General features: G+C 49.8%; 97 protein-coding genes (1 of these 97 running past the window's edge). 50 read left to right on the top strand and 47 right to left on the bottom strand.

Annotated features, from left to right (window positions below; genetic code table 11):
- Positions 1-53: 53 nt before the first annotated feature.
- The 4 genes from R3B84_21890 (at position 54) to R3B84_21875 (ending at position 4047) form a co-directional block, all read left to right on the top strand.
- On the top strand, positions 54-1511 hold the full coding sequence (locus R3B84_21890) for a hypothetical protein (GenBank protein ID MEZ6143226.1): 1458 nt from the start codon (positions 54-56) through the stop codon (positions 1509-1511).
- 127 nt (positions 1512-1638) lie between these two features.
- On the top strand, positions 1639-2022 hold the full coding sequence (locus R3B84_21885) for a hypothetical protein (GenBank protein MEZ6143225.1): 384 nt from the start codon (positions 1639-1641) through the stop codon (positions 2020-2022).
- Between the two features lie 9 nt (positions 2023-2031).
- Positions 2032-3219 (top strand): glycosyltransferase family 2 protein, encoded by a 1188-nt coding sequence (locus R3B84_21880; GenBank protein ID MEZ6143224.1) that lies wholly within the window; start codon positions 2032-2034, stop codon positions 3217-3219.
- 153 nt (positions 3220-3372) lie between these two features.
- Positions 3373-4047 carry a sugar transferase gene (locus tag R3B84_21875; protein MEZ6143223.1) on the top strand — a complete coding sequence of 225 codons (675 nt, stop codon included), beginning with the start codon at positions 3373-3375 and terminating at the stop codon, positions 4045-4047.
- A 522-nt stretch (positions 4048-4569) separates the two neighbouring features.
- Here the strand turns inward: R3B84_21875 and R3B84_21870 are convergent.
- The 4 genes from R3B84_21870 to R3B84_21855 all read right to left on the bottom strand — a co-directional run bounded on the left by R3B84_21870 (position 4570) and on the right by R3B84_21855 (position 7371).
- Positions 4570-5904: a hypothetical protein gene (locus tag R3B84_21870; protein ID MEZ6143222.1), complete on the bottom strand. Its 1335-nt coding sequence runs from the start codon at positions 5902-5904 to the stop codon at positions 4570-4572.
- Between the two features lie 172 nt (positions 5905-6076).
- Positions 6077-6385, bottom strand: coding sequence for a hypothetical protein (locus R3B84_21865; protein MEZ6143221.1), 309 nt, complete (start codon positions 6383-6385; stop codon positions 6077-6079).
- Between the two features lie 146 nt (positions 6386-6531).
- Positions 6532-6936, bottom strand: a complete 405-nt coding sequence (locus R3B84_21860) for a hypothetical protein (GenBank protein MEZ6143220.1) — start codon at positions 6934-6936, stop codon at positions 6532-6534.
- A gap of 33 nt (positions 6937-6969) precedes the next feature.
- Positions 6970-7371 (bottom strand): hypothetical protein, encoded by a 402-nt coding sequence (locus R3B84_21855; protein MEZ6143219.1) that lies wholly within the window; start codon positions 7369-7371, stop codon positions 6970-6972.
- A gap of 480 nt (positions 7372-7851) precedes the next feature.
- Between R3B84_21855 and R3B84_21850 the strand changes: the two genes are divergently transcribed.
- From R3B84_21850 to R3B84_21840, 3 genes are all read left to right on the top strand, one after another.
- On the top strand, positions 7852-8295 hold the full coding sequence (locus R3B84_21850) for a hypothetical protein (protein MEZ6143218.1): 444 nt from the start codon (positions 7852-7854) through the stop codon (positions 8293-8295).
- 260 nt (positions 8296-8555) lie between these two features.
- Positions 8556-9062, top strand: coding sequence for a hypothetical protein (locus R3B84_21845; GenBank protein MEZ6143217.1), 507 nt, complete (start codon positions 8556-8558; stop codon positions 9060-9062).
- A gap of 162 nt (positions 9063-9224) precedes the next feature.
- Positions 9225-10136 carry an ADP-ribosylglycohydrolase family protein gene (locus tag R3B84_21840; protein MEZ6143216.1) on the top strand — a complete coding sequence of 304 codons (912 nt, stop codon included), beginning with the start codon at positions 9225-9227 and terminating at the stop codon, positions 10134-10136.
- A gap of 146 nt (positions 10137-10282) precedes the next feature.
- Here the strand turns inward: R3B84_21840 and R3B84_21835 are convergent, their stop codons facing one another.
- Positions 10283-11842 carry a right-handed parallel beta-helix repeat-containing protein gene (locus tag R3B84_21835; GenBank protein ID MEZ6143215.1) on the bottom strand — a complete coding sequence of 520 codons (1560 nt, stop codon included), beginning with the start codon at positions 11840-11842 and terminating at the stop codon, positions 10283-10285.
- Positions 11843-12514: 672 nt separating this feature from the next.
- Between R3B84_21835 and R3B84_21830 the strand changes: the two genes are divergently transcribed.
- The 4 genes from R3B84_21830 (at position 12515) to R3B84_21815 (ending at position 20171) form a co-directional block, all read left to right on the top strand.
- Complete coding sequence (locus R3B84_21830; GenBank protein MEZ6143214.1) at positions 12515-13537, top strand: hypothetical protein; 1023 nt, start codon at positions 12515-12517, stop codon at positions 13535-13537.
- A 149-nt stretch (positions 13538-13686) separates the two neighbouring features.
- The gene (locus R3B84_21825) at positions 13687-14823 is read left to right on the top strand and encodes a glycosyltransferase family 4 protein (GenBank protein ID MEZ6143213.1); all 1137 of its coding nucleotides are present in this window, start codon (positions 13687-13689) and stop codon (positions 14821-14823) included.
- Entirely contained in the window at positions 14817-15971 is a 1155-nt protein-coding gene (locus tag R3B84_21820) for a glycosyltransferase (GenBank protein ID MEZ6143212.1), read from the top strand. The genes R3B84_21825 and R3B84_21820 overlap by 7 nt, the downstream gene beginning before the upstream one ends.
- 60 nt (positions 15972-16031) lie before the next feature.
- On the top strand, positions 16032-20171 hold the full coding sequence (locus R3B84_21815; protein MEZ6143211.1) for an SIR2 family protein: 4140 nt from the start codon (positions 16032-16034) through the stop codon (positions 20169-20171).
- Here the strand turns inward: R3B84_21815 and R3B84_21810 are convergent.
- The 3 genes from R3B84_21810 to R3B84_21800 are packed head-to-tail and all read right to left on the bottom strand — an operon-like array spanning position 20149 to position 22664.
- Positions 20149-21408, bottom strand: coding sequence for a hypothetical protein (locus R3B84_21810; GenBank protein MEZ6143210.1), 1260 nt, complete (start codon positions 21406-21408; stop codon positions 20149-20151). The two genes, R3B84_21815 and R3B84_21810, sit on opposite strands and share 23 nt — an antisense overlap.
- Positions 21409-21439: 31 nt before the next feature.
- Entirely contained in the window at positions 21440-21934 is a 495-nt protein-coding gene (locus R3B84_21805) for an Rrf2 family transcriptional regulator (GenBank protein MEZ6143209.1), read from the bottom strand.
- Position 21935: 1 nt separating this feature from the next.
- Positions 21936-22664 (bottom strand): phosphoadenylyl-sulfate reductase, encoded by a 729-nt coding sequence (locus R3B84_21800; GenBank protein MEZ6143208.1) that lies wholly within the window; start codon positions 22662-22664, stop codon positions 21936-21938.
- Positions 22665-22930: 266 nt separating this feature from the next.
- Between R3B84_21800 and R3B84_21795 the strand changes: the two genes are divergently transcribed.
- The 4 genes from R3B84_21795 (at position 22931) to R3B84_21780 (ending at position 26059) form a co-directional block, all read left to right on the top strand.
- A complete protein-coding gene (locus tag R3B84_21795; protein ID MEZ6143207.1) occupies positions 22931-23791 on the top strand; it encodes a DUF1559 domain-containing protein in 861 nt (286 codons plus the stop codon).
- Positions 23792-23806: 15 nt separating this feature from the next.
- Positions 23807-23971 (top strand): hypothetical protein, encoded by a 165-nt coding sequence (locus R3B84_21790; protein MEZ6143206.1) that lies wholly within the window; start codon positions 23807-23809, stop codon positions 23969-23971.
- A gap of 149 nt (positions 23972-24120) precedes the next feature.
- On the top strand, positions 24121-25332 hold the full coding sequence (locus R3B84_21785; protein MEZ6143205.1) for a hypothetical protein: 1212 nt from the start codon (positions 24121-24123) through the stop codon (positions 25330-25332).
- A 160-nt stretch (positions 25333-25492) separates the two neighbouring features.
- Positions 25493-26059, top strand: coding sequence for a hypothetical protein (locus tag R3B84_21780; protein ID MEZ6143204.1), 567 nt, complete (start codon positions 25493-25495; stop codon positions 26057-26059).
- A gap of 16 nt (positions 26060-26075) precedes the next feature.
- Here R3B84_21780 and R3B84_21775 read toward each other — a convergent pair whose 3' ends face one another.
- The gene (locus R3B84_21775) at positions 26076-26759 is read right to left on the bottom strand and encodes an aquaporin (protein ID MEZ6143203.1); all 684 of its coding nucleotides are present in this window, start codon (positions 26757-26759) and stop codon (positions 26076-26078) included.
- Positions 26760-26808: 49 nt separating this feature from the next.
- Positions 26809-27171 (bottom strand): metalloregulator ArsR/SmtB family transcription factor, encoded by a 363-nt coding sequence (locus R3B84_21770; protein ID MEZ6143202.1) that lies wholly within the window; start codon positions 27169-27171, stop codon positions 26809-26811.
- 866 nt (positions 27172-28037) lie between these two features.
- Between R3B84_21770 and R3B84_21765 the strand changes: the two genes are divergently transcribed.
- Entirely contained in the window at positions 28038-28382 is a 345-nt protein-coding gene (locus tag R3B84_21765) for a histidine triad nucleotide-binding protein (GenBank protein MEZ6143201.1), read from the top strand.
- A gap of 94 nt (positions 28383-28476) precedes the next feature.
- Here R3B84_21765 and R3B84_21760 read toward each other — a convergent pair whose 3' ends face one another.
- The 6 genes from R3B84_21760 to R3B84_21735 form a co-directional block, all read right to left on the bottom strand.
- Entirely contained in the window at positions 28477-29595 is a 1119-nt protein-coding gene (locus tag R3B84_21760; GenBank protein MEZ6143200.1) for an acyltransferase, read from the bottom strand.
- 259 nt (positions 29596-29854) lie between these two features.
- Positions 29855-30067, bottom strand: coding sequence for a hypothetical protein (locus tag R3B84_21755; protein ID MEZ6143199.1), 213 nt, complete (start codon positions 30065-30067; stop codon positions 29855-29857).
- Position 30068: 1 nt separating this feature from the next.
- Positions 30069-30674, bottom strand: a complete 606-nt coding sequence (locus tag R3B84_21750; protein MEZ6143198.1) for a zeta toxin family protein — start codon at positions 30672-30674, stop codon at positions 30069-30071.
- Between the two features lie 227 nt (positions 30675-30901).
- A complete protein-coding gene (locus R3B84_21745) occupies positions 30902-32326 on the bottom strand; it encodes a hypothetical protein (GenBank protein ID MEZ6143197.1) in 1425 nt (474 codons plus the stop codon).
- A gap of 171 nt (positions 32327-32497) precedes the next feature.
- A complete protein-coding gene (locus R3B84_21740) occupies positions 32498-33538 on the bottom strand; it encodes a hypothetical protein (GenBank protein ID MEZ6143196.1) in 1041 nt (346 codons plus the stop codon).
- A 282-nt stretch (positions 33539-33820) separates the two neighbouring features.
- Positions 33821-35200 carry a protein kinase gene (locus R3B84_21735; protein ID MEZ6143195.1) on the bottom strand — a complete coding sequence of 460 codons (1380 nt, stop codon included), beginning with the start codon at positions 35198-35200 and terminating at the stop codon, positions 33821-33823.
- Between the two features lie 440 nt (positions 35201-35640).
- Here R3B84_21735 and R3B84_21730 point away from each other — a divergent pair, with 440 nt between their 5' ends.
- The 4 genes from R3B84_21730 (at position 35641) to R3B84_21715 (ending at position 39357) form a co-directional block, all read left to right on the top strand.
- Positions 35641-37260: a hypothetical protein gene (locus R3B84_21730; protein ID MEZ6143194.1), complete on the top strand. Its 1620-nt coding sequence runs from the start codon at positions 35641-35643 to the stop codon at positions 37258-37260.
- Positions 37261-37285: 25 nt separating this feature from the next.
- On the top strand, positions 37286-38038 hold the full coding sequence (locus tag R3B84_21725; GenBank protein MEZ6143193.1) for a hypothetical protein: 753 nt from the start codon (positions 37286-37288) through the stop codon (positions 38036-38038).
- 139 nt (positions 38039-38177) lie between these two features.
- Positions 38178-39062, top strand: coding sequence for a hypothetical protein (locus tag R3B84_21720; protein ID MEZ6143192.1), 885 nt, complete (start codon positions 38178-38180; stop codon positions 39060-39062).
- Positions 39063-39105: 43 nt separating this feature from the next.
- Positions 39106-39357 carry a hypothetical protein gene (locus R3B84_21715; GenBank protein MEZ6143191.1) on the top strand — a complete coding sequence of 84 codons (252 nt, stop codon included), beginning with the start codon at positions 39106-39108 and terminating at the stop codon, positions 39355-39357.
- 139 nt (positions 39358-39496) lie between these two features.
- Here R3B84_21715 and R3B84_21710 read toward each other — a convergent pair whose 3' ends face one another.
- The 3 genes from R3B84_21710 to R3B84_21700 form a co-directional block, all read right to left on the bottom strand.
- Entirely contained in the window at positions 39497-40018 is a 522-nt protein-coding gene (locus tag R3B84_21710; GenBank protein MEZ6143190.1) for a hypothetical protein, read from the bottom strand.
- A 60-nt stretch (positions 40019-40078) separates the two neighbouring features.
- Positions 40079-40915 carry a hypothetical protein gene (locus R3B84_21705; GenBank protein ID MEZ6143189.1) on the bottom strand — a complete coding sequence of 279 codons (837 nt, stop codon included), beginning with the start codon at positions 40913-40915 and terminating at the stop codon, positions 40079-40081.
- Between the two features lie 180 nt (positions 40916-41095).
- On the bottom strand, positions 41096-41539 hold the full coding sequence (locus tag R3B84_21700) for a DUF6756 family protein (GenBank protein ID MEZ6143188.1): 444 nt from the start codon (positions 41537-41539) through the stop codon (positions 41096-41098).
- Positions 41540-41692: 153 nt separating this feature from the next.
- Between R3B84_21700 and R3B84_21695 the strand changes: the two genes are divergently transcribed.
- From R3B84_21695 to R3B84_21670, 6 genes are all read left to right on the top strand, one after another.
- Positions 41693-42961, top strand: a complete 1269-nt coding sequence (locus R3B84_21695; protein ID MEZ6143187.1) for a glycosyltransferase family 4 protein — start codon at positions 41693-41695, stop codon at positions 42959-42961.
- Between the two features lie 81 nt (positions 42962-43042).
- The gene (locus R3B84_21690; protein MEZ6143186.1) at positions 43043-43762 is read left to right on the top strand and encodes a glycosyltransferase family 2 protein; all 720 of its coding nucleotides are present in this window, start codon (positions 43043-43045) and stop codon (positions 43760-43762) included.
- 427 nt (positions 43763-44189) lie between these two features.
- Positions 44190-47312, top strand: a complete 3123-nt coding sequence (locus R3B84_21685; GenBank protein ID MEZ6143185.1) for an autotransporter domain-containing protein — start codon at positions 44190-44192, stop codon at positions 47310-47312.
- 88 nt (positions 47313-47400) lie between these two features.
- The gene (locus R3B84_21680; protein MEZ6143184.1) at positions 47401-47793 is read left to right on the top strand and encodes a hypothetical protein; all 393 of its coding nucleotides are present in this window, start codon (positions 47401-47403) and stop codon (positions 47791-47793) included.
- A gap of 194 nt (positions 47794-47987) precedes the next feature.
- The gene (gene cysC / locus R3B84_21675; GenBank protein MEZ6143183.1) at positions 47988-48683 is read left to right on the top strand and encodes an adenylyl-sulfate kinase; all 696 of its coding nucleotides are present in this window, start codon (positions 47988-47990) and stop codon (positions 48681-48683) included.
- A 367-nt stretch (positions 48684-49050) separates the two neighbouring features.
- A complete protein-coding gene (locus R3B84_21670; protein MEZ6143182.1) occupies positions 49051-49797 on the top strand; it encodes a hypothetical protein in 747 nt (248 codons plus the stop codon).
- Between the two features lie 353 nt (positions 49798-50150).
- Here the strand turns inward: R3B84_21670 and R3B84_21665 are convergent, their stop codons facing one another.
- Positions 50151-51017 carry a hypothetical protein gene (locus R3B84_21665; protein ID MEZ6143181.1) on the bottom strand — a complete coding sequence of 289 codons (867 nt, stop codon included), beginning with the start codon at positions 51015-51017 and terminating at the stop codon, positions 50151-50153.
- Between the two features lie 97 nt (positions 51018-51114).
- Here R3B84_21665 and R3B84_21660 point away from each other — a divergent pair, with 97 nt between their 5' ends.
- Complete coding sequence (locus R3B84_21660) at positions 51115-51354, top strand: hypothetical protein (GenBank protein ID MEZ6143180.1); 240 nt, start codon at positions 51115-51117, stop codon at positions 51352-51354.
- 22 nt (positions 51355-51376) lie between these two features.
- On the opposite strand, the gene R3B84_21655 is transcribed toward R3B84_21660, so the two are convergent.
- Complete coding sequence (locus R3B84_21655) at positions 51377-52087, bottom strand: metallophosphoesterase family protein (protein ID MEZ6143179.1); 711 nt, start codon at positions 52085-52087, stop codon at positions 51377-51379.
- Between the two features lie 211 nt (positions 52088-52298).
- Here R3B84_21655 and R3B84_21650 point away from each other — a divergent pair, with 211 nt between their 5' ends.
- The 3 genes from R3B84_21650 (at position 52299) to R3B84_21640 (ending at position 55757) form a co-directional block, all read left to right on the top strand.
- Entirely contained in the window at positions 52299-53726 is a 1428-nt protein-coding gene (locus R3B84_21650) for a circularly permuted type 2 ATP-grasp protein (GenBank protein MEZ6143178.1), read from the top strand.
- Positions 53727-53810: 84 nt separating this feature from the next.
- Positions 53811-54770 carry an alpha-E domain-containing protein gene (locus R3B84_21645; GenBank protein ID MEZ6143177.1) on the top strand — a complete coding sequence of 320 codons (960 nt, stop codon included), beginning with the start codon at positions 53811-53813 and terminating at the stop codon, positions 54768-54770.
- A 6-nt stretch (positions 54771-54776) separates the two neighbouring features.
- Positions 54777-55757 (top strand): transglutaminase family protein, encoded by a 981-nt coding sequence (locus R3B84_21640; GenBank protein ID MEZ6143176.1) that lies wholly within the window; start codon positions 54777-54779, stop codon positions 55755-55757.
- Positions 55758-55799: 42 nt separating this feature from the next.
- Here R3B84_21640 and ilvE read toward each other — a convergent pair whose 3' ends face one another.
- From ilvE to R3B84_21625, 3 genes are read right to left on the bottom strand one after another with little or no spacing between them, the layout of a single operon-like run.
- Positions 55800-56651, bottom strand: coding sequence for a branched-chain-amino-acid transaminase (gene ilvE / locus R3B84_21635; GenBank protein ID MEZ6143175.1), 852 nt, complete (start codon positions 56649-56651; stop codon positions 55800-55802).
- A 23-nt stretch (positions 56652-56674) separates the two neighbouring features.
- Positions 56675-57391 (bottom strand): ABC transporter ATP-binding protein, encoded by a 717-nt coding sequence (locus R3B84_21630; protein MEZ6143174.1) that lies wholly within the window; start codon positions 57389-57391, stop codon positions 56675-56677.
- 45 nt (positions 57392-57436) lie between these two features.
- Positions 57437-58843: an FtsX-like permease family protein gene (locus R3B84_21625; protein MEZ6143173.1), complete on the bottom strand. Its 1407-nt coding sequence runs from the start codon at positions 58841-58843 to the stop codon at positions 57437-57439.
- Between the two features lie 283 nt (positions 58844-59126).
- On the opposite strand from R3B84_21625, the gene R3B84_21620 reads away from it, so the two are divergent.
- The 6 genes from R3B84_21620 (at position 59127) to R3B84_21595 (ending at position 66830) form a co-directional block, all read left to right on the top strand.
- Complete coding sequence (locus tag R3B84_21620) at positions 59127-60425, top strand: DUF58 domain-containing protein (GenBank protein ID MEZ6143172.1); 1299 nt, start codon at positions 59127-59129, stop codon at positions 60423-60425.
- Entirely contained in the window at positions 60415-62745 is a 2331-nt protein-coding gene (locus R3B84_21615; protein MEZ6143171.1) for a transglutaminase-like domain-containing protein, read from the top strand. Before R3B84_21620 ends, R3B84_21615 begins: the two co-directional genes overlap by 11 nt.
- A gap of 7 nt (positions 62746-62752) precedes the next feature.
- Positions 62753-63724, top strand: a complete 972-nt coding sequence (locus R3B84_21610) for a MoxR family ATPase (protein MEZ6143170.1) — start codon at positions 62753-62755, stop codon at positions 63722-63724.
- A 26-nt stretch (positions 63725-63750) separates the two neighbouring features.
- Complete coding sequence (locus R3B84_21605; GenBank protein ID MEZ6143169.1) at positions 63751-65283, top strand: permease; 1533 nt, start codon at positions 63751-63753, stop codon at positions 65281-65283.
- A gap of 301 nt (positions 65284-65584) precedes the next feature.
- On the top strand, positions 65585-65950 hold the full coding sequence (locus R3B84_21600) for a hypothetical protein (protein ID MEZ6143168.1): 366 nt from the start codon (positions 65585-65587) through the stop codon (positions 65948-65950).
- On the top strand, positions 65868-66830 hold the full coding sequence (locus R3B84_21595; protein MEZ6143167.1) for a transposase: 963 nt from the start codon (positions 65868-65870) through the stop codon (positions 66828-66830). Before R3B84_21600 ends, R3B84_21595 begins: the two co-directional genes overlap by 83 nt.
- A gap of 328 nt (positions 66831-67158) precedes the next feature.
- Here R3B84_21595 and R3B84_21590 read toward each other — a convergent pair whose 3' ends face one another.
- The 6 genes from R3B84_21590 to R3B84_21565 all read right to left on the bottom strand — a co-directional run bounded on the left by R3B84_21590 (position 67159) and on the right by R3B84_21565 (position 76272).
- The gene (locus tag R3B84_21590; GenBank protein ID MEZ6143166.1) at positions 67159-69180 is read right to left on the bottom strand and encodes a PQQ-dependent sugar dehydrogenase; all 2022 of its coding nucleotides are present in this window, start codon (positions 69178-69180) and stop codon (positions 67159-67161) included.
- Positions 69181-69271: 91 nt separating this feature from the next.
- Positions 69272-70954 carry a hypothetical protein gene (locus tag R3B84_21585; GenBank protein ID MEZ6143165.1) on the bottom strand — a complete coding sequence of 561 codons (1683 nt, stop codon included), beginning with the start codon at positions 70952-70954 and terminating at the stop codon, positions 69272-69274.
- Positions 70912-71679, bottom strand: a complete 768-nt coding sequence (locus tag R3B84_21580; protein MEZ6143164.1) for a DEAD/DEAH box helicase — start codon at positions 71677-71679, stop codon at positions 70912-70914. The genes R3B84_21585 and R3B84_21580 overlap by 43 nt, the downstream gene beginning before the upstream one ends.
- 195 nt (positions 71680-71874) lie before the next feature.
- Positions 71875-72903, bottom strand: coding sequence for a hypothetical protein (locus R3B84_21575; GenBank protein MEZ6143163.1), 1029 nt, complete (start codon positions 72901-72903; stop codon positions 71875-71877).
- Positions 72904-72959: 56 nt separating this feature from the next.
- On the bottom strand, positions 72960-75767 hold the full coding sequence (locus R3B84_21570) for a transglutaminase family protein (GenBank protein MEZ6143162.1): 2808 nt from the start codon (positions 75765-75767) through the stop codon (positions 72960-72962).
- Positions 75727-76272 (bottom strand): transglutaminase N-terminal domain-containing protein, encoded by a 546-nt coding sequence (locus tag R3B84_21565; GenBank protein ID MEZ6143161.1) that lies wholly within the window; start codon positions 76270-76272, stop codon positions 75727-75729. Before R3B84_21565 ends, R3B84_21570 begins: the two co-directional genes overlap by 41 nt.
- 92 nt (positions 76273-76364) lie before the next feature.
- Here R3B84_21565 and R3B84_21560 point away from each other — a divergent pair, with 92 nt between their 5' ends.
- Together R3B84_21560 and R3B84_21555 are read left to right on the top strand one after the other, a co-directional pair.
- Complete coding sequence (locus R3B84_21560) at positions 76365-78233, top strand: class II glutamine amidotransferase (GenBank protein ID MEZ6143160.1); 1869 nt, start codon at positions 76365-76367, stop codon at positions 78231-78233.
- A gap of 85 nt (positions 78234-78318) precedes the next feature.
- Complete coding sequence (locus R3B84_21555; protein MEZ6143159.1) at positions 78319-79566, top strand: alpha-hydroxy acid oxidase; 1248 nt, start codon at positions 78319-78321, stop codon at positions 79564-79566.
- On the opposite strand, the gene R3B84_21550 is transcribed toward R3B84_21555, so the two are convergent.
- The 3 genes from R3B84_21550 to R3B84_21540 all read right to left on the bottom strand — a co-directional run bounded on the left by R3B84_21550 (position 79563) and on the right by R3B84_21540 (position 81642).
- Positions 79563-79973 (bottom strand): hypothetical protein, encoded by a 411-nt coding sequence (locus R3B84_21550; GenBank protein ID MEZ6143158.1) that lies wholly within the window; start codon positions 79971-79973, stop codon positions 79563-79565. The two genes, R3B84_21555 and R3B84_21550, sit on opposite strands and share 4 nt — an antisense overlap.
- Positions 79974-79984: 11 nt before the next feature.
- Positions 79985-80887 carry a DUF1559 domain-containing protein gene (locus R3B84_21545; protein ID MEZ6143157.1) on the bottom strand — a complete coding sequence of 301 codons (903 nt, stop codon included), beginning with the start codon at positions 80885-80887 and terminating at the stop codon, positions 79985-79987.
- Positions 80888-81147: 260 nt separating this feature from the next.
- Positions 81148-81642: a glutathione peroxidase gene (locus tag R3B84_21540; GenBank protein ID MEZ6143156.1), complete on the bottom strand. Its 495-nt coding sequence runs from the start codon at positions 81640-81642 to the stop codon at positions 81148-81150.
- A gap of 325 nt (positions 81643-81967) precedes the next feature.
- On the opposite strand from R3B84_21540, the gene R3B84_21535 reads away from it, so the two are divergent.
- From R3B84_21535 to R3B84_21500, 8 genes are all read left to right on the top strand, one after another.
- Positions 81968-82387, top strand: coding sequence for a 2Fe-2S iron-sulfur cluster-binding protein (locus R3B84_21535; GenBank protein ID MEZ6143155.1), 420 nt, complete (start codon positions 81968-81970; stop codon positions 82385-82387).
- An 88-nt stretch (positions 82388-82475) separates the two neighbouring features.
- A complete protein-coding gene (locus R3B84_21530; protein ID MEZ6143154.1) occupies positions 82476-83279 on the top strand; it encodes a uroporphyrinogen-III synthase in 804 nt (267 codons plus the stop codon).
- Between the two features lie 158 nt (positions 83280-83437).
- Positions 83438-84385, top strand: coding sequence for a hypothetical protein (locus R3B84_21525; GenBank protein ID MEZ6143153.1), 948 nt, complete (start codon positions 83438-83440; stop codon positions 84383-84385).
- Between the two features lie 155 nt (positions 84386-84540).
- The gene (locus R3B84_21520; protein MEZ6143152.1) at positions 84541-84753 is read left to right on the top strand and encodes a hypothetical protein; all 213 of its coding nucleotides are present in this window, start codon (positions 84541-84543) and stop codon (positions 84751-84753) included.
- The gene (locus R3B84_21515; protein MEZ6143151.1) at positions 84735-85670 is read left to right on the top strand and encodes an ABC transporter ATP-binding protein; all 936 of its coding nucleotides are present in this window, start codon (positions 84735-84737) and stop codon (positions 85668-85670) included. The genes R3B84_21520 and R3B84_21515 overlap by 19 nt, the downstream gene beginning before the upstream one ends.
- Positions 85671-86013: 343 nt before the next feature.
- Positions 86014-90462, top strand: coding sequence for a secretin N-terminal domain-containing protein (locus R3B84_21510; protein ID MEZ6143150.1), 4449 nt, complete (start codon positions 86014-86016; stop codon positions 90460-90462).
- Positions 90410-92296: a secretin N-terminal domain-containing protein gene (locus R3B84_21505; GenBank protein MEZ6143149.1), complete on the top strand. Its 1887-nt coding sequence runs from the start codon at positions 90410-90412 to the stop codon at positions 92294-92296. Before R3B84_21510 ends, R3B84_21505 begins: the two co-directional genes overlap by 53 nt.
- Before the next feature lie 34 nt (positions 92297-92330).
- The gene (locus R3B84_21500; protein ID MEZ6143148.1) at positions 92331-93074 is read left to right on the top strand and encodes a hypothetical protein; all 744 of its coding nucleotides are present in this window, start codon (positions 92331-92333) and stop codon (positions 93072-93074) included.
- Between the two features lie 21 nt (positions 93075-93095).
- On the opposite strand, the gene R3B84_21495 is transcribed toward R3B84_21500, so the two are convergent.
- Both R3B84_21495 and R3B84_21490 read right to left on the bottom strand, forming a co-directional pair.
- Positions 93096-94049: a TIM barrel protein gene (locus tag R3B84_21495; GenBank protein ID MEZ6143147.1), complete on the bottom strand. Its 954-nt coding sequence runs from the start codon at positions 94047-94049 to the stop codon at positions 93096-93098.
- 8 nt (positions 94050-94057) lie between these two features.
- Positions 94058-95320, bottom strand: a complete 1263-nt coding sequence (locus R3B84_21490) for a Gfo/Idh/MocA family oxidoreductase (GenBank protein MEZ6143146.1) — start codon at positions 95318-95320, stop codon at positions 94058-94060.
- 218 nt (positions 95321-95538) lie between these two features.
- On the opposite strand from R3B84_21490, the gene R3B84_21485 reads away from it, so the two are divergent.
- The 3 genes from R3B84_21485 to R3B84_21475 all read left to right on the top strand — a co-directional run bounded on the left by R3B84_21485 (position 95539) and on the right by R3B84_21475 (position 96790).
- Positions 95539-96012 (top strand): fasciclin domain-containing protein, encoded by a 474-nt coding sequence (locus tag R3B84_21485; protein MEZ6143145.1) that lies wholly within the window; start codon positions 95539-95541, stop codon positions 96010-96012.
- A 357-nt stretch (positions 96013-96369) separates the two neighbouring features.
- Complete coding sequence (locus R3B84_21480; GenBank protein ID MEZ6143144.1) at positions 96370-96582, top strand: FHA domain-containing protein; 213 nt, start codon at positions 96370-96372, stop codon at positions 96580-96582.
- A gap of 67 nt (positions 96583-96649) precedes the next feature.
- The gene (locus R3B84_21475) at positions 96650-96790 is read left to right on the top strand and encodes a hypothetical protein (GenBank protein ID MEZ6143143.1); all 141 of its coding nucleotides are present in this window, start codon (positions 96650-96652) and stop codon (positions 96788-96790) included.
- Between the two features lie 394 nt (positions 96791-97184).
- Here R3B84_21475 and R3B84_21470 read toward each other — a convergent pair whose 3' ends face one another.
- The 12 genes from R3B84_21470 to R3B84_21415 form a co-directional block, all read right to left on the bottom strand.
- On the bottom strand, positions 97185-97580 hold the full coding sequence (locus R3B84_21470; GenBank protein MEZ6143142.1) for a hypothetical protein: 396 nt from the start codon (positions 97578-97580) through the stop codon (positions 97185-97187).
- 432 nt (positions 97581-98012) lie between these two features.
- Complete coding sequence (locus R3B84_21465) at positions 98013-99638, bottom strand: serine/threonine-protein kinase (GenBank protein MEZ6143141.1); 1626 nt, start codon at positions 99636-99638, stop codon at positions 98013-98015.
- 325 nt (positions 99639-99963) lie between these two features.
- Positions 99964-101355, bottom strand: coding sequence for an asparagine--tRNA ligase (gene asnS / locus R3B84_21460; protein ID MEZ6143140.1), 1392 nt, complete (start codon positions 101353-101355; stop codon positions 99964-99966).
- A gap of 63 nt (positions 101356-101418) precedes the next feature.
- Positions 101419-105150: a serine/threonine-protein kinase gene (locus R3B84_21455; GenBank protein MEZ6143139.1), complete on the bottom strand. Its 3732-nt coding sequence runs from the start codon at positions 105148-105150 to the stop codon at positions 101419-101421.
- A gap of 382 nt (positions 105151-105532) precedes the next feature.
- Positions 105533-105709 carry a hypothetical protein gene (locus R3B84_21450; GenBank protein ID MEZ6143138.1) on the bottom strand — a complete coding sequence of 59 codons (177 nt, stop codon included), beginning with the start codon at positions 105707-105709 and terminating at the stop codon, positions 105533-105535.
- 1 nt (position 105710) lies between these two features.
- Positions 105711-107129, bottom strand: a complete 1419-nt coding sequence (locus R3B84_21445) for a putative sulfate exporter family transporter (GenBank protein MEZ6143137.1) — start codon at positions 107127-107129, stop codon at positions 105711-105713.
- Between the two features lie 245 nt (positions 107130-107374).
- Positions 107375-108784, bottom strand: a complete 1410-nt coding sequence (locus tag R3B84_21440) for a DUF1501 domain-containing protein (GenBank protein MEZ6143136.1) — start codon at positions 108782-108784, stop codon at positions 107375-107377.
- Positions 108785-108806: 22 nt separating this feature from the next.
- Positions 108807-111275, bottom strand: coding sequence for a PSD1 and planctomycete cytochrome C domain-containing protein (locus R3B84_21435; protein MEZ6143135.1), 2469 nt, complete (start codon positions 111273-111275; stop codon positions 108807-108809).
- A gap of 19 nt (positions 111276-111294) precedes the next feature.
- Positions 111295-111738 (bottom strand): hypothetical protein, encoded by a 444-nt coding sequence (locus R3B84_21430; protein MEZ6143134.1) that lies wholly within the window; start codon positions 111736-111738, stop codon positions 111295-111297.
- Positions 111739-111783: 45 nt separating this feature from the next.
- Positions 111784-112851 carry a hypothetical protein gene (locus R3B84_21425; protein MEZ6143133.1) on the bottom strand — a complete coding sequence of 356 codons (1068 nt, stop codon included), beginning with the start codon at positions 112849-112851 and terminating at the stop codon, positions 111784-111786.
- Complete coding sequence (locus tag R3B84_21420; protein MEZ6143132.1) at positions 112848-113366, bottom strand: sigma-70 family RNA polymerase sigma factor; 519 nt, start codon at positions 113364-113366, stop codon at positions 112848-112850. Before R3B84_21420 ends, R3B84_21425 begins: the two co-directional genes overlap by 4 nt.
- A 371-nt stretch (positions 113367-113737) precedes the next feature.
- On the bottom strand, positions 113738-114994 hold the full coding sequence (locus R3B84_21415; protein MEZ6143131.1) for a sulfatase-like hydrolase/transferase: 1257 nt from the start codon (positions 114992-114994) through the stop codon (positions 113738-113740).
- A 298-nt stretch (positions 114995-115292) separates the two neighbouring features.
- On the opposite strand from R3B84_21415, the gene R3B84_21410 reads away from it, so the two are divergent.
- On the top strand, positions 115293-115343 hold the 5' portion of the coding sequence (locus R3B84_21410; GenBank protein ID MEZ6143130.1) for a DUF1501 domain-containing protein. The gene runs 1371 nt beyond the window's last position; only the first 51 of its 1422 coding nucleotides appear in the window; its start codon is at positions 115293-115295; the stop codon falls past the right edge of the window.

The following is a 115343-nucleotide window of genomic DNA, read 5'->3' as shown; positions in this document are numbered from 1 at the left end:
CCACCAAAGAACGTATAATAACTGAGTTATTTCACCCTGAATGTGGTAGATCGATGAAGTCGTTTTTGAAGCCGTTTATCACCATTGCGACAGTGGTTGGGATTGTTTTCGTCATCACCTACATGAATCGCTCTGCTGGTCCGGATGAAGATGCCAATAACGACCAGAGCCAGGGGAAAGGGTTAGGGAAAAAAATCATCCCATTGCGGTTTTTTACCCGCGAAGCGATCAAAACCAACAGTGGTGATCCCGTCCACATCCGAATGTGGGATGAATCAATCGAAGTGGGGCAGGATGCATCGTTCCCATTCCTGTTCAAGAACGAGCACGACCAGCCAGTACAGGTGCAGGTGGCTGGTGTCAACTGTCAATGTGCAGGTGCTGACATGGCACTGATATCAACGCCCCTCTGGAACGAATATCAACAAAAGTGCGCATTAATCAACAGTCCCCTGGGCGGTTTGGCACAGCCAATTGAGGCATTGATGAATCATTTGGCCTTTTATGATCAACTGAAATGGCAGGAAGTATTCAAAAATGGTGCGGGTGTCGTCCAGGATGTACCGCCTGCGTCCAATGGGAACCCACAATTTGGTTTTCTGCGATTGAAGTGGCAGGGTAAAAAAGAAGGACAACAATTTATCTCTGCCAGTGTGGTTTCCAATCTACCAAATGGGAATGGTTTTCAGGATGATGTGAAGGCACAGGGGTTGGTGGTACCGGGTTTCGTAATTTATCGCAAAGAAGGCGATGAGTGGAAAAATACCAACACTTGGGATTTTAATGAATTAGGAAGTTTTCAGAAAACCAAAGACACCTTTTATTGCTGGTCGCTGACCCGCAGAAATCTGGTTCTGGATGTGAACTTCACCAATCCCGCCCATGTGGGTAATCCGTGTGTCACAATGACGCAGCCCGAACCTGCGAGTGAAGCGGAATACCGCTCGCTGGTAGAATTTCTGCGTGAGAAGAAACTGACTGCCACCGACCCACAGTCGTTGTACAAGTTTGATGTGCAAGTGGCGGAATCTGTTGTTGTGGGTGAAGGCGACGACAAACTGACTTTTCAACTGGATATTGGCCCACTGGTACGAAAAATGGAAGTCCGCTCGCTGGGCACTTCCACTGCGGGTTCCTCGCTGCAAGTAAGTGTACAAGGGCAGATCCGTGGGGATATCCGGATTACGAATGGCTCCAAAGATGGCCGAATCGATCTCGGATCCACCACTGGAAAAACCGACCGCACCCAGGTTGTCAGCCTGATCGCTGATCGGCCAGGGCTCGATATCTCCGTGGTTGACAAAGAGGTGGTACCATCTTACCTGAAAGTGAAGCTGGAACCCATGGCAGACGTGGGTAATCGCAAACAATGGCGACTGAGCGTCACACTACCTGCAGGTGCCCTGTCTGGCACATTGCGCGACAGCCACATCACGCTGAAAACGAACGATCCAACCCCACGAATGATCCGTTTTCCAGTCCTCGCTGCCACCATCGGTGGGGGATTGTAATAACGGCAACACGATGTATATAGCATTCGATATATAACTGATTATTTATAAAGGCTTTCCCCACTGCCATTCCGGCTATGTTTTTCTACCTTAATTGGTACAGTCACACATTTCGGAATTTTTTCTCATGAATCGTGTCATTACCGCTCTTTTGTGCTGCCCAGTAATGTTTTTGGTGGGTTGCAGCAAACTGAACTTCAACCAAACTGTTGAACTCACCACTGGTGAAGTGAAAACTTTTTTCATTGATCCACCGAAATCAGACCAGAAAGTGGTGGTTACCATCAACTCTACCGATGCAGAACTTAGCTACGGGGTTGTGCTCTCCAAAAATTTCAAGGAAAGTGTCGAATTGTCTGATGTTTCCGACAAGGATAACTTCCTGCTGATCAAACATAAAGTAAAGCAGGACACACAATCGATTACGATCCCCGCAAAAGAAGAAGTGGTCGTCTTGGTCGGCAATTCTACCAAAAACACCACTGTTTCTGTTTCGCTGAAATCAGAATAGCAGATTTCCTTGAACATTTTCGACATTACTGCACTCGTTCTGGCCATTCTGGTCAGTATTCCGTTCTTAATTCTGGCCACCGAGTGCCTGTTGGCAGTGGTTTCACTGCAACGTAGTGCGACAATCAAACCACGTTCGAAGTGTGCCATACTGATCCCCGCACACAATGAAGAAGTGATGATAAAGCAGACGTTAGAGCGTCTGCAAACCCAGGTGCAGTCCACTGACCGAATTGTGGTAATCGCCGACAATTGTATGGATGAAACTGCCCAAATCGCCCGCACTGTGGGTGTCGAGGTGATTGAACGCACTCACGCCACAGATCGCGGGAAAGGATTTGCGTTGGCGCATGGCATGGCGTATCTGCAGCACAATCCGCCTGAAGTGGTGGTGATTGTAGATGCAGATTGCGAACTATCTGACAGTTGTCTGGATGTCTTAATCAATCAGGTTGATCGCACCAATCGCCCTGCCCAGGGGGTGTATCTGATAGGAACTGGTCAGGAAACGGAGCCAAAACAACGGATTTCTGCTTTTGCGGTGCTGTTGAAAAATCTGATTCGCCCACTGGGCCTCTACAAGTTAGGTGGCCCCTGTTTACTGACAGGCACCGGCATGGCGTTCCCATGGAAAGAACTGTCCAAGGTTGAATTGGGTACTTGCAATCTGGTTGAAGATATGAAGTTGGGCGTTGATCTGACGATCATTGGAATCCCACCGCAATTATGCCCTGCGGCTCGCTTGCAGGGTGCGGCAGCCCCCACCCAGCAGGCAGCAACACAACAACGCACCCGTTGGGAACACGGTCATCTGCAAACCATGCTGACCCAGGTGCCACGCTTGTGGCTGAATGCAATCACCCACCTGCGCTGGTCGTCATTATTACTGGCATCAGAGCTTCTGATTCCCCCACTGTCGTTGTTGGCGGTCTGCTGGGTGGGGGCAATGGTCGTTATTCTGACGACGAAATTATTAACTGGCGGCTCCTGGTTGCCCACGGTGCTATTATGTAGTGGTCTCCTGCTGACGTTGTTTGCGGGAATGCTGGCTTGGATTCGCTATGGCCGCACGATGCTGCCACTCTCCGTGATGATGCAAATACCTTTGTACATTCTGTGGAAATTGCCGATTTACGCCAAATTCCTGTTTCATCGCCAAAAAAGTTGGACGAGGACTGAACGAATTGTTGAAAAATGACGAAATTTCTGTTTATACCAAATATTTCTAGTTGTGCGGATGCAAAACTGCTGGTATGGATCTATTAGACAATCAAGGCGTGCGTTTTGTAACGTACTGTTAACGATGCTCGCAAAAGAATATTCCCATTCTCGAACCTATGCAGAGCCAGCGATGAGTTCTGTGCGAATTGCCACAGACAACGTTGTTCCATTACGGATTCACACATGGGTGGGGGAATCTGCAGAATACCAGGTGCTGAAGCGCACTGTAGACATTGTTGTTTCTGCGGCAGCGATTGTGGTCTTATCACCGGTCTTTCTTGTTGTTGCCTTACTGATCAAATTTACCGACGGTGGGCCAATTTTCTTCCGCCAGAAGCGTGTTGGGCTGGGCGGTCGAGTGTTTGAGTTTGTGAAGTTTCGCTCCATGGTGGTTGATGCGGAAGCCCGCAAGCAAGCACTGATGAAAATGAACAAGCACAATAATTCGATCACTTTCAAGATGACACGCGACCCACGAGTTACATGGATTGGTCAGATCCTGCGAAAAACCAGTATCGACGAATTACCACAACTCTGGAATGTACTGGTAGGGGAAATGACTCTCGTTGGGCCACGTCCAGCGGTGATACCAGAAGTCGAGCGATACAGCCTGCGGCAACGCCGGCGACTGAATGTCACCCCAGGTCTCACCTGCATCTGGCAGGTCAGCGGCCGGGCGGACCTCGATTTCCACCAGCAGGTCGATTTGGACATTGAATACATCCGCGAACGATCGATTTGGTACGATTTCAAATTGATTCTGTTGACCTTCCCCGCAGTATTTTCTGGCCGCGGTGCTTATTAAACCTGTTTGCTTAGCAACAGTCTTCTCTTTTCCCCGCTGTATAAGCGAATTTTCAAAGTCGTATTTTTAATAAGTGAATCGTAGCACGGGCGTCCCGCCCGTGGTGTAAAAGTCATGGTGGTGTAAAACTCATGGGCGAGACGCCCATGTTACGTAGGGCATAAGAACTCATTGGTTAACCGTAGGGTGCCCGCCCGTGGTGTAAAAGTCATGAGCGAGACGCCCATGTTACGCAGGGAAGTAGTAACTTGTTGAACCGTAGATGGTACGTAAGGCTTTACTTACTTGGTAAAACGTAGCACGGGCGTCCCGCCCGTGGGAAAACTCATGGGCGAGACGCCCATGTTACGTTGAACTGTAAATACTCATTGGTGAATCGTAGCACGGGCGTCCCGCCCGTGGTGAAAAACTCATGGGCGAGACGCCCATGTTACGTTGAACTGTAAATACTCATTGGTGAACCGTTGCACGGGCGTCCCGCCCGTGGGAAAACTCATGAGATTTGATTTGATGAGTATGCTCTCATTTTCTTAGCCGTGCGGTGCGGAGGGATCCAGCAACTCCGATCGTAAACATCCAGAAACAGGAAAAATCTGGCTCGAATGCCACCCCGCGTAACGCAATGGCGACGGCAAGGAACGCACCAAACATTCCCCCTGCCCAATCGCGGACAGGATAGCCACCGTACAATGCTTCGGCAGCCAGGTAAAAACACCCCAGTGCGATCAGCACTGCCAGCGTGAAGACTCCCACGTAACCGTTGATGATCAAGATCTTTAAGTAGTGGTTATCAATGGACTTAAAGCGTTCATCCATGCGGGAATCGACCGGGATATCCTTCAACGTGGAACCATAGCCAAACCAGCCACATTCATCAATCGCCCGTGCGTACACCAGGTCAAGCAGATCGCGGTGCAAAGTACCGGAATAGGGGTGTTTTTTCCCTTCAATCACCACAAAATGTTCGGCGGTATCGGTTTCGCCCGCATACTTACTCAGTGCGTCCAGAATTTCTGCCCGAAATGCAACAAAGCCACCGAAAGCCACCAGTGCCATCAGGAACATAGGTGCCCGCCAGCGTGGGTGGCGAAAGAACAGGTCGGCTCCGAAAACAATCCCCATCGCCAGTTGTGCTGCACGGGAAACCGTGACAAAGGTCGCTAATGCTGCCAGTGGGATGGTGGCAATCCACCAATCCTGACCGTAACCACGCATTGTCTGACGACTTGCAAGCAACAGCCAGGGTAACACCAGCACCATCAGTAACCCAAAGTAAATCGGGTGGGTGGTATGTCCACGGGCCCGCAACAGACCCCAGCGATATAGTTCTGCATCACTGGCCCGCTCCCACTTCATTCCCAGCAGATCTGCCAGTACATTTTTTTTGCCGAAGGCTTCCACGAGGGCATAGCCACCAATTAGCAGCACAAAAATGCACAGGTAAGGTAGCACGGAGAGCAAATCCTCCGGTTTCTGGATAAATAGTCGCCCCATCACATACGGTAAAAGCCAGGTAAGAGCCACTTCCAGCGAGCGGGTGGGAATCAGAATTTTGTTGTTCAGGTCGGATATTACAGTGGTGGCAACCAGCAAGCCAACAATAAGATCGGCAAAGATCCAGCGAGTAGTCAGCCCCTGAAACGGGCGAAACAGGGCAATGGCCAACACAGTCAGGCCAACGGTGGTGGCGGCATTCATTTCAATCGACCGTACCTGCACCTGCAGCCACCAGGGAACCAGCAGAAAAGCAAACATCAGGCTGATCCGCAATCCACGGTGAAAACCCTTGTCGTGCAACCACACCAGGGTGATCAGGATAACGAGTGCGAGTGTCAGAAAGCCGGCTGCCGTCAACATGCGAAAAAATCCCACGTGGTGCCAAACAGATGATGACACACTATCGCCAAAGTTTACCCAGTTGGTCAATACAAAAAAATCGGGAACCGGTACAGCCCACAATTGGAGAAAGATGAGAATGATCTCACAATTCCTTCCCAAAATTCACATAATGACTTCAATAAATTCGGTACTATCCAAGTTTAGAAAGACTCATCCGCACGTAGATTGTAACAATACAGCGATAAGCGAAAGCGAGAGAAATTCCCCAAAATAAGCTGTTTGCAATAATCAGCAAGAACAATACCCACTCAGGTGCAGGTTTGGCAAACAAGAGCATTGGGTGACAAAGAGCCTCAAAAATATCTGCTGCCGCAAGAACAAATGGAGTAGGTTCAACATTAACTGTAAGCAGGCTAAGTGCGAACGAAAATTCTGTGAGGACAGCCAAAAAATGGACTGCTGCAATTTTGAGAACGAGTTTGACCATCTGATTTTGCACACTTCACCCTGATTAAAGCATACCAAGTGAGATACTTATACAGGATGGGTGAATTGAAATTCCATGTAAACAAAAACAGCTCTGTGATTCCACAGAGCTGTGCGTTGTTCGAATGTATTGAATGCAAGCAGCAGAAAAGTGGGTGCTTAACGGTGGGCTAAATGACAGCCACCGCAGGTTTTCGGGTTGGTTAATTCTGCGTATGCTTCTTTTGCAATGGCCGAGTCTTTCTTGCCAGAGGCATCCTGCAATTTCTTCGCAGATTTCAGAAATGCTTCTGTTTTTTCCTTCCATTCATCATCTGTGCCCTTGGGTGGCTTGCTTTTCGTCAATGTTTCCGCAATTGAAACCCACTGCTCGGATTGTTTTTCCAGAGCAGACCAGTCTTTTTTGCTTAACGAAGACTTCACAGAGTTTTTCAAACTATCCCGCCCAGAAGCAAGTGTTTTCATGCAGGTTTTGATGTCTTTCAACTTCTCATCTGCCTGAATCATCATGCCAAGGAGAGCAAGGAAACTAAAGCCAACTGCAAATCGAGCGTATTTCATCATCAATCAACCTTCAACAGAACCAACAATTTCAGCTTACTTGTGGGAGCCGTGGCAGCCGCCACAGGTTTTGCCATTGGTCAACACTGCAAAAGCGGCGTTTGCTGCTTTCAGATCTTTCTTGCCTGCTGCGGCTTCCAGATCCTTGGCTGCTTTCACGTAAGCTTCGCATTTTTCTTTCCAGCTTTCTGCGGTGCCCTTGGGTGGGGTGTTTTTGCCCAGTGATTCGGAAGCGCTGACCCAGGTTTTGGCTTGAGTTGCCACTGCATCCCAGTCGGGAGATTTGGCTTTCAGTTCTTTGCCAACGGTGGTCTTCAAACCGCCTTTCCCGTAAGCAGCTTTCATCACGTCTTTGATTTTCAGAGCTTCATCTGCAGTGGTTACAGCAACCAATGCCACAGCGAGTACCCCGGCAACGCCGGCTTTCCACAATTTCATACATTTCTCCCTGGATATGACTTCAGCCCGGCAATCACCACAATCGCTCAGGCCAAGAATAGACTCCCACCGAAGAACAATTCTTCAAAATGAGAATCTTATCTCCAATTATGGTAGAATCTGAATCAATGCTGGACAGTATCGAACAGTGGGCAGTGAAAATTCGGCAAAGAGAAAAATCCCATAACGGCGATTAGATTATATGTCATTTTATTACATGTCATATACTTGTGCATAAGCAAATCAGTTTTTATGTAGTTACTGAAAATATTCTCATTTACCAACTTGTGATCCCCTGGGGATGTTGTTAAAGTGGACTACGAATGATAATGAGGCATCCCACATGGCCACCCACGACCCTGCCAACGATCCTGATCGCACCGTCACCCAGTCGCAAATGCCTGATTCGCAACCAGATACAGTGGATCGGTCGCAAGCAGACCCACTCAATAATAGTTTGTAGCCGTACGGGTTCGCGTAATGCAGAAGTTTAAACAGCACAACGAAGGCGCCCACCTATCCCTCACGAAAGACGATTACCTCATCATGCGCGAGACGCCACGATTTGCGAGTGGACGTCTCAGGCACATTCGACGTCGAATAGAGCCAACTGGGTATGCTGAAGAGTCGATCCACGAATCCGGCGATGGGGCAACTGGCTGGTTCTGGCATTGGTACGACAAGATTTCCGACGAACAACTTGCAGCCGTCGGAAGTGCTCTGGCCCAGGCACTAGCCACTGCCGATGCAAAACATGAGCCCGATGATCCAAATAGCAGCTATCGGCAAATCGAGTTTTGGGCCAACGGAATTCCGGCGAGAATATTCATGCAAGATATTGCCGGTGCTGCCGCGTTTGAATCCTTAGAGTTTGAGAATGCTTGGAATCTCGTCGCCAGCATATTCCCAGGGTTCAGCGATTGAGTAAACCAAGGCATGCTGAATCAGACGATGGAACGACACACAATATTGTCCTAAGCCATGGTGAGCGTGTTGACTGTGAGCGAGTTAATTTTACATTAAGCTGGTTGCTGAACTTACTAGAGTCCACTATAGAGCATATAGTAAAGGTGACGGCCAAAGGCGACTTGAGTGATCGATTGGAGCAGAGATCGTTTTATTTAAAACATGCACACCGCGAGACTGCTCAATCGCACCCAGGTTGGTCACAGGAGACACAATCAATGTCAGTCGGCTCGATCCTTATCGGGCTTCAAGCATCCCGAGGTGACGGGCGGGGTGTAACAGCCGCCGAGTTTATTGCGCCGCTCAACATTCGATCCGATGAGGTCTATGCGACACTCGCGGATGGCGGAGAGTGGGTGTCTGGCATGGTGTACTTCGCAGTCGTGCGATACAATGACTATGACCATGTTGACAAGACTGCCGACGCTGGTGCACAAACTGAGGCATTCTTCCGGGGCGTGATGGAAGCGTTCTTGGCCACCAGCGAATTTTTCGACCGGCGGTCACCGGAGGTCATTGCAGTGATGCGTGCGACGGGCTTGTCGCTACGTCTGTTCGTCGAAGTTCGTATGGACCAAGACCAGATGGAATTAGAATTCCCACCGGAGCTACTAGCGGCATGTGGTCGGCACAGCCTTCAACTGTACATCATGTCCAACGACATCTCCGCACATGAGGCATTGACTGCAAGGACCGAACACGACACTGCTTCGCTTGAACTTTAAGCCAGCCAGAGGCTAACTTAACCGGGTAGACTATAGAGCATATAGTAAAGGTGACGGCCACAGGTCGACTAAGTAATCGATTGAAGCACGAGTCTCTTATTATCCTCTCCGCTACTCTGCACAATTGAAAACCCGTTAGATGTGAGATATGGTTGCACGCTTATGAATCCAATTGAAAGGGCTATGATTTCATTAGAAGGCTTATCTGTGGGTGATGCATTCGGGCAACAATTTTTTGGCCATGTAGAAGATGTGATTTCTAATATCGAATGTAGAAATATCCCCGCCACTCCTTGGCATATAACAGATGATTCGATTATGGCTATTGCACTATTTGAAATATTACAAGAGTTTGGCCAGGTCAATCAAGAAAGATTGGCCGAACGGTTTGCAGCATATTATCAGATAAACCCTAGTCGTGGTTATGGTGGTACAGCCCACCGTATCCTACAAGCCTTGAATAATGGTGAAAACTGGAAGTCCATCTCAAGAGCAGTGTTTGACGGCAAGGGCTCCCATGGTAACGGAGCTGCAATGCGCATAGCGCCGCTTGGCGCATTTTTTTCCGATGACATTGATGCGCTAAGAATCAATGCAATATTGTCGGCAGAGATTACACATTCAAATGTAGAGGGACAAATGGGGGCCTTGGCAGTTGCTTTGGCATCAGCATGGATGTGGAATAATAGGTTGGTTGAATTAGATGATTACTCATTATTAAGTTATATCTACGCTAACATACCTGAATCTGACACACGGAACAAAATTGGTAGAGCAATTAATCTTCCTTTTTCTTATTCAATCGAAACGGCTGTTTCAGCACTGGGTAACGGTACAGCCATGTCATCTCAAGATACAGTTCCTTTTTGTTTGTGGGTTGCTTCAAGGCATTTCAATAATTATGAAGAGGCCATCTGGTCAACTGTAAGAGGTCTTGGCGATCGAGATACAACCTGCGCCATCGTAGGAGGTATTCTAGCTATGCGAACAGGCCTGGATGGTATCCCTTCCACTTGGCGCCAACGTAGAGAATCTCTGGATAATTGGCAAAATAATAGAGAAAGTTGGTGGTGAACTGTTTTGAAACCAAGGCATGGAGCGGACGACTACCGCTCAGAACATTTTTAAAAGTGAAGTCGGCTGCAAGTGGCTTAGGTAAGCGATAGGATCAGGAATCGCGACCCGTTATTCAGCGGTGGGGCCTTAAGCGGATCCACTACTCACTTTCGGAGTGGGGTGGTTTCCAGCTCATTATCGTGGGTAATCCCCGGCATGCCAGTGACCTCAACCAGCTTGACTTTGTTGTGATCGGTGCAGCCACGGTTCCCTGTGATAACAGCGGTGGGGCAATCTGCAATGGAGAAGGCAGTACCCTGAAATTGCTCTGCGTGATTTCCCACTATCAGAACGGCCGATTTGCCTGCCCGAACGGCTGTGCGATATCCAGAAATCCGGTTTTCTTGTATGGTGGCATCGGATTTTTCCCAGATCCAGATCGCCGTACCCTGTTTTTCACCAATTCCTGTAAATTCATTTTGCAGTACGGTCACTTTTCCCTGAATCAGCAGGCCCGCGACCCCACCGCCATGGAACTGGTTTTTCTGAATGTGGGCAGTTGATTGGTCTTTTACCGCCAGAAGTGGGGGCATCCCACCTTTGCGTGAAAGGACATTGCTGATGATGGTCGCCGTGGATTCTTCGGTCACCCCAATCGCCACCAGAAGATTATCGTGAACCTGGTTGTTCATGATAGTGGCATTGGCTTTCCCCTGCATGCCGATCCCCGCCATTTTGTTGTCTCGGCATTCATTCCCGATAATCAGGGGTTTTGCCCCATCTCGACAGCCGATTCCCGCCATCTTGTTGTGGTGACAGTGATTATCTCGAATGACCGGACTTGCCCCGTCACGACAGCCAATTCCCGCCATTTCATTTTCAAAGCACTCATTTCGCAGGACAATCGGCTTGGTGTTTTCCATTCGTATGCCAATTCCTGCCCGCAGATTCTGGGAGCATTTATTTTCTCGAATGATCGGCTGGGCACCTTCGCGACAGCCAATTCCCGCCCGAATATTTTTTTTGCAGATATTTTTCTGAATGGTGGGGTTGGCCTGGCGACAACCGATTCCTGCCCGCAGATTCTCTTCACAAAGGTTTTCCAGGATGATTGGTTCTGCATTCATCGCCACACCAATCCCACCACCCATATTGCGGTAACAGTGATTCAGCGTTACCAGTGCGTGTGCAGGTGCTGGTCCTTTACCAGAAACGGCGATACCCACATCGCCATTATGATGTACCACACACCGCATTACCTGGCAGGTGACATTGGGGATACTGATCGCAGGAATGGTGCCTTCCGCCTGCACCGATCCCTCCTCATCGCCCAGTTCTTCACCTTGCGTGGTGGCATGTTTTTGCCAGATTGCCTCATCGTACTTGCCCACATTCGTGATGGTAAACCCTTCCAGTACCGAATTTTCTGCCATCTGCACGCCGGGTGCGTTGCCATTCGTTCCCCCGCCATCAATAATGGTTACCTTGGCACGCTCCCACACGCGTTCTGATTTGTGAGGTTCTTCTCCGGAACTGCGTAAAGTGATTCCCGGCTTCAATTTCAGGCGTTCCAGATATTTTCCGGGTGCCACCAGCACGATATCACCTGGTTTAGCCGCATCGATGGCTGCCTGAATTGTCTGATGATCTTTGGGAACATGGATCGGTGCGGCACCGACAACCGATGCAAGGATAAGCACAGTCGAAAATGAGAGGATTTTCATAGCTATGTGGTGGGGCGGAATTTCATGGAATACCCGGCGAGAAAATGATGCTACCACAGGGTAAAATGAAAAGCACCCATAATGTTGCCAACTGATGAGTAAAAAAAGAAAGGCCATGATGCAGCAATAGATGTCCAATTCAGTGCTGCAAATGGGAAAATGAATTTTCTCTCATCATTTTTCCTCTGGTACGATTTGCGATAATATGCCACAATGGGTGGGCGTGGATTGCCCGACCCGACGCCATCACCATCAAAAGTTTCATCCGAGTTGCCGCAAACCAATGCAGCACAAAGAAATCGTTAAAGTTTTCCGTTGCTGGTGAAGGTTTGCATTGACTTACCAGAAGGCACATATATCTCGCCTGGACCAGTGAGACTATTTCCAATTCTATTCCCCACTTTCGTGGTGGAATGGATGAGGCAGTGCATTGTTCCGCATCGGAATCGATATAACAGGCGGTGTTGGAATATATGGCTGCGTACATTGGATAGTGGTAATTGATATATGCAAAAATAGTCACTTGATACGACACAATGTTGACTGGCACGTTAACTTTCTACGCAGAAGTTAATTATTAAAATAGTCGGCTTAGTTTGGTTCGTCACCCGTCAGTATTCCAACAGATTCTGCTGACGAACTCAGTTGTTTGATCCAAATTGGAGATAGACCTTGACCGATGCATTTTCAGATCTGAAGCCAAGAGTGTTGTTACGTAGTCTGTCGACCTGTTGGTTTCGTCCCGATCACGCGTGGCCACTTGCTGCATTGATTGTGTTGGCAACATCATGCGTCTGTCTATCAGGACTGGCAGGCGCAGAGCCGCCGCTGATCGGCTCCTTCGACAAAGCTACTGCGGAGGCTTGGCGGCAAGCGGGTGCCGAAGTAGGTTGGATTGGCAAGGACTACTACGGCAACTTGGTTGCCTTTCACTCGAAACCGGATAGCCTCGAAGCACCGACCCCGGCCTTCCAATTTAAACTTTGGCCGGATAACATCCTCACTAAACTGCCCGCACCCGAACTGCCTTTTTGCCTTGACCTTGGCTCCACCAAAGTGACCGAAGAAGGACTGAAAGATTTGGCAGGGCTCAAATACTTGCAATTGCTCGATTTATCAAACACTATGGTTTCAGGCCCGGGATTAAAAGAGCTGGCCGGGCTCAAAAACTTACGATCCTTACACCTCAGAGGCACGCCAATAACGGACGCGGGACTGAAAGAACTCTCCAACTTCCCGAATTTGCAAACACTCGAATTACGCCTTACTCCAGTGACGGACTCTGGATTAAAAGCGTTGTCCGGGCTAACAGGCTTGCATACGCTGGAATTGTACAGCACTAAAGTGACGGATGTTGGTCTGAAAGAACTGGCCGGGCTAAAAAACTTGCAGTCTCTTAATCTGGGCGGTACAAAGGTAACTGATGCAGGGCTGAAAGAGCTGGCTGGGCTAAAAAACTTGAAGTCTCTTAACCTGGGCGGTACAAACGTGACTGATGCAGGGCTGAAGGTGTTGGTGGGGCTCAAAAACTTGCAAAAACTGGACCTTTACGGCACGGGATTGACGGACGCAGGTCTTGTGGAGTTGGACAGTTTAAATAACTTGCAATCGCTCAACATATTTAACACTAAGGTGACGAATGCCGGCGTAGCTGCACTTCAGAAGGCTTTACCCAAGTGTAAAGTATTTCGGTGACAATGATATTGAAAACATCTAATACCTACCGACAAAAAATGAGTTTCCTCTCATCATTTTTCCTCTGGTACGATTTGCGATAATATGCCACAATGGGTGGGCGTGGATTGCCCGACCCGACGCCATCACCATCGACGCACGGATGCATCATGAAAATACTTCATTTGACCGCCAGCACCTTCTGGGGTGGGCCAGAACGCCAGATGCTTGGTCTGGCTCAGGCACTGCCGTTTGAATATCAGACCTTTTTTGCCAGTTTTGCCGAAAATGGCCGCTGCCAGCCATTTCTGGAAAAAACACGCGAGGCAGGCTTCGAATCGTACCGCATCAAGTCCGATACTCCCCACCTGCAACAGGCTGTGGGGGATATTTCGCAACTGATTCGCCAGATCGATGCCGATGTGCTGCTCTGTCACGGCTACAAATCCAATCTGCTGGGCCGACTTGCAGCACGCACCACGAATGTGCCGTGTGTGGCAGTTTCCCGTGGCTGGACCGGCGAAACCTGGAAAGTGCAGTTTTACGACTGGCTCGATCGCAAGCACCTGCGTTGCATGAATCGCGTGGTGTGCGTCTCCACCGAACAGGCACGTCGTGTGCGGAAAACGGGTGTGCCTGCCAGCAAAATTCGCGTCATCAAGAACGCAATGCGGGACGAATTATTAGAGCCTCTTCATCATTCGCAGCGTGAAAAACTGGCGAACGTGGTGCCCCACGATCGATATGTCATTCTGGGTGCGGGTCGCCTCAGTCCCGAAAAAGGCTACATGTATCTGGTGAAGTCGATGGTGGAACTGGTGAAACAGCACCCCAACGTCTTACTATTGCTGTGCGGCGAAGGACCTGAACGTGGGGCCATTGAAGAATTCATACGCCACCACATGCTGCACGATCATGTGAGGTTGCTGGGCTTCCGCACCGACGTGGATCAATTGCTGGCGATGGCGCAAGTAATGATACTGCCGTCACTTACGGAAGGATTGCCGAATATTGCTCTGGAAGCAGCCGCACGCCGGATTCCCACTATTGCAACGGCTGTCGGTGGTACGCCCGAAATTGTGAAGCACCTGGAAACCGGCCTGCTGGTGCCACCCGAACAGGAAAATGAGATTTCCCGCCAGATTATCTGGCTGATGAAAAACCCGCACCGTGCGGAACAGTTGGTAGAAAACGCCCAGGAGCATGTTGTCCACGAGTTTTCCTTCCGTGGGCAGGCGGCGAAATACGTTGAGTTATTCGAGGAACTGGTGGCAGTTCCCAGTGCAGGAGGCACGTGGGTATGTTGACGGGCAATTCACTGGGCAATTTGTTAAAAAAAACTCATCATCGCACTACTGGCGTCGTGGGCATTAACTTTGTCATCGACGAACTGAACCGTGCGGGGACCGAGTCACAGTTATTGGCGCTAATCAACGGGTTAGATCGACGTAAGTTCTTACCCACCCTGACGATACTGCGAGATACCGTTTCGCCGCTGGAGCAGGAACTGGCTGCGGATGTGCCCACGATTCACCTTGGGGTGCAGCACTTGATCGGTTTGCGATCGTTGCCTGCTGCAAGCAGATTGTTAAGTTTCTGGCGGCAGCACAAAGTTCAGATTCTTCAGACCTATTTTCTGGATAGTTGCTACTTTTCGGTGCCACTGGCGAAACTGGCAGGGATCCGTCACATTATTCGCGTGCGAAATAATACTGGCTACTGGTTGACCCCTCGGCAACAGTGGCTGGGCAAAGGACTGGAAAAACTGTGTCGCCTGACGCTGACCAACAGCCCACAAGCACGTGAACAGTTGATTGAACGTGAGAATGTGCCCGCCTGGAAGGTGCGTGTGATTGCCAATGGCGTGGATATGGAACGTTTTTCGGGATTACCTGTACCTAAATTTGGCCCCACCGTCCACGTGGGGATGGTGGCCAACCTGCGGGACGTAAAGAACGTAGAAAGTTTCATCCGAGTTGCCGCAAAGCTATGCAGCACAAGGAGATCGGTAAAATTTTCGGTTGCAGGTGAAGGTCCACTTCGACCGCACCTGGAGGCAGAGATTGCCCGCCTGAACCTTGGGGGATCGTTCCAACTGTTGGGCAAATGTGAAGATATCCCCCACTATCTGGGTGGGCTCGATGTGGCTGTGCTTTGTTCCACGTCAGAATCGATGTCGAATGCGGTGCTGGAATACATGGCAGCCGCACGTGGGATTGTGGTAACCGATGTCGGCAACAACAGCCAATTGATTCGCCACAATGTCGACGGTCATGTGATCCCCGCCAATGTAGATGGGGCACTGCAAAAAAGCCTTGAAACGCTGATCGATAATCCGGAAACCACCCGCAAGATGGGCCGCAACGCCCGCACACGGGTGGAAGAACAGTACGCACGTAAAGTGATGCTGCGAGAATTTGAAGAACTATACGCGGGCCTAGCAGAAAATTGGTAAAAGAATAGACAAATTATTGTCTGACAATAACCTAAACGTGTTATTTACAGAGATAATAATATGTCCACCCATTCTAAAATTCCTTTGTCGTTCGAAGATCATCGAAAAGTTGTAGACCAAATTCGAGAAGCATGGTATAGCAAACGACCAATAGTGCCGATTGTTGGCGCAGGCCTATCTGCAGCTTCAGGCTTTCCAGTTTTGAAAAGCATTGTTCATTATCTCGCATCAATCTACGCAATATCGGAAGAATACTGCCCCTTCCAAGGTAAGAAGATGCTTCCTAAAGAAATGAAAGAAAAGATCAAGGAACGGTATTTTAAGAAAACGTGGAATCTAATAGAGGATTATGGCTGGCCAGATCGGTTTTTCTTGTATCAAGAACTATCACGGATCCTGAAACAAGATTCAAAGAAAATATCAGATGTAATTCCTGAAAAACTAACAGAAATTGCTAAAATAATAAATCCAAATAGTTGGTACAACTATGAAGAATTAGTAAAGACTATTACAAAAAAATACAATGTAGGACGGGAAGAATTCGACAAAGTGTATAGTGATAGCAAGCACTTTGGTATATATGGTGACTGGCGAAAACTAATCCAGCACATTACTCGATTTAATGCAGACTATGCTGACTCACTCTTTGCAGCGATGGGCCTTGCAAAAGAGCCAAACCTGGGTCAAAGATATCTTGTATTTTTGTGCCGATTGTTGAGTATACGAACAGTATTTACATTCAATTTTGATGATTTAATCGAACGAAGTTTTGAAGCAGAAGGAATAAAAACCCGTGTTTTTTCAATGGAAGAAGGCAAAAGCTTGCCACACAGTGCGTTGACAGCAAACGCGATCATGTCAGTGATTAAAATGCACGGTAGCACTCACTCACTGTTAATTGATGAACGGCTAGACCGCCCAGTAAACGATGACTATGTAAAAAGGTTCTATGGTTTGGTTGGCGAAAATCCGCTTCTGGTAGTCATGGGATGCAGTGGAGGCGATGTCAGGCTGACAAGTTTAGTTGAAAAGATCATACAAGATAATGAAAGTAAAAATAAAAATGACATCAGCATCATATGGCTGAAGTTCGAAGACTACAAACTGCCGTTTATCGAGGAAGGCGTTGAAAACTCTGCGGTTGGACCGGACAGGGCATACACAAGTAGAAATGGCGTAATAGTAGCCGAAACAACAAATCCAGCACACTCACTTGTGCATATCTATTCCGCCCTGACTAACAGATTTCCTGCAAGCCAAATACCCTACGCCTCAAGCGGAATAAGTTCGTTCGGATACAGAAAAAAATATGATAATAATGACAAAAATGACGAGCCACCATACAATTTTGCAACCGAAGAATTATTGCGTGCAATATTCTATAATGATCAGAAAATTATTTGCGTATCGTCGCTTGAAGAATTAAAAGATATTGATGATATCCAAACCAAAAGCTTCCCGCGTATTACCGCATCAGAAGCAATGCTTGATGTTGCAAACAAAGGATTATATATAGGATATACACCGATAATTATTAATCTTGAATGCACTCACACCTTAGCTGGTCTTGTTGATGCAATTATGGCGCAGTGCAAGCAGTATGATACGCAGTTAGTACCTGGTGCATTGCCAGTCGAATCCAACAAGGATATCGATGATGATACAATCATTAACAAAGCAATGCACCTTCTTTCATACACATTGCAACGAAGCCGGTATCTTGTGATACTGGATGGCTTGGATAATTACTTATGGAACGTAACTTCACATCATGGCGAGAGCACTTTAGACAAAGATGGTTGTTTGAAACGGTTTGAGTTATTATGCAAATTCATCAATGAATTTTATAAAAGCATTAAGAAAAGTTTGCCATACGATATTGGCGAATCAAAAGTAATTATCGCGATTGATGCGAGAACAACAAGAAGTGACTCCAAAGCAACAACAATGAAGATAGAGAAAATGCTAGAAGTCGATTGTTTCAAGAATACTGTGATCCAATTAGGATCTGAATTGATTGAATATTCGACAGTATTAAACTTCGATAATGAATACAATCTCTGCACATTCGGCGACCGGAAAGCTAGCATGGATATGCTTGCCTTATATCTGCTTGCGGCATGCAGAAGGACGAGGCCGCTAGCGCAAATCCGCCATCTATTGCGCCCTATATTTAAAGATTCTAATGAGACAGATAAATTCATCTTATCGCTTGTAAAGCAAGATAGTGGCATGACACTGCTCGTAGGTGGAAGCCTCTCGATCAGCAGACCTATCAGAAATCGAATTTATAATATCAACAATCAATACACATCTAGAGCGCAAGTAAATGAAGCATTATCTTCCAAATTTGATAAATTGAAATTGAGTATATTCCATTTATTAATGTCATATTTCGTTCACTTTCGGCTTACTCGCACTTATTACGTGTACACATTCGGTCAGTCCAACGATGCTTTAGCATTTCTTGAGTATACTTATCATCGCATTTCAGCATTGCGGTCTTTGTGCAAACTTATTTATGTGCTTAAGTCTAACGAAAACAATTTTTCTGCGATCCAAACGGGATTTAGGCAAGTACACGATTTTTTCGGCGATGATAATTTTGATTCGCTACGACATCGCTTCCAGATTAATGATATAAATAGTCATTTGTATAGGGCAATTACAAGCGATATCTCAAATTTATCAGAACTTGTTGGTGAACTAATTAAGCGACATGCAAAAGAACTTCGCTCACTTTCTCAAGCATGGTACAGACACGAAGTGACTTTGCGAAAGCAGATCCCCGCACAGCAATTACTGCATTGGTGCGACCGTATGCTTGAAGATGATTTTAAATATCGCTTAGATTGTGTAGTGACCGATTATCAGGATTCTACTGCTGTATTGAACAATAGCTTTGTTTCTATGTTTGTTACCGGACCTCTTCCACAAGTTAAAAAGCAGTTTCGCGACTTGAAAATCAAACTGCTGGCAGAAAGGGGCGATTACTTAGCCGTGCTTCATGCACGCTGGTCTGACATTACGGAGACCCCTTTTGATGTTAATGCTAACTATTCACAAATTCAGCTTAAAAAGGACTGCGATTTGCACGATTTGCTTGATGCTGCAAATGCGGCAGTCAAGCTTGGCCATACATCTCCAACTAACAGAAAATATCATAGTATTGCAGATTGCTTGCTCAAACCCGAAATACCAGCTGAGCTCGATGTCGATTATTTGAACATGAACAATTCCGACAAATCGACACAAGAAGCTTATCTTCGATACTATCACTTAAAATCTGAATTTTTATTCGGATTCGATTCTTTTTTTGTTGCCTTATCTGATCTGCCCGACGGTTTTGCTGACAATATTAAACGAGTTTTAAAGTTATCAGATGATGCAATGGAACGTTCAAGGCGGCAATATCCCACATCACACGATTCTCCTCGTAGCGTCATTATTGACCGAACAGCCGATCGCACCCTGTATCCTCAGTATCGTACCGTTTTTGATATGATTCGTGGTCGAGCAAAATGTTACGAAGCTTACAATTCCGACATCAATGAAGCTAGTAGCAAATTTGAAGATTCATTTCGTTTTTTTGATTTGGCACGTGCTGGCTTAGAGGGTAGCAATAGTTTACTTCGAGCAATTGTTGAAATTTATGCTGCGGAAGCAGCTTTGATTCAAGGTAGTTTTGAATTGAAAATTGATCCTGTAGAAGGGCTTAAGAAAGCAGGCGCGAAGCACGAAACTGCTAGAACTGCATTAGACGCAGCTCGCGAATTGCTTTTAGTTTCACGTGTAAATGCCACCTGGTGGCAGTTTTTCTACCAAATGGTTGCTCAGTACGAAGCAGAGCGTTTATCTCTAATTGGTCTAGCAAGTACTAGTTCTAGTATATCTGATTTATCTTCGCCTTTAACAAGATTCCGAAGAGGCTTGAGAGCAATCCGCAATGCCATCAATTTTCAAGTTGATCCCAACACTAGCAACCTCTGGCTCAAGCAAATTTTTGAGAAGCTCAATCAATCATTCATTACTTATATGTATAAGTTCTTGCAAATCGACATTCCAAATTCTACAGATAGAAAAGATTTCATAATTCAATATTGCACAGAGATTTACCAGTCTGAGTGGTTGACTGACGATCTTTTTCCTGAGGTAAACCAGATTTCAAGCTACATAATTACTGCGACTGGTATTTCTTGATCAGTAGCGAGGCGGTTTCTGGTCGCAGGATCCGTGGGTCGGGCAGGATGCCGTTTTTCAACTGTTCCCGTAATTCCCGACCACTGATAGAAACTGGTTTCCAGCCTTTGCCTGCCTGATCGTCGACCAGAGCAACTCGGCCCAGTTCTTCATAGAAGGCGGCAAAGCCCACTTTGACCGGGTTGATCAGCAATTCGCCATTTAACGTGTCGAACTTTTTCTGTGCGTCCAGACCATCCCAGATGTCAGTGCCGTCATCGTACGGTGCGTCGGCATGTTTCCGGCCGATAATAATATCGGTAAAGCCGAAGTTCTGGCGGTAAATACCGTGCATAATGGCTTCTTTCGGGCCTGCGTAGAACATCTTAATGTCCAGTCCGATCAGATGCACGCGATCGATGAAGTTTTTGCCCACCTGCTGCCACAGTTCGGTATCGATATCCCCCTCACCCAGCACCTTTTCATCGATGATGGCTTTGTAGGTTCGCATGCGGGTGACTGCATCCACATCGTCGCTCTTCGTTTCGCCAATCAGTGGATTCAGCACGGCTGCGGCATTAAACCCTTCTCGGGTCAGACGTTCCAGGCCCACCACCAGTGCATATTCGTGGGCACGGTGCAGGGCGTTGCGGGTCTGAAATGCCACCACTCGCTGGTAGCCTTTTGACGCAAAAAGTGCTCTGGTTTCACGTGGGGTCAGTACAAAATCGCCATATTCCGGATGCTTGGCAGGTGGCAGAGCTTCGATGGTGCCACCAATCAGCCAGGTACGTTCATCCTGCAGGGCAATGCGTGCCCCAGGATGGTCGGTGCGGATGGTGGAGTAAACCGAAGCGTTATACTTGGCTTTATCCCACGGATAGACATCTGTGAGCATGATTTGGCCCACAGAAACACCCGCTTCGTTGGTTAATGTATAATTCTCACCAGTTTTTAATGTTTTGGCGAGACTTTCTGCCACCGGAAAGGCCAGTGGGATGGTCCAGGCATATTTTTTGCCACCACGGACGATCACCTCTTCTTCCAGCACCTGGTGGTATTCGTCTTTGGTCATCGCACCAATCAGTGGCGACAGCCCACCATCGGCAATGCGGTACAGAGTCGACAGATCCGCATCACTGACGGGAATCGTCACCGCAGACTGGGTCTGGCTGGCAAAGGTTGTTGCTGCTTCGCCAGCAAGGGTTCGGTTCACTACTTCCGGCACTCCACCATGGGGTGGAATTAAATCCGCCATCTTTTCTCCTGAAATTTTAATGAATTTATTCTCAGATTTGATACGACGCATCAAATTGTTCTTGGGATCGTTCTAAAAGGTCGGCCAGCGAGCACTGTTGCAGTAACTTCATCTGGGTGTGCATGGCATCGGTCCACAACTGGTGCACCGCACGCAGAAATGGATGTTCGGGCAGATTGCCGTTTTCCGTTTGAATCGTGGAATCGACAACTTTCACCACATCGTAAACTGCGATTGATTTTGGATCGCTGCCGAGAAAGTAGCCCCCACCAGCACCGCGGGCACTACGCACCAGCCCGGCTGCTTTTAATTGCAGAAAAATCTGCACCAGAAAACGGTGGGAAATATTGTGTTTTTCGGCAATCTGGCGAAGTCTCACTGGTGCGGAGGTGCCATAACTGGCTGCCAGCTCCAGCATTGCCAGACAGGCATATTCGGTGCGTGCCGTGTAGAACGGAAACCGAATGGTGCGGGAGTTTGCAGTAATATTTCTGCCTGATATCGTATCATCGACCGATTGATTCATGTCAAATTCCCGATCCTTGATCGTGTTCGATGACGTGTAAGCCGCATTCTTTTTTCTGGCTGCCTGCCCAACGCCCGGAGCGTTCATCCCCACCTTCCGCAACGGGTGCGGTGCATGGCCAGCACCCAATACTGGGGTAACCCTGGTCGTGCAGTGGGTTATAAGGGACATCGTGTTTCACAACGAAGTTCCAGACATCTTTTTTCGTCCAACCGAGCAGTGGGTTCACTTTCACCAGTTGAAACTTGGGATCCCACTGGACAATATTTGCCGCCTGACGGTGCTGTGTCTGGTCGCTGCGTATGGCACTAATCCAGGCATGATAGCCCACCACAGCTTTGCGAAGTGGCTTTACTTTGCGGTCGAGACAGCATTGGTCTGGGCGGTGCACATACAAAGGCCCACCGTGGGCAGCTTCGTACTCTTCCACGGTGGTATCGGGGCGAACCATTTCTACCGCAATACCGTATTTCTGAAGGATGCGTTCACGGAGTTCCAGGGTTTCAGCAAATTGATAGCCCGTATCCAGATTAATGACGTGGACGCTCTTTTCGATATCCGCCAGCATGTGCAGGATGCAGCACCCTTCGGCCCCAAAGGCGGTGGCCATCATTAATTTGGGGTGAAATTGCTCTACTGCCCAACGTAAGATCGCTTCAGGACTTTGCCCAGCCAGTTGGGTATTCGCAGTGGCGATTTCCTGTTCTGACATGGGTATCTGGGTATCCAACCAACAACTCCGATCTGAGGGGAACACTACTAACCTTATCGACATTATAGGGATTGAAGTCCACGGCACGGCGAAAATTGCAGAAAATCGCCACAAGCACTTCAATGGAAAGCAGTTATGAAAAATGCTCCTTTTGAAGTTGTGCCACCGGCGGGTGGTACAGCGCGAAATGGTGAAAAATTATTTCATTGACAAGCATTTACTCTGTCAGTTATATTAACATCGTTTCATTATTTCCTCATCGAAACTAAACAAGGTACCAGAACATGTCTTATGATCGACGTGGGGGATTCACCCTCATTGAACTGCTGGTGGTGATTGCCATCATTGCTATTTTAATTGGCCTCTTGTTGCCAGCCGTACAGAAAGTGCGGGAAGCAGCCAACCGTTCCCAATGTGCCAACAATTTGAAGCAACTGGGGCTGGCGTTCCACAATTTTCAAGATAGCCAGGGTCGTTTACCCTTTGGTGGGCAGAACGCACCCGATGGCGATCCCTGCTGCCAAGGGGAACACAACGTTCGCGACCAATGGTCATGGGCTTACCACATTCTGCCCTACCTTGAACAGGACAATATTCACCGGTTGACAGATCACAATCAAGTGTATGCCAGTATCGTGAAAACCTATTATTGTCCTTCCCGACGGGCCCCACGGCTGTTTGGTTCCCACTCGCGAATTGATTACGCTGCTAACGCAGGTGCGGGGAATGGTAACGGCTTAAATGGTGTGGTGCGTATTTCCAGTTCCCCACCAATTCGGATTGAGTTGATTCAGGATGGCACCTCCAACACCCTGATGGTGGGGGAAAAGAACGTCGATCTGAACGATCTGGGTCAAGTGGGTGGCACCTGCTGCGACGACAACGAAAACCCGTTTAACCCAGGCTGGGAAACAGATATCCACCGTTTTGGTAATGGTGTGCCACGTTCCGACAGAGAACGCGCCCGTGGTGTGACGGCTGGTTTTCAGGACCGCTTTGGCTCCTCTCACACGGGTGGGTTTAACTGTGTGCTGGCCGATGGCTCGGTCAAGTTTATCCGGTTCAGCGTAAACCAGACCGCTTTCTACAATCTGACCCACGTTTCGGATGGTCAAGTAGTAGATTTCAGCAGTTTCAGCAACTAATTGAGGTATCCCCACGTGAGATCATTGATTGTTGCAGCCGTCTTGACATTGGCCACACTCCCACAATTGGGGTGTGATAGTTCCAAACAGTCAGGCCCCGCGGAAATGACCGAAGAGCAGAAAAAGAAATCGGAAGAAGAGATGAAACGCGTTCAGGAACAGGAACGGCAAAACCGCTGACCTGTTTCCAGCCTGAATCAATTTACTAGCTATTCAGCGTAAAATTGCCCGCATTTTCTGCTTGCGTTCCCAGTGTGGCACGGTTTACTATCCAGTACACGCTCCGATCGATCCATTTTTTCTCTACTTTCCCACCGTGGGACGGAATCATGAACACACGACGCACATTTTTGCAACAAACGGGCTGCCTGACTGGTGCTGCCCTTCTGCCCACGACACTGACTGCCGAAGAAACTGCTTCCAGTACCGCCATCAGCACGCTGAAGCCGGGTGAGGGGAAACTGCTGGGCAAAGCCAAAGTAGTGGGGGAGTTTAATGAAACAGCGAAGAAGTTCCGGCTGGATGCCACCGGGCCGAAAGCCCGCGATTTTACTTTGAAAATGGTCTGGGCACCCGAACGCCAGCGAGCACTGTTCTGTGGGGCGAACCATAATGTGCCCCACCGCATCAACGATGCGTGGGAGTTCGACCTGACCACCATGACCTGGTCGATGCTATACGCACCGGACCTGCCCCGAGATTACACCGGAATTGGCAAGGATTTCAGCGATGTTGTCTATAAAGATGGCATTCTGATGACCAAGCGAGGTGGGCCGGCCATCATTGCTCATTCCTGGTGGGGGCTGGCTTACGATCCCGTTGACAAAGCGATGTTGCTGATGAATACCTGGGTCACCGATCGCAAAAAATCGGTAGAGCAGCTCGGCGGCGACCCGAAAACCTTGGATGAAAGTGCCCCACTGTGGGCGTTTTATCCCCAAACTGGCACATGGAAGGCACTGCCCACGCCACCTCCGTATCCTAAAGCACCATTCGGTGGCATGCTGGAATACGTGCCGGAATTGAAAGGCACCATCTGGCATACCAACAACTGGCAAATGCAGGCGACCTGGCTTTACGATCGTAAGTCCAATACCTGGAAGGACTTAAAGGAAAACGGCGATAAAAAAGTCTTCGAAAAACAGGCCCCACAGCCAGAACAGATTGGCTATTACGATCCCCACCGCAAATTGCTGGTGGTGCACCGCCATTACGATACATTCCACTACGATATTGCCAAAAATGCCTGGTCTCAGGTGCGTGCAGGCAACAAAGAAGATGGCAAAACACCATACGGCCACGATGCCCGCTCGATCTTTTACGAAGACACCACCAACAAAGGGGGACTGCTGTTCCACTTTGAATCGGATCGCTTCTGGTGGTACTCGCCGGATAAGGTAACCTGGACCCCACTGACACCCACGGGCGACCCGATTCCAAAAGGGAGCAAACGCCTGGGCTACTTTGACCCCCGCCACCAAGTGTTCGTGATCCTCGCCGACACCACCGTCTGGGCCTTCCGCCCACCGAAGATGGGGTAGGGAATGCTTTGTTGTGAATAATCAGAACCTACCAAATGTCATGATTCTGATGCTGTCACGTCTGATATATTCATTAAAAATATTTCATAATGCTGTTTTCGTTTTTGTAGCGCACAGATTTTCCGCTACTATGGCGGTTTTGCCTTAAAAACGAGAAAAGATGCCTATTCCATTTACCTGCGTTTGTGGGAAAACACGCAACTTAAAAGATGAGTTTGCCGGCAAACGGATCCGCTGTCCGGATTGTCATGCGGTCAGTGAGGTTCCCTATGTCATTGAACGGGAAGAATATTTGGTCGATATGGACGATGTGGTGGATGAACCTGTACCAACCCATGCGTCGAACTCGAGCAGTGAAGATGCCGATGATCTGGCGGCACGGGCGTTGATGGATGATGATGACGACAACAACACATCCAGGCAATCGTGGGCAGAACCACAACCTTACTCACAACCTACCTCGCGGCCAACGATTGATCCTTCTCGCTATTACCGCGAAGAAATCAAACAGGCGGAACAGGAGAGACGAGCTCGCCAACGCCCTGAAAGGCCACCCGTAGATCGGTGGAATGGCAATACCGTGACGGGTTTGCTCATGATGCTCGGTGCGGTGGTCTGGTTCGGGTTAGGGTTTGCTGCAGGGAGGATTTTCATTTACCCACCGATCCTGTTTATATTGGGCTTAGTGTCTTTCTTTAAAGGCTTCAGTGGCGATGCGGGCGATTAGTGGCTCGTTGGCTGAATCAGGCGGCGATTACCTTTTGGGTGGTGCAGCAATTCTCTTCCCGCACGCACCGACAGGTGGGCACGGCCAGCAGAGCACCTGCGACCGGTGCCGTCAGGTAGACCCAGAGGTGCTGCAGATTCCCAGAAATCAGGGCAGGGCCGATTGAGCGGGCGGGATTCATGGACGCACCACTGAACGGGCCAGCGAACAGGGCTTCCAGTGCGATGACGCTGCCGATTGCCAGACCGGCTGTAATCCCTTTTTCCTTCGCACCCGTGGATACGCTGAGAATCACAAACATCAGGCCGCCTGTCAGCAATAATTCCAGCACCCACGATTGCCACGGTGGGCCTGCAGGTAAGGTTGCCCCCAGCGTGGGGTGGTGGGGAAAAAGCAGATTCACCGTAAGGCTGGCCAGAATTGCCCCCACCAGTTGTGCGGCTATGTATGGTAGCACTTTTGTCGCAGGAAAACGACGTGCCACCCAGAATCCAATGGTTACTGCAGGGTTGAGGTGGGCCCCGGAAACATCGCCCAAGGTGGAAATTAATGAGAATACCACTAGCCCAAATACCAGCGAAATGCCCACGTGGGTGATAGTACCTGTACTGTTCAGCACTATGGCACTGGTTCCCGCGAACACCAATGCGAAGGTGCCCAGCAGTTCAGATGTTAACTGTTTGCGTAACGAGTAGATCATGGCACCCAGTGCAATTGTGTATTATATATTTAATTGTTTATATAGAGGGCTATTCACAGTTGGGTTGGTTCGCGGCACTGACTTTCTCCAGCGGCATCACAATCTGGCAGCACCCCAGGTTCAGGGCATCTGCGGGGACACCAGCAGCCACCACTTCTTTGAGCACGCCATCCATCAGCGAGTAGAGCACAAATCGCCCACGTTTTTTCCCCTGGATCAGGTGGGAAACCTTCAGCACGTGCAGGTGGTGCGACAAATTGACCGCAGGAATATCCAGTGATTCGGAGATTTCCGTAACCGTGTGGGGCCCATCGGCCAGATAACGCACAATTTTCAACCGTTCCGGGGCTGCCAGTGCGTAAAGCAGTTCGGCACAGCGTTCCGGTTGCAGTGGATCAGTCGTTGGTAACACTCCAGGCTCCTGGAAGATCAGCACATTCCTGTGTAAGTAGAAATTTTAGCGACAATTGCCCACAGTGCCAGCAGAATCCCGCAGGAGAGTGCTTGCCGCACCAGAATTGGTTCTTCAAGTGCAAAAAGCTGATGGAGTGAGCTACTAAAGCGGTCATCTGAATAATTTGCTCAATCGCAGCCCCACATCTATTTTCGCCCACGGAAGATTTCCCTGAGGAAACTGAATTGCGCGAAGAATGGGTCGAATTGATTGGATATCGGTCTCTCAAAAATATAATAGAGATGAAATAACTGGCTTTTCTGGAGACACTAAACCCAATTTCATGTGAAAATCGGTGTTTTAACGTCTATCATGCGAACCGCAGCTCACAAAAACATGATGTTGAGTTGCCAACTCAAGTGTTTAGTACTGGATTCCCGCCTACGCGGGAATGACGGTTGTAGACACAACCGTCTGAAACCCAGCCGTCGGTTGGGTTTGTGAGCCGACGGCGATAGCCGCGGTTGGATCAAAAAATACCAGAAACACCGAATTTCAAACTGATTTTGGTTTAGACATTCCAGGTGTTGAAGGGCCATGGTCGATCGAATTCGATCAGGAAACATATGAACGTTTGTGTCTTGCTGATGATGTTGGTTACCGTTATAAAAACTGCTTAAATATTTCTGTTACGGACGTGCAACATCGACCAACGACCCGATACCGACAAAAAATGTTTCGCCATTTGATCATGTTGGAAGGTACAGATGGTTGGTGGTTTTCAGATTCACCAGGAAGACTTATTGAAAGTTGTTTTCGAAAAAATCATCTTGGCTTGGGTTCATCACTAAGAATCTTTTGAAACTTGAACAGGAAGTCTTACCATGCTGTCAGACAATCTTTTTTTGAAGATTATCGATAAAACGATTCCCGCACGAATCATTTATGAAGACGAGCAGTGCCTGGCGTTTCACGATATTAATCCCCAGGCACCCGTGCATGTGCTGATCATACCGAAGAAAGTCATTCGCACCCACGATGATCTGACTGCGGATGATCAGCTGGTCATTGGGAATATGCACCTGATTGCCAATCAACTTGTGCAGCAGTTGGGTCTGCACGAAGGCTATCGCCTGGTGCTGAACTGCAACGAACATGGTGGGCAGACTGTGCCCCACCTGCACATGCACCTGCTGGGTGGCCGACCACTGGCCTGGCCCCCGGGGTAAACGAGCACTGACAAATCTTTACTGCCTGGCTAAAATTGCATTTCAAGTTGTTTCACCACTATTCAGGTCATTCCAGTCAAGAGCACATGCACTTTCACCCATTGCGGGGTGGGGTGAATCGGGTGCGGAGTTTCAAGAATGGCTGTTCGAGATAGCGGAAACTGATGCCCGCTGCGACTATTGAAAGCAGTAAAGTCAGTGCAGTTTGCAAACCAGCCGTTTCCCATTCGAGTTTCTGCAACAACCGCGAAGCTACCGCCATGGAAAAAAGGTGCAGCAGGTAGATTCCGTAGCTGATTTTACCCACATAGACCACAGGCCCCCACCGAAGCAGGTGGGACAGATGGTGCCTCTCATCTCGCACGGATGCCGCCACCAGAAGCATCATTACCAGTTGAATCGACAGTCTTGGCCAGCCAGAAAGATCTGATGGGCACAAGATCATTAGAGCATAAAGGGTTGCCAGCCAGACCATCGATCCAAACCGCCCCACGGTGAGGTATTGAAACACCCGATACCCACCTGGGTGGTGCAGTGCGAAGCCCAGAAAAACCCCCAGAATCAGTGGGGTGTAGGTGCACTGCAGAATATACAACGTTGGAGGTGCGTCCCATTCCGTGTATATCCAGTAATCCAGCACTCCAAAATTGACCAGTTGATTACCCACCAAAAAAAGTGTCAGCAGCACAACGGTCAGCCACCTGGGGAGATATTTCAGCATCAGTGGGCAGACCAGGTAGAACTGTTCTTCAGTGGCGAGCGACCAGAGAGTATTCAGCAGGCCCGGCTGGATGACCCAGTTTGCCAGAAATGTCAGGTTATATGGCAGATAGTGCCAGAAACTGGGCGCAAATGACGGGGATTTTCCGATCGCCGCCAACAGCAAAAGGAGAACGATGAGACCGAAGAGAATTGCATAATACAGTGGGAAAATCCGCAAGGTTCGCCGGATGTAAAACTGCCGGAGAGAAATTTTGCCTGCAGTCTGCTGCTCCCGTAGCAGGAGAGTGGTGATCAGAAAGCCGCTGATCACAAAAAAGAGATCAACGCCAAGAAAACCGCGTTTGAACAGCCCAAATAACAATTCCGGCTCGACATGAAAGCCCACCACCGCCACAATACTGATGAACCGCAGGCCATCGAGGGTGCCAAAATGCTTATTCGCAAGATAATTCGCCCATGTCATATCGGCTTCGGCACCTTGAACAGTCATTTCGCACCGGGGGAATCATTTACTTTTTTCGGTGCTGTTTTCAGAAATCTGTAACAAGTTTGTATTGATGAATCTAGAACAGTGTTCCGGAATCGATTCCACCCGATTAATTGATTGATGCATCAATATTTGACATGAAATTATGTTATTGCCAAGAAATAGCTGTAAATCATAATTTTACAATATGGCATTTTTGAAATATTAAACCGTAGCGAAAATCCACTTTCTGTGCAAGGATTGCTGAATTTTCATACCCACTTCAGGAATCTGTGGTGGGGCCCTGCTTCTCCACTGGTGGGGCAAATAAAGGTCCATTCAAATACGTGCTGGGGTCCACTTCTTTCAACGCACCATCTTCCCAGATGATCACAGGTGTTCCCGTATTAATCGCACGCTCCACCACCTTCCGCGATGCCTGCAGGAACGCGGCATCGATCTTTTCCTGATTGATAGGAATCTCAGGCGTTTGCATGTTATTCCCCGGCTTGTATTTCAATTGTGTCAAACAATTTGGAATTTACTTTTGTTAGTTTACCATTTACTTCACAACAAATCGGCTCTGGGTTCATCGATGATGCATCGTAAAGCCAGAAACAATCAACACGTTCTCGGTAGAGATGAAACAGATTTCGCAAACCCGCTTTGTAGCGGCGGCGAATATCATGCACTGGTATATTATGCCCACCTTGTCTCACGCGATTGGCCACCCGATTAACTGCCATTTCGGCACTGGGCAACCAGAGAAAGAACAATTCGATGCGGTAACCACTCGTCTGTAAATCTGAAAGAACTCTCATATATGTGCGGCCTGAAAGCGTTGTCTCGAATCCAAAATCCAGTTTCTGTTCCCGGATTTCGGCAATTCGTTCGAGCAATAATCTTCCGGCACGCACATTCTGTGATTCCGGATGGAACGGAGACAGGCCAGCCGCAATCAGATCGGCATTCAAAAATTCGCGGCAGTGGGCAAAATGAGGTAGAAATTCGGTGGCAAAGGTCGTCTTCCCCGCTCCATTCGGACCAGAAATCACATAAACGGTGGGTTTGTAGTCAATTTGTCCCAGTTGATCGGTTACCATACTTTCCAACAGCCTGTCATTTTCATTCTAATAATGCCTCTGGAACCAGACCGACTGCAAATGAAGCATCAGGTCCATCGAGAACATGTTCCATGCCGAGAAACATATCGGTGACTAGACAAACAAGTTCGTTTTCAGCATTTTATCCAGCAAATGTTGGAAAAGTGCCATCCCCACCCCAGGTATGGACCGTTGGTTTTCGCAACCGTGCTGATGAGAAAATTGGCCTAGCGAATGCGGGCCTGGAAGGTGATGGTGCCTGTTTCGCCAGGTCCCAGGCGGCCATCAATTGCCCAGCGTAACAGGACCGAATTGGCCTTGTTCGGGGTGGCAGTAAACGTCGCAGGGCGGGACGATTTCGCCGAGCCTTCAATAAACTCGAGTCGAGTGGTCAGGTTGTCCACAATGACCACATCGGTCATTTCGTCTGCCGATGGATTGGTAAACTTCAGGGTGAAAGTAACAATTTCGCCAATCTTTTGCGGATTCACCGGATTGACGCTTTTCTGCAACCAAAGGCCACAACCAGGAAGCGACGTAATTTCTTCAGGGCTACGCACTTGCGCCAGCGCTGCCACACCCTTCACCGTCGATACACCCGCGGGTGGGCCCCAGAGTTGCTGCAATTCGAGTGGGGCGTTTGTTTGCTGCACACCCGTGGCACGGATACTGTTACGGAATCCTGCCAGTGGATCGATCTTCACTGCCACCAGTGGGGCATCATCTTTTACCACAATCACCGGACTGCGTAATCCAGCCGACAGATAAGTCATCTGGGCCAGGTGCATCGCATCGATTCCCCGCAGTACCCGCACGTTGGCAAATCGTGGGACACAAATGCAGACACGGTTCGACGGTGCAATGCGAGTCATGCCACGGGAAGTAAACTTCATCGCGGTATCGGATGGATCCACCCCCAGCATCTCGCCGCGGTGGCCGATCCCCATGCTCTGCAGCACATCGCCACCATCGTGCAGACACTCTTCGCTGGCACCTTTCGCACCAATGATCGGGTCGTACAGTTGGAAATTCCCAAATGGCAGCATCGGTGGAATCGGTGGAAAGCCCGGTTCTTTTACCCCGGGAAACCAGACGGTTTCGGGAATATTAAACCGCATCAATTCTTCCGAATCGAAGGTGCGGTCACCCAGGCGAACAATCAGCATCATTCGACCCAACTGGCGGGCTTGCTTCAACGCTTCCGTTTCGGTCGGTGCGGTGAATTCCACTGGTTCGCCCGTAGCATTGGCAGCGGCAAACTCTGGATTTTCCAGATAAAAGTACCTGGTCACCAACCGGCCAGCGGTGGCATCTTCGATATCACGGTCGCTGAATATTACCGGAACGGCATGTTTGCTGACATCCATTCCCGGACGTGGTACCAGCGTCCCACGTACTTCGAAGGTGGGGAACAATTCCACGCCAGGGCGATCCGGCAAATCGGACAATTTCATCCGAAATGGATAGCCGGGCCGAAGGCCTACGGCACCGTTCACTTTGGTGGCAATGGGCGTACCCGGTTGCCAGGTGACCGTGCTTCCTTGAGGTCCTGTGGCATGGACATACAGATATTGTGCACCGGGTAAGGCAGGTGGTGGCGTAAATGGTGCCTGACCTACCGTTGCCAACAGTGCTAGCATGCCGATATTCATCGCAATTGTTCCCCAATACTGTTGGTTCTGTCGAGAACCAGGATTCCTTGAGTTACCCACAAAGGCAGTGGGTAACCAAAAAAAGAGCAGGTAGAGATGAGAATGCCCACCTCGTTACCTGCTCCCCATTGTTGTTGCAAGACACTTCATGAAACGCTGTTCCTGCCGACATTACTGAGGAGGAACCGGACCACCTGGAGGTGGGCCCATCGGACCTGCTGGTGGGAAGCCACCTTGGCCACCAGGACCACCAGGCATCGGGAAGCCAGCGGGTGGTGCGAAGGGGCTGGGTGCAGTCAATGGCGGAGTATTCGGCGCTTCCAGATCGATGTTACCCATGCGAACGATCAGCAGAATATCACCACGACGGCGGGCTTCGGCAATCGGATCGGTTCCGGGTTCCAGTCGCACCGAAATCACTTCGGGCGTACCCACATCGGCCAGATCCTGGAATTGAGGATGAGGCAGATACACCACTTTCACCAGGAAGTGACCAGCGGCCACTTGCTCGAAGTCATCATCGGTGAACGACAATGGAACCGAGTTATGGTCGAGGAATACTGCTGATTTCTCAGAAGCAGGATTCACTTCGAGCGTGGGGTACAGTTCCAGGCCGGGTCGACCTTGAATATTGCTCAATTTCAAGCGGTAGATGCCACCTTGCAGGAAATTGTACCGTGCGGGTGTCACCAGGGCTTCCTTGACGGTGCCGTCTGGATTCATCCAGCCCACTTTCATGTCCAGAGGATCGCCAAAGCGAATGCTGGTACGTGCGTTGATGGGAGCCATCATCCCACCTGGGGGCATGGCACCAATGGCTGCCACCGCACCGAACGGTGCAGCACCTGGTACGGGCAGAATGCCACGGCCAGGGTAAAAACCAGGACCTTCCGGACCCACAGGTGCATAGCCACCACGAGCCTTCAGGCCCGGGGAACCATAACCACCTGCACCGCCTGCCAACATGATGTTGTTGGCACCATCACCCTGGTAGGCAGCGTTGCGAAGATTTGCATCTTTGCCACGCACCACCAGATTGGCTTGTTTCACCGTGAAAGGTTCGCCGTAGGGTCCAGTAACACCTGCAACTTGTGCAGGACGTGTAACGCGACCGAATGAAAGCTGCTCCCCAACGGGTTGATCTTTCTGTTTGGTCGTCATGCACCCGCCAAGGCCGGCGAGCAACATGAATGCTGCCGCAGTTCGCTTCATAACATGCCCACTTCGGACTTCTAGTCCGGTAAAGCGCCGTAGGGCGGACAGCCCGCACGGCCTGAAATACAAGATTCTCCAGAATTACCTTCGGAATTAGCAATGGTCGGACTTTGAAGAAAACCGGCAATCTCACGATAATTGGCATAATTGCGTGGGAAGGAAATTGCCCAGATTCTCCATTCTGCCAGCTATGAATTGACTGGTTTGAGCAAATTTAGCTGACATGTAAGTTATTGCCGGGAAAAGTCAGGCAAGAAATGAGAATAAAATGAGAATCTATCAGCCTTTCAGCATCGGAAGCAGCACAACAGTGCCAACTGCAATCAGGATTCCCAGGCCCACGATCAGCACCCAAACCCACCAACTGGATTGGGTGGAGATTTCTTGTTCTGACGTTTGCTTTGGTGTTAGATTAAAAAACGGCTTTTGGGTGCTTTGGGGCTGATACGCAGTCGTGGGTTCATCGTACGCACTGACAGGGTGGGCCGTTGTAGGAGCATAATCGTACGTTGGAGAAGCTGTCTGCGCAGGTGGTGGTGCAGAGTGTGCGGACCCAATCGGTTTCATGCCAGGGATGTTCATCGGTGCTGGTTCGATGACCAGATCGCGAAATTCTGCGTAACTTTCGAGGCCAGCAAACGGGCCTGATTTCGAGCGTCCCGCACGGATCAGGCGAATGTCTCCCAGAATACCTTCCTGGATCGCTCTGCGAATCCCATCTGGAGACCCTTTCACGGTGTGTGCTTCGCCTGTTTCATCCTGGTAGGAAAGATAGAAAATGTCGTTCTGGCTTTCCTGGGTGCCCCCCTTCGACTGTGGGCGAATGCTGGTGCCAGTTAAATCTTCGATAAATTCTTTGCATGATGCGGGTCGTTTGTCTGGATCGGCACTCATCGCCCGACGAATGGCCCAGTCCACCCGTTCGGATAATGCGGGATTCAAATCACGCGGTGCTGTCAGTTCATTCCGGATTTTTTTCATCCAGCAATCCAGCGGACTGACTTTTCCAAACGGAATTTCACCTGTAACCATGGTGTACAGTGTGGCTGCCGCAGAATAGACGTCGCACCGCACATCAACGTTCTTGGCGTTGCGGAATTGTTCCGGTGCCATGTAATTTGGGGTGCCCAGCCCACGGCCTGTTTTTGTGAGATTTACTTCATTATCGATGTCTTTCACCAGGCCCATATCAGTCAGCTTGGCGAGTCCTTCCCGATTGACCAGCACGTTGTCCGGCTTCACATCGCGGTGAATCAGTTTCTGTTTGTGGGCACGGTGCAGTCCCTGGCAAACCTGGGCAATAATCCGCAGGGCGTCTTTTTCCTTCATGGGTCCATCGCGGTCGACCATCGCACCCAATGAAACACCATCAACGAATTCCATCACCAGATATGGGGTGGGAGGATTGCCGCAATATGCGATTGCACGGACCACATTTGGGTGGTTCAGAGCTTTGGCGGTGCGAAATTCCTGTTCAAAGCGTTTCACCAGCACGGGATTCTGGGCAGTAACGGAAGGAAGCACCTTGATTGCCACAATTTCCTGTGTGGTGCGGTGCTTCCCTTTGTATACCGCCCCCATGCCCCCTTCGGCGATTTTCGAAATAATATCGTATTCGCCCAACTCCTGCAGCATCGGAGCTTTCGGCTTGGTAGACATCGTGTAGGTGCTCCGAAACCCAGTTCGCAATCCTTGTTTCACAAGTTGTTGATTAGGAACCAACAAAAGATAAACAACTGGTTATCAAATTAATTATATTAAAGTACAATCAGGTGGATGTTTGAATGCGAGTCCCACCCCAGTACATTCTTCTTGTAGTAGTCTAGCACATGGATTGATCGGTCGTCTATAATCCACATGTTCGATTTAACCGGACTATTTTGAAATTACCTGACAAAACATTCGTAAGTTTTGCTTGTCGAATGCCCCCAATTCGGTCAAAATCACAAAATAGATAAACCAGAGGGTTTATTCGTGCAGTTTATCGGTTAAAATGAACTTACTATTCCCACGAATAGTATTGGTGGCACCGATTTGCTGGTGTATGGCGATTTTGCCATTTTAATGAGAATCCTCGACAGTGCACTGGGAGATGGGTCATGGGGCTCCTTGGGAAGTTGCTAATTCTGTTCAACCTCCTCGCTGCGGGAGCTTTTGGCTATTTTGCGCTCGAAAACTGGAAAGTTCGTCAGGAACTGTCCTATGTAGCATTCCGAAATGAAGTGGTGATGCAAGGCATCCCATTGGAAGCTGCTGCGGGTGCTACCGTGCCAGAAGGTTACAAGCCTTTTCAGATGCAATTAAATGAGGGAGTTTTCATTGAAACAGTCAAAGAAGACACCTTAAAGAAAATTATCCCACCTGGAGATGATGTTTTCGGTGGGGATTTTGTTGCCGATCAGACGGAAGAAATGACCCGCCTGAAGAAAAAAGTGAATGACGCGATTGCCGCACTGGCCGACGATGCTGCCAAAAGGAACCGCACTCGGGTGCTGTTGAATAATCTGGCACGCACCGGGTTGGAACGGGATGGTGTTGCAGCATTGTTTGATATGCTCGACCCACGCCGTCGGGATTATGCCCGGGTTGATCTGGCTGGGGTCGCTCAGTTACCCGCCCAAACGGAAGCGTTGAAATTATTAGCGAAAATTCAGCAATTGGGTGATCCGATGGCAATTGCCGACGTGGCAACCCGCAATACCCAGATTCTGCAGCTTCGCAAAGAAATTGAATTGTATGTCTACGGCCAGGCACCTTCCGCAGTAGCGATTGGCGACGCACAGGCTGCCAGCACCATTCAGCAGGAAGTAGCGAAAGTCCGAACGAAACTGAACCAAAACGCCGCCATCGGTGCGGGGGATAAAGCCGCGATTGTGGCACTTGCCACAGTCGATGCAGAGATATTTGCCAATATCGTTGATCTGCTGGTGAACCCACTCAGCAACTTACAGCAGATTGAAGGCGCTCGTGTGTCAGTTGAAAAGTATTTGACCGGATTGGCAGTAACTGATTCGGAACAGGCCGCACTGAAAACGGCAACGCAATTGGTAATGATTGCCAATGATGATACTTCTCTGGTGAAAAAAGTAGATGAGTGTGCGGCAGCACTTTTGAATCAGAAGTTTGAGGAAGGGATTCTGCCTGCCCGCACCAAGGAAGCAAAAAAAGGGTATCCCCAGGGGGAAAAGGCACGCCGGATTGCCCACGTGCTCTACCATATTGACGCTGATCGGCACCTGTTCATCGATCCGGCAAATCCAGTGACCACCGCGCGTAAAGCATGGCACAGCCGCGTTGCTACAATTGTGGGCCTGCCCACCTATGTTGTGGTGGCAGAAGCGCAAGCCAGTGAATATGAAGCCGCTGCTCAGCGACAGTTGAAATTGCTGGCACAGGAAGAAGCTCAATTTCTTTCCCAGTATGTCGGGTTGGTTCAGCAAAGCCGCGAACTGGACAGCAAACTCCAGATTGCAGAAGCCAGTCTCGCCCGCCAGCAGGCAATTACCAAAGAAAACAATAATCTGCTGCAGGAACGGATTACCGAACGGGACAAACTGCGTGATGATCTGGTGAATGCGAAAGCAGACGCCAAAAAGACACTGGAAGATCTGGCCGTCGTTCAGCAGCAACTGTTTGATGCTCAGAAAAATCTGCGGGATCTGCGGGAAAGTGTCCTGAGCCTGGAAAAAGAATTACGTCGCATGGAATCGAACAACTAAACAGAGCAGTGAAGGTGCACCACTCATGGCGTTTATTGGCAAAACATTCGTAATGCTCTTCACCATGGCCAGCATTACCCTGCTGCTGTGGGCCACCATGCTGTACACACAGCGGGTGCAATGGACTTCCACGACTCCGGAAACCAAGGGGATCATTCAGAAATCGGAAACCGACATCAAAAACTACCAGATGGCGGCCCACCTTGCCCAGTATCGCTGGTCGCGGAATTATTCCACGATTGTGAATCTGGAAGGGAATGAAAAATATCCCCGTCGCGATTTTTATGTGGAAATGATCTCCACGATTCGCACTGGCAGAAATACTGCTGGCATGGTTTCTGCAACGCCCGCAGCACAAATGGTGTTTGATAATGCCACCGGTTATCTGGATATTCGCCCCACCACCCAACGACCTGCCTACCAGTTTCGTGCAGGTGTGGATGGACAAAGTATTGCCCAGTATACCCAGGCACTGGCCACCACCTTTGAATCGATTGAAATGGAACAGGTACAGAACCAGAAGTACCTGATGGAGCGTAAAATCGTCAACGATGAAATCGTGGGGACAGTCGATCCATTTGTGAAAGGGCTTCGACTGCAGATCAATGAACAGAACGATATCGCGAAAAGTGCAGTTGCAGAGGCGGACTACATCGCTTCCTTCGTAACTAACCGTAGTGCAGAATCGGTTCTGCTGATTAAGCGGTTTAATTCAATGAGCAACCGCAAATCAGAGTTGGAACAACTAAAAACTTCTTCTAACAATGGTTCGCGTTGAGTAACTTACACTTAACTTCCGAAAAAAATCAGTTGACAGCAGTCAAACTTGCGTTATTGGTGACAGTTGGGGAAGTTCAAACAATTATTAGGATTCAAGCGTAGCGGCTGGTGGCATCCGTGCGTCGGAGGAAAGTAAAATGACCGTATTCGGGAAAATCCTCGTTTTCATGATCATGTTGCTTAGCGTGGCGACCGGTGCAATGATTGTCTACGTACTCACCACCCGTGCGAACTGGAAAGCAGCTTACGATGACATGAAAGTGAAGGCAGAAGCTGCTGAAGTGGCCTACAAGAAAGAAAAATCGGCCCACGACAACGATCTGAAAGCAATTGCCGATACCAACAGCAGCAAAACTACTGAACTGGAAACTCTGAAACAGCAATTTACCGCACTTCAGGCTCAACTGGCTGCAAAAGATAAAGAAATTGCAGATGCCAAAGCGACCTCAGTTACCGATACCACTCTGGTGCAGAAGTTTGAATCGGAAATGAAGCAATTGCGTGAAGAACGCGATGTGATGGCGAAGGATAATTTCAAACTGCAGCAGGAATTGGCAAACCAGATCATCAAAACCAACGCAGAAAAGAAACTCTTCGTGGAAGCGAAACTGGAAGCAGAAACCCTGAAATCCAAGTTAGGAAACGTCAGCCGCGAATTAGGTGATTTGCAACAGCGTTATAACGAACTGGAAACCCGTTCGGTATTTGCGGGGGGTGCTTCTGGCACACTCTCTTCTTCGGTGCTGAATCCTCCTGCCAAACCCGCACCACTGAATGTCAGTGGGAAAGTGGTTGAGGTGGGCACTGCAAGCTCTGGTCTTGCCGTTGTTTCGATTGGTTCCGATTCTGGCTTGTCCATCGGTAACGTTCTGATTGTCTATCGAGACGATCTGTATCTTGGCGAATTAACATTAACCCAGGTAGAACCGAAGTTCTCAGCGGGTAAATTTTCTCCGGCACGAAGCCGCTACATCCTGCAGAAAGGTGATCCGGTCACCACAGGATTTTCCAAAGGTCGATAATTGAATCTCAGCTCGATTTGCATTACTTGGGAGTAGTGGGACGATGGCCAGAATTAAAGAAACAAGTGCGAAACCTCGCAACGATGCCTACACCGGCTTGCTGGCGATATCATTTTTGGCACTTGTGGGAGCGACTGTCCTCATGGCTCTTGATGTGAAAGAGCTGGGCACAGCACCAGAACCAATTACAATTGATGTTCCAGGGGCAAAATTAGGCAAACAGACCACCCCACTGCAACGCCCCACACCAGGTGGTGGTCCCGCCCCGGCCCCTGCACCCGCCCCGGGTATGTAATTTGACCATTATCGTCTTCATCAATCGTCATTGATCGAATTTTTACTGTTTCGGTCAATTCATTACCCACTTCAAACGAAGTTCACTTCAATTATCAGGACCCTGTGGAACTGGTATTTTTCATCACAATCCTTGAAATTTATCCGTTCTGATTGCGTTCAAGAGTTCGTTGAAAACGGGCGAGAGCTGCCGGTGGCAGTTGTTCGTCTGTCATTTCTGAAAAAATATTCGGAATTGCTGAAAGTTTAATGAAGTTGGCGTCGACAACTTCAGGCAGTTCGGATTCTAAAGTATGCCATTCTGAAGAACTTAACACCGCGAATCCAGCAGTATCGCTACCATGTGAACAGACTAAAAAGCGAATCTCGTAGTCCGGCGAAAGGACATTATTCAAAGTGCGAATCGTGATGTCTCTATCAGCATCATCATTCAATAGGGGAACTGATGTCTCGATGCCATTACGGATGATCACAAATCTATCATTCTGCCATTCCCCTTGGACTTTGTCTTTGTTTAGGCAACCAGCGCAATCTTGCACAATGTCGACGGCGTCTTCCCTCCAGTCGATAGCAAAGAAATGAAGACACTCCTCGTTGAAGAACGCGTCGTCAATTGCACCTTCATTGTTGTCAATCAGCCAATGGCGAAATGATTGCTCCATATGCTCCTGTTCCCCAATGTCAGTTTTCCAGTATCTTCTTCGGTGGCCATTTACCATTGTTTACTTCGTGCCGACTTCTAACACGTTAATTTTTTGACCACAAGTTAAGTGTATTCGTTCAGAAAACACTGCGGAATCTTTTGGCGAAAACCAAAGACCACACCTTGGGCAGTTGACGAATCCCCCCAAATTCTTTTTTGCATCGAGCGGTGGAGTTGTTTCTTCGATCTCGTTTACCCAGCGCAATTCAAGATCGAAGCATTCAATGCAAGATAAGAGTTCCGATGTGCATGCTGGTAATCCTGCATGTGGGAAGTACTTGCGAGAAGCTTCGAGCCATCTGTCAACATCTGCGTCACGGAAGATCTCGAATAGAGGGTGATGCTTCTTCGTTTGAGTTGTAATCGCAAGATCATGGATTTTGCAGTGTTTTGGATACGGGTCAATAAGTCTGCCGTCCTTCAACAACATTGGAAAGAATAGCCATGGCAAAACTCGCGTCCCAACATCGGTCAAATTCCATTGGACATCAAGGTATTCGAGAGGGTTTTTCACGATTTCATGCCAAGTAACATACGGAAAGACGATGATATCTCCGTGATCGGTATCGATGGTTGCATAAGTAGCAAGCTTAGGAATCCAGCAGAATAGACCGTTCGGATCATAATCATCGGAATCTGCTATCAAATTGCAAACGGAGATCTGATATGTTCCGTCAAAAGATTTATAGGGATCATCAATGATCGATTGACAACAAGGATGAGTCGAAATCACCGATTCGGCAAGATCGTCCAGGGATTTCAATCTGATGACTCCAATCGAGGATTCTGCGGTATCGTATTCGAGTGAGCCGCTTTGAGACAGGAAGTCTCGCAGATCTTCTGGAAGGTCAATCATTGGCAGCCATGTTTTGAATTAGGGACCGTATCTTACCTTACCTCCCCCCGAAGATCTCTTACCGCCAGTTTGCCATCCGATGTGCGGCGCATCTGGGCCAGTTTCCCACTTCTTGCCTGACTTCCAGTATATCTCGTAGTGTGCAATATCCATGCTGACCCTAGCATAATCGCCTTAGATTCACAAAAATTCGGGAAAACACTGCTCCATCCATACTTTGGCTTGCCCACAGCCTATAACACGATCATGATGATTGTGGATTAAGAGATAAGTGACCTCAGTGTCTGTGAAATAAACCTCGAATCCAATACAATCTGCAAGAACAATTTTTGCTGACTGACCACTTGGGAACATGAAGCCTGCCGATTCGTCGCGAGGATTAAGCAAAAGCACGGTGGGAGAATCTGAAGCAAACTCGGCTATAATACCCCAACCCTCATCGAATACCAAGATCGCTGTGTCAGGAAGATGTTCCCAAATCCAAACCGGCCAAGAACTCAGCCCACTAGCGAACTTTGCCAGAATCTGGCCTCTAAGTGATTCCACAGCGGTTGTGTCGAGTTCAGTTACGTCGACTTGATTGTTAAAACTCGAAGAAAGTATCTCCTCTCGAAGATTCCACATTGCACGACTCCTACCTGTTAGCTGGGACATCATCAAGGATAATGTGTCAACTCGAGTGAATTTTACATATTCAGTTATCTGCCAGTAAAATAAAAAATCAGAGTGGGCTTAACAGAACCAGTATCGAATATATTTAATGGATTATATAACTGAATGAGTCAGCCTCATATCCTGGTGATTGATGAAGAATTGCCATGGCCACTCAATTCCGGCAAGCGACTGCGAAGCTACCACCTGATTACCAATCTGGTGGGGAGGTTTCGCGTTACGTGGTTGGCTCATCGCAATCCGATTGCTGCTGAAATCGAACCTGCCAGACAACATTTCGCAAGGTTGGGAATTGACGCACACTCATTAAATTATGCCCCACCGGAAAAGTCTGGGCTGGGATTTTATGGCAATATTCTCAGAAATCTGTTTTTTTCACGCTTACCCTATTCGGTTGCCAGCCACAGCAGCACAGAAATGCAACGTGCCATTGCAACAATCTGTGCTACAGATCCACCGGCACTGATCCACTGTGAATGGTCGGCATATGCCCAGAATCTACGTGGGGTTTCCGTGCCATTCGTTGTCGATGCCCACAATGTGGAACTACTGATCTGGCAACGACTTGCGGCAATGGAACGAAGCAGAATCAAACAGAAAATTTTTCAATTACAGGCCCAACGCTACGCCACATTTGAACGTTGGGCATATCGCACGGCAGCAAGCACCGTTGCTGTCAGCAGTGCGGATGCTCAAATCATCGAACAGGTATTAAAATGTCCACTGCCTGTGGTGATCGATAATGGTGTGGATACGACCTCAATTCCGTTTCAAATGCCCGTAGATGTCAAAAGTCCTTCCCTTCTCTTTGTCGGCGGGCTCGATTGGCGACCGAATCAGGATGCGGTAGTGTATTTTGTGGTATCGGTCTGGCCAATTTTACGTAAGCTATTGCCAGATATTACTTTGCGAATTGTAGGTCGCCATCCGCCCGATTGGCTCTGTAGGAAAATTCCTCCCCACGTGGGGATAGATTTGGTCGGCACCGTGCCTGATCTGAACCCTTACTACCGGAATGCCACTCTGATGGTGGTGCCACTTCGAATTGGTGGTGGCTCACGCTTGAAAATTCTGGAAGCAATGGCTTACGGTGTGCCGGTGGTCACCAGCGATATCGGTGCGGAAGGCCTGCAGGTCAGCGAACACCTTTGCACGCAGGTGCCCACATTGGGTGGCCAGTTGTGCCCCAGGGCATTCGCAGAAGCAATTGTTGGTGCGGTGAACAATCCTGCGAAATTGCAGTCCCAGGCAATAGCTGGCAGGCAACTGGTAGAAACGCGTTACGATTGGCGGCAACTATCGGCTGGCCTGGGAGATATTTGGGACGATGTGATTGCAAATGGCAGAAAAAACTTTTCCAAACCCCTCAAATAAGAAAAAACGGGCTGTTTTTTGATGTGGATTCTCTTTGCCATCGTCCACTAGCATAGTATGTATTGCCCAGAGAGTACGTTTATGAAATGGTTAATCGGTATTCCGATCTACAACGAAGCAAAAAACATTCGAACTGTGCTCGAACAGGCATTGTCCCACAACCTGCCTGTTGTGGTGGTCAATGATGGTTCGACCGACGAAACTGGTAAGATTCTCGAAGAATTTCCGCAATGTGCACGAGTAACGCATGCCAGAAATCGTGGGTATGGTGCTGCACTGTGTACGTTGTTTCGGTATGCAAAAAAACAATCGTATGAATATCTGATTACGATGGACTGTGATGGCCAACACGAACCAGAACGGATACCGCTGCTCAAGCAGACAATGGAACTGACACAGGCCGATATCGTTTCAGCCAGTAGATATCTGGAACAGTTTGCCAGCGATCAGTCTGCACCGATGGATCGAAGACGCACCAATCAGTTAGTGACCGAAGAGCTCAATCGTCGGTATCAGTTGGGCATCACCGATGCGTTCTGTGGGTTCAAAGCGTACCGAACTGCCGCACTGGAAAGAATGTGCATCCACGAAACGGGTTGGGGCATGCCACTGGAACTGTGGGTGCAAGCCAGCTATTTGAAGCTGAAAATTGTGGAAGTTCCAATTCCGCGCTTGTATCTGGATCCCAGCCGGGCATTTGGTGGGGTGCTGAACGATGCAGAGGAAAGATTAAAATATTATCACAAAGTGATTGAAGATACCGACGCACGGATCAGGCAGAAGAGCACCCAGAATGGGTAAGTTAAGTTCGTCAAAAACGCAAATTAATAATTGACACATCATTAGCTGACATGTCTGCTAATTGCACTTAGCTCTTCTTTTCAGTTGCTTTTTCTTTGGTAGCCAAGCGCAAATCTTGTTTCTTACGACGCTTTTCTTTTTGCTTACGGCGCATGCCTGCAGGATTACCCATGATATCTATTCCCCAAATGGTTAAAAATCAAACAGATTGTTTAGAGATTCCAACTATTTTGGGAAGTGGCACCCCGCTGGAATTGTGGGAAAAGAACCCGGCACTGCGCTTTCCCATTTTCCCCAAACTGCCCAAAAGGCACGATATTCACATTTTGCGGACTCATCGTGTCGCACCGACAACACGGATTAAACTCAATTCGATCGAAAAAGCGATAAGGATGAAATATTCGGACACAAATCTGAGAAAACTATCATGATTCCAATTCCTGCACCGTGGCGTCGATCGATTATTCGGTGTGTCACTTTAGCCGCAACATTTCTGGCTGGGAATTCCCTTTCGGCGGCCGATTTCGTTGTGACGAACACCAACAATGCAGGTGCAGGCTCACTGCGGGATGCCATTCTCGCCGCCAATGGTGCGGGTGCAGGCTCTCATCAAATTCTCATTAACACGTCTGGCACCATCAACCTGAGCAACGCCTTACCGGGGATTACCAATACCGTTGATATTCGTGGGCCGGGTGCAGGCTCGCTGACAGTGAGTGGAAATAATGCCACTCGGGTGTTTTTTGTTGACGCACCCAACGTGAACGTGGGCATCCACCAACTGAGCGTCGCCAACGGACGTGCCACCGGGGGTGCTGGTGGCACTGGTGGAGGTGGTGGTGGCCTCGGTGCAGGTGGGGGTATTTTCGTCAATCAGGGCAATTTGACGCTCACTGGCGTCAATTTTCTGAACAATCAGGCCATTGGGGGTGCTGGTGGCAGTTCTGGTTTTGACGCTGGAGGCGGCGGTGGACTGAATGGCAATGGTGGTGCTGGCCAATCCGGAGGCGGCGGCGGAGGTGGCCTCAATGGGAATGGCGGCTCAGGCAGTGGCTTTAGTCTGGAAGCTGCTGGTGGCGGTGGAGGTGGCAGCACGGGCAACGGAGCCGATGGCACCAGCATGGGTGGTGGCGGTGGTGGAGGCACTGTTGGCAACGGGATGGTGACCACTGGTGGGATGAATAATGGTGGCAATGGTGGTGGCTTTGGCAATGGTACTTCTGGAGGTCCCGGTGGGGGCGGAGGTGGTGGTGCAGGACAATCCTTTGAAGGGAGTGTTACAGGCAATGGGGGCAATGGTGGTTCCCAGGGTGGGGGTGGAGGTGCAGGTTTAGGCGGCAATGGCGGAAATGGAGGCGACCTCGGAGGTGGCGGTGGTGGTGCCCCACCCGGAGGCCCTTCGCGAGATCAGGAAAGTGTATCAGGCCCAGGCACACCTGGAGGGAATGGGGGCTTTGGTGGTGGTGGCGGTGCGTCTGGTATTGGAAATCAAAATCAGACCGCACCAGGCGGCAATGGCGGATTTGGTGGTGGTGGCGGTGGCGGAGGTGGTTCTACATTGCCCGGGCAACCAGGTGCAGGTGGTGCTGGTGGCGAATTCGGCGGCAATGGTGGTTCCGGTTCACCGGATGACGTTGCCACAGGTGGCGGTGGTGGCGGTGGTTCCTTAGGCGGTGCTATCTTTGTTCGTAATGGCAGCACTATTACCATGCTGGATGTCACCATCAATGGATCAGCCTTAACCCCTGGCTTGGGTGGTGCCGGCGATTTCGGCGCACAAAATGGGATGAATGGGCGAGCATCGGGGATCGGAATTTTTCTGGATCAGGCGAATCTTACCTTTAATCAGGCGACCAGTAACTTCCTGAACAATGAAATCAGTGGGTCTGGTGGGGTCATCCACAATGGGCCTGGGCGAACCATTTTCACAGCGGCAAACAACTACACTGGCCCCACCATTATTAATGGTGGTGAGCTGATCATTAATGGCTCGATTACCAGTCAGGTAACCATCAACGGTGGGCTGCTGGGTGGGACTGGCAGCACAGGCGGTGTCACCAGCAATGCAGGTGGCATCATCGCACCGGGAAATTCGATTGGTACCCTCACCATCAATGGCACCTACACGGCGAATGCAGGAAGCATTTACCAGGTTGAAATCAACTCCGCAGGTGCCAGCGACCTGATTCGCGTGAATAGTAATGCCAATTTGCAGGGTGGGCTGGTTCAGGTGCTGCCCGAAGCTGGCAGTTATGCGGCAGGCACCACCTATACCATTGTCAGCACTACGGGCGGGGTAACTGGTCAGTACAGTGCAGTCACTGATCCCAACTTATCCGGTCTACGGGCGGTGCTGCTTTACACCCCCACTGACGTGTTGCTGCAACTTCGGGGGGGCCAATTAGGCTCCCACTGCACCACATTTAACCAGACATCTGTTGCGGGTGCCTTCAATCGCCATCAGGTTTTTGGGCCAGATGCCACCAATGTGCTGCAGACCTTAGATTCACTGCAAGGTCCGGCACTATGCAACGCCTTGAATCAGATTGCGGGTGATGGTTACGGCAGCCTGTTTAATGCGGTGGTTGACCGTGAATCGATGTTTTTACGAATGGTGGCCACCCGACTGCGGACGCCGCTGGAAATCCTGCCCACACAGAACCTGATTCGTGGGCAGATGCCGGAAGAAGGTGAGTGCAACGCAGTGGCCTGCGAACCTGTATTGAAAGGTTGGTTTACACCGTACGGGATGTACGGCGATGTTCAGAATGATGGCAATGCAGCCGCTTACAACTACAACCTGACTGGCTTTGGTTTCGGGCTGGACTATCTGTTCGATCCCACTGCGATCGTGGGTCTGGCAGGGAGTGTGGAATATCTCGGACTGGATACCACTGGGGCCAACAGTCGCAATGCGATTAACAGCTACCATTTAGGGATTTATGGCCGAAAATCAGCCGGTGGCTCCTGGGTAAGTGGTATCGGTGCAGTCTCCTTCGATGAATACCGTGCCCACCGCAGCCTGCAATTTGGAGGGATTAATCGGATCGCAAATTCGAATTTTTCCGGGATGACTGCCAGCGGCTACGCAGAGGCAGGTACCACTGTGGATATGTTTTCCATCCCTTTCCAGCCCTATGCCGCGTTGCAGTATGTGCATGCACGTCGGAATGGTTTTCAGGAATCTGGTGCTGGGGCGCTGAACATCATTTCTGCTGCAGACGGTGCGGACTCACTGCGTAGTATTCTTGGGGTGCGGACGGTGTGCGATTATTCCCTCGGTGGCTACCACTTTCAACCGGAATTTCGCGTAGCATGGGTGCACGAATTTCTCAATGCAGGCTTTGGCTTTACAAGCATGCTGGTAGGACTTCCCGGTACCACATTCCCGATTCAAGGGGTAAACCAGCAACGCGATTTTGCCCAACTAGGCGTGGGAACAGCAGTGAAAATATCCGACTCGCTGAGCCTGAACTGGCACTATGACCTGTTCCTGGGCAGCAGAACCATTGCCCACTCTGGAATCGCCAACTTTCTCTTTACCTGGTAAGAAGCTGTACAATATCAATCAAACAACCCGACCAACCACAAGACTCATTTCTTCGGTGAGACCTCTTCCAAAAAACGGGAGGCAATCAATGACCACATGGATGCATCGTGCGATATACCTGGACTCCGTAAAGCGATTCGATGCTGTTCTCACTGGCAGTCTTCCAGTCAGTGAAATATATGAACGAATGAGTTTCGTATTTGATAACATCGAGTACTGCTTCGCCGAAGGACGGCTAATGGACCTGGAGATTTTTAATCGATTGGATGACCTTGCTGATCTGGTAAATCGTAATGTCATTCCCCCTTTAACGCTTGTCTCAGATATTGCTGAACGAATAAGCTCTCGTTATGGGTTTGATACAGATTCGATTACTCGATCAATGTGGATACGCAAGGCAGATTCCGGAGAGTACGTCATTTGGATCGATCAAACGAAGATCATCGCTGAATCAAATGAAAGGTTGTTTGGTCGCCAATAACCGTGCTGATTTTCAGATAAAAGCTGAAAATGGCAAAGAACAACTAAGTTTTTTCCCCCGGGGTGGGTTAGGGCGAGCCTTCGTTTTACCAGGTATTACCTTTTCTTGCAAATCTCCCCCCTCCTTCCACGGCTGCCAATTTCGTAGGCTGTTAGATTAGTTTGAATTGAACCTTTCCGATGGAGTTTTGGAAAATGAGCGAGATTAAATCAACCCAGATTACCTGGCACGAAGGCTCGGTGACACGCACCGAACGTGCGGGGTTGTTAAAGCAAACCGGCTGCACCTTGTGGTTCACCGGGCTGTCCGGTTCAGGCAAAAGTACCCTGGCAGTCGCTTTAGAGCAAGTCCTTATCCAGCAAGGACATGCGTCGTATGTGCTGGATGGCGATAACGTTCGTTTTGGCCTGAATGCCAGCCCCAAACTGCTGATGGAAACCCGTGGCTATGCCGAAGCCAGTGCCAAACGGTTCGGCTTGGCATTTTCCGCAGAAGACCGTGAAGAAAACATCCGCCGCATCGGGGAAGTTTCGAAATTGTTTGCCGATTCCGGCCTGATTACCATTGCCAGCTTCATCAGCCCGTACCGAAAAGACCGCGATGCCGCCCGCAAGGTACATGCGGAAAACAAAGCGGGTGAAATTCCCTTTGTGGAAATCTACGTGAACACGTCGATTGATGTGTGCGAAGGTCGTGACCCGAAAGGTTTGTACAAACAGGCCCGCGAAGCTGTGGCAGCGGGGAAGGGAATGGGCTTCACCGGTGTGGATGATCCCTATGAAGCCCCACTTAACCCAGAGCTTACAATCGATACAGGCGTTACATCCATTGAAGCCGCTATAGAGCAAATCTGGGGCTATTTAACGGCTAGGAAGATTTTACAATCTTAAGACAAAATGAGTAAATTCTAACGATTGTAGCGGTTGTAAGGCCATTTTTCTGCCTGCAAGCTTTTGCCAACCCGCAAAGTCATCCTATCTTCCATTCATTCGGGATTTTCGCCCATATCGCGCGATCCGTACAATTGGAGAAAATTCATACTTCTCTTTGAAAAATGTTCCATTTCGATTCAAGTGTTTCGTTGACTTGCTTCACTACCGGAAGTAAAGTTCCAAGACTTGCGTGCGTCAGCACAACTAAGTACATATGCCAAGCCAGTTTACGTAAGTTGAAGGACTCGACTGCGCTGGTGGCAGCTTTCATGACAACCCAATGCACTGCTTTTTCAAAAGCAGTGCGGAGACTAGGCACCTACAGATGTTCAGCTCGATTCACCACATGATTGCGGAAGGATTCAATCAACCACAGAAACTGGTTTGGGAAGGAAAGGAGATACGGATCTTTTTTCCATCGGGATACGAACCTCGTTATGCATATCCATTGATCGTGATGTTGCATGCGAACGGTAGTAATGATGAGCAAATTTTAAGATATGCTCCCAAGATCAGCAATCGGAACCACATTTTCATCTCCCTGCGTGGGCCGGAAAGCACCGAGCAGCTTGATGAAAACGGTCAGTTGCAATACGGTTGGGGGGATATTCGCAGCAACCTGCCCGCAATGGAGCAATACCTGTTCCATGCCATCCAGCACGCCCGACGCAGTTTTAATATCCACACGCAGCGTATTTTTCTGGCTGGGATTGCGGAAGGTGCCGATCTGGCCTACCATGTCGCACTGAACCATCCGGAAAAACTGGCAGGCCTGGTGGCGATTAATGGCAGCCTGCCCCGTGAGTACGTGGGGCCTCCCTTTCAGAACAATATTGAAAATCTGCGGATTCTGATCTCCCACGGTGCTGCGAATGAAGTAATCCCACTGGAAACCGCCCGCCGTGACTTTCTTTCCTTGTACAGTGCCGGTGTGGATGTGACGCTCAATACCTATCCTGCCACCCACCAGATCCACCCCAATATGCTGCGGGATATCAATCGCTGGATTATTCGCGGAATTGATCGCGACATGAATTATGAGTGCGATTCCAGGACCCACCTGGATAACTAAGCAGATGGGGTTGAGGTTCAGTTGTGAGTTTTTAGGACGCCCAATACAGTGTTGATCCAATGTTAGCCGTTCGAGGATCCGAATGGGCTCAATTCTTCTTCCTCCCACTCGCAATAAAAGAGCTAAATCGGTTATCCAGAATCGTAAGACGGAAATCGATTTACTATGTAGATAATTGCTTGGGCATCTCTCGAAGGAGAGCGATCGCCCCTGCCGAGAGATTCAGCAGTCAACAAAAGCTCGAACGACAAAGCTCAAGCTGCAGCCGTTAAGCGTGCTGGTGTACAAGCAATGGAAACACTTCAAACCGCTACAGACTGAGAAGATCGTGAAGCAAAGTCGAATTCAGACGCTCAAATCGTCTCGTCATCTGCAAATGGCAGATTCACCCAAGTAGTTGCCAATGACGAAAATGCAGTGTCATTTGCTCTTGCAGCAAGGTGAGTGATAGCTTGACGAGCGTTAGCAAGAGTCCACCCAGGTGAGTTCAGACACATCCATGCCCCCTCTAAGTCGTTAGCAGTGAGCAATTGCTCAAAGAGCTCGCTTTGAGATGTTGTGCGGAACCATTCCGGCGAGTTAGGGTTTTGTGCGACGAATTCTCTCAAAGTGTAATCTGGTTCCAAATTCTGGAAGCCAGAGTGGATTTCATGCACACAGCAATGTTGTAATTCAGCAGTGCTGGAAGCTACAGAGTTGGTAGGAAAATCGCCAGTGTAATCAGTCTGGTTGTCACAATCAAAGAACGATAGGGGTAGCTTGCCAACAAATTCGGCGTGTGATCGAAACCCCTTCTCATCACCTGCCCGCATCAACAATTCTTCGGCTTCATCAATATCGCTTATACCACATGCATACGCACAGTCACGGATCTCCTCGCTCATGCCTTCGGCAACCATGATAGAATGGCACAGTTGAAGGTAAATTACCTGCGTAAGCGTCCGCCCACGCTCAAAGGCCATATTTCGGCTACCATAAACAGTGGTTCCGTAGAACTCTACAAAGGTAGGCTGCCGATCAGAAAACCAGTGCTTCCACAAACCCACAATGGTTCGCGCGCCTGTAGCCCAAATCGGAACTAACACAGGCGGAAACGGATTCAGTAAAGATCTTTCAACATCAGGCAACTGAATCTGCCCTCGCATGATCTGTTCCATCAGCTTTTCTTGGCCAAGGTAGCAGACAATACCACCGTAAGTATCTAGTCGTGTTGACTCCATTTGATTTCTTTTCTCATCGCTGTCATTTGTTCAACCATGGGGCTTCGATATCAAGAATCCAGCGTCCAGGGATTGGATCGGTGGTAGGATGCAGACCATGATCCTGCAAGAACTGATGGATTCCTGTACGGGTGGCGTTGTGATATTGCGGGGGCACAAAAAACAGGTGCCTCTCATCGACTACAATATCGGCGAAATCAGCTTTATTCCAGTTCAAGTGGTGGATTGGAAACAACTTGCCAGCGTGCTTCGGGTCTATCCAGTTATAGCCAGAAATCTGGCCAACAATCAGCCAAGAAAACAATTTGCGAAGATTTCAGTAGCGAAAATTTGTTGAGCTAATTCCACCCATACGCTTGCTACACGCCCACCAGTTCGCCGACCTCTTCGTGTGCAAATGAGTGCAATCGCACGTGACCATCTTTCACCGTGAGATAGTGGCACGGTTTTTCTGTCCAGCAGCCACTGTTGTAATAGCGGACAGGGCCAGTTTCCACACACACTGGGTGGTGGGTGTGCCCACAGCAGACAGCCTGACAGTTCAGCTTCTCAGCCAGTTCAATTGATTTGTTCTGAATTTTTTCCGTACACCGCAAGAAGATCTTACTTCGTTTTTTTGCGGTACGGGCAATGTGGTGGCTGGAATCGATTTTTTGCAGAAAGCGATACACAGCATCCGCAAATGCCGTCAGAAACGGATGTCGGTCGATGAATTCATCAAAACGATGTCCGTGATGGAACAGAATACGCTGGTCGCCACTCTGAATGATTTTCTGGTCGCACACATCCACCCCTAACAGGTGGGAGCACATCTCCGCAGAGCCGTCATGGTTCCCACTGATCCAGGTGATGTCAATCCAATCCGACATTTTGCGGATCAGCGACAGTACTTTCCAGTGGTTTTTTTTGAGCCGGCGAAAATCGATCGAATCGAAAACATCCCCATTCAGGATGATACTCGAGGTAAGGATTTCACCGTTTCGGACTTGTTCGAGCAATCGGATTAGTTCTTTGGCCTGACAATTATCGCTGCCTAGATGGAGATCAGACAGGATGAGTACATCGTACATTCGGTATTCCCGTGTTCTTCACGCGGGTAGTCTACCATTCTGATGTCTGAACAGGTGTGAAAGTATGATGAAATAGCCTGAATCAGACGAACTTCAACAAAACTACACAATTGTGGGTTTCGCAAGATGACAGCATTTTTTTTCGTATAGTAACGCTACTCTCTCCTTTCTGCAAAACTGGCAACCAGGGCTCCAACCAAATGAGGTAGTTTTGTTAAGCAACTACAAAATCGTAGGGTTTGACGAAATGATGATGGCTGGTGGTGAAATCCGGCCACATTACCGCCAACTGATGAAGTGCCTGAACGACATGCCCCCTGATGAATTGGCGATGCGGGAACGCCTTGCCGATAACATCATGCGTTCGCAGGGCATTACCTTTACCGTGTATGGCCGTGGGCAGGGAGTGGAACGGATTATGCCGTTCGATCCCATTCCGCGAATGGTGCCCCACGCAGAGTGGGAACTTATTGAGCGTGGTTTGAAGCAACGTGTGCGAGCGTTGAACCTTTTTTGTCGCGATATTTATCAGGAACGCAAGATTCTGCAGGACAGACGCGTTCCCGCCGATGTGGTATTTGGTTCCAGCGGCTACCGTCGGGAAATGGTGGGGGTAAAAGTACCCAAAGATGTATATATCCACGTATCCGGAATCGACCTGATTCGCGATGCGGATGGGCAATACCTGGTACTGGAAGACAATTGCCGGACCCCGTCGGGTGTCAGTTATGTGTTAAAGAACCGCGAGGTGATGAAACAGGCATTTCCCGATTTTTTTGAGGATTTATCGGTCAGGCCAGTGGATGAATATGCCAGTGACCTGCTGGCGGTGTTGCGGCACGCGGCCCCACCTGGGGTGACCGATCCACGAATTGTGGTGCTGACACCGGGTGTTTACAATTCCGCTTACTACGAGCACAGCTTTCTGGCTCGCCAGATGGGTGTGGAACTCGTGGAAGGGCGAGATCTGTTACTCGATAACGGCCGGATTTTCATGCGTACCACCCATGGACCAGAGCGGGTGGATGTTGTCTACCGCCGGGTGGATGACGACTTTTTAGACCCACTTTGCTTCCGCAAGGACTCTCAATTAGGTGTGGCAGGGATTGTCAGTGCCTATTGCAGTGGCAATCTGGGGCTAGCCAATGGGATTGGCACTGGTGTCGTTGACGATAAAGGAATTTATCCTTTTGTTCCGGATATCATCCGCTATTATCTGCGGGAAGACCCTATCTTGAATATCGTGGAAACTTTCCGGCCAGAACTGGATTCCCACCGCCAGCACATCATGAACAATCTGGAAAAACTGGTGGTGAAGGCAGTAGACGCTTCTGGTGGTTATGGGATGCTGATTGGACCGGCATCCACCAAAGAACAACGGGATGAATTTCGACGGAAAATCAATGCCAACCCACGTGGGTATATTGCACAGCCCACGATTTCGCTCAGTCAACACCCCACCATTGTGGGCAATGAGCTGCGTGGCCGACATATCGACCTCCGCCCGTTTGTATTATTCGGTGAGGATGTGAAAGTATTACCGGGCGGTCTGACACGAGTTGCTCTGGTCGAAGGCAGCCTGGTGGTTAACAGTTCCCAGGGTGGGGGCAGCAAAGATACGTGGGTTCTGAGGGATTAATTCTGGCACGGTAATCAAACTGGGCACAATCGCAGGTACCAATTGCCCACGATTGCACCGAAACTGTTTCAGTACAGGGAAATTATGCTAAGTCGCGTTGCGGAAAATCTTTACTGGATGTCGCGTTACGTTGAGCGGGCAGAAAATGCCGTGCGATTTCTGATGGAAGCTTTTCAGTTGGAGCTGGAAATCGGCTCAGACAAGGATGTTGTGCTGCGTCCGCTGGAAACAGTCTTTCGCGTGCTCGGCTGCTCCGAAGAGTATGCGGAGACGCTGCACAACCACCACGGATCGGTGGAATCGATTGAAAAAGCACTGCACTTCATGACTTTTTCACGTACCGGTCAAAAGTCGATACTGGCGATGATTTCACACGCACGTGAAAACGCCCGCACCACGCAGGAAGTGATCAGCACCGAAGGCTGGTCTCGTCTGAATCGCTGTTATCTGTCGCTGACCAAAAAAACGGCACCGGAACAGTTTGCCAATGGCGAATTCCGCTTTTATGAGAAAATCAAACACCAGTGCATGCTGTTTACTGCGATTGTGGAAGGCACTCTCCCACGCACGGAAGCCTTTCATTTTCTGCGGGTAGGGCGATATCTGGAACAAGTCTGCCTGATGTGCCGAATTCTGCGGGAATGCAGCCACTATCTACCGGATGGCCATGGGCAAACCCCTTACGGCCCAGCAGTGATGATGTGGACCAGCGTTTTGCGCAGTTGTTCTGGCTATGAGGCTTTCCTACGGTTTTCAGGCGAACGGATTGATCCTTCGCGCGTCATCGGTTTTCTGGTTCTGGAGGAAGAGTTCCCACGGTCGATGAAATTTGCGGTCAGTCGCTGCCTGCATTCGCTGCAGTCGATCGCTGGCCGACAGTACCGCACCGAAGCTGAACGGCAACTTGGTCGCCTGGAAGGTGAACTGCGCTATATGAACACGGAAGAAATTATTGCGCTGGGGCTGGTGCCTTTTCTCGATCGGGTCGAGGAAATCTGTTTTTCTGTCAGCAACGATATCAATCAACTCTATTTTTCCAGTTAAACTGCCATGTTCTATCGCATCGACCACGAAACGAAATTGACGTATACGGGGCCAGTTACCGATTCGGTGATTGAACTTCGAATGACCCCCCCATCCACATCGGAACAGACTTTAATGGGGCATCGGGTGCGGCTGGTGCCTTCTGTATTGACGACAGGCTATGCCGACGGCTTTGGCAATCGGGTGACCATCTTTAACATGGGTGCGCCGATGCAGGAGTTAACCATTATGGCCTCCAGTTGTGTCCAGTTGCACCAGCGGACTTACGATGCGTTGCTGGATGCGATTCCCTGGCCAAACCCCGATCTGCGGGATGAAGTGGGTGCGGAGTTCATTCGCCCCAGCCAGTTAGCCCAGCCGTGCCCGGAACTCGAGCAGTTTTTAGCTCAACTGCCCAAATCAATGACCACACTGCAGCAGGTCAGTGAGGCGATTACCGAACTGATCCACCAGGAAATCGAGTATGTAAAGGAAGCCACCACGTCGAATACTTCGATGGCGGAGGCTCTGCGGTTGAAAAAAGGAGTCTGTCAGGATTTTACCCATATCTTTCTGGGTGCAGCCCGCAGTCTGGGGATTCCCGCACGTTACGTCAGTGGGTATATCAACCAGCCGGGTGAAATAGCCACCCACGCGTGGTGCCAGTTGTGGTGCGGCCAGGCAACTGGGTGGGTCGATGTGGACCCCACGCACCGCGAGCTGAATAAATATGAGCATATTCTCACAGCTACCGGGCGTGATTTTATGGATGTCCCACCCAACCGTGGGGTCTGGCGTGGGGCAGATGTGGAAGAAAAAATCAGTGTGCAGGTGACAGTTCAGCAGGTGGATCGATTACCGCCCGACTTGACAGATGCCACTGCACCCGTGACCTGGAGCCAGCCGCAAATTGTGCAGAATAACCTTTCCCCACAGTTCGAACGGATGTTATTGCAACAGTTTCGCCGTGAAATTGTCCGGCAGCAGCAAAGTCAGCAACAACAGTAAGCCGATTCCGCCAGAAAATGAGAAATTGATTAGAAAACTGATCTATTCTTTGGTTAACGCCAGGTACAATTCCCGCAACTGCTTCGTAACTGGGCCGGATTTGCCACTGCCAATCACACGACCGTCGCATTTCGTAACCCCGATCACTTCCGCAGCAGTACCTGTGAGAAAACATTCATCTGCGATGTAAATATCGTGGCGGGTCATCGTTTCTTCCCGCACCGGAATGCCAGCTTTGGTGGCCAGTTCAATCACCACATCGCGAGTGATGCCAGCCAGAATCCCTGCATCTTTCGGTGGGGTGCGTAAAATCCCCTGCCGCATAATGAAAATATTATCCCCGGTGCACTCCGCGACTTCCCCTTTGTGGTTCAGCATCAGTGCTTCCAGACATCCCGCACGAATCGCTTCGATCTTTGCCAGAATGTTGTTCAGGTAATTCAGCGACTTGATCCGTGGGTTGGTGGCGTTTGGGTGGTTCCGTATCAACGATGCGGTCACAATTTCCATGCCGTTTTCGTACAGTTCCGGCGGATAGAGGGAAATATCATCCACGATGACGATGACATTTGGCACGCACTTCCGTGGGTCTAAGCCCAGGTTGCCCGGCCCACGGGTCACAATCAGGCGGATGTAGCCATTCTGCTTCTGATTTGCCTGTACAGTTTCTTCGACTGCTGCCAGCATCTGATCTGGTCTGATCGGGATATCCAGCCAGATATGTTTGGCAGATTCGTACAGGCGATCGATATGTTCCTGATGCCGAAATACTTTTCCGTTGTAGATCCGAATCCCTTCGAAAACACCATCTCCATACAGCAAGCCGTGGTCGTAAACGCTTACTTTCGCTTCTTCTTTGGGTACCAGTTGCCCATTTAAATAAATCAAACTCATCCCCGTCTCACTGAAGTTGTCATTCAAACGCAGTTTTCGGCTACTGTGGGAACCAGCTCATCCACTAATTTTCCCGAAACCATTCGCACCACTCGGTCAGCGAATGATACTAATTCTAGGTTATGCGTCACCATCAGAATGGTAACGCCCTCATTTAAGTTAATATCTCTTAACAATTGCACGATTTCGATCCCACCCTGGGCATCCAGGTTACCGGTGGGTTCATCGGCAAACAGCACCTTGGGATTCGATGCCAGTGCGCGGGCGATTGCCGTGCGTTGCATTTCTCCACCGGACAGTTCTTTCGGTTTGTGGTGCATCCGTGGGCCCAGGCCCACCAGTTCCAACAACTCTATTGCCCGCTTGCGTGCGGCACTTTTCCGTCCACGCCACTGCCAGAAACTGCTTGATACCATGGCGGGCATCATCACATTCTGCAGAGCAGTCAATTCCGGCAACAGGTGGTAGAACTGGAAAATAAAGCCAAACTGGCTGTTTCGCAGGCGATCTTTATCCCGTGCGGGCAGATGATCGATCCGCTGATCATTCAGAAACACTTCCCCACGAGTTGGTGCGTCCAGCGTGCCCATCAGGTGCAGTAAAGTGGACTTACCCGAGCCGGAAGAGCCGACAATGGCGACAAATTCCCCACGGTCGACAGTCAGATCAATCCCTTTCAGGACCGGGACTTCAGTTTTATGTCGAAAATACGATTTATGAAGATTCCTGGCAGTAATCATGGGGTAATTTCTCGCCTTGCCTGAAAATTTATTGCGAAACCTGAATTATTCGTAACGAAGTGCCTGAACAGGTCGTAGCCAGGCTGCCCGCAGTGCTGGCCAGATACTGAAGACCACAGCAATCAGAATGGCACCTGCATTGACCAGCAGTACGGTCATCGCTTCGATCTGGGTGGGGATCTCGGTGAAATAATAAATCTTGCGGTCGAAGCCTACGCCCGTCAGTTTGAACAGTTGGTGCTCAATCTCATTAATTTTGAAAGTAATCAGGATGCCCAGGGCGGTACCACAAACGGAACCAATCGTACCCAGCATCAGCCCATAGCCCAGAAAAATCTGCATCACACCACGATTCGACGCACCCAGGGACTTCAAAATGCCAATATCGCGAGTTTTTTCCCGCACAATCATGGAAAAAATGGCCAGAATACAGAAGCCTGCCACCCCCACAATCATGAACAGCAACAGATTCAGCAACCCGCGTTCCACATTCACGGCAGCCAGCAGAGAGTTCTGCTTATCTTCCCACGTGCCAATGACAAATTGTCTCTGGTTGGGAAACAATCGCTTCAATTCACCCACCACGTAGGGGGCGTTTTCATAATTCTTTAATTTAATCTGAATGTGGGTGCATTTATCAGGCATCCCACGTAATTGCTGCAGGTATTCGTAAGGCACATAGATAAAATGGCCGTCATACTCCGTCATACCAGTCTGGATCGAATCGGCGATGGTAACATAGCCAAACACTGGTGCGGGATTTTCTTTCCCCACCCCCACAGTGACAATTTTGAACGAATCCCCTGGTTGCAGAATCGCCTCATCTTTGGGCAAATTGGTTACCGCATCAATCGTGCGGTAGTGCGTCAACCCATGCCCCATAATCACGGTATCTGGGCGCTGGGGTGCGGGCAAAGGAAGTGGAGGAATGTTGTCTGCACCACCTGGCAACGGGGGTGGCATCAGATCGGGAATTGGTGGATTGAGCAATTTCCAACGATAAAGCGCTTCTTCAGTCAGGCCAAAACCTGGATTTGCTTTTCGCTCTTTTTGAAGCAGAAACTCGCTGAAACCACCCATTTTCGCCCGTTCTTGCGGCCGAATCCCCACTAATTGCACGGCACGGGTTTCCTGGGCGTTATTCCCTTCGAAAACCGCCATCGCAAATACTTCGATGGTGGGTGTCATCACCTCAATCTCAGCCGCCACAGGCGATTCCTGAATTTTCCTTAACATTTCGGAAGCATTTTCAGGAAAACCATTCAGACTGGGGGATTCAATAATCACATCGGACAACATCCCGTGCAGGCGATCGCGGAGTTTTTCGCTGAAACCAGCCATGACACTGTTCACCACCACCAGGGTGGCGACACCCAGCATAATGCTGACGATACAGACAAAAGCTAAAAACCTTGTCCGTAAGTACTTAAGACAAAGTACCACCTTGTACATTGCTGTGAATCCTTTCGTTGCCCAGACCCGCTAACTGCTGCCTGCTGCCAAGTCTGCCGACTTTAGCAGAATCCAGGAATGCTGAAAAGGCCGAAATGCACCCACGCGGGATGGAAAGCATGAAATAATGAGGAAGCATTCATTTTTGCCTGTTTCGAGTTTGTTCTTGCGATCAGATTTTTCCCAAACAGGCAAATTGAAAAACTTTGTAATTCGAATTGCCAACAATCCGCAACAGAGTAAGATTTAGTAATACTGCGTATGACTTCCATTGGTACTGGTAATGCCTCGTTTGCAAGTGGACCGGACTTCTTTCCTGCAGAACCTCACCGCGCTGGCTCAGAAAGACTTTTTTCCGGGTTTCAGCCAGAAAGTTCGACGATTCCTCTACCAACCAGTGGGGATCCTGCTGGTTGCCGCAGCAATTTCACTCATCTGTGGACTTTTTCTGCACCCACAGGCGTTTATTCTGCTGGCAGGGATCGGTGCGGTTCTGTTATTTGGCCTGATTTTCCCATGGTTCAGCCTCCGTGGGGTACAGGTTCGTTACCACTTTCCACAAAAACGGTGCACCGATGGCGATCAGGTACCGATCGAAATCACCGTCAGTAACTATTTCCCGTGGCCGTTGTTTGGTGTGAGTGTCTGCTGGGTTCCTGTGCGAAATCAGGAACCTGTCACTGGGATGTCTCGAATACCTGGTTTTCGCACCGTGAGATATCGTTGTGAGTTCACCCCCACAATGCGTGGGAAATATCCACAAGGCGGATTGGCAATTACAACTGGCTTTCCATTCGGAATTTGGCAATTTCAACGGCTGATGGTGGCAGAAAACGAATTGATTGTCTGGCCGAAAACAGTGCCCACAGGACCGGTGCCGCTTTTTGCCAATGACCATCAGGTAGAAGGCAGCGTGGCACGCTCTAAAGCGGGGAATTCAGGCGATGTGCTGGGCGTTCGGCCCTATCGGCGGGGAGATTCCCCGCGTCGGATTCACTGGCCACAATCGGCACGCCACGATCGGTTGATTGTCTGTGAGCTTCAGGCGACAACCCGCCCGGTGATTCATTTGATTCTCGATCTGGACCCCCACTCCCACTGTGGGGTGGGTGCCGATTCCAGCATGGAATGGGCAATCCGCATCACCGCCAGCTTTGTGAAAGGCTGGCTGGAAGAAGGCAGTCAAGTCGGGTTGACACTGGGTAAAACCGTCCTGCCAGATGGTGCCGGCTTGATTCATTCGCAACGACTGCTCGATGAATTAGCGAGCGTGCCATCTCTGGAAGCACTCAAGCAGGCCCGCGTCGGCGAAGCTGGACCAGTGCATCAGTGCAATCTGGATCATCACCATGTTGCTGGCCTGCAGATTCTGATCACCACCGATCTGGGCCTGCAGGAAATCAGTTCCCGCTGGCGCTGTCATGGACAGGATCTGGCTATTCTTCTCCTCCGCTCCCATGCTTTCGATCCAGCAGTGCCCGAAGCCAGCATCACCCATGAACCGTGGCTGACGATCGATTCGGTTGCCACGATTCCCGATCGCCTGCGTTCCAGTTGGAAGGAGGCGACGTATGGTGCCTGAACGGATTCAATCATTACGAATTGCCACCTTATTATTGCTGTTAAGTGCCGACCTGACAGTGGAAGTATCGATCAGCGACTTTCGCCCACTTGGGACAAGTCTGCTGATAGCTGCGGTATGGAGTGTTCTGGCAGTGGTGGGGTATTTTCTCTGTCCAACTACGAAGCAACCACAGAATAAACCCCCACGCTGGCTGGCAGTGCTGGTACTGATCGCGATGTTTCTGCCGATGGCACTGGAACCACTCTTCCGCCAGTGGGCGGACATGGGCAATTCGCTCGAATTTCAAATGGTCTACGCCTTGCGGAACATCGGCTTGGTGCTGGCTGCCTGTTCTGCCTGGATGGTGGCACTTCGCACCGCTGCCGTCGTCAGTATTTTTCTGATTCTGTTTTCGATTTCACTCAGCGAACAGACCGCAACACTTGTCAGCCTGCTTGGGTATACGGTGGTGGCTATTTGCTGGCTGCTGACCGCTTATTGGAACGTATTGCAACCCGCGTTTCGACAGCCATCGGTAGTATTGTCCTCGGAACGGATTGTCCGTATTCGGCGTGCGGGTTATGCGCTACCGCTTATTTTAATTTTTGTCCCCACGTTATTGTTTGCAGGTTATCAACTGATGCCGCAGGAAGTGCTGCAGAAACTGGGCGAATGGTTGCCCACTTCCGGCGGGACAGGAGAATTTGATCCCTATGCTCGAAGTGGGGTGAACGATGGCAACGAAGAGATTGCAGGTCAAAATCCCAACAGCACCGGCATGACCGACAGCCAACAGTTTTTGGAATCGCCTTTGCCCAGCCTGTACGATGTTTTCAATGATAGTTACGGCGAACCGTTCAAACCCCAGGAACACGAACATTCCATCGCATTAGATCCCAGTCTGATGATGAAGGAAACAGAGAAAGACCCCGCTGATAATTTGCGCCCCAATCGCCAGTTTTCCACTCAACGCAAACCTTCTGATAAAAAAGGCAATCCCAAAGACCGTGCGGCTCGAGCCATCTTCGAAGTGGAAGGCAAAACCCCACTTCACGTGCGAGCAGTCACCTACAGCCGATTTGACGGAATCAATTGGCAGGAAAGTACTTACAGCAATCAGCATGCCTTGATTCACAAAGATCCAGATTCGAACTGGATAAACATTGAAGACCAGACAGAACCCACTCTGATACATTCTCGCCTTGATTACAATCTGAAAATGACACGACCGGAAGGCAGCCTGGTTCCCACTCCACCTCATACCACGGCATTTCGGATTGGCCGCGTCGATCGGCGGGAGTTCTTCACGTGGGCTCAGGATCGCGTGGTGCGTTTTGCGAACCGCGCGACCCCAGCCAGCATTCAGATTGAGTCAAAATCTCTTTTGCTCGATCCTCAGAAACTTCGAGAGTATCAATTCCGGTATTCCAGCTACGCTGCAAGTCCCGAATATCTGGAATTGCCCGCAACCTTAGACCCACGGGTGCGAGAGCTTGCCCGCACAATTGTGGGGAATTTGCCGCACGGCTGGCAGCAAATTGAGGCAATTTCTCAGTATCTACAAGAAAATTATGCTCTCACAGGAAATTTGGCTCCTGAATCAGTGAAATCGGACCCACTGGTCGATTTTCTGTTCAGCCACCGTGCGGGGCCGGATTACCAGTTTGCCAGTGCCGCCACTGTCATGTTGCGAACTCTGGGCTACCCAACCCGAATGGTGGCAGGGTGGTATGCTGCACCTGAAAACTTTGATCCGGAAACCAGCCACACCCCGGTCGTGGCAGAAGATGTGCACTTCTGGGCCGAGCTGCGATTGCCCACGGGAGACTGGCTGATTGTGGAGCCCAGCCCAGGCTACGAACGCCTGACTCCCAGCCCATCGTGGATGGAACAGTTGACCACATCACTCAGCGCCCTCTTTCGCTGGGTGGCGCGGCACTGGTTCCCAATTCTCATTAGTTTTCTGGCCTTATTGGTAATGGTCTGGCAACGCCAGCGTTGCTGGGATCTCGTTGCACGCACCTGGTGGGCCTGGTTTCCGGGTAGCAATTGGCAACAACAGATTCTGCGGGTCGGAAAAATTCTTGATCAACGGGCCCGTTGGTATGGTTTTGCCAAAAAACCAAGTCAAACCTACGCCCAATGGCTGCATCAGTACCAGCAAGGTGCCACCGATGTCTCGGTACTGCAGACATTCAGTCAGTGGTCAGACTGGGCGAGCTATGGTCCAGGCAGCGCACCCAACAGTAATCTCAACTCTCAAGAGTTAGGGCGAGCGGTCCTGAACCACTTTCCTCTGAATTATTTTCGACAACTGAAGCGACAGCAAACAATCTGAGAACGGCATGACAGCAACCACACCCACTTTCGGCAAACAGGAATCGTCAATTAATGTTGTTGATGGTCAACAATTGATTGCGGATCTGCGTGCCCACCTGAATCGTGCGTTACAGGGGAAAGCGGACGTCATTGAACTGGTGCTCGCCTGCCTGCTGGCAAACGGCCACCTGTTGCTGGAAGATATGCCCGGATTGGGAAAAACAACGCTTGCGAAAGCGATAGCCACTGGCATCGGTGGGCAATTCGCCCGCGTTCAGTGCACGCCCGATTTATTACCCGGGGACATCACTGGTTTTTCCGTCTTCAACCAGAAAACCCGCGAATTTGAATTTATGACTGGTCCGGTGTTTTCGAATGTGCTGCTGGCTGACGAAATCAACCGCACTTCGCCACGGACGCAATCAGCATTGCTGGAAGCGATGGCAGAACGGCAGGTTACCGTGGATAACACTCGGCATGAACTGCCCGCCACCTTTTTTGTCATTGCCACCCAGAACCCACTGGAGCACCACGGCACCTACCCACTGCCGGAAGCACAATTGGATCGCTTTACCATGAAGCTATCTGTGGGCTACCCCGACAGAACCGCTGAACTCGATCTGTTGACGTCCGCACTTGGGTCGAACTCCCAGCAGAAAAATGCCAGCGCTGCTGTTTTTCAGCCAGAAGACCTGCTGCAATTACAAAAGGAAGTGCAGAACTTAACCATTCAGCGGTCTGTGCTGGAGTATCTGGTCGATCTGGCCCGCACAACGCGGAATCACCCACGGATTGCCCTGGGGCTCAGCCCACGTGGGTTGCTGATCTGGCAACGTGTCGCTCAGGCATGGGCATACCTGCACCACCGTTCTTTTGTGACACCGCAGGATATCCAGGAAGTGGCCTCACCCGTGCTGGGTGTTCGGCTGGGACTGACCAGTACCGAACTAAACAGTGTGATCCCGGATCTGATTCAATCTGTTGCTGTTCCTATTTGATTTGTCGCTGCACCTGGAGCTGATTCATGGATATTTTCTGGAGTGTTGTTCTTCGAACTGCACAGACTGCAATTGAGAGTTCTTCGACGATTTTTACGGGCATCCTGATTGCCGCAATCATGAGAAGAATGTTAGGCCAGGCGGCCACCCGTAAACTATTCGGTGGGAGTGGCATCAAGGGATTATTGCGAGCATGGGTGATCGGCTCTCTGTTACCAATTTGTGCCCTGGGGGTCATTCCCGTGGCACGGGAACTTCGGCGTTCTGGTGTGCCACCCGCGACGGTATTATCATTCATTCTGGCCGCACCGCAGCTTAATCCGCTGTCGTTTCTCTATGGGCTCACGCTGTCCGAACCCATTGTGATTCTGGTTTTTGTGGCCGCCACAATGGCCATTGCGGTGTTCGGCGGACAACTATGGAAATGGTGCTTCAAAGACGATGAACAGGTCATTGACGATGAACCACTTCCCCCACCTGGGTTGAAAAGATTGGGGATTGTGCTGGTAACCGCAGCCCGAATTACCGTCAGTTCTTCTGCTTTGTATATGCTGGTGGCAATCCTGCTGACTGGAGCGATTGCCGGTGGGATTCCCCACGGTCAGATGGGACGAACGATGCGGCACGATGATCCATTTTCCCCACTGTTGATGATGGGGCTGGGCTTGCCCATCTACTCCGGTGTGCTGCCCGGCATGATGAGAATCGGCCTGATGTTTGAACATGGCAATTCCGTGGGAGCCTCCTTTGTCCTTTTCGAATCGGTGGTGGGGTGCAATCTTGGCTTAATTGCTTGGCTGGTCGTCAGTTATGGCGTTCGGCGCATCAGTATTTGGCTATTGTGCATCGTCGCCGTGGTGCTGGTATCTGCGTATGCGATGGAAAAGCCGCTCTATTTTGCAAATGAGGAAGCCAGCCACACCCACGCATTTGATGAATGGACCAGCCCATTTCCAGAAGGAACTAACGTTCAGGGTGCCACCGTTTACGACAAAGCGATGGAAAAAGTGGAAGTGCTGGAACCGTTGGCTCTGGGTGGGATCGCTTTCTTCGCATTATTAGGTGCAGGATTATTAGGGTCCGATCGCACTGACAGGCTGGATCAGTGGTTGCTGAAAAGTGCCCCACTGAAGGAGAATCAGCAGGTTTCCGTCTGGAATCGGAAAGTACCCGGCCCGGTGCTGGGTTTTGTGGCATTACTGGTACTGATTGCATTCAGTGGCGTCGCACTGTTCATTTACTATCCGGATAAAAAGCAGGCGATGGAAGAAATTAGAAGTGCCCGAGCCGATGCGGTGACTGCTGTCCGTGTGAAGAACTACCAGGAAGCGATCCGCCAGCTGGAACAATGGGATCTGCTCTCCCGCAAGATGCAGGTAGGTGTGTTTTTACGAACAGGCAGTCTGCGCGAAGATCAATCAGCCGCTACCCAGGAACTTCGCGATGTGCTTGAAGAGATCCGCGATGCGATGATTGCCCAGGATCACGCCACTGGAATGAAGTTCCTGCCCCAGTTAGAAGAAAAACATCGGACCTTCCGTGATCTGTTTATGAAGTAAGACGAGGACGAATCATTTCAAGAATTACTCCCGGAGCTTACTCTTCAGGCACGAAGTGCCATCAAGTTTTCGCCCAGTCCGTGAGTGCTGGGAATTTGATTTTTCCGTGAATCAGGCAAGTAAGGCAAATGCTGTTTTCAAAAAAGTGTGAATTACGATGTCAGACGGCCTTACAGGCCAAAAATTTGTGGTTTCATTTCCCCGGCCCTCACGGACCATTGGTGTGAAGGTCTTGAACTGCTGGGAGGATTTGGCTAAGTTCTTTAAGAGTAAGGTTTTATGTTTTGTCAAGGATTGACAGATGACTTCAAATTCATTCGCTTCAGAGGCTTTATCACGCCTACCTTTAGCCGAAGCCGCTTTCCTCATGCTTGATGACATTTTCCAAAATAATACGCTTGAAGCGATCTATCAATCAAATCGTGGACGCACCTACACTCGTATTTTGACATTCTCTTCATTTTTCCAATTGTTGCGAGATTCACTGATTTCTCCCGATCACTCTGCCAGGGCTCGTCTGATCGATGCATCTGAAAACGGTGAATTGCCTACATCGCTCAAAGCGTTTTATGACAAATTAGCATATGCCGCCAGAGGTTGGGGCGGGGCTCCTTTCGCATTCCTATCGGGCTATTTCAAAGCTTTTGCCAAGAAAAATGACTTCTAAATTACCAAAATCTCTTTGCAAACTTACTGTTGTCGCCGTTGATGGCAAAGTAATTAAGCATACGATGCGGCCTTCTTCCTTTAAGAATAAGCAAGCAAAATGCATCAAAATTGCTTGGAGGAAAGCACTTGTTGCAGTGAATCTGAGTACTGGTCTGGTAATGGAAATGGCTTCGGAATTGGATGGAGAAGCAAGTGAAACACGCTTGTTAGCTCCACTTTTGCAACAGCTGAAAGACCATTGCGGCGAGAAATTAATTGTGGCGGATCGATGCTATGGTTTCTACAAGCATATTGCAATGATCAAGGATGACGGGTGCCATTTTGTTTTACGAGTTGCAAGCATTACCCAATTTATTCAAGATCCGGAAAAACCAGCGAGAATTGGCAAAGACCGATATGGCCGAAAACTTATCGAAGAACATGGCTGGATCACAAGTCAAAAGAATACGAAATTGATCGCAGTACGCCGACTGAGCATTATCCGCGATAAAGTGCAGATACAACTACTAACAGACCTGACCGATTCGAAACGATACCCTGCAGACGACATCGCAGAGATATATCGCTATCGTTGGGATATTGAGCGTGTATACGCGACGATTACAAAAGTGTTTCAGTTGCGTCACTTGATAGGTACCAGTCCAGAGGCTGGTTTAATACAAGCATCGCTTTGCCTCATTTTATTTAACATTACAGAAGCAATCAAATGGCATATTTCGGTCGGAAACGGAAAGAAAATAGATGAAGTATCTGGCGAAATGCTCTGGCGAGATATCCGAGATGAGGTGATGGCCGCAACGCGATTGCTTCGAACGCGATGTGCAGATGCTGCTTCAAGGGATCAAACAAGAAGTGGGGATATTAGAAAGACTAACTGAATTATTGGGCAATCTGTGGAAAAAGAAGTGGGCAAAAAGCAAAGTAGGGCGTACAGATCCTACAAAAATTCCAAATCCAAAACCCCAAAAACTGAAACAGACAACTTGCCACGATTCAGTCTTTAGGGTGATGAAGCGAGCAAAAAAATGATGTCCAAGACCTTCACATCAATGGCCCTCACGGACCGGGCTACGATTAGACGGCACTTCGTGCCTGAAGAAATGGCATGGAAATCTTGGCGCTGACGAACCAAATATACCAGGTTCAAATGAAAACAATGTTACCCGCCAACTTAGCCCAGTTAAGGTTTTAGCTGCCTCAAAGGTACTACTTTTTGCTGGTCAGGCGGAGGATTCCTTTTCCGGTGGGGGTGGGGAGCAGCAGATACAATTCACCCTGTTCATCTTCACCAAATGAGAGTACTGTGGTGATGTTTTCGCTCAGCAATCGGTTGGCAACGACTTTGTTCGTCATGTCATCGTACTTCAGTGCCCAGAGTTTGCCCGTTACATAATCCACATAGATGTAATGCCCCACCAGTTCTGGCAGTGCCTTTCCACGGTAAACAATGCCGCCGGTGATCGATTTCCCGAGGTCGTGGTGGTATTCCCAGATTGGATCGGTCATCTGCTTGTTCGCATCAACACCTTTGGCTCCAAACGGGTGCACACCTTCCCGCCGATTCCAGCCGTAGTTGCCACCTTTGGTAATAATGTTAATTTCTTCATAAAGATTCTGGCCCACATCACCTGCCCACAGTTTGCCCGTGGTGCGGTCGAACGACATCCGCCAGATATTCCGCAAACCGAAGGCAAAAATTTCCGGTAGGGCATCCGCACGCCCCACGAAGGGGTTGTCTTTGGGAATCCCATAGGGTTTGCCATCAGATTTGCTGTCGACGTCGATCCGTAACACCTTACCCAGTAAGGACTTCAGGTTCTGGCCATTTTCAAACGGATCGTCCGCCTTTCCACCATCACCGTGGGTAACATACAGGTAGCCGTCTGGCCCGAAGCAGATTGTCCCACCGTTGTGGTTCCAGAATGGCTTTTTGAAGGTCAGCAGCACCTCTTCCGAGGCCAGATCTGCCTGATTGGGATTGTTTTTGTTCACACGGAAGCGGGAGAGAACATTCGTGAGCGGTGCGGACTTGGTGGTGTAAAAGACAAAAAATTCGCCATTTTCTTTGTATTTCGGGTGGAAAGCCAATCCGAGCAGCCCTTCTTCGTTCTGCTTATCGATGTAGGTGACAATCGACTGCATATCCAGAAAAACGGTGCTTTCTTTCACATCGCTCTTGTTGGGAAATACATGGATCACACCATGTTCTGTGGCCATGAAAATACGATTGGTGCCATCCCCCGCGTGCGTCAGCACAATCGGCCGCTGTGGGTTCAGCTTGCCATCATCGGTTTCCCCTTTCCAGCCACTCCATTTGATGTTGGGAAAGGCGACTTCCTGCCCCACCTTCAGTGGGGATTCATCAATCACATTACCGGGAATTTGTGCAGGAATACTCGACAGGGTACCCGCTTTCATATCAGGAACGAGAATGCGGTTTTTTTCATGATCGATACAGATATCGGCAGCAGCCTGAAAACCCTCTGCCACCAACACTGGTTTCATGCCAGGGCGGAAAATGCCAAAGATTTTGCCACCTTTGTAGTCGCTTAAAAACAGGCGACCGTAGTAATCCCAGTTGACCGCGTCCGTGCCACCAAAGCCTTCGGCAATTTTGGTTACTTTTTTGTCGTTCAGGCCAATTCGGTACAGGATGCCGGTACCAAAATCGCCCATTAACAGGTGATTTTTGCCATCCAGCGCCAAACCGTTGGGGGTGTTCAGTGCGGCATATAGCTTCTGATCGATCACCAGGGTTACTTTCCCTTTCTGATCGATGCGGTATACAGCACCCCCGGTGCCTTTCAGATCGCCCGAATCGCTGACGTAAATCATGCCGGTTTCTGGATCAGCCACCACATCGTTCAGAAACTTCGGTGCGGTGGGAAACGCCTTCGCAGCAGCAAAAACGGTCTTCTGTCCTTTGGCATTCACTTTGTAAACGACTGTCTTGTCGGTCACATACAGCGAATCTTTCCAGGTGGTAATCCCTTTGGGGTCATTCAGTTCACCCACAAAGGTGGTGGCTTTGCCGTCGACCACTTCAACAATGCGACCATCCCCATCCTTGTCGAACTCGCCAATTTCAGAAACCAGCACTTTGCCACCAAAGGCAATGACGACCGATTCGGGATTTTTCAGGCCTTGCAATAATAATTCAGGTGCGGCATGAATTCCTTGCCCCATTGCACCCACCACCAGTGCGGTGGCCAACATCCTTCTCAACATGGAAATTCCTCAAAGTTAGTGGCTTGATGTTACCAGAAACGATTTGGATTTTCGAGAGGCAATTTTGGCTTTTCACAGTTTGTTGAACTGTTCACTCTTCATCGAACAGCCCTTCGGCAAAATCGTCCATGTTCCATTCGGGTGCAGGTGGGATCTCGGCTGTTTCCTTAACCGTATGCGGGATCTCCGACAATGTATCGGGCAGCAGGTGGACGAGTTTTTTGCCTGCAACATCATCTGCGGCCTTGGCGCGTTGAATAACCTCTTCTGCACTGGTGGGGTCAATACTGCGGCAGGTATCAGTCAGGCGGATTGCCACATCCGCCAGAAACCCACGCCATTCATCAAACGTGGTCTCCGGTGGGGTAACCTGGGCAAATTCTTCGCATAACAGAATCAGTCGCAGCAGATGCCGGAAAACGATCCCCTCCTGACGAATCAAATCCTTCGCACGCACATATAGATGGAAATTACCTCCATAGGTCTGTAGCAATTCCCCCGCACACCAGACGGGCAGCACGTTTAAGTCGGAAACTTCCGGTTGCTGCAAGCCATAAAGCATTTGCAGTTTTTCTGCAAACCAGGGTTCATATTCCGGTTCCGGTGGGCGTTCAAACTGCTTGCGGCGGCGCTCCACGGTTTCAAAGCGTTCTTCGGCTTCTTCATCGTGAGCGGGTTCCTGATCCTGTTCAGCAGATTTGGTTGAAATCAGGCCTGCCTGTTCCAGAATTGGCCGCACCACTTCGGTTTCCAGTGGGCCAGGCGATACCTCTTTCGGGCGGGTAAACTTCAGCAGGTTTTTGGGAAATCCCAGCACACTTTCCAGTGCCTGCACCCGTTCTTCCCAACTGGCTTTACCCAGCAGTTGCACCAGGAAAGCTCCATAAAGTGGGTGCACACCATGGAACGGCTCCAGGTGGGCCATTTTTTCGGTGGGTTTGGCAATTTCTGCTCGGAAATCCGCAGGGTACTTCCCCGCCTCATCCTTCACTGGGGTGGGGCTCAGTTCTACATACCCACCTTCATGGAGTGTGATCAACATCTGGTCCATCACCTTCTCGCCCGCTGCAATCCGTGGCTGATCGAGCATGCGCTTACGGATGAAGGTGCGGATGCGGGACACCTCAGCAGACAAGCCCAGCAGGTAGGCCAGCATCCGCCAAGGCAACGGTCCTTTGCTGTATAACCTGCCAGGTGGGGAAGTACGCAGTTTTTCAAAGTGGGCGGCATTCCAGTATTGTCGCAGCGAATTGCGATCTGGCTTTTTCCGCTTGAGATCTTTTTTCTTTTTCAGCAGGCCGGGATCTTTGGTGTTTTCCGGTATCTGATCATACTGGCGTTTCCAGCGTAACAGCCGCACATCATCTTCGTGGGCAACTGCAAACACAAATCCCTGCGAATCGAACTGGGGCCGACCCGCACGTCCAAAGATTTGCTGGGCGGAACTGGGATCGATCAGTTGTTCTTTGCCCAGGGGGCCTTTCATCAGACTTTTCAATACCACCGAACGTGCGGGTAAATTGATCCCGGCAGCCAATGTTTCGGTACAGACAGCCACACTGAGCAGTTTTTTCTCAAACAGGTCTTCCACTGCGCGCCGATAAAACGGCAACAGGCCCGCATGGTGCACACCAATGCCACGGCGAAGAATCTGCTTCAGTTTCGGCCCAACACCATTGGGCCAGTGGTATTTGTTTAATTCCTCAATCAGTTGTTGCTTGTTTTCGGAAATCAGAATGTCCATGCCTTCAGAAGTTCCGCGACGCTCCAGCATTCATCACGGTTAAAACAGAACACCAGTGCAGGTGTTTTGCGGGTTTCATCGGTGCCTTTGCTGGCATCCACCAGAAATTCACCCAGAAACTGATCTTCCACAAACTGATAGGTCAGGGGGATTTTGCGTTCGGTGCTTTCCACCAGTTCCAGCTTCTTGCCGTGGGACTGATCCAGCCAGTTCAAAAATTCGGCCGCATTGCCCACGGTGGCGGAAAGCAGCATCAATCGGCAGGTCTTTGGCAACATGGAAAGCGATAATTCCCAGACAATGCCCCGTTCCGGATCGGCAAAACTGTGGAACTCATCCATCACCACGGCGGTCGCTTCAACATTGCCTTCCGCCAGTAGAAGCCGATTCATCAGAATTTCAGCCACCACAATCAGCACTTTGGCATCGGGGTTCACCTTGCGATTGCCAGTCACCAGCCCCACATCGTCGCGGGAAAAGCCCCACCGTTCTGCAGCATCCTGTATTTCGTGAAATTTCTGATCGGTCAACGCAATCAGTGGGGTGGTATAGTAGGCACGCTGGCCAGTATGTAGGGCCTCAAACAGCACCGCCTGAGCAATCAGCGTCTTTCCCGTACCTGTGGGGGCACAAACCAGCACCCCCTGATCATTGGTAAACCAGGCCAGCAGGGCTTCTTCCTGCACCGGGTAGGGTGCGTAGGGTAATTGTTCCAGATATCTGGTAGCGATTTCATCGCGGCTAAGTACAGTCAAAACGCATCGCTCCGCGTGTGATCGTCGAGAATCGCGAAAGTTTCGAACGATCCCCACGGGCCAACGTTCAACGCGATTCCACAACAAAAAACTGTTGTTTCAGAATATTACTGATTGTATTCAAGTTGGTCCTCCCCACCTGAAATGGGGAAGAATATGAGATTTTCCTCAGAAATCCTGCCTGATAGACCTGTTTCAGGTGCTGGTCAGTGCGACGTGCATCAGGTAGCCCAGCGAGCTGGCAATCAAAGTGCTGAACAGCAGAATCATGGCACCCAGTTTGCGGGTCGACTTGATCTGCCACCACATCAACAGGCCCGAGAAGCCCCAGAAGCACATGGTAAAGGCCATCGCATCGACCAGCAACGCCCAGAACCAGTTCTGGTTCACTTCACCCGGATAGCCGTGGGTGGTGTGAAGTCGCAGGACAAAACGTCGCCAACTGATTTCGGTTTTGGGTGCCTGATCCGTTGCCACGCCACGCACCGCACCCGTGCTGATGTTGTAGGTGGCCTGCCAGGTGCGGGAGCCATCATCTATCGAAAATTCCACTTCTGGCACCGAAGTCACTGTCACCGTGCCCGTTGTGGGCAGATTCACATGCTTCAGGATGGCTGGTACGGCAGATTCGAATTTTTTGGTCAGAGGATTTTTCAGCAGAATTCCAGAATTAGATGTCAGACTTCCAGGCCCAGTGGTGTTATTTGGGGCGGCAGGGGTTGCGTTATCGGTGGCAAATGGGGCAGGATCGGGTTCCACCTGATTTGGGGTGGTTGTCATTCGCACGGTGCCGCCACCGTTTTTGGCATCGTACAGCACGTTAATGGTGGTGGTTTCCGTTTTCACAGTGGCAAACGCGAAGGCACGTCCGCGAAATTTGGCCTCCCCCACTAATCGGTACGGTGTGGCAGGCTGCTGATTCTCATTAATTTTTGCAACTACTTGCTGGGCAATATCTTGCGGCGAAACCGGCTTTTCCAGAGCAGTGCCCACGGTTGCATCAGAAGAATACGAAAATGTCGGTTGATCTGACCAGACTGTGGGGTGATTAAACAGGAAAGCAGTGATGCCGTAGAGTATTGCCCACGGAAAGAGGAACAGGCCAAAATACATGTGGCCACGTCGCACCCACATCAGGAGTTTTTTCGTGAGTGGTTTCCCACGTTTCGTGGGAACAACATCATCGTTCAATTCACGAACTCTTATGGTGGTATCCAAAGGCATCCGAAGTCCTTACCTCTAGTGGATTCAAAGTGGTACCGAATTAAGAAACGTGTTTCCTACCACTTTTTGACGGGAAAGCGACGTAGATCCAGGGTGTATGGGAAATCTGGGTTTGTTTCTGCTTCCGGAATCAGGATTGAGCCTGGAGTGTGGCCAAGTGCCTGAAAACGCGACATCAGGCGACCGTCTGCTTCGCTTTCATTGACTGGCATCGTCTCATAACTTCTCCCACCTGGGTGCATCACGTGGTAGGTGCAGCCACCCAGAGATTTCTGAAAGCGGGCATCCACGATGTCAAACACCAACGGGGTGTGCACGCCAATGGTGGGATGCATACATGAAGGTGGTGCCCACGCTTTGTAGCGAAGGCCAGCAACAGCAACATCTTTTTCAGCGGTCTGACGCATGGGCAGTTGATAACCGTTACAGGTCACAATATGGTGGGAAGGAATTAAACCTCGCACCTTCACCTGCAGGCGTTCAACCGAAGAATCGACTGCCCGACTGACCCCACCTGCAGACATTTCTTCCCCGAGCACTGGCCATGGTTCCAATGCCATTCGCAATTCCAACTGCATTTCCCCAATACTGGTGGTGCCATACAACGGAAAACGGAAATCGAGGAAAGGCTCAAACCAACTCGTCTGGAACGCATAACCGTGCTGATTCAGGAAGTAGGTAATATCCTGCATATCCTGCCACAGAAAGTGGGGCAGCATAAAGCGGTCGTGCAGTTCCGTGCCCCAGTGAATCAGGCGATGTTCGTACGGTTTCTGCCAGAAGGTGCAGATCAGGGCGCGAATCATCAGATTCTGCACCAGACTCATTTGTGGGTGGGGCGGCATTTCAAAGCCACGCAGTTCCAGTAAGCCTAGACGCCCGCTTTGGCCATCGGGGCTGTAGAGTTTGTCGATGCAAAATTCCGCACGGTGGGTGTTGCCGGTCAGGTCTACCAGTACATTGCGAAAAATACGGTCGACCAGCCAGGGAGAGATCGCATCGCGGGTATTTTCATTCTTGCTGTGCTTCACCTGCGAGGGAATCTGGCGAAATGCCACTTCCAGTTCGTGCAGGGCATCATGGCGGGCTTCATCAATCCGTGGTGCCTGACTGGTGGGCCCGATATACATGGAAGAAAACAGGTAAGACAGTGCTGGGTGGTGCTGCCAGAAGGTCACCATACTACGCAGAAGGTCTGGTCGGCGTAGAAAAGGGCTTTTTTCTGGAATGCTGGCACCCACAACGATGTGGTTTCCCCCACCAGTGCCCACTCGGCGGCCGTCCAGCAGGAATTTTTCTGTGGTCAGACGGGCCTGACGTGCTTCGCCATAGACCGTGCTGGTGATTGTTTTCAGTTCTTTCCAATCGGCTGCTGGCTGAATGTTGATTTCCAGCACTCCGGGATCAGGTGTCACACTGAATTGGTTTAGCCGCAAATCGCGTGGTGGGGGATAACCCTGAATCACAATGGGTGTTTTCAGCTCTGCTGCAACCAGTTCAATAGCTGCCAGCAATTCCAGAGCATGTTCAATCAGCGGGATGGGTGGGAAAAACAGGTGTAACGTCCCACGGTGAATCTGGGCACAGATCGCACTGACAAATAAACCGGACGGGTCACTGGCAAACGACTGGTCACTGACCGTTTTTCGGGTTTGAATCCGCTCACACAATTCGGCCCACGTGGGCAAGGGGGCGTTCTGATCGTACGGGCTGCGTTCAGCAATTCTCTCACTGGCACTGGCTTCCACATCCGGCAACTGATTCAGTGGTAACCGTAGACCAATTGGAGAATCGCCCGGTATGAGAACTAAGTGTCCACTGCGGAACTCCCACTTATTACTGATCCAGCGTTTTTTCACGGGCGAGTGGTGCAGTGGGAGCACAAAACCAGTAGGAACATTCAGATTGTCTTCTAACAGTTTTTGTAATCGCAGACGTTCCGTTTTTTCAAATGTGTCGACATTGTACCAGTCGCCGGATTTTGGCAGGCGTTGCTCTTTCCAGAGGTAATATGGCGTATCTTCCTGTGCTGCAAGGACATACGAACCAGGTATACCTAATTTTTCTGCAAGCCGCTTTAAGAATTTCTCCCCCAGTTCCCGTGGGTGCTGGTGGGAATCGTCCGGATCAGCAAAAAGTTTTTCATCGTTCCAGATCGGCTGGCCATCACGTCGCCAGAAACAATTGAACGCCCAGCGTGGCAGGATTTCGCCTGGATACCACTTCCCCTGCGTAAAATGCAGTAAACCACCGGAACTGAAGTTATTTTTCAGGCGAAAGAGCATCTCTTTGCCTAATTCTTTCTTTTTTTCGCCCAGTGCGGCAAAATTCCATTCGACACCAGAACGATCGTCTAATGATACGAATGTTGGCTCCCCACCCATCGTCAGTTCGATATTTTCCAGAATCAGGTGCTGGTCGACCTGGTTGCCCAGTGCGTCAATGGCTGCCCATTCCGATTCGGAATAGGGCTTGGTGACTCGCCGATCCTCCAGAATGCGGGTGACTTTCATTTCGTGCCGCATGGTGCTGTTGCAGAACTCCAACGCACCTGTGATCGGTGCAGCACTGCTGAAGTTCGGCGTGCAGCACAGTGGCAGGTGGCCTTCACCTGCAAATAAACCGGATGTGCCATCGAGCCCCACCCAGCCCGCACCTGGGAGATAGACTTCGGTCCAGGCGTGCAGGTCGGTAAAATCTTCTGCCGCACCGGATGGCCCGTCGAGCGATTCCACATCCTGCTTCAATTGAATTAGGTAACCGGAAACAAACCGACTCGCCAGACCCAGGTGGCGGAGAATCTGGCACATCAACCAGGCGGTATCACGGCACGACCCACTGCGATTTGTGAGAGATCTCCTCACAACTTTGCACGCCTGGCTCCAGCCGGATCAGATATTGCAGGGTGGCGTAGACTTTTTTGTTCAATTCCACCAGAAACGAGATGGTATCCATCCCCACCGTGGGGATTTCACTGACAAAACTGGTCAGTAACGGCCCACGTTCTTTGATTTCCAGATAGGGGGCTAACTCTTCCCGCAGTTCGGGGTGGTAAGGAAATGGAAACTGCTGACATTCTTTTTCAAGAAAAAAATCGAAAGGATTAAATGGGCGAATTTCGGTAACCAGATCCACTTCCACACGAAATTCCGAGGTGGTGCTGGGAAACACAGTTCTGGCAAGATAATTGCCAAATGGGTCCTGTTGCCAGTTGATGAAATGCTTTTTGGGCAGAATTTTCAAAGAATATGATTGGATTTGGGAGCGAGTATGTGGGGCGGGGCGTAAACGAATGGTCTGCGGCTCGAGTTTAATCGACCGATCGTAGGAATAGTGCGTAACGTGATGAAGTGCAACCAGCATACTCATGAACGATAAGCTCCCACGGTAGTCGGCAAATGCTACCCGATTAATGTACAATGTAAAGGACAGGTGATCGTTTCTGGAGCGGTGAGAAAACTTTGAGCAACATTACCAGCGATATTTTCGCATTCAGTTTTGATGCATTATGTTCGCCAACCATCTCGCTGAAATATCCAGCGGCCCCGCACGGCACCCATACGCTGGGGTGGGGTCTGGCCTGGTATCCTGGGGATGCCAGAGCTGCCCGCGTGGCCAAAGACCCCACCGCCCACGATGATGTGGGGATGCAGCAGATCATGAGCGAATGGGAGAGTTTTCGCTCTACCGTCTATTTTTGTAAAGTTCAGGGTGCTGCCAAGGGATACACCCACAACGAAACCCAGCCTTTTACCAGAAGTTTTGCCGGTAAAGACTGGTTATTCATGCACAACGGCGATTTAGACAAGATTTCGCTGATGCAACTGCATACCGATAAGTCCCGTTTTCTGGAACCGCTGGGCCGCACCGATTCGGAATTAGCCTTCCTGTATCTGCTCAGCCAGATTGGCCAGATCAACGTGGGTAGCCTTTCCAGCGTCAACCACGAATCGTTGTCCGGCTGGTTTGAGCGACTTGATCCGTTGGGCAGTGCCGATCTCTGCCTGACAGACGGCGTAACGGTTGTTTGCTTTCTGGGTACCCGCACCGAGCGGGCAATGTACTACACCCGCATTCAACCACCAAAGCGCGAAAATTATTTTGAATCGGTGGCGGCGACCTTTTCTTTGGAAGATCCGCGCGATACCTACCGTACTGCCTTGGTTTTCAGCTCGATCCCGTTTGACCATGGCCGGTGGGTGCCAATGCAGCCCGGCCAACTGATCATCGCCCGACGTGGGGCGATTGTCTGGAACAGTCATGCCCACCTGGAAGAACATTTTTCCCAGAGTTTGCCTGTAACATCGCCCACTGTGGCCGTTTCCGTCCCCGTGGGGCAATTTTCCCCCACCCAGCCAGAACAGGCTCAGACGGTGGTCGAAATCCCACCGATGGTTCATGAATCGGTAGTGAACATTCGTGCGATTACCCACACGGCAGACGGGCAGCCGTTGATGTATCGCCTCTATGATGTTACTCACACCACTTCATACTCTTATGATCAGGCGGTGGACCATAGCTCCCACGTTTTTCGGCTGCAACCGGTTGACAACCACCTGCAAGAAGTCACCCACGCCAGCCTGTCCATCTCCATGGTGGGGGAAGAAATCCAGTTCGAGGATGTCTTCGGTAACCACATGGTGCATTACATTATCAAAAATTCGTACAACACTTTGACTGTACGCAGCAAAAGTCGGGTGAAGATCTATGCAATGCCGCCGGACGACTACAGCGTATCCGTGCGACGGACATCCCTGCCACTGGTCTGGATGCCATGGCAACGACAGATGATGATGCCCTATTTGTTGCCGGAAGAACTTCCGGAAACGCAGTTGGAAGAGCTTACTTCTTACGCAATGAGTTTTGTGGAACGGAATAAGTTCCGCCTGCTAGATACGCTGAATGATATCAATCTCAGCATTTACCGCGACTACAACTATCAGCCCGGGGTTACTTCGCTGGAGACAACTCCTTTCCAGGTGTATGCCAGCCGTGGGGGAGTATGTCAGGATTTTGCCAATCTCTTTATCTGTCTGGCCCGCCTGTTAAGTATTCCTGCTCGGTATCGGATGGGCTACATCTACACAGGTGCGAATTATGAGAACAAAATTCAGTCGGAAGCATCCCACGCCTGGGTAGAAGTCTACCTTCCGTACGTCGGTTGGCGTGGCTTCGATCCCACCAACGGCTGTGTGGTGGCACAGGATCACATCCGTGTGGCGTGCGGGCGGCATTTCCGCGATGCCACCCCCACCTCTGGCACCATTTTCAAAGGCGGTGGTAAAGAATCCCTGACTGTCGATGTGAAAATCGAACAGGTCCACCACTGATTTGCATTTCTCCGATCGATTGCGAATGGTAGTTGTATCACCACTTTTTCTGTAAGTTAGCAGTGTGGCATTAACTGTTTTTCACGTGACAAACCACCCACTGGGTGGGGAATATTCGTTACCTGATTTCAGCCTGCCGACCGCAAGCGACGCAAACTTTCCCAGCGAAAACTTTATGAATCTGACTTACAACACCAGTTATCCGGGCATTGATGATCTGCGTGAAGGCGCACGCCGACGAATCCCACGTTTTGCTTTTGAATACCTTGACGGTGGGTGTAATGAGGATGTGAATCTGCGGAAAAATACCGATGATCTTCGGCAGGTGGAGTTAAAGCCCCTGTATCTGACCCCGCACGAACCGCCGAACATGAAAACGGAACTGTTTGGCCATGAATATGCCGCACCGTTTGGTATTGCACCGATTGGGTTGCAGGGGCTGATCTGGCCTGGTTCGCCAGAAATCCTGGCTCGTGCCGCCAATGAGCACAATGTGCCATTCATTCTCAGCACAGTCACCACAGCCAGCATCGAAAAAATCGGCGATATTACCAATGGGCGATTCTGGTATCAGTTATACCACCCGGCAGAAAGCACGATTCGGGACGATATTATGGATCGCCTGCAGGCGGCAGGGTGCAAAACGCTGGTGCTGTTGTGCGATGTGCCTTCATTTGGCTTTCGCCCACGCGACATTCGCAATGGGTTGGCGATGCCCCCACGGATGACCTTGCGTAACATCCTGCAGATTTTAGGCCGCCCCAACTGGGCCATGCGGACACTGCTGAACGGCAAGCCCCACTTTGCCACGATGGCGAAATACATGCCCAAGGGTCTGAATATGAAGAAGCTGGGTGCCTACATGAACTCTACTTTTTCTGGCCGACTGAATGAAGAACGGATCAAACCGATCCGCGATCGCTGGAAAGGGAACCTGGTTTTGAAAGGCGTTGCCAGTGAAGAAGATACCGAAACAGCAATTCGCCTGGGTTTAGACGGGATCATCATTTCCAATCACGGTGGGCGGCAGGTAGATGCGGGAGAGTCGACCATCCGCTCATTGTTGGCAATCACCGCCAAATATCGTGGAAAAATTCGCATGATGATCGACAGTGGCATCCGCACCGGTCCGGATATTGCCCGCGCATTGGCCTGTGGTGCGGAATTCACCTTTTTGGGCCGCACCTTCATGTATTCGGTGGCTGCACTGGGCAATGAAGGTGGGCAGCACGCCATTGCAATGTTGAAAGTGCAACTGAACCAGGTGATGGAACAGTTGTGTTGCCATCGAGTTGCTGATTTCGGTCACCACCTGTTGCGAAAACCGGATTAACGACTTGGTTTTAAGGGGAGTTCCAGCGACAGGATATTTTCTTTCGCCTCAATCACCACTGGTTTGGGCAGGACCACCGGTTCTCGATAACCAGCGGTCTGATCATTCAGGTTTGGTAAATAGGTCACTTTGTAAGTGCCTGGTGCGACACCTTTCTTCCGTTCTCCTGACGAGTCCGTGGTTCGTACCGTTGTCAATTCGAACTTGCCAGAATCGGATACTTCACTGTTAATGAGAAATTCCGTATTGTCTGGTTCCAAATTCAATTGAATCGTCCCACCTTTAACCGGATTCCCTCCCAGAGTGATCGTTCCAGACACCGGGTGGAGTATGCCAAATTCTGGCTGATTCGAATTCCCACTGCACCCAGCAAGTAAAACAAGCAGCATTAGCGACAATAAACGCATATTGCCTCCGGTTACCAATCGTTGCCAAGGGGGTTGCCATCACGTGGATCGACTGCCCGCTGCCACGTGACATCGGCCATGCCAGCCGTGATAAAACGGACGCTGCCATCACCCAGACATACCATGATACCACCGGTATGCTGACCTTGTGGCACCGCAATATTGCAATTGTTCAGCATTTGCGGTTTTACCTGAAACTTGGGTGAAGGTGGGAACGCTGTTAATCCTGTTCCCCCCTTGCTGGTTCCCAAATTAAACCCAGGTCGCCAGACACTGTTTGCATCTGCCCATAATGTGCCGTAGGCACTGGTCAGGTTGCCTGTATTCCCACAGGTACCATACACTTCGGCCAGAAAGACCGTATTGGAAAGACCATCAGCCACACTGGCACTCATTTCTGTTTTTCCAAGTGGGTAGGTGCGGTTACCGGCGGGATCCCCAAAAACGTAATTGTTCCCAGCGTAGTTGGTAATACCCCACCCATTCGCCCCACCGTTGGTGGTTTTGCACTTGCCACTATCGTTGGTGGTATCAGATGGGCAAATATAAGTTGGAATCACGCGTGCGTATTGCAGCCCACCATAACTACCCAGTGGCTGGGTTAATTTGAAAATATTGTCCTGTTCAATCTGTGGAAGCAAAAAATGGAACATGGTAAACATGTGGGCGCCATATGGGGTATTTGCAGGTGTGGCTGTTACAGCAGATGGTGCACACAGTGGCGGCAGACTTCCATTAGCATCGTTTAATCCATGAATCGCAAGCCCCAGTTGTTTCAAATTGTTCGAACATTTCGAACGATTGGCTGCTTCCCGTACTTTTTGCACGGCTGGCAACAGCAATCCAATCAGGATGGCAATGATAGCAATCACCACCAGCAACTCAATTAACGTAAAACCACGTCGAGAAGACATAGAAATGTACCTCCAGCCAATTCCACCAGGACACACTGCAATAGCGAAATTTCACATACAACGATGTTTCAAAGAGAAGAGGTGTCACAAAAAGAGTGTTTGCAACGGAGAAACATCTTAAAAGAATCTACGTGATCATAACGAGATTCTAACGAATGTGCAACTGTATTTTGAAAAAAGTTTCGTCAAGAATTGGTGAACCACTACCAGAAGAACGGCAACTGGTCTGAAAAAAAATCGAATATCAGATGGAAATCTGATTACTTCGCTTCCAGTTCTTTCTGAATTGCCGTGGTCAGTTGTTCATCCATCGGTGCAATGTTCGATTTGTAACGACCTTTTACCGCACCGTCGCGGCCGATCAGGAATTTTTCAAAGTTCCAGCCGATGGGGCCTGCGAAACTTGGGTTGGTGGTTTTGCTGGTCAGGTAGTCGTACAGTGGGCAGATTCCTTCGCCTTTCACCACCACTTTGGACATCATCGGGAAGGTCACGCTGTACTTGGTGGAGCAGAACTCAGCGATTTCGGCATCGGTGCCAGGTTCCTGCTTGCCGAATTCGTTGGCAGGGACGCCAATCACCACCAGGCCATCTTTGCCATATTTTTCATACAGTGCCTGCAGATCTTTGTACTGCTTGGTGTAACCACAGCGACTGGCGACATTCACCAGCAGCACCACTTTGCCTTTAAACTGGGCCAGATCGACTTCTTTCCCGTCGATTGCCTTCATTTTACCTGTTAACGGACCGGTCATTACCTTGGTTTCCTTTTCTGCAGCAACTGCATTTCCAGCAACAATAAGCCCTGCCAAACATACCAAACTTGCCAATTTCATGGTTGTCTCCACATGAATGTTAAATACTGTGCGTCTTCACACATCGTTTTTAGACGAACGAACAGGCAGAGTGCAAGCAAAAATTACAAGAATTTTCCCAATGGTGGGGGAAAATTAATGAAAACTCTTTCATAATGTTCCCGTTTGTAACTTTGTGGGTGCTTACCTATCCTAATAAGTAGACAGATTTTTCAGTATTACCCAGATTTCTCCCACGTGGGAGATGCGGAGCAGGTAGATTGTCATGGCTGGAGTGAACCCGTACGTTGTCAAACCCACGGTGAAAAAAGCAGAGAAGCCGTTTAAAATCACGTTTCATATCGAGGAAACCGGTCAGGTCATTCCATTTGAAGTGCAGCCGGGTGCTATTCCGTATGGCCGCACCGGTCTGGAAGGGAGCGTGCTGGACCTTGCCGAGGGTGCCGGTCTGGAAATTGACCATGCCTGTGGGGGCGTTTGTGCCTGTGCCACCTGCCACGTGAAAGTGACCCAGGGTGGGGGAACCTGCAATCGTGCCACCGAAGATGAAGAAGATATGCTCGATAGTGCCCGCGATGTTGACCCCGATTCCCGCCTGAGCTGTCAGTGCGTGCCTGATGGCACCCAGGATGTGGTGGTGGTTATTCCCAAGTGGAACAAAAACATTGTCAAAGAAGGCCACTAATTAACGATATTGCGATATTACTGTATTTTTGTATTCTAATTTCGCGATATGATCAAATCACCATTCACTTACTTGCCAATATCATCATATGCCACTAGCAGGGAAAGTTGTCGCGATTGCGGAAGCTCGCCAGCAGGACGAACTCCAACGCCTTTTAGAACGTGAGGGTGCCACAGTCCGCACCTGTCCCATGTTTGGGATATACGATCAACCCGATGAAGCCACGGTCAATCTCTGGTTGGATCGTTTGATTGCAGGACAGTTCGACTGGCTGATCTTTTTAACCGGCGAGGGTTTACGTCGATTGCTCGGTTTCGCTGAACGTGGGGGCCGTCGACAGGAACTGATTGATGCCGTCGCACGCTCGAACACGCTGACCCGTGGGCCAAAACCTGCCACAGCGTTGAAGGAAATCGGCCTGAAGCCCACCCGAAGTGCCACTATTCCAACGACAGAAGGCGTTATTCAGACGTTGGCCGAACTCATCCAGCCTGGGCAAACGATTGGCGTGCAGTTGTACTCTGCAAGCAATCCCACGCTGGTCGACTTCATCACCACGAATGGTGCGAAGGCAGACACCATCCAGCCGTATGTTTACGCACCGAAAAGCGACGCTACCCATGTGGTGGAGTTACTGCACGACATGGACGCTGGCAAAGTGGATGTGATTGTTTTTACCAGTGCCCCACAGGTGGATCGGTTACTGGAAGTGGCTTCGGAACACAATTTAACAGAGTTGTTCCGCACCGCACTGGGCAAAGTGTTTGTCGCATCTGTGGGCCCAGTAGTTTCGCAAAAATTAGAAAGCCTTCATTTAAAAGTCGATCTGCAGCCCGCCCAGGGGTTTCAGATGAAAAATCTGGTGATCCAACTGGGCAGAAGTTTCTCGTAACACATTTCCCTTGTTTGGAAAAAAGGCATAACACCCACAAACAGTTGGATAGTGGCACCGATTTCTCTTTTCGACTGCAAGTTTCGTCATTCCCCACGTTTTCAATTGCGATAACCTAAATGTTCTCCATGGATTTGCTGGAAGTGAGGGGTTGACGGATGCGAATATTCCTTTTGTTGGTCGCGACTTTTGTCGCCAATACCACCCGTGGGGCGGATATTGCCCCATATTTGCCCGCCGATACTGATGCGGTTGCCCTGGTGGATGTCACCACTGTGGTGAATTCAGAATTAGGGAAACAAATCGGCCCACAACTCATCAAGGACCTGATTCAAAGCCGCAAACAGGTGCAATATGCGATCGAAGCAGCTGGGTTAGATCTTTTTAAGGATTTTTCCCGCAGCACGGTGGCAATGAATGTCCGCACCGCCAATAGTGGGAAACCATTTATGCTGCTCGAAGGCAAATTTACCCACAAAGCGGTATCGGATTCGATAGAAAAGTATGCCTACCAGCACACCGACCGAGTTTCGATTGTCAAACAAGGTGGGCGAACGATCTACAAGCTGCCAGGCGATAAGCCAGAGCAAACGATGTTTTCTGCCGTCATTAAGGACGGCCTGATTGTGGTAGGCCCCACTGCAGAAGCAGTGGAAGTGGCTTTTCTGGCCAGTGAAGGCAAGGCAACCTCGAAATTAACCGCCGAAATGAACTCACTGGTGGGCAGTTTGAAGCCAACCGCTGCCATTACGGCAGTGGCCTGGGTGCGGGGGCAGTTTGCGAATGTCGAAGTCCCAAACGAACAGTTACAGGCACGCTTGCAGAACGTTGATTGGATGAGTGCCGCAATTGCCATCGACAAAGATATCCACATTTCGCTTGCATGCAACGCCAGCGATGGTGCCGCAGCCAAACAGCTCAGTGACCTGGTGGGTGGGATGGTAGCCCTGCTTCGGCTGCAACTGAGTGCAGCAGCCAGTGAAGAACCATCACTCTTACCTCTAGTGGATCTTCTTCGCACGGTAAAAGCTACTCCAGGCACCAATGTGGTCAATGTGACCGGCACCATGCGTGGCAGTGTGGCCGCAAAAGCGTTTGTGAAGTAACATTCCGACACCAGTTGAAATTGTGAAAGCCACCATCAGTGGCACTAGATTTCAAATCAGCAATATAGCAGTTTGGCAATATCGCAATATTGTAATCTTTCGCCATTTTTGCTCCCACCTTCCTTTCTGGTGGGGGATTTTGCTATCATTTCTTTATGTCGCACGATTTAGCCAATGAACTTTTCCGTTGCCCGATCGATCCCAAGCGGGTAACCCACCTGGTCAACCTGGAAACCAAGTGGGAATGCCAGCAGTGTGCTGTGAGCTTTCGTATTCGAGAAGGGATTCCCTGTCTGCTGATTTCGGAAGCGACTTTGCCGGAAACCTGCACGCGAATTGATGAACTACCATGTCGCAAGCGTTCTTGAATCTGCGTGCCGTTACCAAAAACTATGGTACCCACCAGGCCCTCGGTGGGGTAACTCTAGAAGTCTTTGAAGGGGAAATCTTCGGCTTGCTCGGCCCTAACGGTGCTGGAAAAACCACTTTAATGAGTATTCTGGCCTGCCTGTTGCCCCACGATGCTGGCGAAATCGAATTCATGGGTGGGCTTTTCTCTTCAACATCTGCCCACATTCGAAACGCAGTGGGCCTGGCAACTCAGGATCTGGCACTTTACGGCGAACTGACCGCCAGGGAAAATCTGGTTTTTTTTGGCAGGCTGTATGGTTTGCAGGGAAAGGTGCTTCAGCATCGTGTTGCTGATATTCTTGATTTCTGTGGGCTGACGGAACGCGCTGATCACCGGGTTGGAACTTTTTCTGGTGGGATGAAACGCCGTCTGAATCTTGGTGTTGCCGTCATTCACCAACCCAAATTGCTGTTATTGGATGAACCCACCACAGGAGTTGATCCGCAGTCCCGCAACCACCTGTTCGAACAGATCCGCCTGCTGAATTCGCGTGGCATGACCGTGATTTACACCAGCCACTATATGGAAGAGGTTCAGGCGTTGTGCCCACGGATAGCCATTATGGACCTGGGCAAAATCATCGCGTGTGACCGAATAGAGCACCTGCTGGCGATCCGTGGGAGTGAATATCGACTAACACTTGAGCAGAATTCGCCTGATTTAATGAGCAAATTCTCATCATTGGCGGGTGTTCGGCATTTGTCGTCAGAAAATTCACAAATAATTTTACGGGGCAAACCAGACGGAACGTTTGCCGCAGATTTGCTGCAACTAGCAATAGATCAAGGAGTTAGGATTTCTCATTTTGAGGTGATTCCCCCCACCCTGGAAGATGTTTTTCTGGAAATTACCCGCAAGACGTTGCGGGATTAACGGAAATTCATGATTTATTAACAACTGATAAGGTACACTATTACAGTTGGTTCTCGCTGCCAATGGATTGGCTGCACATTTTTTGCCCATGACTGACGCGATCTGCGCAATTTTCGTCAAGCAAGGAAGTTACACGATATTCGCTGGTATTCATCAACTGGGTAAGTTAGGATGAACACAATTGTGCTAGTAAATGAAGATTTTCTGAGTGTTTGTGGGAAGATCGTCAATTATGAATGCAGGTTGTGCCGAATCTAACGGTTGAATGAACAGAATCGTGGTTTGCGCATCCTATTGATGTCGTGGTGGGGTGCGTGTTTTAATCGGCGTGAGGGGAAAGCAGATGTTTCATCATCACAAGAGTGGGTTGTGGCCTAAAAAGTGGCTGCGGTCAATCGCCGGGGTCAGTTTCGCTGTCTCGATGGTTGTCGGCGGAATGACGATCAGTAATCCTGGCAGTGGCATCCCATTGCTTGCTGCTCAGGAAAAGATCGACCCAATGAAGCCTGCAGGTGGTGATAAACCTGCTGCTCCCATGGCAGAAGTTCCCCCTCCAATCAAACATTACACCTTTGTCATGAGCAAAAAGCCCTGGAAGGAAGTAATGGACTGGTATGGAGAACTGACTGGACTGGCATTTAACAGTTCGGAAGCTCCACCAGATGGCACGTTTAACTTTACCCCACCGAAAGTGGGTGGGAAGTTCCGTGAATATTCCGTTTCCGAAATTACGGACATTATTAATGAAGCATTAACCGCAAAAGGTTACGTGCTGATTCGCAGCGAGCAATCGTTCCGTTTGTGGGCGGCAGATAAGCCAATTCCTGCAGAGTTGGTCCGCACCGTTACGGTGGAAGAACTGGACCAGCTTGGGGCCCGCGATGTTGTGCAGATTGCGCTGACGCTCAAGGCCCAGGTCGTCAATGATATTCGCGACGATGTCAAGTCGATGCTGAGTGCCAACGCCAACATGGCTGCACTGTCTTCGTCCAACACGTTCGTGATCACCGACAAAGTTGCTAATCTTCGCCAGGTTGTGAGAACCTTGCTGGCAGGTGAGGATCTGGAAAAGAATGCCAGTGCGGAACAATATTCGCACAAATGCCAATACATTCGTTCTCGCGACGCTGCAACACTTCTGCGTGGTTTGTTTGGGGTTCCCACCAACACCTCAACGGTTCCATCTCGCTACGATCCGCGTTCTTCTTCATCTTCCTCTCGCGATTCCCGCGACTCTCGTGGTCGTGATCCCCGTGATCCGCGAAGCTATGACCCACGTTACAGTAGTGGAGGGTATGGTAGCTACGGTGGTTACAATACGCAGTATTCCTATGCACAACCCGGTGGCAAAACCCTGAACGTAGTTGCTGACGAAGTGCAGAATATGGTCCATGTCAATGGCCCAGCAGATAAAGTTGCCCAGGCGAAGTCGTTCCTGGTGAAGAACGATACTGGCGACAAGAAGATCATTGACGGAAAACCCACCTTCCAGAACTACACGGTGGGTGCTGGTACAGCAGATGCCATTGCGACCGCGCTCGCAGATCAATTCAAAACCAGTGAAATTGTCCGGATTCAGGCTGTTGGTGGCAACCAGATCATGGTTTGGGCACCACCAGAAGACCATTTCATGATTGCCGAGGCACTGAATTCCAATCGTGCCCCCACAATGGTAAAAACGATTCCGGTAACCTCGCTGGATAGTGCTTCTGTCTCGACCATGCTGAAAAGCATGTTCCCATCCACCACCGATGGTGGGGCGTACATTGATGTCCAACCAAACGGCAGCGGCATTATTGTGCGTGGCAACCAAAGCCAGATTCAAGATATTGAAATGGCGATTCGAGCCATGGGCGAGGAAGCAGGTGATCTCACGGGCAGTGGCTTCCGCATGATTCAGTTGAAAAACGGCAGTGCGGCCGATCTTGCGAATGAGGTCCAGCGTGTATTAAAGGAAATGAACATTCCCGGCGGGCCAAAGATCAAGCTGTTTGTGCCCGGTCAGGATGGCATTCCGCCACTCCCTGCCCCGATGCCCAAAGCTCCAATCCCAACACCTAAGGGTGCAGAAGGGCTGCCAAAGGGACCAGAAATTCCCAGTCTGCCTCGTGGACAGGCGAAGCCATCTACCGACCCAACGCTGAGCATGAGCGATGCCGAGCTTCGCAAAATGGTGGTGGCCAACAATCAGATTGGCAATCCCGCACCGGAAAAGAGTGATGGCCCCACGGTCACACTGACACCAGTTGGCGATAAGCTGATGATTTCCAGCGACGATCCCAAAGCTGCCGCGATGGTTGCCCAGATTGTCCGGATGTATACGAATTCCAACGATACTGCGACGATGCACATCTACCGACTGAAAAATGCCAGTGCTGTAGATGCTGCAAAAACGATTAACGATTGGTACAACCCACCACAACAGCAGCAGCAAGGTGGTAACGCAAATCCATTTGCTGCATTCCTGGGTGGTGGTGGCCGTGGTGGCCGAGGCGGATTTGGAGGTTTTGGTGCCACTGCTGCACCAGCACCTGCCGCAGCAACCCCACCTGCAGATGCCAAAGTTCGAGTAGTGGCAGAAACAGGCAGTAACACTCTGCTGATCAAGGCCAACGCGGTGGATTGGATTACCATCCGCAACATGCTGGAAACCATTATTGATAATGCCGATGAAGGCGGCCTGACCCAGCCCTACTTCATTGGCCCGCTCGAATATGCCACCGCATCGACCGTGGTTGCTGCTTTGAAGGAAGTCTTCAAAACGGAATCTGCTGGTGGCTCCTCCGGTGGGGCACAGCAGAATCCATTTGCGGGATTTGGTGGCAGTCGGGGCAGAGGTGCCGCACCACAACCGGCAGCAGGTGGTGCTCGACAGGCAACACTGTACGTGACCTCGGATGATGTGACCAATTCAATTATTCTGAATTGTTCCAAGCCGATGTATGAGAATGTGAAACTGGTTGTTGATGAGTTCGAGAAGAACGCTAAAGACACTACTAAAGTCGTTCGGCTACAGCCATTAACGGATGTCGATCCTCAGATTGTCCAGGATGTCCTGGACATTATGCAAGGCCGCACACCTACCAGCCGCTTGCAGACAAACACAAATCAGCAACAAAGTCCATTTGGTGGTGGCGGTACCCGTGGTGGTTTCGGAGGTGGCGGTACTTCACCATTCGGTGGTTTCGGAGGTGGTGGTACTCGTGGCGGCTTCGGTGGGGGCGGTGCGTCTCCATTTGGTGGTGGCGGCACTCGTGGTGGCTTCGGTGGTGGCGGTGGCACCCGTGGTGGTCGTGGGGGCGGTCGAATGTCCTTTAACGATCAGATACCCAGGTTCCCGGAGGGCCAGCGCCCTTTTGATTATCGGGACATGGAGGTCCCTAACGAACCTCAGATTTTTGATCCAATGTTTGATGGCCTTGCACAGGATATGCCTGAATATCCTATGTATGGTCCGCGCGTAGCTGCACCATTCAAACCGGTGAAGATCCTGCCAATTGGGGAACGGATCTCGCAATCCGGCAATACGCCGACGGTAGATGCTGCGGTATTACCGGTTTCATTCCAGCAACCAGAGCAGCCACCACAACAGGTGGTACCTGGTGATTTGCGGTTTTTCATCCCACGTGGGCCAATTGAGGCACAACCTCTGCCCGAACTGGGAGCAATCGTCATCACTGCTGCTAATCAGCGTGATCTGGAATTAACTCTTGATCTGATTCGGCAGATACAGGAATACATTAAAAAAGAAGGGGCAAATATTGGTCCCAAATATGAAGTAATTCCTTTAAAAAATGCAGATGCTACCACGTTGGTTCAGGTAATGAATCAGATTTTTGCACGTGGCGAAGGTACGCAGGTGCAGAATCAGTTCGGTGGTGGCAATCAAAGCCGGGGCGGCTTCGCAGGGGGCTTTGGTGGCTTTGGTGGTTTTGCCGGCTTTGGTGGTTCCAATCAGCAACAGAACATCGCTCAACCTCGCTCGGTGTTTATGTTGCCGATTCCACGCCAGAATGTGATTCTCTTATTTGCACCCGCCGGACGTGCAGAATACTACAAAGCAGAAATCCTCAAACAGGATGTTAAGAGCACTCTGGAACCAGAAGCAATCCCACTGAAGAAAGCTTCTGCCCAGATTGTCGCACAATTGGTGGGGAACTACCTCGCCCAGCGTGCAGTGGCATCTGGCATTCAGATCGGACAGTTGTCGGATAAGGTCTACTACGATGTCAGTTCGAATACGATCTATGTGCAGGCCGCTCCTGCAGATATGGAAGAAGTAAAGCGGTTGATTGCCAAACTGGATACGTCCGAATCACAGGCAATGAACGAATTCCGCATCGTGCGTTTGAAGAATGCTGTTGCCGATGAAATCTCTGCAGTGATTCTTAATGCATTGACGAAGGGTGTTCTCCCACAGCCATTGCAACAGCAGCAACTCCCCGGGCTGGTGCAAATCCAGCAACAAGGTGGGGGTGGTGGATTCGGTGGCGGCGGTGGTTTCGGAGGTGGCGGCATCGGCGGTCAGGGGGGTCTCGGCGGTTTGGGTGGCGGAGTAGGTGGTCAGGGTAATACTGGCGTGCAGCTTGGTTCCCAGGCAACCAACACCACTAAGACGACCTCGCTGCAGTTTTTCCGGTCGAATGGTGATGGCTCGATCTCTTCCGGCTATCTGGAAGATGTACATATCACCCCGGATGTGCAGCAACAGCCTGTTGTTGTCTGCACCCAAGAAAACGATGGCTTTGCTGATGGCACTGGTCGACGATCTGGATGTGCCCAGTGCAGCTAGTGCTCAGATCAATATTTATACGTTGAAAAAGGCAGATGCGGTATTGACCGCCAACCTGATTCAGCAGTTGTTCTTCGGTGCAACACAAGGTGCCGGAGGTCTGGGCGGTGGTGCTGCGAATCGACCACTGCTGACATTGACTGGCCAGCCAGGTGTCAGTGCCAACCTGATTAATTTGCAGATTACGGTCGATGAACGAAGCAATTCGATCATCGTTGCTGGCAGTCAGAACGATCTGGATGCCATTGCAGCCATCATTGCTCGCCTGGAAGATTCTGCTGTCGATCTGCGTGGCAATCATGTGATCAAACTGCGGAATGCGGGTGCGGCTGATGTCGCCAACGTTTTGCAGACGTACCTGAATAACTCTCTGTCCGTGATTCAAAGTGGGAATCAGTTGTCTGGTTTTCAGCAGATTCAGCGGAATATTGTGATCGCTGCAGAGCCGGTGACCAATAACCTGCTTATCAGTGCCACCCCACAGGCCTATGCAGCGATTCTGCCAATCATCAATCAGTTGGATGCTCAACCACTACAGGTGTCGATCGAAGTGATGATCGCGGAAGTAGTGCTGAACAACAGCGAAGATTTTGGTGTGGAAATCGGCCTGCAGTCTCCAGTACTCTTTAGCCGTGGCCTGGTGCCCGCACTGGGTAACGTTTTCAGTGCGGCCAATGGTGGCACACTGGTACCTGGGGTAACGGTAAATACCACTGGTACGGATGTCGTCAATCCGTTTGGGTTTAACACCACCAACGCAGTCAGTCAGCCTTCGATCACCAATTCGGGTGTGGTGGGCTTCCAGGGTCTTACCAACTATGGCGTGGGTCGGGTTGGACAGGCGGGTGTGGGTGGTTTCGTGTTCTCTGCCGCCAGCGACACGGTCAACGTGCTGGTCCGGGCTTTGAAGTTACAAGGTCGGATTGATACTGTCTTGCGTCCCACCATTACGACGCTGGATAATCAGGTGGGCCAGGTGTTTGTTGGTCAGGACTTCCCCTATACAACGGGCAGCCAGGCAACAGCACTGGGTACCTTGCAGCAAACGATTGACCGAGTTTTACTGGGTACTACCTTGCGGGTCACCCCACGGATCAATCCTGATGGCAAGATCCTGATGCGGGTTGATCCAAGTGTGTCTTCACCACAGGATTCGCTGATTCCGTTAGGGAACGGGTTGTTTGCCACTGCTTTCAACCTGCAGCAGATTTCTACCACTGTCCTGGTGGGTGATGGGGAAACAATGGTGTTAGGTGGCTTGATCAGCAAGTCGGATTCACGCTTTGAAAGCAAAGTGCCGTGGCTGGGCGACCTGCCTTACGTGGGTACTCTGTTCCGCTTCCGTACGCAGGAACAGGTCAAACGCGAGCTGTTGTTCATTATGACGCCGCACATCATTCGTAACTCGGCTGATTCAGAACGGTTGCTGATGGAAGAAGCACGCAAGATGAACTGGCGGCTCCAGGAAATCGACAAGATCTATAGTGGACCGACCAGTGGCCTGGGCGATCGTGTTCCTGGTGAAATTGTGCCCTCCGAATCGTGGGTACAACCACAGGCTCCGGGGATGGAACAGCCGTTGACACTGCCAAAGCCTTTACCCGAAGGTGAAATACCACCTGCAAGTCCTTCAACCCCAGGGATTGAAGTGCCGAAGTTGCCTGACTTGCCTTCACCAGCACAGCCGAAAGCACCAAAAGATCCGTCGAAAGCGGATTCTTCATTGCCGACGGTGCCCGTGCTGCCGATTTCAGCGACCAGCTCAAATCCGGCTAATCTGGTGAACCCGGCACTGTTGAAACCAGCAATTGAAATGCCAATGAACCGCAAGTAACCGTAAGATTTTTTACCATGGATGGTAACCAATAATGAAGAAAGGTCATTTATTTTCGCGATATACATGGTTCAGTTTGGGATGCTGCCTGCTGGTGAATACCGGTTGCAAATCACCGCTGGAAGAGACATTCGGTTTTCGGGCAAAAACGCCAGAGCAACCGATGATCGCCCTGCCGGATCAGGTACAGGCTGCCAAATCAGATGCCATCACCCCATCTGCGGCTCCCACAAAAGATACTGTGGGGAAGTTACCCCCGCCTGAGATGGTGGTACCAGCTCAGAAAGAGCAGGTAAACTTTGTAGCAGGTGCAGAGCGTCCCGATCAGGCAGCCCGCGTATCGGTGGCATGGAACAACAAGGTAATTTATGCCCCCGATCCCACAAGAGGTGGGGAGGATCAGCCTGGGTTGTTGGCACGAGTCTACGTTTTTGGTGTGGATGAAACCGCTCCGCTGCGTGGGAATGGTTCTTTTGTGATTGATCTGTTTGATCAATCGCCCAAAGGTGGCAGTTCCGCACGCTTACTGGAACAATGGCGAATTGATGCAGCCACAGCCAGCAGGTTTTTGAGAAGGGATCTGATTGGTGAAGGCTACACGCTCTTTTTGCCCTGGAGCACCTACCACGTGGATATCACCCGTGTGAATATGATTGTGCGGTACACCGATCTGGAAAACCGCTCGCTATTGGCCCAGCCGGAAGTGTTGAATATTGATCACTCTGCCACGTTACAAAAAGCGGCAGAGAAACTGGGCAAAAAAATACCTGTGGAATAACACAAATCGGTAAGAGCTTCGTTACTTGCCAGTCTGAACGGTTTGCAGCCCTTGAATGACCAGATCCAGAAACTCTCTTGCCCGTTTTGCCATCGCATCAACACCCTCTGCTGTTTTTGGTCTGGGTAGCAGCGGTGCGAAGATATTTTCACAGCATAGTGGGATCTTTCTTCCCAGATTCGCCACCAGGTGCAGCAACTTGTAGTGGTCAATTTCACCCAGGCCCGGTCCACAGTCCTCATCTTTTGGAAAATTACGGTGGTCTTTGATGCAAAAACTGTAAACCCTTGCTGCACAAGTTTTTAAGTCAGAAATCGGGTCAACATTCAGGTAATCCATGACATTACCCGCATCATAATTCACCTGCACATGTGGGTGATTGACCGCTTCAGCAATCTTCGCACAGGCCGCACCCGTACCCGTTTCCCCACCGTGCTGCTTAATCACCAGCACCACACCCTCTTTTTCTGCAATTGGACCAAGAAGTTTCAGCCGTTCAATCCAGACTTCATGGTTCCCACCTTTGGTGTGGCCAAAAGTCAGCACCTGGGGAATTCCTGCTGCTGCGGCCTGCTGTAAGCGTTGCGTTAGAACTTTCAAGCCATTGGTGGCTTCGGGATAAATTAATGAGAACATCATGAGTGGCTCGAGTCCCGCATCTCGGCACTGTTTGCCCACTGCTTTGGCTGCCATCAGACTGGTGGAATCCCCAATGATGGCTGCTTTTTTGCCCCCTTCCAGGTGGGTGGTGCCTAACGCAACAAACTTGTAGCCAGCATTGCGAATCCCTTCCAGTGCTCTGGCAAATGGAAAGTTCGAATATGGCAGGGTCATGCAGGCGACTTGAAATTCAGTAGGTGCGGCTGGTTTTTCTTCGGCCCACACCCCACCATTGTGCAGCAGGGTAGCGGAAGCGATGGCAGTTCCTGCCAGAAACTGCCGACGTGTGTTCGTGAGATTCCAGTTGGTTTCCATGTGTTACCTCATTGAAATTTCGTAATACCAGGAATGGCAATGGGCGGATCTGGGAGTTTCATCTTCCAGTCCAGTTGGTCAGGTACCAGACTTTCTTTGGAGTTCAATGCCATCTCCCAGGTAATTCGCTGTCCGGTGTAAGCGGCCATGCGCCCCATGATGGCCAACAGGGTACTCTTTGCCATATACTCCCCGTTGTTGAATGGCTTGCCCGCACGGATACTCATGAAAAATTCATCATGTTCTGTCTGGTAAATGTTGTTTTCTTTCCCCTGATAAACCCACCGTTCGGGATTCGTCAGATAAATGCCATCCGTTCGTTCGGAAAGGAACGCCATTCCTTTGGTGCCAATCGCCGATGCGGACAGTTCATTTTTGCAGCCGGGTTGTTGACGGGTGTTGCTGAACATTTTCGCCCCATCTGCATACTCGTAGACAATCGAAAAATGGTCGTAAATGTTTCCATGTTCTTTGCCAGTAAGAACTTGCCTGCCACCCACCCCCGTTGCAGCAGTGGGATATTGCCCATTCATTAACCAGGCACAGACATCCAGAAAGTGGACATGCTGTTCCACATTAAAGTCACCCGATAACCAGGTGAAGTTGTACCAGTTTCGCATCTGATATTGCAGATCAGTCCATTCCGGCTGGCGGGTTCTCGCCCAGCGACCGGTACGTAAGTCGTTTGCCTGTAAGACTTTCAGATCGCCAATCGCCCCATCGTGCACACGTTTGATGATTTCCTGAAAACCGTAGTGAAAACGCAGACAGAGCCCGGAAAGCACCCCCAGGTTCTTTTCCTGGGCCTTTTTGCAGCTTTCCAGCACCGACCGAATGCCTGGCCCATCGACTGCAACTGGTTTTTCTGCAAAAACGTGCTTGCCCGCATCAATCGCCGCCTTCAGGTGCTGTGGGCGAAAGCCAGGTGGGGTGCAAAGCAGCACCACATCGGAGTGCTGCAACACTTTCTGGTAAGCATCCAGGCCCACAAACTGGCGTTCAGCAGGGACATCAATTTTTGCCGCCAGTGCTTCATAATTTTTTAATGTTTTCAGACTGCTTTGCAGGCGATCCTCAAATGCATCGCCCATGGCAGTCAACCGAACATTCGAATCTGCCTTCAGTGCCTGCGAAGCGGCACCAGTGCCACGCCCCCCACAACCAATCAGGCCGATCCGTAATTCATCGTTGTTCTTCTGCATCGCATCCAGTGCAGCCGCACCAGCAAGCATCGATCCCGCTACCGCAAATTGTTTGAAATCGTTCCCCATGTCTATCCCCTGAAAGCAACCTGTCTAGAATCGCACAGACAAAGATCGGTTGCAACCAGAAAGCAAAATTATCTGCTGATGCTCTAAGATTGAGATCACAGCGAACAAAGAAATCAATGAAAAAATGATGAATCGTTTGACGGATTGATTGTTCTGTCTATTGATGTTGATGCACATGTGCGATTGTTGCAGTTACTAAAAAAGTAAGGATTTTGATTATGTTGAAACGATTTATTGTTGCTTCTCTGTTTGCTGTTCTCACATTATCGTTCGGTTCTACCAACACGAATGCCGCAGAACCCAAGGACATTGTTGACACCGCCGTTGCTGGCAAGTTCAACACCCTGGTGGCCGCTGTCAAAGCTGCAGAACTTGTTGAAACTCTGAAAGGCAAAGGTCCTTTCACGGTATTTGCTCCTACCGATGAAGCATTCGCCAAACTGGGTGATGCAACCATCAAGAAAGTGCTTGCAGACAAGGAATTACTGAAGAAGATTCTGTTGGCACACGTTGTTGTGGGCAAAGATGTTTATGCCAAAGACGTTGTTGGTCTGGATGGTAAAGAAGTGAACGGCTTCAAGATCAGCACCAAAGACGGAGTGAAAATTGGCGACGCCAAAGTCACCAAGACCGACATCAAATGCGCTAATGGTGTGATTCACGTGATCGACACCGTCCTGATTCCCAAGTAAGTCGCAGTTTGCTTCGATGCAGAGTTTCGCTCTGCATCCTTCACAATACTCAAATTAATAATAAGTCTGTTGAAGCAAGAATCATATCTGAAGAATTATTGTTATCGATGCTTATTGAATGAGTGAACGCTCTTAATTACTTCAGACAGCTTTTCAGCAGGCGTTTGTGTATGTTTGGCTACGAATCCTATTTCCCCAGCACGCGAATATTAACGACCAGAAACGGGCTTAAGGCTAAAATACCATTTCCTGGTAGTAGCCAGTTGCCCCGTTTTCTCTGTGCCAATTCTTCATCACCGGTAGGGCATTTTCTAAAAAGCACGGCAGATTCCATCAGATGGCCAGGAATTTCATCTGGTGAAGAAAAGAACTGTCATTAGTCGCAAGAAAAACTGGGACCTGCTGCTCGATCGCAAAAGCACTTCCAAGGTGCATCGTGCGATTCTACTGGCCGATGGACTGGTAATGATTCGTGATCTGGGCAGCACCATCAGCACCCAAGTCAATAGTCAGCTGATTTGGCGTGTCGCACTGCTGCCGAACGATCAGGTGTCGATCACCTCGTTCTAATACACAAAGCCCACCCACGGGTGTAGATCCCAGCGACATGACCACGCAACTGAATGCCAGGGAAGTTATGCAGCTGTTGAAGCACCGCGACGAACCCAACACCCTGATCAGCGATTCGGAAATGGAAGTAGCTGGAGTCCAGGTCAATGAACTGCCGGATGCTTGTCCTACTGGCTTATTCCCAATTGAAGATGTCGTAATTTTTTAGTTTCAATTGAGTTATTACCTGACGTGCTACAAAAAATAATCAGGTAACGTCTACTGAACGGCAATGAGAGGTATCTCGCTGAGTATTTGTCTGAAAAATGATATCTACTTTCACGACATATCTTTGGGGACTCATCCCCGGAGCTTCAGGCACATTTGGAAACGTAACCATATATGAACCTGTACCAGAGTCATAAGTTGCATCCTGATATGCTTGAAATTTGCCAATTATTCTACCCATTGCGTTGCGTCTGTATAATACACACTTAACTTTTATAACATTGTTTCTGTATGAACTATTGACGGTTCCCTCAACTTTTACATTTTTTGCCATGATATTTCCCTAATGATTCATGAGGCAATAATAATTCTATAAAATAAAACATCTATTTGTATTATGGAAACGATATTGTTTCTGTCTCTATTACTGGATCAATATTAACGATATATAGCTCAAAATCTTTAGCATTGCCCGACATTCCTGAATATAGTTTCAAAATATGTGGGTTGTTCGATTCATTAATCTGATTCAACGTTAAACGATGTGAAAATGCACCAGTTACAGAAAAATTGCCGGATTGGATTGCTGCAGTGTTATCAAATTCGAATAAGCTCCAATTAACTTGGTTGGGTGACATGCCTGGACTAGTGCCATCTATGTAAAAAGTTCTACCGACAGTTTCTCCACCAATTGGGGCGTATACATTGACACCGCCTCCAATGTTCGTTAATGGTCCAACTCTGATCAGCCAGCCAAATAGCCAGTTCCATAGCTTTTTGAAAATATTCATACTAAAGATTCTCCTAGTTGCTTGGTAATTTTTCAAAGATTATATTTCGAAATGCTATAGTCGCATTTTTGGCATACACACCGAAACCACTTCTGGAATGCCATTTGTTGAATGTAGCAGTAGTGCCATCTTGTAGCTGGCTGGTCAAAAAATTCTTTCGCTTATGTTGATCCATAACACTAACTGGCATATCCAATGATTGGAGGTGGTCGGCGAATTGCATATTCACAACGATATTCTCGGGGGCTGAAATCGATCCAGAATTTTCGAAATACATTCATTTTTTGGAAGTCGTTCATTGGTACAAAGAACAAACTGAAAGGTAGCTTGCTGTATGGTCCGCCGGGCAGACTCAGAATGCGTTCGTCAACAACATGTTCCTGGTTTTTCAGCAACACCCGATGGTCGGCAATTTCAACAATGTGCCTATCTTTAATACGCTGAGGAGTATCTTGCCCAAGTGGCCAAAAATCCCTGTAGCGAACGTAAATCGCGCCAGGCATCCTCATCGTTGCTTGTTTTGCTTTTATCAAGACCGAAATAAAAACCAATTTGAGATTCTTGATCAGGAAATGTGCAATGCCGCAATTCAAATGAAACCCGATAGCGATCGTGCATTGGATCACGAACTAGGGTCAACATTGAATAGAGCTGCGTCTGGAAGCTGGCTGCGCCGTCACCGGTAATGGTGGTTCCTAATGTGGATTCTCCCACTTCCCAATTAATCCACTTCGGTTTGCCGGTGGGGCCAACCACTTCGTACTTTTCGCCCACCTTCAGGTTTGCCAAGTCCCGCTCCATGATTTCCAGCGGATCGACAGTGGCAACGGGCTTTTGGTTCGCGCTATTTTTGTTAGCGATTATTACCGCATAGCTGGTAGCGCTGCCTGCCAGCAGGATCAGGAGCGCTAGGGCAATCTGCCTGCGGTGCTTTCGCACGCGCCAGCGGAGTTTTCGCAATCCAGTCAGTGGCTTGGCATGCGTGGGTTCGTTTTGCAGCCAGGCATCGAGGTCGTTTGCAAAATCATCTGCTGTCTGGTAGCGATCTTTCGGGTTGTGGGCGGTGGCCTTATCTACAATAGCACTTAAAATAGGGCAAATCGTGCTATCTAGTTTGTTCACCGGTGGAAGCAGACTGTCTGTTGCAGCGGCTTTTTTGGCTAGAATCTGCTTTTCATCTGCCAGATCCTGAAAGGGATTAAATTTTGTTAATACACTGTGCAGGGTGGCCCCCAGGGCAAAAATGTCGCACAGTTCCGTTGCTTTGTCCCCCTTCGCCTGCTGTGGGGACATGTACCTGAGGGTACCCATCACCGCGTTGGACATGGTAACCGTGTCGTCGCCCAGGGTCTTTGCCAGACCAAAGTCAGCCACTTTGGCGGTGCCATCTTCTGAAAGGAGTATGTTGCCTGGTTTCAAATCACGGTGGATTGTGCCCGACTGGTGCGCTGCCTGAACACCACGGCAGCAATCGCGGATGATTGTCGCAGCCCGTTCCGGCGGCAGTGGGCCGGCTTTCAGCAGTTCGCTGAGGGAATTGGCCGCCAGATATTCCATGGCGAAGTAGGGCACTTCTTCCTGCGGGCCAACGTGGTGCACGGTAACCACGTTGGGGTGGTTGATCAGAGCCTGAGAACGGGCTTCGCGTCGGAACCGCTCGATATTGTGTTCGCTTTGCCTGCGGTGGTCCAGCATTACTTTGACGGCAAACAATTTCCGCGTCAGCCGTTGTTGGGCCAGAAACACGGCCCCCATGCCCCCTTCACCCAGCTCTTTATAGAGTCGGTAGCCCGGAATCACCGGTGCGTGGGGTAATTGCTCAATTTCTTCGTCGTATTCCGATATTGCAGGGGAGGTTTTGCTGGGTGCATCAACGGTAGGTGCATCATCACCAACAGTAATATCCTGCGTGGGGGCTGTCAGTTCCGTAATGGTTACTGTACCGGATTTCTCATCTGTAATTGAATAGTTTTGAACACCTTCCCCACAACTGGGGCAGGTGAGCACACCCACAGGTATCAGGGTGGAACAACGGGAACAGGAGAGCGATGAAGGCAAGTTTCGGGTCTCAGGCAAGTCAGAGTTACTTTGACAGAAGTACAAAAGTGATTCAAGAGTAAAAATGTATTTTTTTCAAAAATGAAGAAAAAATGAGAGTGCAGGGGTTCTGATTGCAATCTTGGTCACTTGCCCTGGATTCCCGCCTTCGCGGGAATGACGTTTACGGATAGTAAGGTTAATTGAGTACTACTGATAGTCTTCTGGATTCCCGCCTTCGCGGGAATGACGTTTACGGATAGTAAGGTTAATTGGGTACTACTGATAGTCTTCTGGATTCCCACCTATGCAAGCATGACGGTAGTGGTTAACCATCTGAATCGTCTTAAAACTCTGCATTCCCTGGAGTGCGTGGGTACGGGATGACGTCGCGGATGTTCGCCATCCCGCTTAAAAACAGGATCATTCGTTCCAGGCCCAGGCCAAAGCCCGCGTGCGGCACAGTACCGAATCGTCTCAGGTCGGCGTACCAGGAATAGGCTTCGATATCCAGGTGTTGTTCCTGCATGCGGGTGTGCAGCAGATCCAGGCGTTCTTCGCGTTGGCTGCCCCCAATAATTTCCCCCACGCCAGGCACCAGAACGTCCATCGCTGCCACGGTTTTTTCATCGTCATTCACACGCATGTAAAATGGTTTGAGCGTCCGTGGGTAGTTGTAAATGATAATTGGCTGCTTAAAGTGCTGCTCTGTGAGGAATCTCTCATGTTCTGACTGCAAATCCTTGCCCCAGGCCACGGGATATTCCCAGGTTTTGTTCGCTTTCAGCAGAATATCCACCGCTTCAGTGTACGGAATTCGCAGAAAATCGTTCGCCAGCACGTGGTTGAGGCGTTCCAGCAGGCCGGTATCCACGCGTGCGTTGAAAAACTCCAGGTCCTCCGCACAGTGCGTCAGTGCGTCCCGAATAATTCTTTTCAGAAAGGCTTCTGCTAAAGACATATTGTCCTGCAGGTCGTAGAAGGCCATTTCGGGTTCAATCATCCAGAATTCAGCGAGGTGCCGTGGGGTGTTCGAGTTTTCCGCACGGAAAGTAGGCCCAAAAGTGTATACTTTTGACAATGAACAGGCGAAAGCTTCCACCTGTAATTGCCCAGAAACCGTCAGAAATGCCGGTTTGTGAAAGAAATCTTTGCTGTAATCGACTTTCCCATCTTCCAGGGGTGGTTTTTCCGGGTCAATGGTGCTGACACGGAACATTTCCCCTGCACCTTCGCAGTCGCTGGCGGTAATAATGGGGGTGTGGATGTAATAAAAACCTTGTTCCTGAAAAAACAGGTGAATTGACATGCTCACCTGATTCCGCAACCGCATCACCGCACCGAAGGTGTTGGTGCGCGGCCGCAGGTGGGCGATTGTCCGCAGATATTCAAAGGTGTGACCTTTCTTTTGCAGCGGAAAGGTTTCCGGATCGGCGGTGCCAATCAGTTCAATCGACGTGGCACGTAGTTCCGTCGCCTGTCCCTTTGCAGGTGAGGCAAGAACTTCTCCCACCGCTACAATGCTGGCACCTGTGGGGATTTTTTTCACTTCGCTCTCATAATTTGCCAGTTCCCCGGGTGCTACCACCTGCAGGTTACCCTGGCAGGAGCCATCGTTCAGTTCGATGAAGCTGAAACCACCTTTAGAATCACGCCGAGTCCGCACCCAGCCACGTACGGTGACTGTTTTGCCCACGCTGCCTGCCTGTCGGGCAGCCGAAACGCTGATCACTTCCATATTTTCACCTCTCCCACTATGTTATGGTGGGACAGAACGGTTGGAATGGTTCGCGGGGGGAAGTCATTTCGGCTGCTTCTTCTTCATCAGAGCTTTCAAAAGGCGTTCGTAACGGTTTTTTTCACTTGCAGTATGGGAATTTTGTTCCAGTTGATGCTTTTCAATCAACGCAAGCGAATTTTCAAGGTGTTTAATCGCTGCATCATAATTTTTCTCCCTGGCTTCCAGAAAACCCAGCAGCCCCAAAGACCAGGCATGGCAACGATGCACTAGAAAAGTGTGTTTTTTTTCAGGAAGGGTGTTGATTGCCATAAGATTTGATTCAAAGACTTCTTTCGCCACAGAGTATTGTGAACATCGTTCAGCAAAATTGGCAAATTCGCAGGCTGCAAGGAGCGTATTTTCGTCTGCTGCCCCACGCACGCCCAGCCAGCGGCTGTACACTTCCTGATAAATGGCATATGCATCCTGAAAATTGTCCTGTACTTCATGCAGCCATGCCACATCACGCAGGCTTTCTAATGTCCTTGGGTCGGCCTTGCCAAATGCCAGTTCCCGCAGACAGTGGGCTGTCTGGAAATTGCTGAATGCATCCTCTTGCTGGCCAGCATGGAATTGCTTGATTGCCAGTTCCCGCATCTCGTACATGTGCTTGTCGTCGTTTTCCGGCAGATGAATCCGTGCCCACTCCACAAGCTGTCGCTGCATATCGAGTTCGAGTTCTGATTCCTTCAGAAGTTGATAGATTGCAATAACATCTTTCATCGCCTGCAGCACTGCGGGGTTGGATTCCCCCAGGATCTGTCTGGTGGATTTCAGGCACACCAGGCGGTATTGCAGTGCATCACCGTGCTTATTCTGCTGTTCCAATACCCACGCCATGTCGCGGGTGCTTTCTAACAACAAGGGGTCGCTTTCTGGCAATTGCTTCTTGCGAATTTCGTAGGCCTTGACAAAATTGGGATAGGATTCTTCCTGCTGCATGAGCTGGATTTGAGTGACACCAATTGCTTGAATTTGTTCTGCATATAGCAAGTGGGAATCGCCATGAATTTTATGAATAATTTCCCGACTCCGTATCTGGTGGCGTAATGCGGATGAAAAATTTTTGTTTTTAAAATCAATAAGGCCTGCTAATGAATACAAATTTACGAGATATTCTGATTGTGGTTGAAATTGTTCTGATAGATAAGGGAACTTTTCGTCAATTGTTTGGAGTGTGTTGTCTAATGTTTTGGCCGCTTCTGCATATCTTTTTCGACTAATCAGTTCTGGTAGTTTATTGCATTCTTGAATAAGCACTAGAACGTCCTTCAGAATACCTTCTGGGATTCTAGATTGGTCCACATCCAGACTGAAATTGATGATGGGTAAATCCGGCGTATTAAATTTGTTGACAAATCTATCAGCAAAATTTGGATTCTGTACATAAATACTGATATAATCAAGTGCTTCTTTTTTAATTCGATTTGCTTCATCATCATTTTTTAGGGATCTTGCAGATTTCATCCAATACCACATTATCTCCAGACAATCAGCGTGCAGCTGGTGATTTTGGCAAGTCATCACAAGCTCAGGTGATCGCTCAATAACTTCCTGATAATTTTTTGCAATGGTGTATCCATACAACAGTTTTTTCTCGTAAAAAATTATTTCTGATATCGGTGCATCCAGTTCTATTGCCTCATTACAAATTTCTTTAACGATTGGCAAATATTCGTTGATCTTGTCTGATGCGTATATTAATTCAGAACTATTACATCTTGCCAAACGTGTAATGGCATGTTTTTCTCCATAGTTTTTTTTGGCGATATCAATAGTTCTTGTAGAATAATTACTTGCTTTTTCAATCGACCCTTTCAACATTGAGATTGTAGCTAGTTGCTGATAAGTTTCGATCAAATCCGGATGATCTGCTCCCAGTGTCGATGTTTGATGGTCCAGTATCGAATTTAAAGAAGATAATATCTGATCAAGATCCTGCCCCAGCATATTGCCATCAGTAATCTTCTTGAAGGTATAAACAGTAGTGGGGTGGTGTTCTCCGAATTGCGCCACTTGTGTCTTGTAAACCCATTGCACAATTTCTGAATACTTAGTGAATTCGCCACGCTGTGCAAAACAGTCCGCAATCAACAAATGAGTAAACAAAGTATCCTGGTGAAAATCAGACAAGTACTGTTGCTGCAGGGCCAGGATTTCTTTGCATTCCTTTTCAAACGCATCCAGCGGCAGGTTGCTTAACCTTGCGACGGTGGTGCGGACATACAACGTCATCTGGTGGTGGGGGCCAAATGCTTTCAACGCCACCTCATAGCCTTTTTTGGCATTTTCCAGTGCGATCTCTTTTTCGCCAATTTCATCGAGCGTATTTGCCAGTGTGGTACGCAATTCCGCTTCTACTTTTGGCTGGTTGGTAAACCGCCCGTTGATCACATTCGTGGCGCGAAGCACAGCTTCTTTCAAGGTAATGTCCGGATTGATCGGGACTTTCCCTTCTTCCAGACGGTGCTGCCCACGGGCGGAGCTGATCTGGAAGAAATCGCGTTGCAAAAAGTCCAGCGTGGCGCGGGTGGTAATTGCCTCTTCCTGAGCTTCTTGTGCATTGGCAATGGCACGCTTTTTCTGAATATCTTCCTGAGCACGTGCCTGGTTTGCCCGCACCATGCCAATGGTGGTACCGATGATTCCTGCAACCAGAATAATCACCAGTGCGGAGGTGCCGTATCGAAGGATCTTCCCACGCACACGCCGTTCCTGTTCTTTGGTGGCTGCGGCGGCCTTTTCGGCGATCGTTTTGCGGTATTGTTTCTCCACAGACCGTTGATAATTCCGTACCGCCGTGGCCACCTTCCCTGCGTGGGGTGGGCGATCTTCCGGGTTCACTTCCAGACAATCCAGTGCGATATCGATCAACCCCTGATCGGCCCCACAGGCCTGCAGACGTTCCACTGCGGGCTGCGTGTTGCCTGCTGCCGCCATTGCAATGGTGGCTTTCGCGTTTTCAGCTTCAAAAACGGATTTCCCTGTCAAAATCACCGTCAGAATCGCCCCCAGGGCAAACACATCCGACCGTGCGTCAACTGCTTCCCCTCTGGCCTGCTCCGGCGACATAAACTTCGGCGTTCCCATAATCGTTCCCGCATGGGTCAGGTGGGCTTCGGTCTGCCCCAAATCGGAAGTGAGGGTGATTTCTGCAGAATTATCCTTCGCCAGCCCCCAATCCATCACCTGAACTTCGCCGAACGCACCGATCATCACGTTCAGTGGCTTCAAATCGCGGTGCACCACCCCTTTGGAGTGGGCAAAACCCACGGCCTGAGCAATCTGTTCAAAAATCTGGATCAGTTTCGACTGGTTTGCTGTTTCTTCTGTTCGGTTCTTCAACAACTTGTCGAGAGTTTCCCCCTGCACCAGTTTCATCGCCAGAAAAGGTGCCCCACTGTCAAGTGTGCCGATCTGGTAGACCGCAGGGATATTTGGGTGGGGTAATTTTGCAGTGATTTTCGATTCGATGAGAAATCTTTCAGAATTTGCTTTGGGAAGCAGTGTTTTGATTGCCACTTCTCGGTCGAGGGCAATTTCACGTCCCTGATAGACGCACCCCATGCCGCCAGTGGCGATCAGGCGGTCAATCTGATAACCATCAATTGAGGGGAATTCTTCTGCAATGGGATTTTGCACCGGATCAGTATCTTTTGATGGACGGAAGGTTTCGGTTTGCTGCAAGTCCATAATGCTTTTCTGAATTTGGTGGTCCGTGGCGAGTTCTGGGTTGATTTCATTTGGATTCATGTCTTGCTCCAGTCCAAAATTTGAAATCCTGCCAATTTCAACACTTGATTGTAAGTGCTGCATTGATTATCTGCAATCATGAAAACCAAAACAAACCAAACTGTAATTCGCGTTTATTAGGAATCACGCCGAGTCCGCACCCAGCCACGTACGGTAACGGTTTTGCCCACGCTGCCTGCCTGTCGGGCAGCCGAAACGCTGATCACTTCCATATTTTCACCTCTTCCCACTATGTTATGGTGGGACAGAACGGTTGGAATAGTTCAGGCGGTAATGCTGGTGTCGTTTACTGGATCGAGAAAAGCGTTCTATCCAAAGTTGGAAAATTACCTGCGAAGTTGACAGAAGAATGCGGCATCAGAATTTTGCTTAGAAATCAAGTTTATTGACCTGCTGGAAAATAGGTGCGACTGACCCATAAGAGAAGAACCAGCAGCACCAGACCAAGTGCAAGGCTGCCACCAATCAGCCATTTTTCAACGGGTAACAATGGTTCCGACTGCTGATTCGCCAGTTCACGTGCAGTGTCCGAATCGGAAGGCGGGGTTGGCATGGTCATCTTAATTACTCCCTGCTGGAACGCCGTGGAAGAACAGCCACGAAATCGCCAAACCAATCCAGATCACAAATCCAAAAAGGCTCACGATATAGACGAGTGCCAACCGCCCAAGCCCCTCTGCCCAAAGCCTTCGGACATTTGTTGCCAGCCCGATACTGAAAAAGGTCAGCACGAAAAACAACCGTCGGAAGACATCTGCCTGACTGGTTCCCCGCTTCAAGTCCGGTATTACTTCAGGTGAAGAAAGCCCCACCAGAAAGAAAATACCGAAGGTCAGTGCGTAACCAAATACGAATTTGGGAAACCTTTCCCATATTTCACGTAGCGGTAGCCGCGAGCTACCTTCTTTCTTTTCAATTTTCCAGGACCAGATCACCGAAAGCACCACTGCCCATACACCAATAAACACATCAATAAACACCTTTACGGTGGTGGTTGTCAGTGCCATCCACTTCCGTGCAGGATCTTCGGGATCTGGGTAGTAAAGTCCTGCGGTAACTTCGCCACTGGAAAACGCTGCCCCATCGGTCTTTACGGCAAGGCCCATCCACCCTGCTGCAACCATCGGCTCGTTTGGCATGATATAGTGGGCCAGCGGTGGCAGGATTAACATTTCAAGCACTGCAAAAATAACAACCAGCGAGGAAACCATCACTGGTACCACTGGTCGGGCGCGAATGGCAGCACCTGTTGTGATTGCCGCGGTGACGCCACAGATAGAAATACCAGACGCCAGTGGTGCAGCCCACTCTCGGCTGAAGCCGAACACTTTTCTGGCAAGCAGATACACCAAAGCCCAGTAAATCAAATAGGCTTCAATAATTGCAGCAAGTCCACGGAAGAGGATTGCCGTAGCACGTCCGGATTCTTCTGCAGCTTTTGCCCCCAGAACCGCACCGTAAATCACAATGCCCGTTTTAATGAACAATTCCGGCCGAGCGGCCTGTTTGAACCAGTTCGCGATGCGTGGGAGCAAATTGCCGATCAGCAAGCCACCAACAAGTGCCAGCAGGTAGCCTGCTTCCCCCGTGAGACCGAGCGACCATCCCACCCCGGGTGGGCGTTTATTTGGCGTGGCAGCGATATACGAATTGTGGCCCGCGACCCAACAGCCAAAAGCGAGTAAAAAAAGTACACCAAAGCGAACGGCAAATGGCCCCGGTCGATATTGTAAAAACGCTGCGCCACCAGTAAGTACCGCCAGCAGAAAAACAAAGGTGATTGCCAATGCGCCGTAGCCAGTGAGGCCAGCAAAGGATTTTGAAGAGGGCACCATCGCTTTTGCAGGATCTGCCCATTCTTTCACTGCCACTGACCATCCCAGCAGATTTGCATCCGCGAGTGCAGCCAGGCTGAGACCGATAATCAGCGTGCCAAGTAAGACCGCCAGCACATCTTCCGTGCGGAACCAGGATTTCATGAGAAAAGTGCTTCTCCTCGGCAGGTGTAACCACGCTATGTTACTTGATGGGATGTTAATTGGCTACGGTCATGCGATTAATATCGAATATGAAACCAATACACGTAGTAGCTAATCTTCTGGAGTACACCGAAAGGTTTATCGAAGAAATCGAAGGTCCCCAAAGATTTGAACCAGTTGAGGGAATCAAATCGGTATTCTCGATAAGAGTTTTATGTCAGCTTCAACGAGCATCAGGGGTAATGCTATGCAATAATGGCTTTCGCCACACTGCCGTGGACATCGGTCAGACGCATCGCCCGGCCCGCGTGTCGAAAGACCAGTTTCTCATGATTCAAGCCCAGCAGATGTAAAATAGTCGCATGCCAGTCGTGGATGTGCATTTTTCCGCTAACAGCTTCGTAACCATAATCGTCGGTGGCACCGTAGGAAAATCCTGCTTTTACCCCACCTCCGGCCATCCACATTGTGTAACCTTTGTGGTTGTGGTCTCGCCCATCACCATTATTGGAATGTGGCGTACGGCCAAATTCGCCACCCCAGATCACCAGGGTATCCTGCAGCATGCCTCGCCGTTCCAGATCGGTCAATAAACCCGCAATCGGACGATCGGTATTCAACGCATTCTTTTCTAACCCTGTGCGTAAATTGTTGTGCTGATCCCAGGAGCCGTGACCAAGTTCGATAAACCGCACACCTGCTTCCGCAAAGCGGCGAGCCAGCAGACACTGCCTGCCAAATCCATCTGTTTCAGCGGTACCAATACCGTAGAGAGACAGAGTTTCCTTGGTTTCTTTTGCAAGATCCATCACTTCCGGCACAGCATCCTGCATTCGAAAAGCAAGTTCGAAACTTTCGATCGCACCGTCAATCAACTGGGATGGGCCATCTCGGTAGATTTTCTCGTTGTTGAGTTGTTGAATCAGATCCAGTTGTGTGCGTTGTAAATTCATTTTCAATTTTTCATTGGTCAGGTGATTGATACCCAGTGGGTTAGCCGCACCACGGCGGGCAATATCAATCGGTCGACTGCGTTGGCTGCTGTCTGCAATGTTGAACTTTGTTCCCTGGAAGGCAGCAGGTAAAAAGGCGCTGCCATAATTTTGCGCCCCACCGACACTGGTGGGGGGGTTGATAGAAATGAACCCAGGCAGATTGCTGGAAACCGTGCCCAGGCCATAGAGAGTCCACGCACCTAACGAAGGCCTCACAAACTGAAAATTGCCTGTGTGCATCTGAACAAATGCCTGGGAGTGGTTGGGTTGATCGCAATTCATCCCTCGTAGCAGGGTTAGTTTGTCGGCAACTTTTGCCAGTTCCGGATAAAGATCAGAAATCCACAAGCCAGACTTACCACGCTGCTTGAAGGCCCAGGGGGAAGTCATTAATTTTTCCCCATATTTGGAAGCCTTGCCACTATCTTTTACTAATGCCGGTTTGTAATCAAACGTATCCAGGTGGGAAGGGCCCCCACGCATGCACAGAAAGATCACCCGCTTTGCCTTCGCAGGGAAGTGGGGCTCTTTCACGGTGAGAACAGAGGTTTTCTCTGCGGCTTCCAGAGTAGATAAGCCAGAGAACGCCATAAAGCCAAACCCAGCTGATGTTGCTTTCAGCATATCCCGACGGGACAGATCATTCGTTGCTTGAAACATATATTTTCTCCTAAGTGATTCGTTAATCAAGAATCCGAAATTCTGCCGAGCAAATCAGTGCGTGGCAGTAAGTTTGCACCACAATCTTTTCGATCTCGTAACTTTTCGCCTGGGTGGGAGCCAGTTGCTTTTTTATCTGATCAAAAAACTGATTCGCAATATCTCGCTGCTTGTCTGTGGGTGGAATGCCATACACATGTAAATGGATTGCCTTCACCAGGTCAGTATCAGCCGTAGATTTTTTGAGAATCCTAGCAGCAGTTGCTTCCACCTGCCGCGATACGAAAGGACTGTTCATCAGATAAAGCCCTTGTAACGGGCTGGTTGTAGTATCTCGCACACCAGCTACCAGACTGGCATCCGGGGCATCGAATAATTCCAGCATCTCCGGCAGTACGTTACGTACACGTGGTAAATAAACCGAACGATAATCCGGATCAATCTTGCGTATCTCCGGTTCCATGACTGATCGACCAATCGTACCTTCCCCAACACCGGAAAGGAAATTGCCAAGTGGGCGTTCCCGCTTCAGGTTCCCGGATACCACCAGCATTGCATCACGAATCGATTCTGCAGTCAGCCGTTTGCGGCTCATCCGACAGTAGTACTGATTGTCTGGGTCAATCGCTGAATTTTCTTTGAGATCAGAAGCAGCAAGCTGCCAGGTGTGGGATAGAACCATCTCCCGAATCATCGCTTTCACAGACCATTTATTTTCAATGAAGCGTAGTGCCAGGTAATCCAGCAACTCTGGATGCGTGGGCGGCAAGCCAGACACGCCAAAGTCGTCGGTGCTGCGAACAAGGCCATGTCCAAACACGTGGTGCCAGATACGATTGACCATCACCCGGGCAGTGATCGGATTATTGGGGCTGGCAATCCATTTCGCCAGTTCCAACCGCCCACTGGAATTGGTGCTGGGTAAATAATGGGCACCTGATTTCGCAAGCACCTGCACCACGCCACGACGGACTTTCGCCCCACGCTGATCCACCTCCCCACGTGGATTAATCCAGGTATCAACAGGCAATTCCTGATCCTGGATGCCCATCACTAATACTTTGGGGTTGCCTTTACTGTCATAAGCCTGATAAGCAAAGTCGGTGCGATCTCGATTCGTTCGGGAACGCAACCAGACGCTTTGGTTAATTTGTTCTCCAGCCCGGCGTCTACGATAAATATCATCTACCAATGTCGCAGCATCATCGCGGGCTTTTTTCAATTTCTGCAATTCGTCCTGGGAAATCGTTTTTCCAAGCACAGGTAATCCCATACCACTTAAATCAATCAGCGGCGTTGTTTGGCGTGCCTGGGAATGCAGCAGTCCAAAGTGTGTGGTGGTGCTGCGAAAGATGCCAGCCAGGGCGTAATAATCTGCTTGCGGAATGGGATCCAGTTTATGATCGTGACATCGGGCGCAGGCGACTGTCGTTGCCAGAAATACTTTGGTTGTCACATCGATCTGCTCATCTACCATATCAGCAAAAAACTTTCTGCCTTCTTCCTCTCCCACCAGTTTCACACCAATCGCCAGAAAACCAGTAGCAATCACATTCCTGGCAAACTCCGCTTTGTCAGCTGCGGGTAACAGATCACCCGCAAGTTGTTCCACAATAAATCGATCGTAAGGTGTATCTGCATTGAATGCATCGATCACATAGTCGCGGTACCGCCAGGCGTGGGGGTGAACGTTGTTATCGTCGCCACCCGTGGAATCACCGTAGCGTGCCACATCCAGCCAATGCCTGCCCCAATGTTCTCCGTAGTGAGGTAATGCCAGCAAAGAATCAACTAGTTCTCCCAGCACTTTCTGCTTTGCAGGCAAGCTGGCAGTGGAATCCAGTTTGCTTACCCACGTGGCAAGATCTTCCTGCAATGGTGGCAACCCAATGATGGTGAAGTAAAGTCTTCTCACCAGAGTTACATTGGCTGCATCACCCACCGGTTTCAGGTGATTCTCTTCCATTTTGGCCAGTGTGAAATAATCAATGTCCGTTCGTGGCCATGCTCCATTGTTCACCTTTGGCAATGTCTGCTTCATGGGTGGTTGATAAGCCCAGTACTGCCTGCCTTTTACAAGATCGATGCTCTTCTGGATCGGAATAGTTCCTGTTCTGCCTCTGGGGTCTGGTGCACCCATTTCAATCCACTTGCGAACATCAGCAATCACCATATCGCTCAGCTTCCCATCGGGTGGCATCTGCATCTCTTTGTTGTGGTAAGTAATCGCCTGAAACAACAGACTTTTCTCAGCCGACTTCGGGACAATTGCCGGGCCAGATTCCCCACCTTTCAGCAGTGCAGCCTGAGTGTCTACTGCCAGACCACCTTTCTTTTTGTTGGCAGTTTCGGAATGGCAACTGTAACAATACTTTGCCAGCATCGGGCGAATTTTTGCTTCAAAAAAAGCAATATTGTTCGACTGGGCATGGCTGGTAGTGTTTGCACTCGACCAAACGATTGCCGTTAACCAGAGCATTCGAAGTTTCATGGTTCTGTTCCTGCTTGAGTTATTTCTTGGGCACTTGACGTGGTGGAATTGCGATTACGGTGACATCCTCCTGATCTGCAAAAGCGATATTCAGTTCAATCACTTTGCCCCCATGAATGACTATTCTGGCAGATGCACCTGGGGATAGTTTTTTCATGGCACTGTTTCGAAGTCCTCCGCCAAGCGGTGTACCCACGTGAAAGTCACCCGTGCGGCGTTCCACATGGGCAGTGGTAATCAGAATGTCGGTAGCCACTGGCAACGTTTCTGCACCAGATCGACTGAAACCACCTTTCTTTTTTCCTTTTCCTTTCGCCATCCCACCTTCTTCTGAAGTGGCACTCCGGGTGAACGAAACTTTACCGCTTTCAATTTTCTGAATCCTGCCATAGAACACCGTCGGCGTGATTTCATTTACTGGCAACAGTGCATGCAGCCCCACCAGGGCACTGTAGAAAATCATTTTTGTTACTCCTGCTTATTCAGCGAACTTGCAATGGAATTGCATTTACGGGTTATTGCCAGGCAGCAGCCAACGATGGTTTCCACCACCCAGGCGGTTACCAATGATCATGCGTCGTCTGCCAGTTTTTGCTTTGCCATCCAGAATCTCAAATGGCCTCACCAGATTTCCTTCCAGGTGGTAGCGATCTTCCTGAATTGGTCTCTCTTCAACCAGAGTAAAAACACTGGTTTCCTGTTGCTGGTCAGGTCTTGTGCGAACCATCGTTGCTTTCCGAATTGCTTTTGAGCTGGGATCCAGTTCCAGATCAACAGACACAAGTAACGAACGGTGGTACCCACTGCGAAACTGTCCATGCAAACGAATCGATTTCTGCTGAGCAGTGCCGGAAGAAACTTTCAGATCAGCACCCTGCTTTAAATCTGAAATAAGAGAAGTCCAATCCAAAGCAAAACGATCAGAATACCTCTTCAATGCGGGACCAATTTCATCCGGGTTTATCTTCAGACCTCGATTCGGGTTTGCCACAATCCAGATTGAACCATCTTCCTCACGACCCCAGGCCCACTTCTCTGTGGGATTCGCTACCTCTACCCGAAAGCGGTTGCCGTGGGTCCAGACAATCATCTGCTCTGGCTGTGGGGGATCTTCCTGATATGCGACAGTTCCCGTGACCTCCACACGATAACCACGTTCCAGTGGCAATGTTAACGCATGCTGTGCTTCAGCAAGCAGTTGTTCCGCTTTTATTTCTTTCGTGGGATTACTCAGCATCCCTACCAGCACTACGCCCACGGTTATCAGCAGGATCGCAGCGACAGATAACCACTTCCGTAATGGAACAGTGCTGTCCGTGCCACGTTTATCCGCGCGTCCGGCAGTGGTAAAAGGCACCACATCAGCTGGTACGGTACCTGGTAACTGCTCGGGTGATTCAATTGCTGCCTGGCTGGCAATCCCCGCATCCAGATTGAGGTAACAGACAAAAAACTTTCTGAATGCAGGATTCTGCTGCAGGTTTGTTTCCAGCAACTGAATATCTTCTGTTGAATGAATGCCTTCCACGTATCTCGAAAGTGCCTCAAGCAATTCTCGGGGAAATGCTTCTTTCATTTGGCTTCACTCCATTCAACACGCTGCTGGATGCACGCCAGCAATTTCATGCGGGTGCGGTGCAGCCATTTATAAAACGCTCCCACCGTGCGGTTGCTTTGCTGTGCCACAATATTAATTTTTGCTTGTGGCTGGTAAGCAGCTAGCAATAACAGTTTTTCCTCTGCAGGTAACTTTTCAAGACAATGTTCCAACTCTTCCTGGTGCTGTTCCAGGAGTGGCTGTACTGGGGTTGATTCATCAGCCAGAAGCAGCAAGGTTTCTTCGGATAGTTTTAACCGATCGCGTGCTTTGTCCCGTAGCCAGGCGAGGGTTTGAAGTTTCGCAACACCGAATGCCCATGGGCGGAAATCAGACTCATTGGGCAATTCTTCAAATTTCTTCCAAAGTACTAATGCAACATCCTGCATCACATCGTGTACATCTTCCCGATTCGGAAGTAAGCGCCGGACATAACCACGGATTGCGGGTTCGTTGCTAGCATAATGTCGCAGAAAACGCTCATGTGCGTCCATTGTTACCCCATCGTCACACTCGCCACCAATCACATACCATGTGTGGGGGAATTTGGACAGAAAAGTCGCAGTTTTTCAGAAAACCACTCGCGCTGCAAAAATGAGAGAAATTTCCTTTTTGATGTTGAATTACCTACAGGTGCATCGGTGCATCAAGTTCTTCATTAACAAGCAGGATTTCAATTGGTATGGTACATTTTCAGCAGATTATGGGCGAAAATGTACTTAAGAGGATCAGGCAGATCAGGCAACATTGATTTTGAAAGTAGCAAATTCACAGGCAGAGCGGGACTGGGGTATATGAAAAACGCACAGCAACGAACTTGCCAACGTGCTGTTCTACCTGGAAGATGCCTGATTTCAGAAGTGGGTTAGTCCTTGTCTTTCGCACCACCCCACGTGGGCTTGGGAAAGTCTTTCTTCCAGGTGCGGTATTTTTCCTGTAGCGACTTCGCAATTTCCGGGTTCATTTTTGTTACATCTGTTTTTTCTTCAGGATCCTCTTTCAGATCAAACAACTCGGGCTGGGTGGCTTGTTTATTCCCCAATACTAGTTTCCAGTTCCCATCCCGTACGGCGTAGGCAGTGCCATTTTTCCAGAAAAGAGTCTGGTGGGGCTCGCCCGATTGCTTTTTGGTCAGATAAGGCAACAGGTTCACACCATCCAGCGGCTTTCCGGTCGATTTTTGTATGCCCGCAGCACCCATTACTGTGGGGAATAAATCCAAAGAAATGACAGGTTTCTCATATCTCACGCCAGCTGGTAATTGAGCTGGCCACTGCAACAGAAAAGGAACTCGAATCCCTCCTTCCCACGTGGAGCCTTTCTGGCCCCGCAATGGTGCATTGTCGTGTCCTGCTGCACCTCCATTATCATTCAAAAATATAACAAGAGTGTTATCAGTTAATTTCAGTTCCTGCAAGCGATCCAGCACCACTCCCACGGCACGGTCCAGTGCTGCCGTCATCGCACGTAACTTTATTTTGCCGTTTCCATCGTCAAATAACTTTTCGTCTGCGGGCAGGGTATGGTTCGGACTATGGGTGGCATTAAACGCCAGGTACATGAAAAATGGCTGACTTTTATGCTTGGTGATGTAGTTCGCAGCCTGTTTGGCTAGCTCATCCGTCATGTACTCAAATTTTTCCGGAATCGGCTCTCGATCACGCAGCAGGCGGTTCAACACCGATGATTTTTGCTGTGGGAAATAACTGCGCGCACCTTGTAAAAAGCCAAAATAATCGGTGAAGCCCCTCTCCATCGGATGGAATTTCGGTGCATACCCCAGGTGCCATTTCCCAAGTGCAATGGTGCGATACTCTGCTTGTTTGAGCACATCCGCAATGGTGGTTTCCTCTAACGAAAGTCCGTTCGTTTCACTGTATACAGGTGGGATGTTAAATTCATGCCCAAAGCGGTTTTGGTAACGGCCAGTAAGTAATCCCGCACGCGTGGGGCTGCAAACTGTTCCCGAAACATAACCCTGGGTGCACATCACGCCATTTTTCGCGATTGAATCAATCCGTGGCGTCGGAAACAGTTTCGATCCATGCGCAGAAAACTCGTTGTACCCAGCATCATCAGAAAGAATGATGATAATATTCGGACGGGTAAGTTCTTTTCCCACTACGTTCTTCGAAAAACAAAGGCAAAGAAAAATGCCTATCCATATGAAGTTGCTTAGGTACGATTTCATCTTCCATCTCACATTAGTTTCAAAAAGCTCGAGTACTTTCAGGAAACTGATTCCGTGAAGTATTTTAAGGGTTTCCCATCGCATATTGCCGATCTGCGGGCGAAAGTGGCCAGCATTTCCACATTAGACTTTCAATCTTTTTTGTTTTCACCTTCTCAGCTAGTTATTGGTTTACAACTACTTGTGGCGATGGTAGGATGTGGGAGTATTTTCTCAACCAGAAAGTGACATGCTACATCCTCAGTTCACGAGACGTCAAAGTATCCAGGCCGGTGCTGTG

It is taken from the genome of Zavarzinella sp. (assembly GCA_041399155.1).
Classification (GTDB): domain Bacteria; phylum Planctomycetota; class Planctomycetia; order Gemmatales; family Gemmataceae; genus JAWKTI01.
Note: the sequence above shows the minus strand (reverse complement) of the source record. Positions and strands in the feature narration are given on the sequence as shown.

Coding starts and splice junctions, on each gene's coding strand:
- R3B84_21645 (MEZ6143177.1), top strand. CDS start 53,811: ATGCTAAGTCGCGTTGCGGAAAATCTTTACTGGATGTCGCGTTACGTT.
- R3B84_21860 (MEZ6143220.1), bottom strand. CDS start 6,936: ATGATGAAATACGCTCGATTTGCAGTTGGCTTTAGTTTCCTTGCTCTC.
- R3B84_21875 (MEZ6143223.1), top strand. CDS start 3,373: ATGAGTTCTGTGCGAATTGCCACAGACAACGTTGTTCCATTACGGATT.
- R3B84_21535 (MEZ6143155.1), top strand. CDS start 81,968: ATGGCTGGAGTGAACCCGTACGTTGTCAAACCCACGGTGAAAAAAGCA.
- R3B84_21665 (MEZ6143181.1), bottom strand. CDS start 51,017: ATGGAGTCAACACGACTAGATACTTACGGTGGTATTGTCTGCTACCTT.
- R3B84_21610 (MEZ6143170.1), top strand. CDS start 62,753: ATGACAGCAACCACACCCACTTTCGGCAAACAGGAATCGTCAATTAAT.
- R3B84_21490 (MEZ6143146.1), bottom strand. CDS start 95,320: ATGGGGAACGATTTCAAACAATTTGCGGTAGCGGGATCGATGCTTGCT.
- R3B84_21670 (MEZ6143182.1), top strand. CDS start 49,051: ATGTTCAGCTCGATTCACCACATGATTGCGGAAGGATTCAATCAACCA.
- R3B84_21530 (MEZ6143154.1), top strand. CDS start 82,476: ATGCCACTAGCAGGGAAAGTTGTCGCGATTGCGGAAGCTCGCCAGCAG.
- R3B84_21825 (MEZ6143213.1), top strand. CDS start 13,687: ATGAAAATACTTCATTTGACCGCCAGCACCTTCTGGGGTGGGCCAGAA.
- R3B84_21595 (MEZ6143167.1), top strand. CDS start 65,868: ATGCCGCCAGAGGTTGGGGCGGGGCTCCTTTCGCATTCCTATCGGGCT.
- cysC (MEZ6143183.1), top strand. CDS start 47,988: ATGAGCGAGATTAAATCAACCCAGATTACCTGGCACGAAGGCTCGGTG.
- R3B84_21885 (MEZ6143225.1), top strand. CDS start 1,639: ATGAATCGTGTCATTACCGCTCTTTTGTGCTGCCCAGTAATGTTTTTG.
- R3B84_21590 (MEZ6143166.1), bottom strand. CDS start 69,180: ATGTTGAGAAGGATGTTGGCCACCGCACTGGTGGTGGGTGCAATGGGG.
- R3B84_21700 (MEZ6143188.1), bottom strand. CDS start 41,539: ATGTGGAATCTTCGAGAGGAGATACTTTCTTCGAGTTTTAACAATCAA.
- R3B84_21715 (MEZ6143191.1), top strand. CDS start 39,106: ATGGCCAGAATTAAAGAAACAAGTGCGAAACCTCGCAACGATGCCTAC.
- R3B84_21705 (MEZ6143189.1), bottom strand. CDS start 40,915: ATGATTGACCTTCCAGAAGATCTGCGAGACTTCCTGTCTCAAAGCGGC.
- R3B84_21420 (MEZ6143132.1), bottom strand. CDS start 113,366: ATGGACGCACATGAGCGTTTTCTGCGACATTATGCTAGCAACGAACCC.
- R3B84_21720 (MEZ6143192.1), top strand. CDS start 38,178: ATGACCGTATTCGGGAAAATCCTCGTTTTCATGATCATGTTGCTTAGC.
- R3B84_21850 (MEZ6143218.1), top strand. CDS start 7,852: ATGCAGAAGTTTAAACAGCACAACGAAGGCGCCCACCTATCCCTCACG.
- R3B84_21795 (MEZ6143207.1), top strand. CDS start 22,931: ATGTCTTATGATCGACGTGGGGGATTCACCCTCATTGAACTGCTGGTG.
- R3B84_21750 (MEZ6143198.1), bottom strand. CDS start 30,674: ATGGTAACCGATCAACTGGGACAAATTGACTACAAACCCACCGTTTAT.
- R3B84_21855 (MEZ6143219.1), bottom strand. CDS start 7,371: ATGAAATTGTGGAAAGCCGGCGTTGCCGGGGTACTCGCTGTGGCATTG.
- R3B84_21785 (MEZ6143205.1), top strand. CDS start 24,121: ATGAACACACGACGCACATTTTTGCAACAAACGGGCTGCCTGACTGGT.
- R3B84_21690 (MEZ6143186.1), top strand. CDS start 43,043: ATGAAATGGTTAATCGGTATTCCGATCTACAACGAAGCAAAAAACATT.
- R3B84_21775 (MEZ6143203.1), bottom strand. CDS start 26,759: ATGATCTACTCGTTACGCAAACAGTTAACATCTGAACTGCTGGGCACC.
- R3B84_21575 (MEZ6143163.1), bottom strand. CDS start 72,903: ATGCCTTTGGATACCACCATAAGAGTTCGTGAATTGAACGATGATGTT.
- R3B84_21680 (MEZ6143184.1), top strand. CDS start 47,401: ATGACCACATGGATGCATCGTGCGATATACCTGGACTCCGTAAAGCGA.
- R3B84_21470 (MEZ6143142.1), bottom strand. CDS start 97,580: ATGAATATTTTCAAAAAGCTATGGAACTGGCTATTTGGCTGGCTGATC.
- R3B84_21485 (MEZ6143145.1), top strand. CDS start 95,539: ATGTTGAAACGATTTATTGTTGCTTCTCTGTTTGCTGTTCTCACATTA.
- R3B84_21495 (MEZ6143147.1), bottom strand. CDS start 94,049: ATGGAAACCAACTGGAATCTCACGAACACACGTCGGCAGTTTCTGGCA.
- R3B84_21820 (MEZ6143212.1), top strand. CDS start 14,817: ATGTTGACGGGCAATTCACTGGGCAATTTGTTAAAAAAAACTCATCAT.
- R3B84_21620 (MEZ6143172.1), top strand. CDS start 59,127: ATGCCTCGTTTGCAAGTGGACCGGACTTCTTTCCTGCAGAACCTCACC.
- R3B84_21740 (MEZ6143196.1), bottom strand. CDS start 33,538: ATGAAGCGAACTGCGGCAGCATTCATGTTGCTCGCCGGCCTTGGCGGG.
- R3B84_21695 (MEZ6143187.1), top strand. CDS start 41,693: ATGAGTCAGCCTCATATCCTGGTGATTGATGAAGAATTGCCATGGCCA.
- R3B84_21625 (MEZ6143173.1), bottom strand. CDS start 58,843: ATGTACAAGGTGGTACTTTGTCTTAAGTACTTACGGACAAGGTTTTTA.
- R3B84_21550 (MEZ6143158.1), bottom strand. CDS start 79,973: ATGCGTTTATTGTCGCTAATGCTGCTTGTTTTACTTGCTGGGTGCAGT.
- R3B84_21605 (MEZ6143169.1), top strand. CDS start 63,751: ATGGATATTTTCTGGAGTGTTGTTCTTCGAACTGCACAGACTGCAATT.
- R3B84_21525 (MEZ6143153.1), top strand. CDS start 83,438: ATGCGAATATTCCTTTTGTTGGTCGCGACTTTTGTCGCCAATACCACC.
- R3B84_21425 (MEZ6143133.1), bottom strand. CDS start 112,851: ATGAAAGAAGCATTTCCCCGAGAATTGCTTGAGGCACTTTCGAGATAC.
- R3B84_21475 (MEZ6143143.1), top strand. CDS start 96,650: ATGCAGCTGTTGAAGCACCGCGACGAACCCAACACCCTGATCAGCGAT.
- R3B84_21510 (MEZ6143150.1), top strand. CDS start 86,014: ATGTTTCATCATCACAAGAGTGGGTTGTGGCCTAAAAAGTGGCTGCGG.
- R3B84_21835 (MEZ6143215.1), bottom strand. CDS start 11,842: ATGAAAATCCTCTCATTTTCGACTGTGCTTATCCTTGCATCGGTTGTC.
- R3B84_21710 (MEZ6143190.1), bottom strand. CDS start 40,018: ATGGAGCAATCATTTCGCCATTGGCTGATTGACAACAATGAAGGTGCA.
- R3B84_21440 (MEZ6143136.1), bottom strand. CDS start 108,784: ATGTTTCAAGCAACGAATGATCTGTCCCGTCGGGATATGCTGAAAGCA.
- R3B84_21630 (MEZ6143174.1), bottom strand. CDS start 57,391: ATGATTACTGCCAGGAATCTTCATAAATCGTATTTTCGACATAAAACT.
- R3B84_21870 (MEZ6143222.1), bottom strand. CDS start 5,904: ATGTTGACGGCAGCCGGCTTTCTGACACTCGCACTCGTTATCCTGATC.
- R3B84_21505 (MEZ6143149.1), top strand. CDS start 90,410: ATGGCTTTGCTGATGGCACTGGTCGACGATCTGGATGTGCCCAGTGCA.
- R3B84_21545 (MEZ6143157.1), bottom strand. CDS start 80,887: ATGTCTTCTCGACGTGGTTTTACGTTAATTGAGTTGCTGGTGGTGATT.
- R3B84_21445 (MEZ6143137.1), bottom strand. CDS start 107,129: ATGAAATCCTGGTTCCGCACGGAAGATGTGCTGGCGGTCTTACTTGGC.
- R3B84_21760 (MEZ6143200.1), bottom strand. CDS start 29,595: ATGACTGTTCAAGGTGCCGAAGCCGATATGACATGGGCGAATTATCTT.
- R3B84_21450 (MEZ6143138.1), bottom strand. CDS start 105,709: ATGACCATGCCAACCCCGCCTTCCGATTCGGACACTGCACGTGAACTG.
- R3B84_21600 (MEZ6143168.1), top strand. CDS start 65,585: ATGACTTCAAATTCATTCGCTTCAGAGGCTTTATCACGCCTACCTTTA.
- R3B84_21810 (MEZ6143210.1), bottom strand. CDS start 21,408: ATGGCGGATTTAATTCCACCCCATGGTGGAGTGCCGGAAGTAGTGAAC.
- R3B84_21430 (MEZ6143134.1), bottom strand. CDS start 111,738: ATGATTTTCTACAGTGCCCTGGTGGGGCTGCATGCACTGTTGCCAGTA.
- R3B84_21585 (MEZ6143165.1), bottom strand. CDS start 70,954: ATGCTGGAGCGTCGCGGAACTTCTGAAGGCATGGACATTCTGATTTCC.
- R3B84_21755 (MEZ6143199.1), bottom strand. CDS start 30,067: ATGCAAACGCCTGAGATTCCTATCAATCAGGAAAAGATCGATGCCGCG.
- R3B84_21845 (MEZ6143217.1), top strand. CDS start 8,556: ATGTCAGTCGGCTCGATCCTTATCGGGCTTCAAGCATCCCGAGGTGAC.
- R3B84_21655 (MEZ6143179.1), bottom strand. CDS start 52,087: ATGTACGATGTACTCATCCTGTCTGATCTCCATCTAGGCAGCGATAAT.
- R3B84_21815 (MEZ6143211.1), top strand. CDS start 16,032: ATGTCCACCCATTCTAAAATTCCTTTGTCGTTCGAAGATCATCGAAAA.
- R3B84_21565 (MEZ6143161.1), bottom strand. CDS start 76,272: ATGAGTATGCTGGTTGCACTTCATCACGTTACGCACTATTCCTACGAT.
- R3B84_21540 (MEZ6143156.1), bottom strand. CDS start 81,642: ATGACCGGTCCGTTAACAGGTAAAATGAAGGCAATCGACGGGAAAGAA.
- R3B84_21455 (MEZ6143139.1), bottom strand. CDS start 105,150: ATGAATCCAAATGAAATCAACCCAGAACTCGCCACGGACCACCAAATT.
- ilvE (MEZ6143175.1), bottom strand. CDS start 56,651: ATGAGTTTGATTTATTTAAATGGGCAACTGGTACCCAAAGAAGAAGCG.
- R3B84_21640 (MEZ6143176.1), top strand. CDS start 54,777: ATGTTCTATCGCATCGACCACGAAACGAAATTGACGTATACGGGGCCA.
- R3B84_21660 (MEZ6143180.1), top strand. CDS start 51,115: ATGATCCTGCAAGAACTGATGGATTCCTGTACGGGTGGCGTTGTGATA.
- R3B84_21765 (MEZ6143201.1), top strand. CDS start 28,038: ATGCTGTCAGACAATCTTTTTTTGAAGATTATCGATAAAACGATTCCC.
- R3B84_21520 (MEZ6143152.1), top strand. CDS start 84,541: ATGTCGCACGATTTAGCCAATGAACTTTTCCGTTGCCCGATCGATCCC.
- R3B84_21615 (MEZ6143171.1), top strand. CDS start 60,415: ATGGTGCCTGAACGGATTCAATCATTACGAATTGCCACCTTATTATTG.
- R3B84_21515 (MEZ6143151.1), top strand. CDS start 84,735: ATGTCGCAAGCGTTCTTGAATCTGCGTGCCGTTACCAAAAACTATGGT.
- R3B84_21685 (MEZ6143185.1), top strand. CDS start 44,190: ATGATTCCAATTCCTGCACCGTGGCGTCGATCGATTATTCGGTGTGTC.
- R3B84_21500 (MEZ6143148.1), top strand. CDS start 92,331: ATGAAGAAAGGTCATTTATTTTCGCGATATACATGGTTCAGTTTGGGA.
- R3B84_21435 (MEZ6143135.1), bottom strand. CDS start 111,275: ATGAAACTTCGAATGCTCTGGTTAACGGCAATCGTTTGGTCGAGTGCA.
- R3B84_21730 (MEZ6143194.1), top strand. CDS start 35,641: ATGGGGCTCCTTGGGAAGTTGCTAATTCTGTTCAACCTCCTCGCTGCG.
- R3B84_21840 (MEZ6143216.1), top strand. CDS start 9,225: ATGAATCCAATTGAAAGGGCTATGATTTCATTAGAAGGCTTATCTGTG.
- R3B84_21780 (MEZ6143204.1), top strand. CDS start 25,493: ATGCCTATTCCATTTACCTGCGTTTGTGGGAAAACACGCAACTTAAAA.
- asnS (MEZ6143140.1), bottom strand. CDS start 101,355: ATGGAAGTGATCAGCGTTTCGGCTGCCCGACAGGCAGGCAGCGTGGGC.
- R3B84_21745 (MEZ6143197.1), bottom strand. CDS start 32,326: ATGAATATCGGCATGCTAGCACTGTTGGCAACGGTAGGTCAGGCACCA.
- R3B84_21805 (MEZ6143209.1), bottom strand. CDS start 21,934: ATGAATCAATCGGTCGATGATACGATATCAGGCAGAAATATTACTGCA.
- R3B84_21725 (MEZ6143193.1), top strand. CDS start 37,286: ATGGCGTTTATTGGCAAAACATTCGTAATGCTCTTCACCATGGCCAGC.
- R3B84_21735 (MEZ6143195.1), bottom strand. CDS start 35,200: ATGTCTACCAAGCCGAAAGCTCCGATGCTGCAGGAGTTGGGCGAATAC.
- R3B84_21890 (MEZ6143226.1), top strand. CDS start 54: ATGAAGTCGTTTTTGAAGCCGTTTATCACCATTGCGACAGTGGTTGGG.